The 115,343-nt window shown below is 44.0% G+C and carries 94 protein-coding genes, 1 tRNA gene and 4 pseudogenes (2 of these 99 running past the window's edge); 40 read left to right on the plus strand and 59 right to left on the minus strand.

What is annotated here, in order from left to right:
• Both ABH09_RS10210 and ABH09_RS10215 read left to right on the plus strand, forming a co-directional pair.
• Positions 1–94, plus strand: partial view of a carbohydrate ABC transporter permease gene (locus ABH09_RS10210; protein ID WP_162664215.1) — the 3' end only. The gene continues 824 nt to the left of window position 1, outside the view; 94 of the gene's 918 nt are visible here — the last part of the coding sequence; its start codon lies off the left edge, out of view; it ends in the stop codon at positions 92–94.
• Between the two features lie 17 nt (positions 95–111).
• A complete protein-coding gene (locus ABH09_RS10215; protein WP_253714302.1) occupies positions 112–948 on the plus strand; it encodes a carbohydrate ABC transporter permease in 837 nt (278 codons plus the stop codon).
• A gap of 101 nt (positions 949–1,049) precedes the next feature.
• Here ABH09_RS10215 and aspA read toward each other — a convergent pair whose 3' ends face one another.
• Positions 1,050–2,450: an aspartate ammonia-lyase gene (gene aspA / locus ABH09_RS10220; protein ID WP_253714303.1), complete on the minus strand. Its 1,401-nt coding sequence runs from the start codon at positions 2,448–2,450 to the stop codon at positions 1,050–1,052.
• 52 nt (positions 2,451–2,502) lie between these two features.
• Positions 2,503–2,916 carry a cytidine deaminase gene (locus tag ABH09_RS10225; RefSeq protein ID WP_253714304.1) on the minus strand — a complete coding sequence of 138 codons (414 nt, stop codon included), beginning with the start codon at positions 2,914–2,916 and terminating at the stop codon, positions 2,503–2,505.
• 23 nt (positions 2,917–2,939) lie between these two features.
• On the opposite strand from ABH09_RS10225, the gene ABH09_RS10230 reads away from it, so the two are divergent.
• From ABH09_RS10230 to ABH09_RS10260, 7 genes are all read left to right on the plus strand, one after another.
• Entirely contained in the window at positions 2,940–4,058 is a 1,119-nt protein-coding gene (locus ABH09_RS10230; RefSeq protein ID WP_253714305.1) for a PQQ-binding-like beta-propeller repeat protein, read from the plus strand.
• Between the two features lie 21 nt (positions 4,059–4,079).
• On the plus strand, positions 4,080–4,943 hold the full coding sequence (locus ABH09_RS10235; RefSeq protein ID WP_253714306.1) for a peptidoglycan DD-metalloendopeptidase family protein: 864 nt from the start codon (positions 4,080–4,082) through the stop codon (positions 4,941–4,943).
• Positions 4,944–5,308: 365 nt separating this feature from the next.
• Complete coding sequence (locus ABH09_RS10240) at positions 5,309–5,956, plus strand: bifunctional 2-keto-4-hydroxyglutarate aldolase/2-keto-3-deoxy-6-phosphogluconate aldolase (protein WP_016519133.1); 648 nt, start codon at positions 5,309–5,311, stop codon at positions 5,954–5,956.
• Positions 5,957–6,007: 51 nt separating this feature from the next.
• Entirely contained in the window at positions 6,008–7,585 is a 1,578-nt protein-coding gene (locus ABH09_RS10245; protein WP_253714307.1) for a ClC family H(+)/Cl(-) exchange transporter, read from the plus strand.
• Between the two features lie 194 nt (positions 7,586–7,779).
• Positions 7,780–9,129 (plus strand): uracil-xanthine permease family protein, encoded by a 1,350-nt coding sequence (locus ABH09_RS10250; protein ID WP_253714308.1) that lies wholly within the window; start codon positions 7,780–7,782, stop codon positions 9,127–9,129.
• Positions 9,130–9,134: 5 nt separating this feature from the next.
• Entirely contained in the window at positions 9,135–9,848 is a 714-nt protein-coding gene (locus ABH09_RS10255) for a nucleoside-triphosphatase (protein WP_253714309.1), read from the plus strand.
• Between the two features lie 11 nt (positions 9,849–9,859).
• Entirely contained in the window at positions 9,860–10,666 is an 807-nt protein-coding gene (locus ABH09_RS10260) for a nucleotidyltransferase family protein (protein ID WP_253714310.1), read from the plus strand.
• A gap of 11 nt (positions 10,667–10,677) precedes the next feature.
• Here the strand turns inward: ABH09_RS10260 and ABH09_RS10265 are convergent, their stop codons facing one another.
• The 3 genes from ABH09_RS10265 to ABH09_RS10275 form a co-directional block, all read right to left on the minus strand.
• Complete coding sequence (locus ABH09_RS10265; protein ID WP_253714311.1) at positions 10,678–11,919, minus strand: hypothetical protein; 1,242 nt, start codon at positions 11,917–11,919, stop codon at positions 10,678–10,680.
• A gap of 85 nt (positions 11,920–12,004) precedes the next feature.
• Entirely contained in the window at positions 12,005–13,489 is a 1,485-nt protein-coding gene (locus ABH09_RS10270) for a hypothetical protein (protein WP_253714312.1), read from the minus strand.
• A gap of 213 nt (positions 13,490–13,702) precedes the next feature.
• Entirely contained in the window at positions 13,703–14,929 is a 1,227-nt protein-coding gene (locus ABH09_RS10275; RefSeq protein ID WP_253714313.1) for an exo-beta-N-acetylmuramidase NamZ family protein, read from the minus strand.
• A 112-nt stretch (positions 14,930–15,041) separates the two neighbouring features.
• Here ABH09_RS10275 and mgtE point away from each other — a divergent pair, with 112 nt between their 5' ends.
• Positions 15,042–16,391, plus strand: a complete 1,350-nt coding sequence (mgtE, locus tag ABH09_RS10280) for a magnesium transporter (RefSeq protein WP_162664227.1) — start codon at positions 15,042–15,044, stop codon at positions 16,389–16,391.
• Positions 16,392–16,415: 24 nt separating this feature from the next.
• The gene (locus tag ABH09_RS10285; protein ID WP_253714314.1) at positions 16,416–17,042 is read left to right on the plus strand and encodes a diacylglycerol/polyprenol kinase family protein; all 627 of its coding nucleotides are present in this window, start codon (positions 16,416–16,418) and stop codon (positions 17,040–17,042) included.
• A 1-nt stretch (position 17,043) separates the two neighbouring features.
• On the opposite strand, the gene ABH09_RS10290 is transcribed toward ABH09_RS10285, so the two are convergent.
• On the minus strand, positions 17,044–17,910 hold the full coding sequence (locus ABH09_RS10290) for a hypothetical protein (protein ID WP_253714315.1): 867 nt from the start codon (positions 17,908–17,910) through the stop codon (positions 17,044–17,046).
• A gap of 479 nt (positions 17,911–18,389) precedes the next feature.
• Between ABH09_RS10290 and ABH09_RS10295 the strand changes: the two genes are divergently transcribed.
• Positions 18,390–19,688 carry an NCS2 family permease gene (locus ABH09_RS10295; RefSeq protein WP_253714316.1) on the plus strand — a complete coding sequence of 433 codons (1,299 nt, stop codon included), beginning with the start codon at positions 18,390–18,392 and terminating at the stop codon, positions 19,686–19,688.
• A 122-nt stretch (positions 19,689–19,810) separates the two neighbouring features.
• The gene (locus ABH09_RS10300) at positions 19,811–20,746 is read left to right on the plus strand and encodes an NYN domain-containing protein (RefSeq protein ID WP_253714317.1); all 936 of its coding nucleotides are present in this window, start codon (positions 19,811–19,813) and stop codon (positions 20,744–20,746) included.
• A gap of 296 nt (positions 20,747–21,042) precedes the next feature.
• Here ABH09_RS10300 and ABH09_RS10305 read toward each other — a convergent pair whose 3' ends face one another.
• The 9 genes from ABH09_RS10305 to ABH09_RS10345 form a co-directional block, all read right to left on the minus strand.
• A complete protein-coding gene (locus ABH09_RS10305) occupies positions 21,043–22,809 on the minus strand; it encodes an ABC transporter ATP-binding protein (RefSeq protein WP_253714318.1) in 1,767 nt (588 codons plus the stop codon).
• Positions 22,806–24,584: an ABC transporter ATP-binding protein gene (locus tag ABH09_RS10310; RefSeq protein ID WP_253714319.1), complete on the minus strand. Its 1,779-nt coding sequence runs from the start codon at positions 24,582–24,584 to the stop codon at positions 22,806–22,808. Before ABH09_RS10310 ends, ABH09_RS10305 begins: the two co-directional genes overlap by 4 nt.
• 107 nt (positions 24,585–24,691) lie before the next feature.
• Positions 24,692–25,138, minus strand: coding sequence for a hypothetical protein (locus tag ABH09_RS10315; RefSeq protein ID WP_253714320.1), 447 nt, complete (start codon positions 25,136–25,138; stop codon positions 24,692–24,694).
• A 72-nt stretch (positions 25,139–25,210) separates the two neighbouring features.
• Positions 25,211–25,612: a type II toxin-antitoxin system tRNA(fMet)-specific endonuclease VapC gene (locus ABH09_RS10320; RefSeq protein WP_253714321.1), complete on the minus strand. Its 402-nt coding sequence runs from the start codon at positions 25,610–25,612 to the stop codon at positions 25,211–25,213.
• Entirely contained in the window at positions 25,612–25,842 is a 231-nt protein-coding gene (locus tag ABH09_RS10325) for a type II toxin-antitoxin system antitoxin VapB (protein ID WP_253714322.1), read from the minus strand. The genes ABH09_RS10320 and ABH09_RS10325 overlap by 1 nt, the downstream gene beginning before the upstream one ends.
• Positions 25,843–25,984: 142 nt before the next feature.
• A complete protein-coding gene (locus ABH09_RS10330; RefSeq protein WP_162664234.1) occupies positions 25,985–26,599 on the minus strand; it encodes a TetR/AcrR family transcriptional regulator in 615 nt (204 codons plus the stop codon).
• Between the two features lie 175 nt (positions 26,600–26,774).
• Positions 26,775–28,142: a CCA tRNA nucleotidyltransferase gene (locus ABH09_RS10335; protein ID WP_162664235.1), complete on the minus strand. Its 1,368-nt coding sequence runs from the start codon at positions 28,140–28,142 to the stop codon at positions 26,775–26,777.
• A gap of 27 nt (positions 28,143–28,169) precedes the next feature.
• A complete protein-coding gene (locus tag ABH09_RS10340) occupies positions 28,170–29,405 on the minus strand; it encodes a dicarboxylate/amino acid:cation symporter (protein ID WP_253672900.1) in 1,236 nt (411 codons plus the stop codon).
• 257 nt (positions 29,406–29,662) lie between these two features.
• Positions 29,663–30,247, minus strand: a complete 585-nt coding sequence (locus tag ABH09_RS10345) for a flavin reductase family protein (protein WP_162664237.1) — start codon at positions 30,245–30,247, stop codon at positions 29,663–29,665.
• 61 nt (positions 30,248–30,308) lie between these two features.
• On the opposite strand from ABH09_RS10345, the pseudogene ABH09_RS13045 reads away from it, so the two are divergent.
• Positions 30,309–30,386: pseudogene (locus ABH09_RS13045) on the plus strand (flavodoxin family protein); the annotation flags it as partial.
• 37 nt (positions 30,387–30,423) lie between these two features.
• Here ABH09_RS13045 and ABH09_RS10350 read toward each other — a convergent pair.
• From ABH09_RS10350 to grpE, 9 genes are all read right to left on the minus strand, one after another.
• Positions 30,424–33,513 carry an AAA domain-containing protein gene (locus ABH09_RS10350; RefSeq protein WP_253714323.1) on the minus strand — a complete coding sequence of 1,030 codons (3,090 nt, stop codon included), beginning with the start codon at positions 33,511–33,513 and terminating at the stop codon, positions 30,424–30,426.
• A gap of 67 nt (positions 33,514–33,580) precedes the next feature.
• Positions 33,581–35,824 carry a DEAD/DEAH box helicase gene (locus tag ABH09_RS10355; protein WP_253714324.1) on the minus strand — a complete coding sequence of 748 codons (2,244 nt, stop codon included), beginning with the start codon at positions 35,822–35,824 and terminating at the stop codon, positions 33,581–33,583.
• Between the two features lie 20 nt (positions 35,825–35,844).
• On the minus strand, positions 35,845–37,176 hold the full coding sequence (locus tag ABH09_RS10360; RefSeq protein WP_253714325.1) for an ATP-binding protein: 1,332 nt from the start codon (positions 37,174–37,176) through the stop codon (positions 35,845–35,847).
• Positions 37,173–39,008 carry a TerB N-terminal domain-containing protein gene (locus tag ABH09_RS10365; protein ID WP_253714326.1) on the minus strand — a complete coding sequence of 612 codons (1,836 nt, stop codon included), beginning with the start codon at positions 39,006–39,008 and terminating at the stop codon, positions 37,173–37,175. The genes ABH09_RS10360 and ABH09_RS10365 overlap by 4 nt, the downstream gene beginning before the upstream one ends.
• Positions 39,009–39,032: 24 nt before the next feature.
• Positions 39,033–39,527 (minus strand): methylated-DNA--[protein]-cysteine S-methyltransferase, encoded by a 495-nt coding sequence (locus tag ABH09_RS10370; protein ID WP_253714327.1) that lies wholly within the window; start codon positions 39,525–39,527, stop codon positions 39,033–39,035.
• A 160-nt stretch (positions 39,528–39,687) separates the two neighbouring features.
• Positions 39,688–41,022 carry a hypothetical protein gene (locus ABH09_RS10375; protein ID WP_253714328.1) on the minus strand — a complete coding sequence of 445 codons (1,335 nt, stop codon included), beginning with the start codon at positions 41,020–41,022 and terminating at the stop codon, positions 39,688–39,690.
• A 510-nt stretch (positions 41,023–41,532) separates the two neighbouring features.
• Positions 41,533–42,684: a molecular chaperone DnaJ gene (gene dnaJ / locus ABH09_RS10380; RefSeq protein ID WP_253714329.1), complete on the minus strand. Its 1,152-nt coding sequence runs from the start codon at positions 42,682–42,684 to the stop codon at positions 41,533–41,535.
• 474 nt (positions 42,685–43,158) lie between these two features.
• The gene (gene dnaK, locus ABH09_RS10385; protein WP_253714330.1) at positions 43,159–45,081 is read right to left on the minus strand and encodes a molecular chaperone DnaK; all 1,923 of its coding nucleotides are present in this window, start codon (positions 45,079–45,081) and stop codon (positions 43,159–43,161) included.
• A 44-nt stretch (positions 45,082–45,125) separates the two neighbouring features.
• The gene (grpE, locus tag ABH09_RS10390; protein WP_253714331.1) at positions 45,126–45,860 is read right to left on the minus strand and encodes a nucleotide exchange factor GrpE; all 735 of its coding nucleotides are present in this window, start codon (positions 45,858–45,860) and stop codon (positions 45,126–45,128) included.
• 588 nt (positions 45,861–46,448) lie between these two features.
• On the opposite strand from grpE, the gene ABH09_RS10395 reads away from it, so the two are divergent.
• The 3 genes from ABH09_RS10395 (at position 46,449) to ABH09_RS10405 (ending at position 52,390) form a co-directional block, all read left to right on the plus strand.
• Positions 46,449–49,373 (plus strand): right-handed parallel beta-helix repeat-containing protein, encoded by a 2,925-nt coding sequence (locus ABH09_RS10395; protein ID WP_253714332.1) that lies wholly within the window; start codon positions 46,449–46,451, stop codon positions 49,371–49,373.
• A gap of 174 nt (positions 49,374–49,547) precedes the next feature.
• Positions 49,548–50,951 (plus strand): Trk system potassium transporter TrkA, encoded by a 1,404-nt coding sequence (gene trkA / locus ABH09_RS10400; protein ID WP_253714333.1) that lies wholly within the window; start codon positions 49,548–49,550, stop codon positions 50,949–50,951.
• Positions 50,948–52,390, plus strand: a complete 1,443-nt coding sequence (locus ABH09_RS10405) for a TrkH family potassium uptake protein (protein WP_253714334.1) — start codon at positions 50,948–50,950, stop codon at positions 52,388–52,390. Before trkA ends, ABH09_RS10405 begins: the two co-directional genes overlap by 4 nt.
• Before the next feature lie 51 nt (positions 52,391–52,441).
• Here ABH09_RS10405 and ABH09_RS10410 read toward each other — a convergent pair.
• The 16 genes from ABH09_RS10410 to ABH09_RS10485 form a co-directional block, all read right to left on the minus strand.
• A tRNA-Asn gene (locus ABH09_RS10410) sits at positions 52,442–52,514 on the minus strand.
• Positions 52,515–52,607: 93 nt separating this feature from the next.
• Entirely contained in the window at positions 52,608–54,335 is a 1,728-nt protein-coding gene (locus ABH09_RS10415; protein ID WP_253714335.1) for an AMP-binding protein, read from the minus strand.
• A gap of 63 nt (positions 54,336–54,398) precedes the next feature.
• Complete coding sequence (locus ABH09_RS10420) at positions 54,399–56,327, minus strand: DNA topoisomerase IV subunit A (protein ID WP_253714336.1); 1,929 nt, start codon at positions 56,325–56,327, stop codon at positions 54,399–54,401.
• Between the two features lie 253 nt (positions 56,328–56,580).
• Positions 56,581–57,582 carry a LacI family DNA-binding transcriptional regulator gene (locus ABH09_RS10425; protein WP_162664251.1) on the minus strand — a complete coding sequence of 334 codons (1,002 nt, stop codon included), beginning with the start codon at positions 57,580–57,582 and terminating at the stop codon, positions 56,581–56,583.
• The gene (locus tag ABH09_RS10430) at positions 57,582–58,463 is read right to left on the minus strand and encodes a DMT family transporter (protein ID WP_253714337.1); all 882 of its coding nucleotides are present in this window, start codon (positions 58,461–58,463) and stop codon (positions 57,582–57,584) included. Before ABH09_RS10430 ends, ABH09_RS10425 begins: the two co-directional genes overlap by 1 nt.
• Before the next feature lie 70 nt (positions 58,464–58,533).
• A complete protein-coding gene (locus ABH09_RS10435) occupies positions 58,534–59,823 on the minus strand; it encodes an ABC transporter substrate-binding protein (RefSeq protein WP_253714338.1) in 1,290 nt (429 codons plus the stop codon).
• Between the two features lie 41 nt (positions 59,824–59,864).
• Positions 59,865–60,692 (minus strand): carbohydrate ABC transporter permease, encoded by an 828-nt coding sequence (locus tag ABH09_RS10440; protein WP_253714339.1) that lies wholly within the window; start codon positions 60,690–60,692, stop codon positions 59,865–59,867.
• Entirely contained in the window at positions 60,689–61,564 is an 876-nt protein-coding gene (locus ABH09_RS10445) for a carbohydrate ABC transporter permease (protein ID WP_162664253.1), read from the minus strand. The genes ABH09_RS10440 and ABH09_RS10445 overlap by 4 nt, the downstream gene beginning before the upstream one ends.
• The gene (locus ABH09_RS10450) at positions 61,561–64,650 is read right to left on the minus strand and encodes a glycoside hydrolase family 2 TIM barrel-domain containing protein (RefSeq protein ID WP_253714340.1); all 3,090 of its coding nucleotides are present in this window, start codon (positions 64,648–64,650) and stop codon (positions 61,561–61,563) included. The genes ABH09_RS10445 and ABH09_RS10450 overlap by 4 nt, the downstream gene beginning before the upstream one ends.
• A gap of 370 nt (positions 64,651–65,020) precedes the next feature.
• Entirely contained in the window at positions 65,021–66,718 is a 1,698-nt protein-coding gene (locus ABH09_RS10455) for an amylo-alpha-1,6-glucosidase (protein WP_253714341.1), read from the minus strand.
• Positions 66,715–67,536: a carbohydrate ABC transporter permease gene (locus tag ABH09_RS10460; RefSeq protein WP_253714342.1), complete on the minus strand. Its 822-nt coding sequence runs from the start codon at positions 67,534–67,536 to the stop codon at positions 66,715–66,717. Before ABH09_RS10460 ends, ABH09_RS10455 begins: the two co-directional genes overlap by 4 nt.
• Positions 67,514–68,425: a carbohydrate ABC transporter permease gene (locus ABH09_RS10465; protein ID WP_253714343.1), complete on the minus strand. Its 912-nt coding sequence runs from the start codon at positions 68,423–68,425 to the stop codon at positions 67,514–67,516. Before ABH09_RS10465 ends, ABH09_RS10460 begins: the two co-directional genes overlap by 23 nt.
• 281 nt (positions 68,426–68,706) lie before the next feature.
• The gene (locus tag ABH09_RS10470; RefSeq protein ID WP_253714344.1) at positions 68,707–69,927 is read right to left on the minus strand and encodes an ABC transporter substrate-binding protein; all 1,221 of its coding nucleotides are present in this window, start codon (positions 69,925–69,927) and stop codon (positions 68,707–68,709) included.
• A gap of 175 nt (positions 69,928–70,102) precedes the next feature.
• Positions 70,103–72,193: a methyl-accepting chemotaxis protein gene (locus tag ABH09_RS10475; RefSeq protein WP_253714345.1), complete on the minus strand. Its 2,091-nt coding sequence runs from the start codon at positions 72,191–72,193 to the stop codon at positions 70,103–70,105.
• A 148-nt stretch (positions 72,194–72,341) separates the two neighbouring features.
• Complete coding sequence (gene pepT, locus ABH09_RS10480; RefSeq protein WP_253714346.1) at positions 72,342–73,550, minus strand: peptidase T; 1,209 nt, start codon at positions 73,548–73,550, stop codon at positions 72,342–72,344.
• A 15-nt stretch (positions 73,551–73,565) separates the two neighbouring features.
• Entirely contained in the window at positions 73,566–75,353 is a 1,788-nt protein-coding gene (locus tag ABH09_RS10485) for a DEAD/DEAH box helicase (protein ID WP_253714347.1), read from the minus strand.
• A gap of 223 nt (positions 75,354–75,576) precedes the next feature.
• Between ABH09_RS10485 and nifJ the strand changes: the two genes are divergently transcribed.
• The 5 genes from nifJ to ABH09_RS10510 all read left to right on the plus strand — a co-directional run bounded on the left by nifJ (position 75,577) and on the right by ABH09_RS10510 (position 83,455).
• Positions 75,577–79,131 carry a pyruvate:ferredoxin (flavodoxin) oxidoreductase gene (gene nifJ, locus ABH09_RS10490; protein ID WP_253714348.1) on the plus strand — a complete coding sequence of 1,185 codons (3,555 nt, stop codon included), beginning with the start codon at positions 75,577–75,579 and terminating at the stop codon, positions 79,129–79,131.
• A 309-nt stretch (positions 79,132–79,440) separates the two neighbouring features.
• Positions 79,441–79,665, plus strand: coding sequence for a hypothetical protein (locus ABH09_RS10495; RefSeq protein ID WP_253714349.1), 225 nt, complete (start codon positions 79,441–79,443; stop codon positions 79,663–79,665).
• Positions 79,666–79,683: 18 nt separating this feature from the next.
• On the plus strand, positions 79,684–81,513 hold the full coding sequence (locus ABH09_RS10500) for an ABC transporter permease (RefSeq protein ID WP_253714350.1): 1,830 nt from the start codon (positions 79,684–79,686) through the stop codon (positions 81,511–81,513).
• 1 nt (position 81,514) lies between these two features.
• Positions 81,515–82,624 carry an ABC transporter ATP-binding protein gene (locus tag ABH09_RS10505; RefSeq protein WP_253714351.1) on the plus strand — a complete coding sequence of 370 codons (1,110 nt, stop codon included), beginning with the start codon at positions 81,515–81,517 and terminating at the stop codon, positions 82,622–82,624.
• 39 nt (positions 82,625–82,663) lie between these two features.
• Positions 82,664–83,455 (plus strand): inositol monophosphatase family protein, encoded by a 792-nt coding sequence (locus ABH09_RS10510; protein ID WP_253714353.1) that lies wholly within the window; start codon positions 82,664–82,666, stop codon positions 83,453–83,455.
• Positions 83,456–83,532: 77 nt separating this feature from the next.
• On the opposite strand, the gene ABH09_RS10515 is transcribed toward ABH09_RS10510, so the two are convergent.
• From ABH09_RS10515 to ABH09_RS10525, 3 genes are read right to left on the minus strand one after another with little or no spacing between them, the layout of a single operon-like run.
• A complete protein-coding gene (locus ABH09_RS10515; RefSeq protein ID WP_253714354.1) occupies positions 83,533–84,135 on the minus strand; it encodes a hypothetical protein in 603 nt (200 codons plus the stop codon).
• Positions 84,136–84,149: 14 nt separating this feature from the next.
• Entirely contained in the window at positions 84,150–84,827 is a 678-nt protein-coding gene (locus ABH09_RS10520; RefSeq protein WP_253714356.1) for a response regulator transcription factor, read from the minus strand.
• A complete protein-coding gene (locus ABH09_RS10525; RefSeq protein WP_253714357.1) occupies positions 84,796–85,920 on the minus strand; it encodes a sensor histidine kinase in 1,125 nt (374 codons plus the stop codon). The genes ABH09_RS10520 and ABH09_RS10525 overlap by 32 nt, the downstream gene beginning before the upstream one ends.
• A 175-nt stretch (positions 85,921–86,095) precedes the next feature.
• Here ABH09_RS10525 and ABH09_RS10530 point away from each other — a divergent pair, with 175 nt between their 5' ends.
• From ABH09_RS10530 to ABH09_RS10560, 7 genes are all read left to right on the plus strand, one after another.
• Positions 86,096–86,407 (plus strand): hypothetical protein, encoded by a 312-nt coding sequence (locus ABH09_RS10530; RefSeq protein ID WP_253714358.1) that lies wholly within the window; start codon positions 86,096–86,098, stop codon positions 86,405–86,407.
• Between the two features lie 111 nt (positions 86,408–86,518).
• Complete coding sequence (locus ABH09_RS10535; protein WP_253714359.1) at positions 86,519–87,079, plus strand: hypothetical protein; 561 nt, start codon at positions 86,519–86,521, stop codon at positions 87,077–87,079.
• A 28-nt stretch (positions 87,080–87,107) separates the two neighbouring features.
• A complete protein-coding gene (locus tag ABH09_RS10540) occupies positions 87,108–88,223 on the plus strand; it encodes a zinc ribbon domain-containing protein (protein ID WP_253714366.1) in 1,116 nt (371 codons plus the stop codon).
• 24 nt (positions 88,224–88,247) lie between these two features.
• Positions 88,248–89,579, plus strand: coding sequence for an SPFH domain-containing protein (locus ABH09_RS10545; protein ID WP_253714368.1), 1,332 nt, complete (start codon positions 88,248–88,250; stop codon positions 89,577–89,579).
• Positions 89,580–89,605: 26 nt separating this feature from the next.
• Positions 89,606–89,941: a hypothetical protein gene (locus ABH09_RS10550; protein ID WP_253714371.1), complete on the plus strand. Its 336-nt coding sequence runs from the start codon at positions 89,606–89,608 to the stop codon at positions 89,939–89,941.
• Positions 89,942–90,029: 88 nt separating this feature from the next.
• Entirely contained in the window at positions 90,030–90,905 is an 876-nt protein-coding gene (locus tag ABH09_RS10555) for a hypothetical protein (RefSeq protein WP_253714373.1), read from the plus strand.
• A gap of 14 nt (positions 90,906–90,919) precedes the next feature.
• The gene (locus ABH09_RS10560) at positions 90,920–92,674 is read left to right on the plus strand and encodes a hypothetical protein (protein WP_253714375.1); all 1,755 of its coding nucleotides are present in this window, start codon (positions 90,920–90,922) and stop codon (positions 92,672–92,674) included.
• 193 nt (positions 92,675–92,867) lie between these two features.
• Here the strand turns inward: ABH09_RS10560 and ABH09_RS10565 are convergent, their stop codons facing one another.
• Together ABH09_RS10565 and ABH09_RS10570 are read right to left on the minus strand one after the other, a co-directional pair.
• Complete coding sequence (locus tag ABH09_RS10565; RefSeq protein WP_253714376.1) at positions 92,868–94,034, minus strand: leucine-rich repeat domain-containing protein; 1,167 nt, start codon at positions 94,032–94,034, stop codon at positions 92,868–92,870.
• A 136-nt stretch (positions 94,035–94,170) separates the two neighbouring features.
• Positions 94,171–95,046 (minus strand): ketopantoate reductase family protein, encoded by an 876-nt coding sequence (locus tag ABH09_RS10570; RefSeq protein WP_253714378.1) that lies wholly within the window; start codon positions 95,044–95,046, stop codon positions 94,171–94,173.
• Between the two features lie 80 nt (positions 95,047–95,126).
• On the opposite strand from ABH09_RS10570, the pseudogene ABH09_RS13050 reads away from it, so the two are divergent.
• Together ABH09_RS13050 and ABH09_RS10575 are read left to right on the plus strand one after the other, a co-directional pair.
• Positions 95,127–95,225 (plus strand): annotated as a pseudogene (locus tag ABH09_RS13050) (flavodoxin family protein); the annotation flags it as partial.
• A gap of 34 nt (positions 95,226–95,259) precedes the next feature.
• Entirely contained in the window at positions 95,260–96,180 is a 921-nt protein-coding gene (locus tag ABH09_RS10575) for a restriction endonuclease (RefSeq protein WP_253714380.1), read from the plus strand.
• A gap of 204 nt (positions 96,181–96,384) precedes the next feature.
• On the opposite strand, the gene ABH09_RS10580 is transcribed toward ABH09_RS10575, so the two are convergent.
• The 4 genes from ABH09_RS10580 to ABH09_RS12875 form a co-directional block, all read right to left on the minus strand.
• Entirely contained in the window at positions 96,385–96,813 is a 429-nt protein-coding gene (locus tag ABH09_RS10580; protein WP_253714381.1) for a type II toxin-antitoxin system VapC family toxin, read from the minus strand.
• Complete coding sequence (locus ABH09_RS10585) at positions 96,810–97,007, minus strand: type II toxin-antitoxin system VapB family antitoxin (protein WP_253714382.1); 198 nt, start codon at positions 97,005–97,007, stop codon at positions 96,810–96,812. Before ABH09_RS10585 ends, ABH09_RS10580 begins: the two co-directional genes overlap by 4 nt.
• 320 nt (positions 97,008–97,327) lie before the next feature.
• The gene (locus tag ABH09_RS10590) at positions 97,328–97,921 is read right to left on the minus strand and encodes a hypothetical protein (RefSeq protein WP_253714383.1); all 594 of its coding nucleotides are present in this window, start codon (positions 97,919–97,921) and stop codon (positions 97,328–97,330) included.
• Between the two features lie 158 nt (positions 97,922–98,079).
• Positions 98,080–98,211: a hypothetical protein gene (locus tag ABH09_RS12875; protein WP_256481804.1), complete on the minus strand. Its 132-nt coding sequence runs from the start codon at positions 98,209–98,211 to the stop codon at positions 98,080–98,082.
• A 166-nt stretch (positions 98,212–98,377) separates the two neighbouring features.
• Between ABH09_RS12875 and ABH09_RS10595 the strand changes: the two genes are divergently transcribed.
• The gene (locus tag ABH09_RS10595) at positions 98,378–99,583 is read left to right on the plus strand and encodes a hemin-binding protein B (protein WP_253714384.1); all 1,206 of its coding nucleotides are present in this window, start codon (positions 98,378–98,380) and stop codon (positions 99,581–99,583) included.
• Positions 99,584–99,877: 294 nt separating this feature from the next.
• On the opposite strand, the pseudogene ABH09_RS13055 reads toward ABH09_RS10595, so the two are convergent.
• Positions 99,878–99,970: pseudogene (locus ABH09_RS13055) on the minus strand (VapC toxin family PIN domain ribonuclease); the annotation flags it as partial.
• 237 nt (positions 99,971–100,207) lie between these two features.
• Here ABH09_RS13055 and ABH09_RS10600 point away from each other — a divergent pair.
• The 4 genes from ABH09_RS10600 to ABH09_RS10615 are packed head-to-tail and all read left to right on the plus strand — an operon-like array spanning position 100,208 to position 103,677.
• Positions 100,208–100,810, plus strand: a complete 603-nt coding sequence (locus tag ABH09_RS10600) for a TetR/AcrR family transcriptional regulator (RefSeq protein ID WP_253714385.1) — start codon at positions 100,208–100,210, stop codon at positions 100,808–100,810.
• Positions 100,811–100,853: 43 nt separating this feature from the next.
• Positions 100,854–101,450, plus strand: a complete 597-nt coding sequence (locus ABH09_RS10605) for an MptD family putative ECF transporter S component (protein ID WP_253714386.1) — start codon at positions 100,854–100,856, stop codon at positions 101,448–101,450.
• Positions 101,447–102,199 (plus strand): energy-coupling factor transporter transmembrane component T, encoded by a 753-nt coding sequence (locus ABH09_RS10610; RefSeq protein ID WP_253714387.1) that lies wholly within the window; start codon positions 101,447–101,449, stop codon positions 102,197–102,199. Before ABH09_RS10605 ends, ABH09_RS10610 begins: the two co-directional genes overlap by 4 nt.
• Positions 102,196–103,677, plus strand: coding sequence for an ABC transporter ATP-binding protein (locus ABH09_RS10615; protein WP_253714390.1), 1,482 nt, complete (start codon positions 102,196–102,198; stop codon positions 103,675–103,677). The genes ABH09_RS10610 and ABH09_RS10615 overlap by 4 nt, the downstream gene beginning before the upstream one ends.
• Positions 103,678–103,733: 56 nt before the next feature.
• Here the strand turns inward: ABH09_RS10615 and ABH09_RS13060 are convergent.
• From ABH09_RS13060 to ABH09_RS10650, 8 genes and pseudogenes are all read right to left on the minus strand, one after another.
• Positions 103,734–103,913: pseudogene (locus ABH09_RS13060) on the minus strand (DUF4261 domain-containing protein); the annotation flags it as partial.
• Positions 103,914–103,959: 46 nt separating this feature from the next.
• Entirely contained in the window at positions 103,960–104,874 is a 915-nt protein-coding gene (locus ABH09_RS10620) for a hypothetical protein (RefSeq protein WP_253714391.1), read from the minus strand.
• Between the two features lie 373 nt (positions 104,875–105,247).
• Positions 105,248–106,162: a ketopantoate reductase family protein gene (locus ABH09_RS10625; RefSeq protein WP_253714392.1), complete on the minus strand. Its 915-nt coding sequence runs from the start codon at positions 106,160–106,162 to the stop codon at positions 105,248–105,250.
• Between the two features lie 129 nt (positions 106,163–106,291).
• Entirely contained in the window at positions 106,292–107,170 is an 879-nt protein-coding gene (locus tag ABH09_RS10630; protein WP_253714393.1) for a DUF4261 domain-containing protein, read from the minus strand.
• Positions 107,171–107,216: 46 nt separating this feature from the next.
• Complete coding sequence (locus tag ABH09_RS10635) at positions 107,217–107,675, minus strand: flavodoxin family protein (protein WP_253714394.1); 459 nt, start codon at positions 107,673–107,675, stop codon at positions 107,217–107,219.
• A complete protein-coding gene (locus ABH09_RS10640; protein WP_253714395.1) occupies positions 107,668–108,585 on the minus strand; it encodes a 4Fe-4S dicluster domain-containing protein in 918 nt (305 codons plus the stop codon). Before ABH09_RS10640 ends, ABH09_RS10635 begins: the two co-directional genes overlap by 8 nt.
• A 156-nt stretch (positions 108,586–108,741) precedes the next feature.
• Positions 108,742–109,206, minus strand: a complete 465-nt coding sequence (locus ABH09_RS10645) for a MarR family transcriptional regulator (RefSeq protein WP_253714396.1) — start codon at positions 109,204–109,206, stop codon at positions 108,742–108,744.
• 84 nt (positions 109,207–109,290) lie between these two features.
• Positions 109,291–109,437, minus strand: coding sequence for a hypothetical protein (locus ABH09_RS10650; protein ID WP_162661909.1), 147 nt, complete (start codon positions 109,435–109,437; stop codon positions 109,291–109,293).
• A gap of 240 nt (positions 109,438–109,677) precedes the next feature.
• On the opposite strand from ABH09_RS10650, the gene ABH09_RS10655 reads away from it, so the two are divergent.
• Both ABH09_RS10655 and ABH09_RS13065 read left to right on the plus strand, forming a co-directional pair.
• The gene (locus ABH09_RS10655) at positions 109,678–111,318 is read left to right on the plus strand and encodes a hypothetical protein (RefSeq protein WP_253714397.1); all 1,641 of its coding nucleotides are present in this window, start codon (positions 109,678–109,680) and stop codon (positions 111,316–111,318) included.
• A 323-nt stretch (positions 111,319–111,641) separates the two neighbouring features.
• Positions 111,642–112,109, plus strand: coding sequence for a hypothetical protein (locus ABH09_RS13065; RefSeq protein ID WP_371922110.1), 468 nt, complete (start codon positions 111,642–111,644; stop codon positions 112,107–112,109).
• A gap of 239 nt (positions 112,110–112,348) precedes the next feature.
• Here ABH09_RS13065 and ABH09_RS10665 read toward each other — a convergent pair whose 3' ends face one another.
• Positions 112,349–112,627 carry a hypothetical protein gene (locus tag ABH09_RS10665; protein ID WP_253714398.1) on the minus strand — a complete coding sequence of 93 codons (279 nt, stop codon included), beginning with the start codon at positions 112,625–112,627 and terminating at the stop codon, positions 112,349–112,351.
• A gap of 401 nt (positions 112,628–113,028) precedes the next feature.
• Between ABH09_RS10665 and dxs the strand changes: the two genes are divergently transcribed.
• Both dxs and ABH09_RS10675 read left to right on the plus strand, forming a co-directional pair.
• Positions 113,029–114,900, plus strand: coding sequence for a 1-deoxy-D-xylulose-5-phosphate synthase (dxs, locus tag ABH09_RS10670; RefSeq protein ID WP_253714399.1), 1,872 nt, complete (start codon positions 113,029–113,031; stop codon positions 114,898–114,900).
• Between the two features lie 210 nt (positions 114,901–115,110).
• On the plus strand, positions 115,111–115,343 hold the beginning of the coding sequence (locus tag ABH09_RS10675) for a hypothetical protein (RefSeq protein ID WP_253714401.1). 313 nt of this gene lie beyond the right edge of the window; the window shows 233 of its 546 coding nt (coding positions 1–233); its start codon is at positions 115,111–115,113; the stop codon falls past the right edge of the window.

Genomic DNA, 115,343 nt, shown 5'->3' on the forward strand with positions numbered 1-115,343 from the left:
CGGTATGGGAGCCGCAATTGCAACGGTAACGTTTATTATGCTGATGATCGGCGTCGGTATCATGCTACGCTTGACGCAAGGCGACAAGAATTAAAGTAAAGGGGAAATAGGATGAAAGCTTCTCTTTCACGTGACAGAATGCATCTCGGTTCTCATGTTGTACTTATTTTTTGGACGTTTTTAGTGCTTTTCCCTTTGTGGACGATGATTGTCAATTCGTTTAAGTTTAAATTCGACATTTATACCGACCCTTTCGGATTGCCTAAAAAATGGAATTTCGAAAGTTATGTGTCGGTTATAACGGACGGCGACTTCTTTTTATATTTCCGCAACAGCCTTTTTGTAACGCTCGGTTCGATTTTTCTTGTGTTATTATTCGGCGCTATGGCGTCTTATGCGTTAGTAAACTGGAAACGTAAAGCTTCCCGTTTTTTATATCTGTTTTTTATCGCGGGGATGATGCTTCCGATCAAAATCGGGAGTATCCGCCTTTTGCAGCTGATTAAAGGACTGGGGCTTTTAAATACGCTCTGGGGCTTATTCCCCGTATATACGGCGATGGGGCTGCCGATAGCCGTATTCGTCTTAACTGAATTTATCCGTCAAATTCCTGCTGAACTGACCGAGGCTGCCGTTATTGATGGCGCGACACGTAACAAAGTCTTTACCATTATTATCCTGCCGCTTTTGCGTCCCGCGCTTGCAACCGTTGCCATCTATAATCTTATTCCGTTCTGGAATGACTTATGGTTCCCGCTTATCTTTATCAACCAAGATGCACACAAGACATTGCTGCTCGGCGTAACACGCTTGTTTGGACAGTATATGACCGATTGGTCTCGGATTTTAGCTGTGCTTACCTTGTCGGCCATTCCCGTTTTGGTATTATACCTCACGATGTCTAAAAACTTTATTAGGGGATTAACTGCCGGCGCCGTAAAAGGATAAATAGAAAGCAAACGCAAGCAGCGATGCCTGCACCGCTGCTCTTTTTCGCGTTAGGATAGGCTATACATTTAAAACCTGAGGTTTTTGGACAGCCCCGTTTCTTACAGCTTGTTCATTTTCTTAGGCTGAGTCATGTTCTCCGGCTTTAAGATTTCGTCGAGCGCTTCTTTCGATAACAAGCCGCGTTCCAACACGAGGTCGTAGACGCTGCGGTTGTCTTTAAGCGCAGTCTTGGCAATATCGCTTGAAATTTCGTAGCCGAGTACCGGGTTCAGCGCCGTCACCAAGCCGATACTTCGATAGGTCAGTTCCTTGCACCGCTCTACATTCGCTTCGATGCCGTCGATACAGCGCTGCCTGAGCGTGGACATACCGTTCTTTAAAATCGAAATCGATTCCAAAATACTGTAAATAATAACCGGCTCAAAAACGTTCAGCTCCAACTGCCCCGCTTCGGCAGCCATCATCACAGCCGTGTCGTTCCCGATAACGCGGAAACATACCTGATTCATCACTTCGGGGATAACGGGATTGACTTTACCCGGCATAATCGACGAACCGGGCTGCATTGCAGGAAGATGTATTTCGTTCAAGCCGGCGCGCGGTCCTGAGCCAAGCAGACGCAGGTCATTACATATCTTAGAAATTTTTACTGCAAGACGTTTCAGCTGCCCCGAATAGGAAACAAAGCAGGTAGTATCATTCGTTGCGGCGATCAAATTCTTCGCCTTCGTAACAGGATAGCCCGAAATTTCTGCAAGCCGTTTTGTTACCAAATCCGCATAGGCAGGATCACTGTTGATACCGGTACCGATAGCGGTTGCTCCCATATTGATTTCGAGTAAGCCGGAAACAGCATGCCGGATATGCGGCACCTCTCCCTCTAAACTTGCCGCATACGATTCAAATTCCTGACCAAGCGTCATCGGAACCGCGTCCTGCAGCTGAGTCCGCCCCATCTTGATATGCCCGCCGAATTCTTTTCCCTTTTGACGGAAAGAAGCTATCAAGTTTTCAAGTTCGGTAATCAGCCCCTCCGTATGTAAACAGATACCGAGCTTCGCTGCCGTCGGATACGCATCGTTGGTAGACTGTGCAAGGTTGATGTGGTTATTCGGATGGCAGAATTGGTATTCGCCTTTTTTATGCCCCAGCAATTCAAGTGCACGGTTCGCAATCACCTCATTTGCGTTCATATTGGTAGACGTTCCCGCACCACCTTGAATCATATCCGCAGGGAATTGATCATGCAGTTTACCGGCAATAATTTCTTTACAGGCAGCGATAATCGCTTCTGCCGTCGGTTTTTCCAACAAGCCCAATTCATAGTTTGCCTGTGCCGCCGCCTGCTTAACCATCGCAAGGGCTTTGATAAACCCCGGATAGGCGGAAAGATGCACGCCGGTAATATTGAAGTTTTCCATACAACGGAGCGTTTGTACGCCGTAATATGCCTCATCGGGAACATCCCGATATCCTAAAAGATCATGTTCTTGCCGCATTGTTTCCTCCTTTTTCCGGCATCTAAATTTTCTTATCAGCAGATAAGTTTTCTTATTTCTGTTGCAACTCGTGGAGTGAATCGAAAGGATAGACACCACTTACGGTTGTTTCAATCCGATTATCGGCGGAAGAACCGAATATAACCGGTGCTTCCGGCTTCATAAACTCGGAGATCACCTGCCGGCACGCACCGCACGGCCCGACCGGATAATCCGCATCGGGGGTTGCGATTGCAATAGCAGTAAAGTTTCTTTTGCCCATTGCAACGGCACGAAAAACAGCGGTGCGTTCGGCACAGTTAGTCAATCCGTAAGAACGGTTTTCAACATTCACACCGGTAACGACGCTTCCATCATCAAGCAGTAATGCAGCGCCTACTCTAAAATGAGAATAAGGGGCGTACGCATTTTTTGCTGCCTCCAGAGCTTGTTCAAAGAGATGATCATACTTACTTGAATCTTTCATTCTACTATTATACCATATCAGCTATGAAAATGACAGCATTCGATAATCGTTTTATTATTTTTCCCATTCTTTTTTTATTCATATACATATTTGCAGCGGCAGTCCCCCTCGGTTCGGATATTTATTTTCAGCCGGTGTGGGTGCGCACTATCACGCCGGATACCGCACAGGCGGAACTTGAAGGAATAACCGATACGGCCGAAACCGTAGAGAGGCAAGTATCGGCGGAACAATTTATCGGGAAAGAACCTAAAGTATTTCTTACGGAGAACAGATTCGGTTATTTTACTGCCGGCGGCGAATTGCTCCGCTCATTCCCCGTTACACAGCGGATTTCGGCTTCGTCCGCAGCGTGGACTGAATACGGAAGCGATGCCGCCCAAACGCCGATTTACCGCCCCGACGGTTCTTTGATAACCGTTATCGAAGAGCAGGGGTTTGTATATGTTGATGGAGACCGCTTTTATCTTTTTGAGCCTGGCGGCAGCGCCGTCAAACAATACGGTGCAGACGGTAAACCGCTGTGGCGTTATCTGCATACCGCACCGATTACCGCCTTTCACAGCACCGGAGCCGGCGTTATTATCGGATTTTCCGACGGGAAGCTGGTAAGCCTCGATTCTGCGGGTAATGTAGTGTTTGACTTTTATCCGGGCGGCAGCGACTATCAGGTTATACTGGGCGCAGCGCTTTCTGCAGACGGACAGCTTGCCGCCTGTGTATGCGGGATTGACCGCCAGCGGGTATTGCTCATACGGATAGACGGCAACAAGTATAAAATTGTACACCATCGATACTTGGAAGGGAATCTCCGCAGGCAGGTCTTTGTAGATTTCGATATAAACGGGAAAAATGCTGTCTTTGAGTGTGCCGAAGGTATCGGTTTTATCGACTGCGATCGGTTAATCTCAGGTATTATACCTCAACGCGGTACGATTATCTCCGCTGGTCAAAATCCATATAAGAATATTATGGCGATTATAAGCAAGCAGGAGCAAAGCTCAACATTATCGTTTATAGAAGCGCCTTTCTATGTCGTCGGCCGAACCTCTTTTCCTTCAAAAAATATCTTTCTTATGCAGGAGCAAGGAACGATATTCCTCGCAACCGACACAAAATTAGCGCGTATCGATATAAAATAAATTGATAAATAGGATACTGATATGAAAAGATTTTTCTTTTGCATTTTAGCTGCAGCGGTATGTGTTGCTGGATTGTCCGCATTGGAATGGCCTGCTGACACACAAAAATTCTTAAGGCTTTTCGGACAGCGCATCGGTGAAAATACTTTTGAACAAGGTTTAACCTTTGAGGATGTAACAGCGGTACGCGCCGCCGATGACGGAATACTCTTGATCGCTCTGGATAAAAAATACGGAACCGGTTCATTTCCTTCCACACTCGGAAATGCACTAATATTTTTACACGATGACGGACTCCAAACGGTTTACGGGAATCTTGACGCTAACGCAGTGTTCCTAAGCAGAGTAACAACCGAATCAAATGCGGTTATCGGAAGGACGGGAAACAGCGGATGGGGGAAACCGAACGACCTTATCTTTCAAGTAAGCGACAGTCAGAAAAAAGTATATATCAATCCGCTGCTGCTGCTTCCGTCTGTCAACGATAAAATCGCACCGCAAATACAAAATGTCGTTTTGATAAATGAACAAAACACAGCCTTTCAAATGAACGGGCAAAAAACCGTGCGGCAGGGAAGTTATGAACTGTATGCGGATATTTCCGATACGGCTTCGCAGGGAGGCCTTAGTTTTAGTCCTTTCCGGATTACTATTTTTGTAAACGGTACAAATATCCGAACCATTCCGTTTGAAACTATTGCGGAAAAAGACGGCGATTCTTATTTAGGCAACACCGCCTTTACCGACACGCTGCTGTACCGGCGGAAAAATGAGCTGTATTTAGGCAAAATTATTTTAAACCGCGGAAAATCCGATATATTAATTACGGCACGGGATATAACCGGCAACGAAAAATCCGAACGGTTTACCATCCAAGTCGACTAGCGGATCAGGGAAAACGTATCAGACTGTATTTTTAACAGCCCCGCAAAATAATTGGGTCTGTTCAACCAGAGTTGAACCGCTTCGCGGTTCAAATGGTCTCACAGTCCCAATTATTTTGCGGTATTGAATATATCCGTCCGATACGTTTTCCTTTTCCTTGGAAAGGCTGCGCGAAATTTAAAAAATTTCGCACAGTTTATTTTAGAAAAAGGGCAATTGCATCAGATAAATAAATAAGAATCGCAGAAGAATGGAGGTTGGGCAAGCATTTGAACCGCGAAGAGGTTCAATTCTGATTGCACTGCCTCTATTCTTCTGCGGGGATGTTCCACAAACGTCTGATGCAATTGCCCTGCGGAGGAATTGTGAAAAAATACGAATTGATACAGGCGTTGATTGAGGCGGGGGCGGTTTCCGTTATTCGGGCGGAAAATAAGGCACAGGGGCTTAAAATCGTGGAAGCCGTGCGTGCAGGGGGGATTACCGCTATCGAAATTACGATGACGGTACCGCATGCCGACGAAATTATCCGCGAGTTAAGCGAGGCATTCGGTTCGGATATACTGTTGGGCGCGGGTACGGTACTCGATGCGGAGACGGCACGTGCCTGTATTATTGCAGGCGCTCAATATATCGTCGGGCCGTCTTTTAACGAAGACTGCGCACGCCTTTGCAACCGCTACGCAGTGCCGTACATTCCCGGTGTTATGACGCCGCAGGAGGCGGTGCGCGCACTTGAGTTCGGTGCTGACATTCTCAAGCTGTTTCCGGCAGAGCTTTTCGGGCCTAAAATCATCAGCGCTTTTAAGGGGCCGCTTCCGCAGGGGACCTACATGCCGACCGGTGGCATCACTGCCGAAAATGCAGCCGAGTGGATTAAAGCGGGAGCCGCAGTGCTCGGCATCGGAGGAGCACTAACAAAGGGCGCAAAAACCGGCGATTTTGAATCGGTTACCCGCACCGCCCGTCAATTAAAAGAGGCGGTTGCCGCAGCACGCAGTAAATCCATCTAAGGGGGAACTTCTGAAAAACCGGAGTTTTTAGGACTTTCGGCTATAATTGTAATGATCGTTATGAATGAATATTCGGAAACAGGCACATTGCTTAAAAGAAGACAAGAAAACAAGTGGCTTTTGGTATTTGAAAGCCTTGTAACCGGTTTAATTACCGGCTTGGTTATTACGGGCTTTCGGCTCTCAATCTCGTATCTTAGAAATACCCGTGTTGCGTTATACGGTGTTATACGGACTACGAGCGTGCAAGGCGTTCTCCTTGCGCTGGCAGTTTTGGCACTAGCGGGATTATTTATCGGCTTTATCATTACAAAATGGCCGATGATTAAAGGCGGCGGAGTGGCGCAGATTGAAGGTGTCTTTATGAAAAAGCTGCAGTTTTCCCCGCTTTACGAGCTCCCGCTCAAGTTTATCGGCGGTGTTCTCGGCATCGGACTGGGACTTTCGATGGGGCGAGAAGGGCCTTCTGTCCAACTGGGTGCATATATCGGCGATGCTGTTGAACGGCTGGGAAAGCGCTCGTTTACCGAACGGGTGTGCTTGATTACCGCAGGGGCAGCCGCCGGTCTTTCTGCAACATTCAACGCTCCTTTTGCTGCAATTGTCTTTGCGCTTGAAGATATCCATCATCATTTAACTCCCCTGCTTTTAGCCTGTGTCATGGCAGGGTCTTTTGCAGGCGATTTTGCGGGAAGCATTTTTTTAGGCAGGGGGCCGATTTTCCGATTTTTTACGGCTGTGGAATTTCCGCTTTCTCAATTTGCATGGCTGATAGGGCTGGGCATATTCGTCGCGCTTATAGGACACGGGTTTAAGCAGTCGATTTATTTGTTCCAACGATGCTATAAAACACTGCATATCCCGCCGATCTTACGACCTGTTATTCCGTTCCTGCTGTCGCTGCCGGTCGGCTTGTGGCACAGTTATTCTTCGGGCGGCGGCGACGGGTTGATACGGATACTGACCGAACAATCTTTTCCGATTACGATGCTGTTGATGTTCTTAACTGTTAAGCTGCTTTTTACCGGAATCTCCGCAGGGTCGGGCGCAATCGGCGGTATTTTTGTACCGCTCCTTGCCTGCGGCGCGGTAGGAGGCGCACTGTATGCAACCGTATTAGTGCATTTCGGTTTATTGGCACAGGAGCACATCAATACAATGATTCTCTTCGGCATGGCTGCCTGTTTTACCACCGTTATTAAAGCGCCGCTTACTGCCTGCGCTATCGTGTTTGAAACAAGCGGTGCTCTCCCCCAGCTAAGCGGGTTGGTGCTGACCTGCCTTACGGCCTATCTAACGGCGAGTTTTATCGGTTCGCAAGCGCACGATCATATTCTCCTGACGCAAATTCTTGAGTCGGATAGCCGTGCAGTGAATAAAAAATCCGGTACGGAATCCGGCAGCCCTCAGCTTTATGAACTGCCGATCGGCTTGCATTCAATCGCGGCCTTAAAGAAAATCAACGAAATGGAATGGCCGCAAAAATGCCGCATTGTCAGCGTTATGCACGGTGAACACGAATCTATTCCCGACGGTAATACCGTACTGTACCCCGGCGATAAATTGATTGTCCTTGCAGAAGATGATACAGGCGATATTTTGGAAATACTCACCGTCTTAACCGAATAGCAAGCGTTCCGTAAAAACGGGTGTGAGCGCCGTTAAAAATCTTACTTTTTTTTAGACAAGCTAATAAATTTTTCTTGCTATTTACCATATTCACAGTTATACTGATAGAATGAGTAAACATTCGCATCTCTATCAGTATATACTCATAGAGTAAAAATACGCGGGTGATATGTATTATAGTTAAGGAGGAGATTATGAGTATTTCAAAAGAAAATATTTATAAGCTCGAAGGTCGTGTTCCGCTAAAAACGGCAATCCCTCTCGGTATGCAGCATGTTTTGGCTATGTATGCCGGAAACCTCGCCCCGATTTTAGTTATATCGGGTGTTCTTAATATCCCGGCGGATATTAAAGTTTCGCTGCTGCAAAGCGCTATGTTTGTTGCCGGCGCTGTTACGTTCGTCCAGTTGCGGCCTATCTGGAAAATCGGTTCGGGACTCCCCACCGTTATGGGAACCAGTTCAGGATTTATTCCCGTTGCTATCGGCGTAGGACTGCAATATGCCGCAATGGGAGACTGGTCAAACGGATATGCTGCCATTCTCGGTGCATCCCTTATCGGCGGTTTAATGGAGTTTATGCTCGGGTTTATCGTAAAACCGCTCCGCAAGTTCTTACCGCACGTTGTTACCGGAACCGTCGTTACCACCTTAGGAATTTCGCTTATTCCCATCGGCATCAAATTTGTCGGCGGAGGTGTCGGGCTTGAACAAACCCCCGAATTCGGTTCAATAAAGAATCTGTTAGTTGCCCTTTTCGTCTTTTTAACGATTATCTTTATCCGACAAATGTTCACCGGTTTTTTAAGTATCTCTTCCATTCTGATCGGACTTATCGCGGGGTATATCGTTGCCATATTTGTGGGTATGGTAGATTTTACGCCGGTAAGAAACGCCGCATGGATTTCCGCTCCGCTGCCCTTCTTTGCCGTAGGGCACCTGAACCTCGCTTTCCATTGGGATGCCATCGTTCCATTCATACTTGTTTACCTTGCAACAACTATAGAAACGATCGGAGATAACACCGGCATTGCAGTCGGCGGCCTCGGACGCGATATAACCGACAAGGAATTGCAGGGCGCAGTTCATGCAGACGGCTTCGGCAGTATGTTTGCAGCCATCTTCGGCGTTATGCCGAACACCTCGTTCAGCCAGAACGTCGGGCTTATCGGTATGACAAAGGTTGTCAACCGCTTTACCATCGGTATCGGCGCAGGCTTCTTGGTATTGTGCGGTTTCTTCCCCAAACTCGGAGCAATCGTTTCGACTATCCCAAACCCGGTATTGGGCGGCGGTGTATTGCTGATGTTCAGTATGATCACGATGAGCGGCTTAAACCTAATTTACCAGAGCGGAAAGATTGCAGAACGTGATGTTGTCATTATTGCGGCTTCACTTGGCGTTGCATTCGGTCTGAGTAATGTACAAGAAGTTATGCAGCACTTACCGATGTGGTTCCAGAATATCTTTAAACAGGCTATCGTCGGTGCCTTTGTTACCGCGCTTATTCTGAACCTCCTGCTGCCGAAATCAAAAGAGGATTAACCGATTTGAGCATATTGCCGCACAAGAATAAACCTTCCAATGATCCTGACAATTTCGATGCCGGTAGGCCGATCGTTTCGGAACTTGGAAAACGGATATTCTTTGTTACTGGCGAACGGGGCTGCGGAAAATCTACGTTTCTTGCAGCCCTTATACAAAAGTTCAACCTGCAGCCATCAGGCTTTATTACAAAAAGAGAAGCGCCGCCGGAGTGTGCAGTGTATATGCATCAGGTTGTCACCGGTACCGCAAGATACCGGTATACAACCGGCAACAAAGTCGGAATATGTCCCCAGCAAAAACCGGTCGGTTTTGCCCCGGTATTTGATACATTCGGGGTTATGTGTTTGAAGCAAGCGGAGGAGGTAACACTTTCTTCGATTGGCGGCGAACATTCCGACACCGATTGCGATGCAGCGTCACTGTCCCCTACCCTGCCGGTAATCTTAATGGATGAACTCGGCTTTATGGAAGCGGAGGCGGAGCTTTTTTTCCGAGCCGTATGCGATCTGCTTTCCGACTCCCGCTATTATATCATCGGAGCCGTAAAACCGCATAGGACGCGCTTTTTGCCGGTCTTGGAACGTATGCAGGAAGCCGTAGTATTCCATCTGACTATGCAAAATAGAGCAGAACTGTATGAACGGCTTGGGCGAGCGCAAAGTTTTGCATCATTTTTAGATACTGCGGAAATCGGAGTTCCAAACGATAACAAATGATGCCGAGTAATATGCAAACAATCTCGACAGTGTCCGAAAACAACAATACCGGCAGCCCCATCAAACTCCCCACTGCAATTCTCCTTGCAGGAGGACTGTCAACCCGCATGGGCTGCTGTAAACAGCTGCTTCCGCTTTGCGGAAAACCCTTAATCGGATACGTCATTGAAACACTGCTTGAAGCAGGTATTACCCATCTGGTGATCACGGTAAATGCCGAAACACAGCAGCCCATAACAAAAATGATAGCGCAGCTGACACAAATCAAATCTACGCAAAAACCACCTGTGCACAACGGATGCCAAAAGAGTCTTGACGCCGGCAACGCAACCCGCCAATCATTCCACTGTGATATTGTCTTTAATCCGGATCCGGCGCGGGGACAGGGACATTCGGCGGCTCTTGCAGTACAAGCTGCGTGCCGCGGCTATGCGGAAGCTCTTGCAGTAAACACAGCCGCTCCCCTTCATCACCCAAGCGGCTTTTTATTCTGCACCGCCGATCAGCCTTTTTTGCAAGCCGACAGTATCCGCGACCTCTGCGCCGTCTTTCAGAATAATCCCAACCGCATTGTTTCTGCTGCCTTTAACGGCAAGCACTGTTCTCCGGTTATCTTTCCGGCGGCACTAGCCGGTGAGCTCAGCCGCTTGGACGGAAGTATCGGTGGCAGAACCGTGATGAACGCTCACCCTGATCTGATTCTACACTCCCCGCTCCGCTCCGAAATGGAAGCCTTCGACATCGATACGCCTGAAGACTTTAAACGGGCGAAAGAGTATGTGCATCAGCACACACAGGGCAACTGCACCGAAATATAGAAGATATCCCTTTACCGTCCTAACCGGAACATGAGTGTTTTACCCCGGATCATAACCAGTGAAATACTTTCCATGCCGGGAACACTTTCTGCTGCCGAGTAGACGATATTTTCCATATCTTCCACTCTGCCGAAATATTGTACTGCGTACTTTGTTTGAGCGGTAGATTGATACACAACCCGTATTGTTTCGACTTTAGTGTTCAATACATTTCGGAACTTGTTCATCAGTTTACTGTCGGAACTATTGTTAATAGTAATTTCATACCGAATACCTTGTGCATAATCCCGCACCAATGCTTTTTTCGCTTGATCAACGGCAACACTCATTGCTTTAAAGACCGTTGACTTTATCGCGTTCTGTGCCGCAGCTTCGGTACTTCCGCGGTCGAACGTCTTAGGACTGCTATAGGGTACAGCGCCGAGTAATTCTCCCGTAGACGGATTGTACATTTTCAAGTTAACTTCAGCTTGAGCATAGTAACCGCCTGTTTCTCGGCCGCCCTGCACAAAACCGTCCACTTCAATATAAACATCAGCCCCAAGTTTTTGTGCAATCCACTGTACAACCGAAAGATCAGCCGTATCAGGTTCTTGAGTAAACAGCGTAGCACTATCTGATTTTAATGCTTCTACCGCGGCATAATCAACGGCACGGTACCCGTTGTCAAGCAGGTATTTATTCGCCATGTTAACGGCAGACTTGGAAAATGTACTCCCATCTTTTGCCTTTTGATTTGGAACAACCATATACAGCATACTATCGACATACTGTGTGATAAATCCGACATTATTTCCTTGCAATTCGCTCTTGATTCTTGCCTCATGTACTTCAGGACTCGATAGAATATTGCCGCCCTTTGCAGAATAGGTACCGATCATATCGAGTGTACGGCGTAATTCATCCATTTTTACCGGTACGGTGATCTCACAATAGTATCCTCGGTACGTTTGATCGCGCCGCAAAATACGCATATAGTCGGTTTCAAGGTAAGCATTCGGTCTTGTCCCGGCGTAAAAAGCGGAATATAACTTACTACGATTCTGCATTTCTTCCGTCTCCCCGATAAGGTCGATAACGGCAAGCCGCAGGGTATTCGCTTTTGCCTGAGTCAGTGCCTCCAAAAACGTATATCCCTCTCCGGAACCGGCATAATAAGGGTTGTAGCCTGTGTACTGCGGAATCCGCGGCATAACGGTACATGATGTCAAAAGCACTGACAGCAGTGCATATAATACAATGTTTCTTTTCATAGTTTTCTCCCTATCGTGTGAGTTATATCAGACCACTGTCTAAAAACTTCGTTTTTGGACAGTTTCCTTAGATTGAGATACATGCCTAGAACCTGCGGGTTATTCCTATAAAAACATGAAAGTTCATGTGTGATGATAGGACATCCCATACATAATTATTAACCTTATCGAGTTCCGGCTGGGGAAATAGGCTTTCTTTTTTCAATTTTTCAGCTGCCTGCGCGGGACTCAGTAAATTATGCATATAGCCGAATCCGGCACTCCCGCCTATCGTCCAATTCCGCGAAATAAAGTAATCTGCCGATACAAGAACCCTCCCGCCGAGTTGAGTTGCAGTAACGGTATAAGTCTTTGCCGAATTTGATTGCGCGGCAACGGATGTACCCGAAAAGCAAAATTGTAATTCCGGTGTAATCTTAAAACGGGATGTATAGAAATTATAAACCCCGATACCTAAATATCCTGTTCCGAAAGGAGTAAGCCGCATCGGTTTTGCACTCAATACAGCGGAGGATCCAATCGGTTGTTGTATGGCATACTCATATCCGACCGATATACTGAGATGAAAATTGGCCTTGTATACAGCCCGTATACCGAAAGTCGGCTGAACACGCAAAAACTCCTTTGAGTCTTTTGTCATTACGCCGGTAATGGGAACCGTTATACCTGCATATCCTTGCAGTAGAATACGGGATCCTAAAAGCTCTTTAACAGAATCCCCTTCGACAATCGGCTGGTCTGCGTAAATCACTTTTGCAACTGAAAAAGTATCGTGTACTTCCGAAATAATTAACAAACCGGTTTCTTTTACCGACTGCTTTCCGGCAACTGAGATGGATTTTTGAAGGATATATTCATCTCCTGCATTTATACCGATATCCTTTCCCAGCTCGATTGTAACGGTATTGTTTTCATGGTCAACGGCAAGTACTCCGCTTGCCAATGCAAACTCCGGTTCAAATTTAATTGCCGTATAAACCGAACTTATTAAAGAACTGATTGCTTCGTCAACCGCATCGGAACGCCGTTTTGCGACTTTTTTAACGGATAGCGGTATAACCCGCTCACTCGCGGAACCGGAAACGTCAAGGATAGATATAGCCCCTTCTATTCTGACTATCCAATACTTTTTTATAACTTTTTTGCCCTCAACTACAGTTTCTTCAAACATAAGACGTTCATCATAGTCGGTAATCCGGGGAGCAAATACCAAAAAGGCTCCGGTAAGCCGTTCCCAATCGGCACGTGTAAAAGCCTCTTCTCCTGATAACACGGTTTCGGAAATTTCCGACTGCTGTTCTTTCATCCTTTTGATTTGATCGATAAAGGACACAATATTGTTTGAGTTGAGCCGGTACTCCATACCGATTACGTTAAACCGTTTAAAAGAAGTAACAACATCGATAATCCGTTGATCTATTCTTGCGGCAACTTCGGAGGGGACATATCCCGAATGAGAAAGTCTAAAGACTGCAATATCTTTTTTACCGCTTACCGTTTGAGCGGAGAGCAGCGTTGCTAAGATCACATACACTATAACGAATATGTATCTTTTAGAATATTTAAACATGGCCGTATACTAGCATAATCGATAATTTCGGCGCAAGAGGAAGACCATGCTACTGAACCGCATAAAACATTACCGGATATATTCCTGCATAAAAATTGAGGCTGCTCAACCAGAGTTGAACCTCTTCGCGGTTCAAATGGTCTCACAGCCTTAATTTTTATGCGGCGTTTAAGCTATCTGTCTTATGCGTTTATCCTTCTGCTAAAATACTAACTAATACAGAAGATATTTCTTGCGGATGTTGCTAAACAGCTTTGTCTCTTTTTCAATGCGGGTAAAATAATCCTGCGTAGTTTGCAAAGGATTGGTGAGCTGTGTACAACCTGTTAATAAATGGAGGCCGCAATATTTTTTGCCCACATTGTTTATCGTAAACTTGTCGGGGTAGAGGTGCTTGAGTTCGTAGAACATGGCAATTGCCGTCTTAACGGGCGAAAAACTGCGGCGGTCGGTAACGGCAATTTGTACTCCCCCGCAGAGCTGCCCCGTATAGAGCGAAATCGATGGGGTAAAAAATGCGGGCAAAAAACGCACGCCGTCCAAGCCCAACCGATTCAGCTGATCAGCTAGACGGTAAGCATCGATATAAGGCGCTCCAAGGTACTGAAACGGCATCGTTGTTCCCCGTCCTACCGAAAGGTTGGTTCCTTCAAATAAACAGACACCGGCATATACGAGCGCGGTGAGGGGCGACGGAATATTGGGAGACGGCGGCACCCATATCAGAGGCAGCTCGTCAAAGTAGGTCTCTCTATCCCAGCCTGTCATCGGGATTACCGTCAAATCACAATGAATACCGTATTCGGTGTTGAAGAGCAAGGCAAGTTCCCCGACCGTCATACCGTGCCGTTGCACAATGGGAAAATATCCCGTAAAGGAACGGTATTCAAGCTCCAGCATATTCCCCTCGACGGTGCCACCAATCGGATTTGGGCGGTCAAACACGACAAATTGTTTTTTATACCGCGCACATTCTTCCATCGCGTATGCCATGGTGGAAATATAGGTATAGAAACGAGCTCCGACATCTTGAATATCAAAGCAGAGGATGTCGATATCTTTTAACATTTCCGGCGTCGGCCGTTTGGTATTTCCGTAAAGGCTGTATACCGGCAGCCCCGTTCGCGGATCGGCGCTGTGTCCGATGGATGCCCCCTCCCGTTCGTTGCCCTGTATACCGTGCTCGGGCGAAAAAAGCGCCGTAAGCTGCACCGACCGGCTCAACAGCACCGCAGAGGGCGTTCCCGCGGAATCGATACCGGTTTGATTGGTAATCAGTCCTACTCGCTTTCCGGCAAAAATGGCACGATATTGCGGCAACTGTTCAATTCCCAATTTTAACCGATTTTCTGCAACGGCTTCTTGGCATACAATACAAAACAAGAAGAACAATACCGCCGCTGTCTTTAGTTGGCGTAAATGGCATACAGACATTTTCATAAGGAGATTCGACCCAAATATATTTCTCATTGGGAGCATTATAGAGTACCTATACATTTTTTTAAACCGGTATAGCAGAAACCGGCCATTTTAAGTATACTAGGGCTTAACTATGGAAGATAAGACGCAGGAAATGGAGCGGATTCAAGAGCTGCTCGACAATAGGCACTACGTGGCATTAATTGCGGAACTCGCCGAGATGAACGCGGTTGATGTCGCTGAAATATTGGATAAAGAAAATGCGGCAAATGCAGTATTCCTCTTTAGAATGCTTCCCAAGGATCTTGCAGCCGAAGTATTCGCACTCCTTTCGAGTGAACAGCAAAGCGCATTTATCTCATCGATTACCGATAAAGAGCTCGGTCCTATTTTGGACGAACTTGCGTTTGATGACGTCGTAGACCTTGTAGAGGAGATGCCGGCAAACGCCGTGCGGAAAATATTAGCGAACTCCGGCGAAGAAGAACGCAAGCTCATCAATCAATTCCTCAAATATCCTCCCGATTCCGCAGGAAGCCTGATGACGATTGAGTACGTCAGCCTTAAAAAGACGATGACGGTAAAACAGGCGTTGGACTACATCAGAGAGACGGGACTTAAAAAAGAAACGATCTATACCTGTTATGTAACCGATGCTAACAGGGTACTTGAGGGCATCGTTTCATTAAAAGAACTCGTGTTGGCGCCCGAACAGGAGCTTATTGAAAATATCTTTGAAAGCGAATGTATCTATGTGAACACGCACGATGATCAAGAAAGCGTTATCGCGGTTTTTAAGAAGTACGCCTTTCTTGCCCTGCCCGTTGTCGATGCGGAAAAACGGCTGATCGGTATTATCACCGTTGACGACGTCATGGATGTTATGGAGCAGGAAGCTACCGAAGACTTCCAGATTATGGCCGCTATGCAACCGTCCGAAGACGCATACCTGAACACCGGCGTTTTTACACTCGCCAAGCACCGTATCGGCTGGCTGATGCTCCTGATGGTTTCGGAAACCTTTACCGGCAAGATTATCGAACACTACACCGAACTGCTGGCAACACTTACCATACTCACCTCATTTATTCCTATGTTGATGGATACCGGCGGAAATTCGGGCAGCCAGTCATCGACATTGATTATCCGCGGTCTTGCTACCGGCGAAATTCAGCTGCGCGACTGGGGTAAAGTATTATGGAAGGAACTCCGTATCGCAATTATGGTAGGTGCGCTGCTCGGGCTAACTATTTTTGTAAAGGCTTATTTCTTGGACGGAAAACCGATTCTGATTTCTGCAAGTGTCGGGCTAACGCTTGTTGTAACCGTTACTATTGCAAAACTCACCGGCGGACTTTTACCGATTCTTGCAAAAAAACTCCACATGGATCCCGCTATTATGGCAGGCCCGCTCATCACCACGATTGTAGATGCTGTCAGCCTTATCGTTTATTTTAGAATCGCAAAGTTCCTGTTGTTTTAAAGGCTAATAGTATATTGGGATTATATGAAATGGTTTGAACGCTTCCGATACCGTACATTCTCTCAAACTGTCTCCGTAGAGGAACTGTTGGTTGAAGTGTTTAGGAAAACTATTCATCTGTCTTCTGCTTTAACCGTTGTATTTGCCGAACATTGGTATACGCCTACGATTGTCGCTATTGTTGCTATCACGCTGCTCTACTGTATCTCAGAATCTTTTCGTATGCGCGGCTATGAGCTCGGTATCATTGCGCATATTACTCGTTACGCATCACGGGCACGCGATAAAGGGCGGTTCGTATTGGGACCGCTAACACTTGCCACCGGAGTGCTTGCCGCACTTTTGTTTTTCCCCATGCATACGGCAAAAATTGCAATATTTGCACTTGCTTTCGGGGACGGTCTTGCGAGCCTTATCGGGAAGCGTTTCGGAAAAATTCACTTAGCTTTTTTTAAAGATAAGACCGTTGCGGGAAGTTTAACCTGCTTTGTCGCTGTGTTCCTTTCGTCCTTCGCCGTCAGCGGAAAGTTTTGGAAAAGCCTTGTATTGGGTATTGCCGGGGCATGTATCGAAATGCTGCCCCTAAAAGATTATGACAACCTTTTGATACCGGTTGCTATCGGTTTTCTTGCCTTACTGCTCCATGCGTAAGCTATTGCCACAGATAAAACTGATGAATTGCTTTGAGGAAAAAGCCCCCACCTACTAGCAAAGCTACAATGCCAAAGACAGTAAAAAACCAGGAACCGGTATACAGTAAAAGCGTATATGCAATTAACATTATCAACAGCTGAATTGCAGCCTTCCGATACTCGGTAATACTGCGATAAATGCCGACCAACAAAAACGATACAACTGCCAATACGCAGACAATCCCACTAAAGGAATAAAGGAGATAGCGATAGGAGCGAGAAAATGAGAAAAACGAGACCACTTGAATGGTATCGATCGGAATAACATGAGACAATGCAAACGCGATAAAACTCAGCAAGAAAATAATAGATCCCGTTTCCCGCGTAAAAGTTTTATGGGCAAAGAGGCTTGAAGTTAAAAGCGCCAAGCAGGCTCCAAACCGAAAGAAGAAAATAATCCGTGCAACGGAAGCCATAAAAACGGTCAATAGCGGATACCGTTCTTGCAACGGAAAAAGGAGCTGTAACGCTTCAACAGACAGTGCGAAAATAAACAAGCCAAAAAAAGAAATCTCAAGAGCATGAGTTTTTTCGAAAAGAAAGAAAATACAAACAAGCAGTGCCAATGCTATTAGCGGAAATGCTGCGATACCGATCATGGCTGCATAATTATTATAGGCAAAAAACGGAAGTCTAAATAACTGAAAAGTACTTTCCGAGACTGTCGGCAACTTCGCAAGCAAATTATGCGCAACAATAACAATACAGCAGCTTATGCTTCCGATTACCATGAGCGCAGTAATACAAATACCGAAAATTAAGATTCTATTACGTCCGGCTATTGTCATATCGTGATTAGTATAGTTGGAAACGCCTAGTTCTGTCAAATATACCTTTTGAAAATATACGACGCATCTACTTCGTTGCCTTGCCAAAAGTGTACATCCTTGTACACTTTTGGCAGCGAGTTTCAGCATCGCTGAAACATCGCTTCTGATATAACCAGCGGCATCCGTGCCGCTACTGAAAAATCTTCAACGTATCTCAGAACCGCCACGGATGGCGGTGGTTTCAAGAAGTAACAAGTTTGCTTGCAAACTTGCAGCCTACGAATGTACACGGATGTACATTCGTGGGCGGGGATGTCCGTGGTTCCGCGCAGCAGCGACGTTTTTGCGCAGCAAAAACTCGACGTTGAAAAGTGTACACGGAGGTACAAAAAACGGCTTGATGCATTTATTCTGACAATATAGCCTAAAAAAAAATAAGGAAGCAAAAAAAAAATTTTCTTGCGGAAACAATTATTCCGTGATACACTAATAGAAATGCTGACTGGTACTCATTTATTCTAAAAGGAGGCTACTTTATGGAAAAACTCTTTCAGCTTCAAGCGCACAAAACGAATGTGCGTACCGAAATCATTGCAGGATTAACAACTTTCCTTGCAATGGCGTATATTCTTGCCGTCAACCCGCTCATTTTAAGCGACGCAGGCTTGAATCCCGGCAGTGTATTTACGGCTACCGCATTATCTGCGGCAATAGCAACCTTGATAATGGCCGTACTTGCCAATCTTCCTGTCGCGCTTGCTCCCGGCATGGGCTTAAATGCTTTTTTCACGTATACTGTTGTTATCGGAATGAAGTATTCACCCGCAACAGCATTAACGGCAGTATTCCTCGAAGGCTTACTGTTTATTTTGCTGTCCTTTTTCAATGTACGGGAAGCGATTGTTGAATCAATCCCGATCAATCTGAAGAAAGCGGTTGCAGCAGGTATCGGCCTTTTCATCACATTAATCGGTATGAAAAATGCGGAAATCATCGTTGATAATCCTGCGACATTAGTCGGTCTCGGCAACGTTACTTCAGGAGCTGCTTTATTGGGCCTCATCGGTCTGGTTATTACTGCAATTCTGTACGTTCTACATGTTCCGGGTTCAATTCTCCTTGGAATTTTAATTACTACCGTAATCGGTATTCCAATGGGTGTTACGGCACCGTTCGGCGGATGGGAAAATTGGTCTATCGTAAGCGCTCCGGCAGCTCCGGTTTTCTGGAATTTCGATTTCAGCAATATCTTCAGTTTCCAGTTCTTTACGGTATTCTTTTCATTCCTGTTTGTTGACATTTTTGATACGGTCGGGACCTTAGTCGGCGTTACCAACCGCGCAGGACTTATCGACAAAGACGGAAATATCCCACGGGTAAAGCAGGCATTGCTCTCCGATGCTATCGGTACGGTTTTCGGTGCTATGCTGGGAACTTCTACCGTTACCAGCTTTGTCGAAAGCACTTCCGGCGTAGCGGCCGGAGGAAGAACCGGTTTAACCGCGTTGACAACCGGTGTATTTTTCTTAATTGCCTTGATTTTCTCGCCACTTTTCTTATTGATTCCGTCAGCAGCTACTGCACCGGCGCTTATCATTGTCGGATTCCTGATGCTGAGTGCTGCAGCCGAAATCGATTTCAAAGATCCTACGGAAGGTATTCCTGCGTTCTTGACAATCGTTATGATGCCGTTTACCTACAGCATTGCCGAAGGTATTGTGTATGGCATTCTTTCCTACGTTATTTTGAAGGCCATAACAGGTAAATTCAAGCAAATCCCGATTATCAGCTGGATACTGTTTGTTATCTTCTTATTGAGGATTATTCTCCATTAAGCTGTTTTACAGTTAAAACTATACACATCTCGGACACTCATATAGAGTATGGGTGTCCGTTTTTTTTCTTACAGCAAAAAGCGCCTCCTTGAAAAATATACAAATAAGGATACAATATCCGTATGGACAGAAAATATGTACTACTGATCGACGGCGACAATATTCCGCCGAGTTTTTTGGAAGCCATTATCACCGAAGTTTCTAAAGAAGGCGAATTATTGATAAAACGTTTATATGGAGACTGGACAACACCGAATATGAACGGGTGGAAAAATTGGCTTGAAAAGATCCCCATTCGTCCGGTACAACAATTTCGTAACGGGCCAAATGCAACCGATAATACTATCATTATGGATGCTATTGAGCTTGCCAACACCAATAAAAGTATTAATGCTGTTTGCATCGTTTCGACTGATTCCGACTATTATAGCCTTGCGCTTAAATTGCGGGAGTACGGGCTTTATGTTCTCGGTATTGGGAAACAAAATGCTAAGGCTCTTTGGGTAAACGCTTGTAATGAATTTAAATATCTGGAAAACCTCGATAGTGCAACAACCCCTGAAGAGGAGAGTCAAGATTCCCCCTTCGATTCTCTGGAAAAATTATTAAACCATGCCTATAAAAACTCACGAATGACGGAAGACGGATGGGTCAGTCTTTCCGATTTAGGCAAATCCATCCGACGGAGTATGCCGGAATTTGATCCCCGATCTTATAACCATAATACCTTACGAGAAATTCTTGAAGCTTTTCCCGATCAATATGAAATGACAACCGATAAACTGGTTCCGCCCAACCATTGGATTAAAGCGAAAGAACAACAAAAAAGCGATACGTTAAGCGGCACCATTAAACGCTTTAAAGGAAACTGGGGAATTATCGAAACTGTCGATCACGGCGATTTCTACTTCGGCCTTACAAACCTTACCAAATCGTCTCGCCGCAAAAAGATTACGGAAGGAATGCAGGTACGCTTCAAGGTGTTTAAGGAACCGAATGCTGACGGAGAGAACTTTGCCGAAAGAAACGGCAAGGCAACAGACGTGGAACTACGATAAACGAGTTTGTTGTATACTGCTATTAGGTAGCTCTCAAATATTTACCTGTTTTCGCAAGTTCTTATTATCTTCATTTTTAAATAAGACGTTACAAACCGCTGACTGTGGGATTAATATGCAGTACGGTGTATATGTACTGTTACTGTAGGTACATAAATTCAGTATGACTCTGATATTCGACATGTTTTTTATGGCTACGACCTGTTATCAAAGCTTATACTAGGAGGAACGCTTCTTACAAAGAACCTCCTAAAAAAATATCTCGAAAAAAGTGAAGCCGTCTATGCCGCCCATTCCTAACGTTCTCTCCGATCAATCTTCCACCCGATTGCTTCTTCACGGATGCCGACAAATCTCCGGTACAAACCTTCCTGCTGCATAAGTTCGGCATGAATACCCCGCTGCACAATACGTCCTTCGTCAAGCACAATAATTTGATCCGCTTTGCGTACCGTATTTAAACGGTGCGCAATCATCAAGAGCGTTTTATTTTTTGTCAGCTCCTCGATAGCTGTTTGCAACTCGTGTTCATTTTCAGGATCGACACTGGCAGTCGCTTCGTCTAAAATAATAACAGGCGCATCCTTGAGAATTGCCCGCGCGATGGAGATACGCTGCTTTTCTCCCCCCGACAGAGTTGCTCCGTTTTCTCCGATTTTAGTTTGATAGCCGTCCGGCATTGCAGTGATAAAATCATGACAGCAGGCTTTTTTTGCTGCGGCAATCACTTCGTCCATCGTTGCATCCGGCTTACCGAAACGGATATTGTTTTCTATCGTATCTTCAAACAGGTATACGTGCTGAAATACAATAGAAAAATTTTTCAAAAGACTGTCGCATGTGTAATCCTTAACATTGATACTGCCAAGTAAAATTTCACCCTGACTGACGTCCCAAAATCGCGCAATTAAATTACACAGTGTTGTTTTTCCCGAACCGGACGGACCGACAATCGCGCAGCTTGTTTTCTGCGGCACCGTAAAATCGACATTCCGTATCACTTCTTTTGTATCATTTTTATCATACGAAAAAGAAATATTCCGAACCGTAATGTCATAATTATTCGGAATATGCTCCGTACCGTTTTCATCCAGCAGCGGCATATCCGATATTTCTTCCAACCGGTCAAGGGATGCATCAACTACCCGCGCAACAGCTGCCGTACTTCCGGCAAGCTCCACCGTTGCATAAATCATAAAACTTGCGACAGTCAGCAACAAACACTTTTCCGGTGTTATATTTCCATGCATTAAAAGATAGGACGCTGTAATGAGTATTGCCGCTCTAACCACTTTGAATATTGTTTGAAAAGCAGCTGCGAGTTCGGAGAAAATCTTTTCCAAAATGATATTTGCCGCTGCGCTTTCACTGATTGCTGCATCAACCGTTTTACCGGATTGCTCGCCGAGTCCGAATGCTTTTACCACCGTCATCCCTTGAATGTATTCCAAAATACCGGTTACCAGTTGTGCCTGCGCCGCCTGCCTGCGCGGTGAATATTTTTCTCCCGCAGCTTGTGTTTTTGCATAAATCAAGAACGAGATTAAAAGACCGGCAAGCATCAGCAATCCGATTCTCCATTCATAAACAAACAACCATACATTGATAACAAAGGCATGAATAAATCCGCCTGCGACCGCCTCCAGCACCGTTACCGCACTTGTTTCAAGATCACCAAGCGTGGTGGTAACCGCAGCGGTAATGTCTCCTAATCGATGCTCACTAAAATACCCCATCGGTGCACGCTTTAATTTTTCACCGAGGTTCATCCGCCACTCGCTGCACATGGCAAAACTTCCCAATGTTCTATTTATGGAAGCGATATTGATAAAAATGATTTTTCCCACAACACTGAGCAGCATAATTGCGAGTGAGACCCAAATCGTTTTGTACGGCATCCCATTTCCTGAAATGGCGGAAAGGATTCCGGAGAGAACCGTCAGAATTGCCATAATGGGAAGCATCTCAAAAAACGAATTACCGATATGAAAAATAAAAGAGAGTATCAATCTTCTTTTTTCCGCACCTGAAAAATGCAACAATCGTTTAAACATAGTAATCATACAGCCTCCCCAGATTTTTTGTCGCTTACGCTGATGTGCGCATTCCAAAGTGTGCGATACAGTTCACACGATTCCAACAGCGCTTGATGACGCCCCTCCGCTTCAATATGTCCATGATTCATAACGATGATTTTATCCGCCATCGTGATAGTCGAAAGCCGATGTGCAATGACGATTAATGTTTTTCCTGCGACCAGTTCTCCGATGGAACGTTGAATAACCGCTTCATTTTCGGGATCGGTAAAAGCGGTCGCTTCATCCAGCACAATGGTGGGGCTGTCCTTTAGTATTGCGCGTGCGATTGCAATGCGCTGCTTCTCTCCGCCGGAAAGATTATTCCCCCCGTCTCCTGCGACCGTATCATACCCTTGAGGAAGTGCCTTGATAAAATCGTGGCAGCTTGCTTTCTTTGCCGCTTGTTCTATCTCAGCATCCGTAGCGTCCGGTTTACCAATCCGTATATTTTCCCGAATAGATAAATGGAATAAATAATTATCCTGTGAAACATAGCCAACCCGCTCCATCACTTGCGAAAGCGGAATGTTCCGTACATCGCAGCCGCCTATCATAACCGAACCATTGCTTGCTTCCCAAAACGAGGCGATTAAGCGGGCAATGGTAGATTTTCCCGAACCGGACGGACCGACAAATGCAGTCATCCCATTCGGAACCGCTTGAAATGAAATATCATGCAAAACTTCCGTATTGCTATATGCGAACGATACATGAGAAAACGCAATAGTATTTTCTTTAATTGGCACAGCATTTTTCGGACGGTTCATTTCTTCCGCTTCCAACAGTTTCGCAATTTCTTTTACGGTAGAATCTACCATTGCAAGACTGTCCGTGTAACGCAGCGCCTGGATGAGCGGTGCAATAAGACCGAGCGACAAGATGATACACGATATAAAACTTCCGGCGGATATACTCCCGTGTATGAAAAACCAACAGCCGAGCGGCAGCACACCTAATAAACTGGAAGGAGCAATTGCAATTCCCGCAGCATAGTAGGGATTGGTCTTTTTAAACCATTCCGCTTTTGCATTCTCATTTTCCGCTATTGCCTCAGTATATTTCCGATATGATACGGTGCTTTGATTAAAGGCTTTTATCACTTCAATGCCGCCGATGTATTCAACCGTTGCGGCATCCATATTTTTACTTGCTGTAAGAACTTTTGCATACCGTTTTTCATAATCCTTCATCATTCCCATATAACAAATAAGACCGAGCGGAAAAGTTGCAAAAGCGGTAAGCGCTAAGCGCCAATCAAGATAAAAGAAATAGACTAACATTAAAAAAGGAATCAGCAGATTAGCCGTCAGTTCCGGTATGATATGAGCAAGCGGCAATTCCAGTTTTTCAACCGTATCAACCAGCATTGTTTTGAATTTACCGGATGGGGTATCCAATATAAAACCCATCGGAACGCGGGAGAGCTTTGCCGTCAGCTGCATACGGATGTTTCTCAGCACGGTAAACGCCGCACGGTGAGAACGTATCGTAGAAAGCGTAGACAGACAGAGTTGCCCAAGATACCCGGCAAGTGCAATAAGTGCCGTTACAAAAATTGCCTGTAGGGTATAATCCCGTGCGCATATCCGAATGATAAGGCGGGACACGGCAAGGTATGGTATAATTCCCGCAGCTGCGCCCAATACGGCAAAAATCACGGAAGTGACGAGCAGCCTCTTACAGGGTTTTGCAAGCTCCAATAGATACTGTAAAGCGGTTTTTTTCGCAGTATGTTCACCGGTTTTTGACAATTTTTCCATCCTTTCATTATCAATTTATATCAATGATATATATCACTGATATAAAATAGAAAAGGAGAGGTTTTGTCAAGAGAGTGGAGGGTGGTAGGAAAAACTCTCGTTTAAGCTTATATTAAAAGCTTTTCTAACTTTTCTCTTGCCTTTTTAGCTTCAATTCTATTTGGGATTATGACAAGCAAAATCCCAAAAACAAGCATGATATAAGGGACTAAAGCAGCCGGCATAGGAAATCCGGTGAATGGAACTATTAAACATCCTGCAAGTACGCCGGTAAACCATATAACTAAAAAAACGATAACAGGGATAGCCATTCTCATTCTGATGTTGATTGTTGAACCATACTCATGTGCTTCAATAGTCCCAATTATCAAAGGTAAAAATGAATTTCGATAATGTATACATCTACAAATTTTAAATGAATTTTCAGATACGCTCCCTTCAAAATATTTGTCTCCTTTGGGAAAATCAAATACAGAAGTTTTTATGTAAGTATTGCCACGTATGATTTGCAGAATCTCATCCTTTGATTTCTTTGTTTCAATTATAAAACGCATAGTACTCCTCATAACACTAGCCGTTAGATATTGCACCACAATGTTAAGTTGAATCGGCTGTTTTGGTTTGTCCTATTTCTTTGTCCAGTCTTCTACTTTTATCCAGGGAATTCTAGCAAACTCATCGTAATTATTTGTTATAACGATTAAATTTCTTGTCATAGCTTGGGCTGCGATTTGCATATCATACGGACCGATAACGCTCCCCTCCTTTTCAAGATACGCTCTGATCATACCATATGTTTCCGTATCTTCTGCCGTAAAATCAAGAATATTAAAATCAACACAAAAGTCTAATAAAGCCTTTCGATTTTTTTCTCTGTTCTGACTTTTTGAGGCGCCATATTCCATTTCAGCGATTGAAATAGACGATAAAAACAGATCATTACCGCTTGTCGAAAAAATCCTTTTAGTGAGAACGGGAAATGTATTCTTAATGAGAAAAATACAAATATTCGTATCTAGCAAATACATTAAAATGTTTCTCTTTCTGTCAATGAAGGTTGCTTTCTCCCTTCCGCCATAAAGTCATCAGAGAATTCCGATAAACTTTTTTTAAGATTTTCCCAGGGACGATTTTGAGGATACAAAATTATTGTTGTTCCAATCTTCTTGATAAAGAGTTCTGTATCGTCAATATGAAATTCTTTTGGAATCCTCACCGCTTGACTGTTCCCACTCATAAAGACTTTTGCACAAACCATAATAATCCTCCGTATATATGATAATATATACACAGATGTTTACGCATGTCAATCTTTAGTTGATCCTATATACGAGATTTGCATATGCATCATCGGTCATATCTCAAAATAGTATTGCTTACAGCGACACCACTTCACAATCTTACGTTAGCTTTAAAATACCGTCCCAACCGCAGTTAAAAAAGACGGCTAATTCTTTTACATACTCAAGCGCTTTTTTGCGAGACATATCATGAGCAACTGTTTCAAACACGGCGGTAAAATAGGCGCTTGTAATCATGTGATGCAGTTCACGGCTCACAACACCTTCAAGCTTTCCTCGCTTTCGTAAAAGGCGGTAGTATTTTTCGGTGACGGATACCTCAAGCTCAACTAAATCGTGAATATAGTGCTCGTACTTTGTTCCGGCAGACCGGCAAATTACGAGTTTAAATGCATCGAAATTATCATAAATATAGTTTACGAAAATCTGCAGATATTCCGTAGACAGTTTCCTGCTGAATTGCGTTTCACTTTTTTCGATTAAATCGAAATGAGCTTCTTGCGCATGTTTGAATTGTTCAACCAAACCGTCTGCCGCTTCGGATACCAGCGCGGTAAATAATGCTTCCTTATCGGGGTAATAACCGTAGAATGCCCCCTGCGTAAAACCGGCATCCGCTACAATTTTCCTTAATGATGCATCCTTAAAACCTTTCTGCAAAAATTCCTGTTTGCCGATTTCCAATATTTTTTTCTGTGTGTCGGATATGTTCATATTGTACTCCAATGCTAATCGGTATCTTCCGAAACTATCGTTTTACGATAGACCGATTGAAAGATGTCATGTCTTTAATATCTTTCAATTTTGATACCGTTTTTTGCACCTTGTCACCTCTCAAATCTAACGGAGGGTATAAAACAGACTGTAGGGAAAAAATGCTAACCCATACCTATTGAAACCGTTGTATCCGCTCATAGAGCGCTGCGGCAATGGGTAAGAGCGCCTCTTTAGTGTTTTGCGCAGGATCATCCAATACCGTTTCCAAAAGATCATGCAAAACAAGACCGAGACATTTCCCCGCCGGGATACCGATAGCCATTAGATCCTTTCCATTAACCGCTAAATCTTTAAGGCTGTACGCCCCGTCCTCTTTGAGGAGCGTATCAATCCGTGCCGTAAATTCTACAAGAAAGTTCGGCTCTGCATACGTACCGGTGAGCCCGAAAACATCCGCTTTTCGCAACGCAAATAAATCATCGATATTTTCTTTCCCAACGCGGACGATAAAACGACGGACAGCGGCGTCAGTCCATGAAGGATCATAATGGAACATGTGTTCGGCAACTAAATGAGCAGTCTTTTCTATTTCGGCATTGGAGTATTTCAGGCGTCGCATAATGCTGCGAGTCATTTTCTCGGAAATAGCTTCATGACGGTAAAAGGTACAGCTGCCGTCCACCGCTTCCTTGCGGGCAGCGGGCTTCCCGATATCGTGGAAAAGTCCCGCAAGCCGGATATGGATGTGTTCCATTCCTGCTGGGCAGGCATTGCACACCAGAAAGCTATGATCGAGTACATCAAAGTGATGATAGCTTCCCTGCCCGATGCCACGGCATTCCATCAGTTCCGGAATAAAGAGATTCAGCAGCCCCGTGCTTTCCATTAGCCGCAAGCCGGTAAGCGGGGTTTGACAGCTGAGCATTTTTGTAAACTCTTCGCGGAATCGTTCAATCGAAATTTTTTTGGTGATATGCAGCGCCTGCGGGATTGCTTGCAATGTTCCTGCATCGACGGTAAAGTCGAGCTGCGCTGCAAAGCGGACAGCACGGACGGGACGCAAGCCATCCTCTAAAAATCGGTCGAGCGGATTCCCGACTGTTTGAATCCGCCCTGCACGGATATCCGCTCTGCCGTTAAAGGGATCGACGATTTCTCCGTCAGGAAGAGAAACTGCAATGGCATTCATCGTAAAATCGCGGCGGGCAAGGTCTGCTTCTATACTTGCCGTATATGCAACCGCTGCAGGGTGCCGTCCGTCGATATAATCCGTTTCGGTACGGAAAGTTGTACATTCGATATGCTTATTTTTATAGATGATAGTAACGGTACCGTGTTCTATTCCGGTAGGAATTGTCCGCCGGAATAAGCGCATTACTTCCTGCGGTTGCGCATTGGTTGCAATATCCCAATCGCTTGCTTTTTTCTTTAAGAAAAAATCGCGGACAGCCCCTCCTACGAGATATGCGGAAAAGCCCGCTTCATGGAAATATCCGCTGATTTCTTTGAGCAGAGAAGAAACAGGAAATTTTTGTTCCATAATTTTACACTTCAATACCGGCTTCGGTTAAATAAAGAATCGTAAATCTTTTCTGCCGGTCATGTTGAATCGATACGCTGTGATATAGGTTCCCGTTATTGCAGTTAATGCGTTAATTGCTGCCGCGATGGAGCTGATAAAAAACGCAGCCGGACGTAAAATCAAATACCCCGACTCAAAGCCTCGTCCGTAAAGCATACACAAGGAGGTCAGCGCAATATATGTTCCCCCGATAGAAAACCGTCCGAGCAAACATGAAAAGAGAGAGGCATATCCCACAAGCCAAAATATATCGCTAAAAGCTATCCTAAATACATTAATCGAATAAGATTTTAAAATCACAACAAAACTAACGGTAATGACTAAAGCCGAACCCGCTCTTCCAAAAATAGAGAAAACAGGAAGGGCAACGGAGGAAATGCGCCGGCGTACACCGAGGCTTTCGTTGGAGTGACGCAGCAATACACTGAGCGCAACATGGGTATCCTGTGAAAAAAAAGCTGCCATCATGGGTGCGAGGCTTGCATAGAGAACTCGATACGGATTGATATCGCGGCAAAAGATTTTCAATAATGCGGGATAAATAACAAGCGCGATAATCAATAGATCGACAATAAGCAGAATTGCAAAATCGGCAAAAACCGCAGTCAAGAGCATTTCGTGAAATTTAATTACCCAGTAGGACGAAACGGCTACCATACCGAATACCAGCATATCCACAAAAAAGACCAGTACCGCATAAGAAATCCGCGCCAAGGAATCGATAAGCGTGATGGTCGGCTTCGCAATATTTCTATCAACGGCACAGCCGGCTCCTGCAAACCCGCCGAAAATGCAAAGCGGTAGGATATAGGTTCCATTTATCAGTGCTTCGAACGAACTGGAAGGAAGTAATTGTAATAGCGATTCTTTCACACCAAGAACTTGTACATCGGATATGCCTTCTACAAAAATAGGTATACGAGCGGGTGTATGAATAAGTACGGATATTAATCCGATACAGGACAATAATAATGCGGCACCGCAGATAATGAGGCTTGTAATAATCGCAACTTTGAGCAGACTTCTATTTTCACGTAATTCAAAGATACTGAGCGTAAATCCGAAAAAAACTGCCGGATAGAGGGCATACCTTCCGAACTGTATCGCTGCTTTTGATAAAAAGTCTACAGCTTGTACAAATAGCGTATTTTCAGCACCGGCGACAAGAGCAAAGGTTACCCCCAACACAATACCGATAAAATATTTCAACCAAATTTTCATAACGACTGAGTGTAACCCAAAGATTGTACTGCGTCAACGCCAGCACGCTGCGGGTACACGCATCAGGTAGTTGTGACAGCCCTGCAAAATATATAGGCTGTTCAACCAGAGTTTCGCTGCTACGCAGCTCAAATGGTCTCCCAGCCTATATATTTTGCAGAATTGGAGCTATTTCCCTGATGCGTTTACCCGTCTACTGGAAAAATGTGCGAAATTTTGGATAAAATTTCGCACAAAAGGAAGGTAAACGCATCAAGCTATTTTTTCATCAAATCTACGCCTGACTTCCATGCTTGGCCGACTTTTTCTCCGATGGCATAATAGCCGTTTTGGAATTGATCAAAAATGAATGCATTGAGCTTTGACGGTTCAACTTTGCCCTTTTCGTTTAAAACAGCCTCATCTGCAAGAACTCCGACGATTTCCCCGACAACGTAAAAGCCGAACACTGCATTTTTTATCTCTACTACTTTGCACTCAAGCGTAAGGGGAAACTCTTGGATAATCGGTGCGTCCACCTTGGCGCTCTTAACCGCCGTTAAGCCGCTGCGTTCAAATTTATCCGGCATCGTATTTCCGCTTGCAATACCAAAGAAATCCGCTTCCTCGATATGAGGGATATCCGCAACACTGAGGGTGAACGCTTTTTTGTACTTGAGATTCGCCGCAGTCTTATGTTTTTCATCAAGATTCATCAAAACCATATTTTCTGCACAGATACCGCCCCATGCCATATTCATTACATCAACTTTTCCATCCTCACCGTAAGTCGCTATCATGAGTACGGGCATCGGGAATAAAAACGGATGAACTCCCAGCTCTTTTTTTGTATGGCTCTGCATTGTGTCCTCCTATACGCTGTCTTGTTTTTTTAACAGCATGTTCGCATAGAGATTATAAATAAATGGCTGGGCATACGGATCAAAAGGCAAAGCTCTGACAGAAAGAAAAATCGCACTTGCCGTCTCACTCGGTGCACCAACCGATGGACTAATTATATACACCATTAACAATCTGTCTACTTATATGAATCGGGCGCCTGACCAAAATATCCGACTAATATATCTTTGATATAGTTGTACCGCCGAGCATAAGAATTTTCTACAGGAATAAGGGTAAATCCTTGTTCTTTGCAAATATCTTTTTTCTTCGTGTCATTATCTTTTATGGTCGCATTATTATAATGCTCTCGTCCGTTTAATTCAATCGCAAGGATTGGTTCTTTCTTATTTCTATAGCCGATTTTATAAATCACAAAATCAAAACTGCATCGAAAAAAATAGTCCCGATGAACCGTCCCCGGTTTAAAAATATGCGAAGCTTGTACTTCTGTTTCGACGCAGTATTTTTTATTTTTTAAAGAAATAATTGAAAGTGCATGGTTCAATGTTTCCAAAAAAGCGTCTTCTGTTTCCGTTTTATACGGTTTTGTACCAAGTGCTCGCGAATCATTTGTACAGTTTGTTATCTTGTATGAGCCCTTTGCTTTTACATATTCCGCAAGTTCATAGATATCGTCTGATTTTGTCTTCTCTGCATTCCGGTGCAGCTGATTAAGAACAGTATTATTTGAAAATATCACAAGGCGATCTTTTGCACGGGATGTTGCAACATTGATAAGCTCAGCATTATTTTTTAACCACTCGTAAGTTTTATTATTAGTGGTAGCGGTCAATGCGAGTGAGAATAGAATAACATCCTTTTCGTCGCCTTGGAATGCATGAACCGTTCCGCAACTGTATTTTTTGGGATTGATACCAGCTTCCCTTATTGAAAATTCTATCTGTTCCTTTTGACTTCTAAACGGAGTAATAATCCCGATACTTTTATCAGGATTATTTTTTATATAATGTACAATCGCTTCCGCTTCTTGTTCGGAAGTATTTTTAAAATTAGTTCTTGTACTATCAACATTATAAAATACCAATGGTTCCGAAACCGTAGACTCTGATACTATATTTAACCGGTTGTTATAATATTTTTCATTATTGAATTGAATGATTTTTTTATTACAACGATAATGATTATGAAGTAAGATTTCTTCGCTAATTGAATCGTTTGCTAAAAAAGTTTTATAGATTGAATTTGTAATATAATCGTAATCGTCAGAAATACCGTATTTTGTTCTTAATGCTTTGTTGATATTCTCATCCAAGGTAATTACCGGATTAAGCTGTTGCGGATCACCTACCAGCATAAGCGTTTTACCGCGTATAATCGGGATAAGTGATAGAGCTGTATTACACTGACTGGCTTCATCAATTATAGTGCAATCAAAACAAAGTTTGCCACTGCCGAGTTTATGCGCCGAAATACAAGTAGTTGCAATAATCGGAAAAATCTTTTGCAGTTTGCAAATATTATCATCGACGGATGTATATTTATTAAAAGCCGTAATGCGTTCTTCCTCTTTTTCAAGTTTTAAAATAAGACGAAGATCATCATACTCCGGTTCTGATAGCTGTTGGATATATCTTGCTGATATATAATAAAGATATTTTAGAAACTCATTTTCATCATTTTCCAAAAGATTAAGAGCATCCTGATCGGAAACCTTGGGGATTTCATTAAGTTTCTTTCTGATTGCATTAAGCTGCTGTCCTTCCAAAACAAGCCGCATTTCCATACTTGTGTTTTTTTCAAGCATTGCTTCAAGTGTATCTTTTCGTTCGGCAAGTTCTACCGTTTCTTGATGATTTTTTAACAATGTCGATAGTTTTTTTGTTCGCTCTATCGTATCGTATTTATTTCGTTCAAGTGTTGTACTATATATTGTAATGTTTGAACATTTTTGATACAGCGTTTCTATATAGCCTAATGCTTCTTTTACTTTCTCATTACTGCCAAGGCGGAGAATTGGAAATGGTATAATATCGATAGTTCCGGAGTGCCTTTTATATTGCAGTGAACTTAGAGTCTGAAACACAGTATCGATTGGATGGTTGTTATACGAAGAAAATAGAACCGTTTTATTGTTAAAGAATGCGGTGATAATAGTGTTTATTATTGTATTGGTTTTGCCTGTTCCGGGCGGCCCTTGTGTATACGATACAGGGCTATGCATTGCATTGTGTATGGAAAGCAGCTGATCAAGATTTATTTTTTTATTCAGTAATGTTATCGGTATATCATTTTCATTTTTTTCAATACTATGCAGTTCGCCGAAGAATGCACGTATTGGAATGGAGACCTTACCGGTTTCATACATAGTCAGAATCGATTCGTATTCTTTTTCAAGATTGACTTTGACATTTCGTTGTAAATATAAAAAATACGGACGATCATCTATTTTTTCTTTTGAAATTTTTTCTTGAATGATGTTTTCAATTTTTTGTAAGTTTTTATCAAAATCTTTGAGTAGATATAATTCACATGGTTCAAGAAAGCGACGAATACTTTCAATCTTACCGTCGTCCGAATCGGCATTCATATAGAATTCTTTATTAAAAGAAATTTCGTTTGATATTTCTAATGTATGTTTTTCGACATTTAAAAATATTTCACGATACGCAAGTACATATAGCCCTTTCCGGGTATAAAGGCTTAGTTTATTTAGACACAGCTGCCCCTCCATTTGATGTTTTTTCTGCTTTATATTCAGTTTTTTATTAAACGCATCAACAATTTCTCGATACTGCGTATCAGATAAGCGATATTCTTGTGGATTACTGAGGAGGACATTGTCATCTAAATTTTCTATGAGGCAAAAATCATTGTTTAATGACGGAATACTTTCAAATTTATTGCAATCCGCAAGGTAATTGAGAATTTTGAAGTTTGCAGAGCCATCAAATAGTAATTCATACTTTGCAGGATTACAATCAATATCGTCAACAAGATGTTGATTTATCGGCATATATGTACCATTTACAATACTTGCCGATAGTATACGTTCTACAGAAAGCAACATATTATCTGCAAGTGTATACGTATGAAGATGGAGTCCACTGCATTGTAAAGTATACAATGTTCCGTCCTTATTTTTGAGAATGTCTTTTATTCCTATCCAGAATCGAGAAACTTGCTCACTTTTTTTATTGCAGTATTCAACATAGAGCCACTTTCCTTCATATACTGCACGAAAAATTTGTCTTGTAATGTTATTCATAAGAGTATCCGCTATTGTTGTTACTTAGAAGTATAGACATATTGTATAACTTAGTCTGTATTTCGTATTATGCTTTCTCCACATTCCTCTTCCATCCCAGCACCCGCTGCTTCATACCGGCGATATCCAGCACTCCTAAGGCAAATCCTTTGCGCACCAGCTCAGAGGGAACATACTCGTCGTATTTGTCAAAGACGGGAACTTCGTTCTCGTACACAAGCTCCAGCGGGTCAAAGTTTTGTGCGGCTTCTTCGGCAATAATGCGATAGAATTCCTGTGCGCTTACCTGCATGGTAAACTGTAGGTAGTACGGTCTGGACGAACTCAAGCCTTTGAGCCCAAGCCGTGTACCGCAGCGGAGCTTGAGAAAACGTTCCAACGCAAGAAAGGCATAGCTGCCCAGCTGGGGAAAGAGCGCCCACATAGTGCCGCCAAGGGAAATGAGCGGGTGAGTGTCCATCCCTGCCTTGCTGAACGTATTCCGCGCTTCCTGCAACCGGCACACGGCATGGCGCATCAGGTACGGATAGCTTTTCCGTTCGGCAAGGACAGTATGCATCCGTTCCAAGATACGGGTATGTATATCGCCTGCCACATCACCGAAATACGCAGGGATATTTCCCTTTACCAGCGTACAGTATACCTCGCGGCGCTGGTGATCCACCTCGTCCACTGCCCACACCCTACCTGCAATGGCTATCTTCTCGCCCGCAGGCGGCGGCTTAACGATTGTTCCCAGCTCTTCGGAACCGGAACGCACCGTGTATTCGATATTTTCTTGGAACACTGCGTAAAACTTATAATTGTTGACAACCCGCTCCCCGGTAATCCCGACAATCAGCCCGCCGTTTTCCGTGCGGTTGATATGATCAATTGTGATAAGGTGCCGGAGCAAGGTGCGGAAGTCCTCCTGACTGATGCGGCGGAATACCGACAGGGTCAGTACTCTGGAGGCAAGCTCCGCCGGTGTCATCTCTCCTGAGGAGGCAAGCGTGCTCATGGTCTGGTGATAGAGCAGGGAGAAGGGCAGCTTTTCCGTGCGCGGCGGTTCCACAAAGCGCTCTTCGATATAAAGCTGAACAAGTGCAATCCCTTGAATGAGATACCACGGAATCATCTCCGGCAGCATTGCCCGCGCTTCGGGATGATCTTCCCGCATGACAAACCACATTTCCGAAGGAGTGCCGCGCCGTCCGGTACGTCCCATACGCTGCAAAAAACCGGAAACGGTAAAGGGTGCATCAATCTGGAATGCCCGCTCCAGCCTCCCGATATCAATCCCCAGCTCCAGTGTAGCGGTAGCACACACACTAATGAGCGAGTCGTCATCCTTCATTTCTTCTTCCGCACTTTCGCGGTACGAAGCGGAAAGGTTGCCGTGGTGAATTAAAAAGCGGTCGGGTTCGTGGTTGACTTCACAGTATTGCCGGAGGTGCTGGCATACGGATTCACACTCCTCGCGGGAGTTGGTAAACACGAGGCATTTTTTACCGCGGGTATGCTCAAAGATATAGCCCATCCCCGGATCGGCAGCATTGGGTGCAGTATCCGCGGCGGGTTCTACCGTAAGTGCTTCGATGGTAATAGGCTTATCTTCGTCAGCTTGCGGCTCCGTATTGAAGAAGTGTTCCATCGAAAGCCGCCACACCTCTTTGCCGCCGTCGCATTTGGGGATAGCCGTTTCTCTCCCGCTGCCTGCAGCAAGAAAGGCTCCCGCTTCTTCAGGGTTACCGAGTGTGGCGGAAAGCCCAACCCGCCGGGGATTGCAGCCCGCAGTCCGGCAGAGCCGCTCGATCAGGCAAAAGGTTTGCCCGCCGCGGTCGGCACGCAGCAGGGAGTGGACTTCATCGATGACGATAAAGCGTAGGTCATGGAACAAAGAGGGTATTTTGCTCTGCCTGGTGATCATCAGCGCTTCAAGGGATTCCGGGGTGATCTGCAAAATCCCCGCCGGTTTACGGAGCAGCTTCCGTTTTTGGCTCTGCGGCGCATCACCATGCCATCGCGTTACGGCGATTCCTGCTTCCTCGCAAAGCTCGTTCAGCCGCCCGAACTGATCATTGATGAGCGCCTTGAGCGGCGCGATGTACAGCACCCCCACCGAGGCAGCAGGCTCTTCGTATAAGAGGCTCAAGATTGGAAAAAACGCCGCTTCGGTTTTGCCGGAGGCGGTGGATGCCGTCAGCAGCACATTGTTATCGGTATTGAAAAGAGCATCGCCCGCCGCATTCTGCACCGCGCGAAGCGCCTGCCAGCCGGAGCGGTAAATATAATCCTGTACAAAAGGGGCGTATTGATTAAAAATGTCCATCGCTCTGCTGCGCACTCACCTTAAATCGTAAACTCGGCATAGTTTTCATCGGCGGTGTCCGATACCGCATCAGACTTTGCGTACGAAAATGTTTCGGAGTTTAGTAACTCGATAACGCTCATTCCCGGATTTTGGTACAAAATATCCAGCAACTCGATAAAATCCCTGATTACTTCGCGCGGGGTGATATGCACATCGGCACCGATCCGCTCATATTCAATTCTGATAAATGCTGCCAAGTCATTTGTGGCGATTTTCTGCTCATAGCCGTAGAGTCCGGCGTGCATCACAGCGAGCTTTTCACAGAGGATCAGCATTTCTTCCGCAGTAATCGGGTCAAGCCGGATTACCGGCGCAAGTAAGTCCCGTGCACCGGGCTTGGAAAACTTCCCTTCCGCAAGACGGGAGCGGAGCGCCTCGTAGCTGTACACACCGCGCCGCTTATCCTCTATCGCCTGCGGTGTTGCCCCCATGATAATACCGAGGTATTTTGCCTTTCCTTGTAAGGTGTCGTTGTACATGGTGAGGAGTTTTTCGTAATTGTACTGGCGCGTGATGGAGTTGGGAACTTTATAAATATTGACGAGTTCGTCGATCATAATCATCATGCCGGAATAACCCGCCAGCCGGAAAAATGTTGCAAAGAGTTTGAGATACTCGTACCAGTCATCATCCGTAATAATGATATTGACACCGAGTTCTTCCTTTGCTTCACGCTTGAGGGCATATTCGCCCCGGAACCACCGCACTACTTTTGCTTTCGTTTCATCATCGCTCTTGAGGTAGGCATGATAATAGGCTGAAAGTAATTGAGCAAACTCAAAACCGTGTACCAGCTCGCTCACCGAAGCGGTTACCGCGTAAATCTTTTGATCGACAAGCGCAGTCAGCGCCGGGTCTCCGGGTTGAAGCCCGCTTTCTTGCAAGGCTTCACTTTGCACGGTGCTGATCCACCGCTCCAATATCAGCGTAAGTGCACCGCCCTCCGGTTTTGTCTTTGTGGAAAGATTCCCGATCAGCTCGCGATAAGTTGCAAGCCCCTGTCCCCGCGTTCCTTGCAGCCTCCGTTCCGGAGACAGGTCTGCATCCGCAACAATGAACCCGCGATCCATCACATAATTTCGGATAGCTTGCAGTAAAAAACTCTTCCCCGCGCCATACCGCCCGACAATAAAGCGGAACGAAGCGCCGCCTTCGGCGATAATATCAACATCATGCAGCAAGGCTTGGATCTCGTTTTTTCTTCCGATGGTGATATAGGGTAGCCCGATACGGGGCACAACACCGCCTTTTAAAGAATGCAATACCGTTTGCGCAATCCGTTTTGGAACTTTTCTTTCCGCTTCGTTCATTCTATATCTTCTCCCAATATCCCGATGATATTATCACGATAATCTTCCACAAGGGTAATTGTTTTGCCGTCGCATTCTACCACCGTATCGCCGATAAGATCAAACAAGGCTTCGTTGATAGCATCAGCGATAACGCTCGGCATTCCATGCTGTGTGGTAATCAATTCCTGCACCGGCTCTCCGCGGAGCAGCATCCGCAACAGCTGTATCTGCATACCGTCTAACGAATCATCTAACGGAACGGACACTCCGGATGAACCGGATGCTCCGAATGCTGAACCTGACAGCGTTGCTGCGGACGGCATAGATGCGGTCGATGGAACGGCCGCGGGAATCGGTATAGATGCAGTGTCCGGTATAGCATCTCCGGCATATTCGGGAGTACCGGTGTGCTTTGAGTTTTCCGTCTCTTTTGATGCAGCCTCCGGCGAGCCCATCGTCTCTTCCTCGGTTAACAGGCTGTCTTGAGTTTCAAGCGCATCCTTTCTGATTTTATCCAGGCCTGAAAAGTCAATCGAGATCTTAGGACGCGCAGCTTCGATTTTTGCCTGTGCATCCGCTGCGATAACCGCTTCTATATAAGATACCGCCCACGCCGCTTCTTTTCGCTCTTTTAACGGATGGCCTGTTTTCAGGTATAAGCGCAGTCTCCGGTCTGTTTCATGTAAAAAGTCAGCAATTATCTTTCTATTAAAATAGTAGCTTTGATACGTTACCACATACCATGCTCCCTCTTTAAAGAGATATGATCGAGAAGGATTCAGCTCATATGCGACGGATTTTCTTTTCTTACTATTATCATAGTAAAGTGTGTATTCAAGAGGGTGCCAGTCCTGTGCTCTTCGGCGCCCAAAACAAAGTTGAAAAAGTTTTTTTCCATCTTCTTGATATTGAACGGAAGCAAGCCGCCATACCGCTGCAAAGAGGGTGATAGCTTCCGTCCCGCGCTCTTGTATCAGCTTCGATTCGGCAGTCTTCTTCCCACCGAACACACAGAGCGCATTAAACACTTCCTGAGCATTGAATTTTTCCGGATAGTGAAGAATTTCAACTGCGGCGTCTTTTTCCAGCATGTCGCTGTCCGCATATTTACGGGTAATATCCGGGGCAAGTCCCTTCAATACAGCGAATTCCAGCATCCAGCGATGAAGCATATCTCGCAGATATTTGTCGCCAAATCCTGAATCGATATAACCTGTTTCAAATTCTTCCATTTTCCTAAGACTGTCTTCCACCGATTTCGTTCCTATCCCATTGAGCAGCTCATACAGATACATCGATACAAACGTTTCGCAGTGCTTCTGATAGTTTCCCTTCCGCAATTCAGTCCGCCATGTAAAATACCCGCGCAGCTGAGCTAAAGATAAATTATGATAGGTCGACCAATAATAAGTGCTGATTTCTCCTTTCCAAGGAACATTATCTTCATAGTTCTCCATGAATTTTCCCTGCACATAGAAATTTTTGCATATCTGTCTGAACGATCCGCTTCCGTATTGATAGAGGTTCTTCATCCTGCGGATTTGCTCCGGAACATACCTTTTCGCTTTTGGTGTTGCGCTGTTTGAAGCTCTATCCGGTGCTGTTTTTTGCGTTGGCTTGGGATTATTATCCGACAGTGCGGTTTGTTGTGCTGTTGTATTATCATTCGGTATTTTTATTGTCAGTGTCTTACCATAGAAAAGCGGCGCATCCTGATACTGAGCCTGCTCCGTATTGCTGTTATCGAGAATCACCGTGAAACCGTTTTCATTATTGTAGCCGCCCGCTTTGTCTATCATCTGCTGCGGTGTCGATTCCAAGTCTTCTGCAAATTTTAATATATCTATCATACCCACACTGTATTTGCCTGCATCTTAAATAACTTTTTCCAACGTCAGCAATGCTCTTTTTCTATCAAGGCCGCCTGCATAGCCGGTTAAGTTGCCGTTCGCTCCGATAACGCGATGACAGGGCACGATAATAGAAATTCCATTATGACCGACTGCGCCGCCCACCGCCTGTGCGGACATACGGGATAGACCCCGCCAGCGGGCAATCTGCTTAGCTATTTCACCGTAGGTAGTTGTATGCCCGTATGGAATAGTACAGAGGATATTCCATACTGCATTTTGGAAATCCGTTCCGTTAAAATGGAACGGCACGGTAAAATCAGGTTCTTTTCCGGAAAAATAGACATCAAGCCATCGCTTTGTTTGGTGTAAAAATGGGGTTTCTTTTTCTTTATGCTGTTCTTCAAGATACTGAGCAAAAAACTTTTCGCCGTTGAACCACACGCCGGTCAAACCTGCGCTGTCTGCTGCCAGCAAAATGTTCCCCAGCGGAGAATCATACCATTGGGTATATGTCATATTTATCCTCCCGATAGAACAAGATGATAGATTTTCACTTTTTAGAAAAGGTACATTGCTCCTATTTGCGTCATACCACTAATCTGTGTTAAATATACCGCATCTATATACAATCGGGAACCTCTAAAAGCTAACCGAGTTTTTAGAGATGCCCAATCTTTTAAAACTCATACGCGAGAGTGAGCCTGATAAAGCTATTGCGGGAAAATTGTCCGAAGTTTCCGGTCTTTTTACCGCCGAAAATACCGACATTACAGTCGATAAGCAAGGTTGCGAGCTGCCAATGGATACCGGGCATAATGCAAAAGTCTGCGTCCTCAAGCCCGACAATGGCGCCGAGCTTCCATTCCAAGGAATTGCGCAGAAGTGTTTGCGATACGGAAAATGCGAGCTTAGTATCCGTTGCTTTTTTGCCGTATTCTACATCGTTGATTTGAGCAGCGCTTCGGTTATGATGAAGCCGAATATTTTCCGTTGCGGTCAAACTCACGGTAAAGCCGAGGGGTGCGGAATAGACCGCGCCGATATTCCACGCAAGCGACGGGTTATATACGGAAGGATTATTGCCTGATAAATCCGAGGTGATATTTGCGGCGAATTCCGCACTGAGCGATACGGGGCCGAGTCCGACACCGTAGTCGATACCGATGTGGTGATAGGGATTATAGAGACCGGTAAAAGTTGTAGGGAAAAGGGTTTCAAACGCAAGCTCCGGCAGCCGACCGTAAAAATACTGAATGCCGAAGTCGTGCTTACCTCCTACGGCAGCCGTAAGCCGCCCGCCTCCCTGCGAATATGCGAGGGTATTGGTAGCAGGCTTATGAAAGACCGAAGCACTGTTACCCCATATCCGATCAAACTGCTGTGAATACCAGCGGTCGGTTTTTCCGGTAACAATGCGGTTCCCTTCAAATACCGGCAAATATACACCTTCCAGTTTGAGATCGTGCGGAAGGTACACAGTAGCGGATATGAGCGGGCGGGCAATTTTCATCTCCTGCGGGGCATACATCAGCGTAAGGTCGGTTTTGTCGCGAGGATTGACGATATCAAGCACGCTTAAATTTTCCGCCCGCCCCCAGTTCATCTTTTGGATGCCACCGGTAATGACTACCGAACTAAAGAGTATTTTAAGATATGCTTCGTCAATCCACGGAGCAATCTGGGGGCTTTTGGGAAAAACGTCCTGCTCCTTGCCGAGCAAGGGAGCGAGGGTTTTACCGTTAAGCTTAACACCGAAATATGCTTCCGTCATCGGCGCTGTTGCGTGAACGTGCAGCTTTCCCTCAACCAGCGAGCCGGGCTGTACATCCTTAAAAGTCTTAAAATCGTTAAAATAAAACGAACCGCCGAGGGAAAGCTTTCCGCCGATATCAATCGAAAAAGCACTGCCCGATTCCGCCTCGCTATCAAAGCCGAAGTCATCGGCTGCCTCTTCCGCATTCAACGCCGCCGCACAGCACAGACAAAATAAAAATATAAAACCCCTTTTCATCCTTCCCTCCAACGCTCTTGAAAATAGAGTCTCCGTAAGCTTTTGAAAATAGCCTGTTGAACAGTGTACTTCCGTGTACACTGTTCAACGTCGAGTTTGCGGGGCAAACTCGCTGCTGCTCAATTTCACGGACATCCCTGTCCGTTCTGAAGATGCTAGGAGCGTACAAAAAACACCCGCAGGCACGCCCAAGAATGTACGTCCTATACATTCTTGGGCTACGAGTTTTCTGACGAAAAACTCGCTGTTGAGTAGAACCACCGCCATCCATGGCGGTTCTTAAATGCCTTTTGCCGTAAGCCTTTTGCAAATAGACAATGCAGATGCTAGGAGCCTAGCCGAAATAAAGCGGAGGCGTATCTGTGATACGTTGAGCATTTTCAGTAGCGGCATGGATGCCGCTCGTGTTTCACAGAAGCGATGTTTCGGCTTTTGCCGAAACTCGCAGCCAAAAGTGTACACGGATGTACACTTTTGGCGTAGATGTGCCGTATATTTGCAAAAGTCATGCTATAGCTTAGACAGCGGCACTATATCCGGCGTCGTATTTTCACCTTCCATTGCCGAAAATTCGCTGAGCAGTTTCCTTCCGTTTGAAGATATTCGCGTCGGTATTTTTATGATGACCTTGAGGTAGAGGTCGCCGGTTCTGCCGCTTGCTGCGGGAACACCTTCTCCGCGCACCTTGAGCGCATCGCCATGCTGCGTACCGGCGGGAATTTTTACCGTCAGGCGCTTATCGTTCAGCGATTTTACGGTTATCTCTCCTCCGAGCGCGGCTTGCGTCATCGAGATGGGAATTACACAGTACAGGTCATTTCCGTGCCGTTCAAATAAGTGATGCGGCTTAATAAAGATGAATACGTAGAGGTCGCCGTAATCGCCGCCGCCTGAACCTGCATTCCCCTGTTTGGGAATGGTGATACGCTTTCCTTCTTCTACGCCGGCGGGAATTGTGATAATGATTTTTTGCTTTTTCCGCTCTAAGCCGGAACCGCCGCATTTTTTGCACGGATTTTCGATAATAGTTCCCGATCCGCCGCAGCGCCGACACGTACTCGCAATGGAGAAAAAGCCGGTATTCTGCCGTACCTGTCCGGTACCCTTACAGTCGGGGCACATCTTTCTGCCGCTCCCGCCGACGCTTCCCGAGCCTTTGCACTCCGAACAATGCTCGTCGCGTGAATACTGTATTTCAATCTTCTTGCCGTATACAGCGTCGGTAAAATCGATCTGCAGGTCATACCGGAGGTTTGCGCCCCGCGCGGGGCCGCTGCTGCCTCGTGACGAACCGCGGCTCGATGAACCGAATCCGCCGAATCCTCCAAAGCTGCCTCCGCCGAATAAGCTTTCGAACAGGTCGGAAAGACCTCCTCCGCCGCCGAAGATATCTTCAAAGCCTTGGAATGCGGACGGGTCAAAACCGCCGCCCATATTTTTAACACCGTCAAAACCGTATTGATCATAGACGCTGCGTTTTTTATCGTCAATGAGCACTTCGTAGGCTTCAGTCGCCTCTTTAAATTTTTCTTCCGCTTCTTTATTTCCGGGGTTTTTATCGGGGTGGTATTGAATGGCCAATTTACGATAGGCCTTTTTTATTTCATCAGCAGTAGCGGTCTTTGCTACACCCAATACCTCATAATAATCTCGTTGTGCCAAAATAAGCTCCGTCTAGGGTAAACGCAGCAAACGATTTTTTAGTATATCCCGCAGAATCCTGTAGGCTACTCAACCTTTCCTTTTAGAAATATGCGGGCATCTACTTCGTTATTCCACAAAAATTAGTCCTCGACGTGCAGAAGCACGACTGCGGGTAATTTTTGTTCATGCCTCGTATCTGCCTCGCCTATTTCTAAAAGGCTAACGGAAAGTCTATTTTTAACAACAATAGTCTTTCCGTCTGCGATTTGTTTTTATCTGTTTGCTGCATTTACCCTTATCTTAAAAAAATATGCTGGCATCTGCCTAGCCTATTTCTAAAAGGCTAACGGAAAGTCTATTCTTAACAACAATAGTCTCTCCGTCTGCGCTTTGTTTCTATTTATTTGTTACGCTTACCCTTATTGTAAAAAAAATATGCGAAATTTTCAAGAAAAATTCAAGAAAATTTCGCATAGAAGAAAAACTTCTTAGTTATTTATCTTCGTCTTTTACGACTTCGTAGTCCACGTCGTCGGCGGTTCCCTTGGTGGGACCGCTGTCGTCAGCGCTACCTGCTGTACCTGCTCCGGCAGCTCCCGCCGCACCGGCTCCGGCACCCTGCTGCTTGTACATTTCTTCTGCAATCTTGTATGCAGCCTGCTGTAACGCTTCGGTCTTGGACTTAATGTCGGCAGTATCTCCGCCTTCAATCGCTTTCTTTAAGGTTGCAACGGCATCTTCAATACGCTGCTTATCAGCTGCGTTTACCTTATCTCCCATTTCCTTCAAGGTCTTTTCGGTCTGATAGATCATCGAATCCGCTTCATTGCGTACCTCAACCTTTTCGCGCTCTTTCTTGTCGTTTTCGGCGTTGGCTTCCGCTTCCTTCACCATGCGGTTGATTTCATCTTCGCTCAAGCCACTGGAACTTTCGATGCGGATGTGCTGTTCTTTACCCGTTCCAAGGTCTTTTGCGGAAACGTGCACGATACCGTTTGCGTCGATGTCGAAGGTAACTTCAATCTGCGGAACACCGCGGGGAGCCGGAGGAATACCGACCAAGTCGAAGTTACCGAGTGTCCGGTTCTGGCTCGCCATACCGCGTTCACCCTGCAAGACGTGAATTGAAACCGCAGTTTGTCCGTCAGCCGCAGTAGAGAATACCTGGCTCTTGCGGGTAGGAATAGTGGTGTTACGGTTAATCAACGGAGTGAACACGCCGCCCATCGTTTCGATACCGAGCGAAAGCGGGGTAACATCGAGCAACAGTACGTCTTTGACATCGCCGCCCAAAATACCGCCCTGAATAGCAGCGCCGACTGCAACCGCTTCGTCGGGGTTTACGCCCTTTGAACCTTCTTTACCGAAAATCTCTTTAATAATCTGCGCAACTTTCGGCATACGGGTAGAACCGCCTACCAGCAGAATTTCGTCGATCTGATTCGGTTCGAGCCCTGCGTCCTTTAAGGCTTTGCGGCACGGTTCTTTCGTGCGTTCAAAGAGATCGTCGGTCATCTGCTCGAACTTCGCGCGGGTCAATGTTTTCTGCAAGTGCTTGGGGCCGTTCGCATCGGCAGTGATGAACGGAAGGTTGATCTCCGTTTCCGCACGGCTGGAAAGCTCAATCTTTGCTTTTTCCGCCGCTTCACGGAGTCGCTGCAATGCCATACGATCCTTTGAAAGGTCGATACCCTGATCAGCCTTAAACTCTTTTTCGAGCCACTCAACAATGCGGTTATCAAAGTCGTCACCGCCCAAGTGGGTGTCGCCGTTTGTCGATTTAACCTCAAATACGCCGTCGCCCAATTCCAAAATCGAAATATCGAAGGTACCACCGCCAAGGTCGTAGACCGCGATAACCTTCTCTCTCTTTGAATCCTTGTTAAAGCCGAATGCAAGCGAAGCCGCCGTCGGTTCGTTGATAATACGCTTTACATCCAAGCCGGCGATTTTACCGGCATCCTTTGTTGCTTGGCGCTGTGCGTCGTTAAAGTATGCAGGAACGGTGATAACCGCTTCCGTTACCGGTTCACCTAAATAGTCTTCTGCGGTTTTCTTCATTTTCTGCAGAATAAACGCTGAAATTTCCTGAGTTGAGTATTTTTTACCGTCCACTTCGATGCGGACATCATCACCCTGCGGTACGATTTTATACGGAACACGTTTTAACTCGTCGGTTAATTCGCTGTACCGATGGCCGATAAACCGTTTTACCGAATAGATGGTACCTTCGGGATTGGTAATCATCTGGTTTTTAGCAGGCTGACCGACAATCCGTTCATCTTTTTTGAACGCAACGATAGAAGGCGTGGTGCGTCCTCCTTCGGCATTTGGGATAACGACGGGCTCTCCGCCTTCCATAATCGCAACACAAGAGTTGGTTGTTCCTAAGTCAATTCCGATAATCTTTCCCATAATAAAAACTCCTTATTTGTTTGATCCTTAAATAAAGGATTATCTTATTTTTTCTCTGCCGGTGTAGGCATCAATACCATAACCTTTGCCGGACGGAGAATCCGTTCCTTCAATTTATACCCTTTTTGCAGTTCCGCTCCGACAGTCGGTTCCGTAACCTCGGCCGAAGGGTTTGTTGCAACGGCTTCGTGAATGTCGGGGTTAAAGGGTTTTCCCTGCACTTCGTAATACTGCAGACCGTACTTCGACTCAAGTAGCGAAGATAAGCCGTTCCGGATCATCACAACGCCCTGCATAAAAGCGGCGGCGCTATCTTCTCCGGCTTTTTTACCGGCCTCGATTGCGCGGTCAAAGTCATCCAATATCTGCAAGAGGTCGGAAATCAAATTCGTGTTTGCGTAATCGATTGCCTCCTGCTTTTCCCTTATCATGCGCTTACGGTAGTTATCGAAATCCGCAGCCTTGCGCAGATATTGATCCTGCAATTCCTTGCACTTTGCTTCCAAAGATGCGAGCTTTTCGGCAGCAGACGGCTCCGGCTTTGCCTCTTTCGATGCTTCCGTATTCGGAGCAGTTTGTCCGGTCGCCGTATTTCCATGCTCTTGATTGCCGGTTTGCTGTTCCGGTGCCGCATGTTGTTCGGCATTTCCTGTGCTGTTACCATGCGGGTTTGCATCTGCGGCTTTTTTACCGGCTGCGGAGTCCGTGTTCATACCGTTCTGCTCTACCGGTTGGGCTTCGCACTCCGGCTCATGCCTTTTTCCGTGTTTTTTTGTCATTCCTTTCCTCAAATTATCCGGCACTTTATCTGCCTGTCGGCCGAATTGCCGTTTTATTCTTTATTTGACAAATAGAAAATACTAACGGAATCGCAAATGGTCAAGAAAAAATAATTGACAGGGTAGACGTATCAGATGTTTTTTGAATATTCCCGCAGAATAATGGAGACGGTTCGACCAGAGTTGAACCACTTCGCGGTTCAAATGGTCGCCCCACCCCCATTATTCTGCGATTTATCTATTCAACTGATGCGTTTACCCTGCTGCTAGAAAAAAGAACGTTTATTTTAAGCGGTACAAATGGTACCGCTTAAAAACACGTCGAGTTTGCTTACGCAAACATCGCAGATTGTATGTGCGCTGCCGCGCACGAATTAAACAACTTCCAAAGTTGAAACTTTGTTCAGTTGTTCAATTTTAAGGAACGGCTTTTTGCAATTTACCTTTAATCGGTATTATGATAGTATCCGGCTAAGATGGATGGAGCAGTGTAAGTGTCGCGTTAGTAAATCTCATCGCGACCTGTAAAACAGAGATTGTGGCAGCCGTTTCCACGTAACTTAATACGAGAAGAAGGAGACCTCTTCTATGCGTAAACTTCTTAGTTTTTTGGTAATTTTTGTTTTATGTGCCGGATGTAAAAACTATCAAGCAGATATTGACGACTATTTAAGTTATTGGTCAACACAGGCTGCAATTGTCCGGTCTGGCTTTGACCCTGCAATCACCGTACAAACCGATACAGACACAATACAGAGTATTCCTTCATCAAGCGATGTAACGGTAACATTTACCGTCCGTAATCCCAAAAACTTCACCTTTCAGCTGCCCGGAGATGCAGGCGCCCCTACCGATATTGTCGTTTTTCCCACAGACGTTGCCGGCACAACGACACCCACCCCAAAACACCCCGATGATTATGAACTGACACAGGATTCAAACAGTCAATTAACGCTCACATATAAACAGGATTTTTTGCAAAAACATGAATACGGCAAAAAGAATATCGGGCCGACGATTACGCTGTATGCCAAAGACGGCAGAAAATTTTCAGAAACATTTAAGCTCAATGTAAAAGCAAATACCCCTCCGCCCAATCTTATCTATCGGGCAATCGGCAAGACCACTGCAGCCGATGGAAGGCATTACTATGTGTTGTGTCTTGAAGTACCGGATATGTATAGGGAGATAAATAGTTCCGAACTTCTGCATAAGGATATTAAATATCTTTCTATTGCTGAAGGCTCCGGCTCATACACCTCGATACCGTTAACGGTAAAGGCAGACAAAAGCGGATTCGATATCAGCGGCGCAGGCGGGCGCTTGTTGGGATACAGTGATGCAACAGCTTTATTGCCTACAGATGTTGAATCAGGAGTAACACCCGATATACTACCGGCTTCAACTGAAACATGGATTCTCCGCGTAAAAACGAATGTTGAAGTACAAGGTGCGGTAAAGCAGTACCGGTTTCGGCTGCAAGATGAAGCAGGGCTATTTTCCACGGGGGAATTGCATGCCTCTACCAGTACCAATAAGGTTAGTCCGGTTACTATAACCGTCAAAAGCGGTTCGTGGACAGTAACACCAAAGCACGGAACAAATGATGCCCCTCATGAGATAACCTATGGACCGGGAGTACAAAACATACTCTTGAAAGCTGAAACCGCTACGAGCGGAGCTACGGTGCACTATAAATTGGAACGTAACGGACTCACCGTAAGCGAAAGTTCCGATACAACGCCGCTAACCATAGAGCTGCCTGCCGCCCCGGATGTCGTGTATAAACTCACGGCATGGGCAGAACACGCAGGATTTGATAATAGCCAAAATATAGTTGTATTCTATAACAGTAAGGGACTGGAAGTAAGCGCGACGGAACCGGGGGCTTGGCAACGGCTTAAAGATGCTGTAGAAAGCGCCGCAGATGGTGACGTCATCATTGTGAATGGCGTGATCCAAGCCACCTCTGCTGCCAATAACCACGGTGAAATTGCTGTAACCAAAAGTATCACAATACGCGGCAAGAACGGTAGCGGAAGCGATATTCTCGATGCAAATAAAACAACTGGTGGTAAGGATGCACACCGTATCTTTAAGGTAACAAACTGCAACCTCACATTAGAGGGCTTGACCCTTAAAGGAGGCATGGCAACCGACACTAGTGAGTACGACAAAAAACTGGGCGGCGGCATCTACGGTAAGAATATTCAAAATCTAACAATAAAGAACTGTATTATTCAAAACTGTGAAGCAACAACATCCGGCGGCGGTATATATATAACGACAGCGGCTGATAAGCCCCCCATACAAGTCACTATAGCGGATACGCAGATCTTACAGAATACAGCAGTTCAGTCAGGCGGCGGTCTTGAATTCAGATCCGATCAGGCAACACATATAACAGGAATTCTCGATAGCGTTACCATACGAGGTAATAGTCTCACAAGTACGGCTGAAAACCCTCTCTACGGCGGTGCGGGTGTATGCTTTAGCGGCGGTTATACCAAGCGGTCAACGCTCACTGTAAAGGGCGGAAGCATTGACGGTAATAATGCGGGGGAGCTTTACGGCGGCGGTATTTATATAAAAACAGGTGCAAGCGGTTCTGTAAACGGTACGCTGACGTTAAAAGACGGCGTACGTATTTCCGGAAATACGGCCAAAAACGGCGGCGGCATCGCGGTACACAGTGCAACGCTTATTATAGAGCCAGGCTGTACAATTGGCGGAGATAACGCTTCTCAAGGCAATACGGCAAAAACTTCAGGCGGCGGTATCTCCGTGGGTAAAAAGGCTGAGTGTACGATTAAAGAAGGTGTTACTATCCGGCATAATAGAGTGAGTAACGGAACAAATATTATGGACGGCGGCGGTGGCTTGTATATCAAAGATACCGGTACCCAAGCTGATAACGGTATTGTTACTATAACAGGTACGCTGGGGAACCCTGTTCGTATTGAAGACAATGAGGCTCGCGGATCAATCGGTGTCGGCGGAGGTATCGCAAACAACGGAACGATAACACTTACCCATGTGCATATCAGCGGTTGTAAAGCGCCCGACTCTGCAGGTCTCGGCGGAGGTATTTTTGTTCGGCATGGACAGTGTACGATGATTGATAGCAAGGTTCGTGCCTGTGTTGCACAGGGCGCCGGCGGCGGTGTGTATGTATATAAAGACCCGACTGTTAGCGGTTTATTTACAATGCAAGGAAATAGCCGCATTGTTCCTTCCGGTGATGATGTAAAGGGGAAAAATGATATATTTTTAAAGGATAATAATACCCCTGGTACTACCTCTTATATTAACCTTTCCGGCAAATTGACCGGCACAAGACCTATCGGGCGCATTACGGTACCGGACGGAAGCTATAGTGAGGGCACTAAAGTCCTTGACGGCAATATTACCGTTGGCGAAAACTATAAAAAGTTCACGGTAACGTCGAAGAGTGGTCAAAATTGGTATATCAACACTGCCGGTAAACTGACCACGACAACACCTTCCCCCTAACCGTGCCTATGCACTAGAGGGAAAGAGACGATCAGGATAAAAGCTATACCTAAGTTTTTAGAAATGCCCAATAGGAATTCCCATTGGTAATCTTCATTAAGAATTATCAATGGGAGCGTTCCCCATCAATGTACCCCTGTCCATCCCGATGCTTTTGTGTTAGTATCATTGCAAATGACTGTCATTATTATTGGCGCAGGCGTAACAGGGGTTGAGCTTGCCCGAAGATTAATCGCAAAAAAGCATAATGTGGTTCTTATTGAACAAAATCAAGAAACCGCCCGCCATGCAGCCAACCGCTTGGACTGTATCGTAACGGAGGCGAGCGGTAACGATCCGAAAGTTTTAACCGAGGCCGGTATCCAACGGGCAGACGCGCTGGTTACCCTTACCGACAGTGACGAACTGAATATGATTATCTGCGGTGTTGCCGAATCTCTTGCTCCCAAGGTACTGAAGATTGCCCGCGTAAGAAATGAAAATTACGTTGCATCGCTGAACACCGGAAAAGACCGTACGTTGGGTATCGATTTTTTGGTGCATCCCGACCAAGAAGCGGCACTCGCCATCATTAATGCGGTTGAACACGGGGCTGTCAGTGATATTATCGCCTTTGAAAATTCTCCATATCAGCTCACCTGTTTTACCATCGGTGCAGGAAGCAAGCTTGACGGAGTTACACTGCAAAATATTCGCACTGTTGCTATTGATAGTCCTTTCGTCGTCGTTGCCGTAGAGGATGAAAATAAAACCGCCATTCCATCGGGAGGTACGGTACTTCATGCCGGTATGCGAATTTCAATTTTGACGCTGCCGAATTATATCGAGCGGTTTTATGCGCTTGCGGGATTCACGGTGAAACCTATCAAAAAGATTGCACTGGTCGGTATCGGGAAGGTTGGCAAGCGAGTTGCAGCGAGCCTTATCGAAAAGCATTCGTTTGGTATGTTTAAACGTTTATTCGGCCTTCGTACCAAATCCCGCTGGGAAGTTGCCATTATCGATAAAGACAGCGCCCTTGCAAAACAAGCCGCGGCGGAGTATCCCGAAGCGCGCATCTACAGCGGAGATGTTACCGATGAGGCATTTATAGAAGAGATTGCGCTTAATTCCTTCGATCTCGTTATCAATGCAACGCAAAATTATGAATTGAACATGATTACTTCCGCGTATCTTAAAACACTCGGCATCCCCAAAACCATTGCGCTTGTGCAAAGCTCCGTGATGTCGAACGTGGCATATAAAATCGGTGTGGATGTTGCAATTCCGTTAAAGGACGTTACGGTTGACGTTATTATGAGCCATCTGGGCGGTAAACACCTTACCCGTATCCATACGATGGGCGCGGGCGAGCTCGAGATAGTCGAAGTCATTATTTCCGATCAGTCGGAAGCGGTAGAGAAAAGCCTGAAAGATATTGCAATGCCCGGTGTGTTTCTGATACTGCTCATTACAAACGAAACAGGCTGCCGTATCCCTGACGGAAATACCATCCTTGAAGCGGATGATAAACTCGCCATTATCGTACAAGTTGCACAAAGCGACGAAGTTATTAAGTATTTTGCCGGTAAAAAATGAAATTTTTCCAATGTTTAACCATCATCTTTATGATTCTTTCGATTGTTGCCGGAAGTTTTTTGATTCCGGTTTCCGTTGCTGTTTATATGCATGAATGGAACATACTGTCGGCATTTTTTATACCGATGGCAGTTTTGTGGCCGCTTACGCTCCTTCTCTTTATCAAAACGAAGCGGCAACCGATTCGGCTTACCGTGCGCGAAGGAATCCTTTTGGTGAGTTCCGCGTGGCTCGGCGCGGGCTTATTGGGTGCGGTTCCGTTCATGCTGTCGGGATTTGTGCCGCACTTTAGCGATGCGTTTTTTGAATCGGTTTCCGGATTTACGACAACCGGCGCAAGCGCCTTACAGAACATCGAAAGCTACCCGATGGCGCTGCGGGTATGGCGTACTCAAATGCACTGGCTCGGAGGTATGGGGATTGTTGCCTTAACCGTTGCCTTGTTCCCGCTGCTCGGCGTTGGCGGTTTTCAGCTGATAAAAAGTGAGACAAGCGGCCCGGACAAGGGAAAAGTAACGGCAAAGATTACGCATACGGCAAAAGCGCTCTGGTTTATTTACTTGGGGATGACGGTTTTGCAAATTATCCTCTTGTGTATTGCAGGAATGCCGTTTTTAGAAGCAATGTGCCACAGTTTTTCTACGCTTGGGACCGGCGGGTTTTCAACGCAAAATACCAGTATCGGGTATTATAACTCGGCAGCTATTGAAATTATCTGTACAGTGTTCATGTTTTTGGCGGGCGTGAATTTCAGCCTCTACTTTCATCTTTTTACCGGAAAGCCCGAAGAATTTTTTAGAAATTCCGAATTGCGGGCGTATATCCGTATCGCTTTTTGTGCAGGAGTCGGTGTGGCGTTAGTGCTTGTGCCGATTTACGGCATAGCAGCCGCTTTTCGTCACAGCTTTTTTCATGTTGCGTCGATTATGACAACCACCGGATTTTCTACGGTGAATTACTGCGCATGGCCTGCGTTTGCCCAAGCGCTCCTCTTTTTACTGATGTTTGTCGGCGGGTGTTCCGGTTCAACGGCAGGCGGTATCAAAGTTATTCGCTGGGTTATTTTACGTAAGCAAGCCTTCAACGAAATGCAGCGACTTTTGCATCCGCACGGCGTGTTCAGTATCCAACTGAACCGCCGCCCGGGACGGAAAGACGTTGTATACAGCGTTGCAGGTTTTATATTCGTCTATTTTGTGTGTCTATTGGTAACGTTTTTAGCGGCGGCCTTAACCGGAACAGACATCCTTACCGATATAGCTGCATCACTTACGTTGGTCGGAAATATCGGCGCCGCATTCGGCAAGGTCGGAAGTGGTGGAGATTTTTCATTCTTTCCGCATTGGGCAAAGGTTGTGTTTTCTTTTTCTATGCTGGCAGGTCGTTTGGAGCTTTATACCATCGTTATCTTATGTGTACCCGCCTTTTGGCGCCGGTAACCGGATAAAAACAAAAAAGCTCAAACAGTCATACTGTTTGAGCTTTGGAAGCTCCCCCGCGCGGGTTCGAACCACGGACCCAGTGGTTAACAGCCACTTGCTCTGCCTACTGAGCTACAGGGGAAAGTGATAAATAACTATGGACAAACTTATACTGAAAATAGGAAAAAATGTCAAGCATTTCAGAGAAAATTACACGATCAGACTTGCAGGTATCTTATTTCCCTGCCGGAACCTCGCCTTCTTTTTTTCCTCGATTTGCAAAATTATAGAGATATCGCTTAATTTTTTGACTGGCAGTCTTCTCAAACCCTTCGACCGGTTCGATCTTATCGATCCGAGACATCTTATTCACACTGGAATTAACGAAAAATTTAATCTCGTTTAAAATTTCCGCTCGTTTATAAGCCATCGCATCCGTCAAGCCGGAAACAGCGCCTGCTACGGCGGATTGCAGATTTTGAATGGCAGAGCCTTCTTTGTTTTGATTCTGTTCTTTTTGCACCTCGGCTGCGATTTTTTCTTCATCAAGCTGTACGTAGGCGACAAGAGAAGATTTTTCTCCTTCAACCACGAGTGATTCCGTTACGAGCGGGTGCTGATTCAGTACGAACTCAATATCTTCAGGGTAAATGTTCTCACCGCTGGCGCCGAGGATCATGTTCTTTGACCGGCCTTTAATCGCTAAATGCCCTCTTTTATCCATCATAAAAAGATCGCCGGTTTTGAACCAGCCGTCTTCGGTAAACGAATTTTTTGTGAGTTCAGGGGCGCGATAGTAGCCTTTCATCACATTTGGTCCTTTGACCAACAGTTCCCCGATACCGGTTTTGGGGTCAGGGTTATCGATTTTCACTTCGACATCGGGGATAGCGTAACCGATCCAGCCCGGAACGCTTTGGCGGACGGTAGAACCGGCAATAAGCGGCGCCGTTTCCGTTAAACCATACCCGATAACATACGGAAATTTAGCATCTCTCAAGAATTCCTCAACGGTCGTATCGGTTTTCGAGCCGCCCAATCCGAAAAATTTCAGGTGTCCGCCGAACGTTTTTTTCAGCTGCTTTCCGGCAAGGCGGTTAAGGAGTTTCTTGCCGAGCTTAGTATGATACAGCCATGCACGGAACGGCGAGGAAGTAAGCGCAGGAAGTATCTTATTTTTGTATATTTTTTCCATAACAATCGGAACGCTTAGCATCATCGTCGGGCGTACCTTCGTCAAAGCAGGAAGGAGTATCCGCGGCGATGGGATTCCTTCAAGATAGTACACGCAGGCGCCGTTCAAAAAGAACATCAAAAAGCCGATCGTAAATTCATATACATGAGAAAGCGGCAGAATGGAAAGCGCCCGGTCATACTCGTTAATACGCTGGCAGGACTGTCCTGCGATTGCATTGCAAACGAGGTTTTTATGCGAAAGTTCCACACCCTTGGAACGCCCCGTCGTACCGGACGTATAAATAACGGAAGCGGTATCGTCTTCTTTGCAGGTATGAGGCGGAGGATTGCCGTTTCTTATTTCCGTACCCTTTTTAACTGAAAAATCCTGAATATCGATGAGAACGGAAACGGTGTCGGGTACTCGGCTCATCAGTTTTTCCGAAACGATGATCATCGTCGTCTCGGAATGCTCCAAACAGGCCTTGACCTCTTTGTCGGTAAAATCGGGCAGCAGCGGCACGGCAATGGCACCCATCGTAACAATCGCAAAATAGGCGATCCCCCAATGGGGAACGCTATGGCTGTAGATTGCAATCTTATCGCCGGGGTTAACACCGAGACAGTACAGGCGTTGCTGCAGCTGCTTTATCTGCTCACCGGCTTCATTGTACGAAATCGATTCTCCCGACACAAATGAAAGTGCTGGGCGTTCCCCAAATCGCTTGATGCTATTTTCCAGCATCGCTTGAAAGGTATAATGTTTTAGTTCATTGATTGTTTGCATAGGCAGTTTTCTCCCTACAAGGCAGGGCATCTCTAAAAAGATTCGACTTCCAGAGGTTTCCCGTTACTTTTTACTATTTTTTTTCGTTACCGGAGCCGCTGCTGTCGCTTCTCGTTCTGCAAGACGTACTCCTTGCGCTTTTAATCCCTTTTCGGGATAATCCGCGGTTTTGAAACGCTCCTCGGTCTTCTTTGTTCGAGGTTTAGGCGCGTATTGCACTGTAAACTCGAAATTTTCTGCCGTGCCCGCATACAGCACAGTCGCCGTATCCGGTACAAACAGGTAATCGCGGTTCAAGATATAGGATTCAACCCGTGCCCGTTTGATATACGGATACTGTGTTTTCTCATCTTTATAAATAACCGTAAAGAGGATTTGTGACAATAATTCTTTTTCAGCAAAGCCGCAGTACCACATGTTGGTATCGACAAAGAGCCGGTCGGGCACATCCATAACGGTGTACACCCCGCTTTTACGCAGAATAAAAACGCGGTCATACGGCGAAACTTTGAGTATTTCTTTTCCAGTAGTTACGGCGGTGCCGAGGTAGCCGGTCGCTTCGTCATAGCGGAGCGATAAATCGCGGTTAACCGCTTCTTTTACATCTACTTTGGTAAAGCCGGTAATCTCCGTTTTACGCGCCGTCACTTCAGGCGGCAGCTTTGCGAGGATTCCGTCAAGGACGCTGAGCGCATACTTTTTAAGGTTCTTTAAAAGACGGGCTATCTCTTTGAGCCGAGCGGAAATTTCCTGCACTTCGGCACGGTTTTTTTGAATGTCGTAGAGCGAAATACGCCGAATGGGAATTTTAAGGAGCCGGTCTACATCGTTTTCCGTTACTTCCCGTATCAGCTCTGCCTTAAACGGTTCAAAACCTTTGATAACCGCCTTAATGACCGACTCGGCTGTTTTCATCGTTTCAATCTTTTTATAAATCCGCTCTTCGATAAATATCCGCTCAAGTGTTCTCAAGTGCAGCCGGTCGGTAAGCATCTCCTGCTCATACAAAAGTTCATCTTTCAGTAAAGCGGTCAGCTGTTTCGCGTGAGTTTTAATCACCTCGGTAACAGTCGTCTGTACCGGCAGATTGTCTTGAATGACCAGCAAATTACAGGAGATCGATTGCTCGCAATCGGTAAAGGCATAGAGCGCATCGACAACATCCGCTGCGTACACGCCGCGCGGCAGCTTGAGTTCTATTTCTACTTGTTCCGCCGTATAGTCGTTAATTTCCGAAATTTTTACCTTTCCCGACTTCGACGCCGATTCTATCGAAGCGATGAGGCTTTCGGTAGTGCTGCCGAAGGGGAGTTCACGGATAACAATCCGTTTATCGTCGGAGGTGTCCAACTTTGCCCGCACCAGCACCTTGCCCTTGCCGTCCTGATAGTCGGACACGTCGATAAGCCCGCCGGTCTGAAAGTCGGGATAGAGCGTAAAGGATTTACCGGAAAGACAGGCTTTTTCCGCCTCGATGATTTCGCGGATATTATGCGGAAGTATCTTGGTAGACATACCGACAGCGATCCCTTCCGCCCCGATAAGCAATACGACAGGCAGTTTGGCGCGGAATACGACCGGCTCTTTGTTTCTACCGTCATAAGAAGGAACATACCGCGTAATATGGGGATTAAACAGGATATCTTTTGCAAATTCGGTGATGCGGCATTCGATATACCGCGGGGCGGAGGCTTCGTCCCCCGTAAAGAGGTTGCCGAAGTTTCCCTGCTTGTCGATAAAGAGGCTTTTATTGGCGAGTACCGTCAATGCGTTGCCGATGGAAGCGTCCCCGTGAGGGTGATACTTCATGCAGTAGCCGACGACATTGGCAACCTTATGGAATTTTCCGTCATCCATCTCAAAAAGAGAATGTAGGATACGCCGCTGTACCGGCTTTAAACCATCCTCTACGTCGGGAATTGCGCGGTCACGGATAACATAACTGGCATACTCTAAAAAATTCGTGTTAAATAAACTTTCTACATAGTCCATACAAGATTATTGAGCATAGCGGAAAAACCCGAACGTGTCCAGATTCGCCAGCAGGGTAAACGCATCAGACTCTCTTTTTAACACCCCGCAAAATCAGGAGGTCGTTCAAGCAGAGTTGAACCTCTTCGCGGTTCAAATGCTTGCCCAGCCTCCTGATTTTGCGATTTATATTTATTCGTCTGATGCGTTTACCTTTCCTCTAAAAAATAAATTGTACGAAATTTTATTTAAAATTTCGTACAGAAGGAATAGCTTACCGTGAAATATTCCGTACACTTTCACGCACAATCAGTTCACACGGGATGACGACTTTTACCGGAACTTCTCTGTCCGAGCGGATACGGTCGGCTAAGATACCGACGGCCTGTCTTCCCATTGTCCGCATGTGCAGACTGACGGTGGTGAGCGGCGGAACCATATATTTTGCAGAAGATATATCATTAAAACCGACAATACTGATTTGATCAGGTACCTTCCATCCCAATTCATACGCAGCTTTATAGGCACCGACTGCAATAGAATCGTTTACGACAAATACGGCAGTCGGAGGCTCCTGTTGTAATAAAAGTTGTTTCATAAGGGTGTACCCGCACTTAGGGGAATAATCTCCCTTACACAAATACTCCTGCCGCCAAATGTTATATTTTTTCATATAATTTATGTACACTTCTGAGCGGATATCAGGTACTTCGTTTCCGTCATAATCGAGTTCCGTACCGCCGCCACCGACAAAGGCTATTTTTGAATGGCCGTTTTTGCGCAAATAATCGAGTACACCGATGACGGCTTTTTCCATACCGATAACCACAGAATCAAAACGGGTTTCGTCGGGATTACAGTCTACAAATACCACCGGTTTTTTTAGCGCAGCAATTTTTTTTACAATAGAGGGGCTAAAGGTTCCAATACAAATTATTCCGTGTACCGGCGGTATAGATCCGGTGAGCGCCGATACCGGTATACTCATTCGTACAAACCCTTCATCTTCCATTTTTTTTTCAGCAGCTACACGTACCGCCAAATAAAAGGGATCGGCAAGTTCCTCTTCGTGAGAATATGAACTCATCAAACCTATTTTTAATTTAATCTTTTTTCTTTTTTTATTATTCCGCTCATATTCAAGACTTGCCGCCGTTTCAAAAATGCGACGGCGGGTCTCATCAAGGACACTGAGTGTTTCATCGTAATTTAGAACGCGCGATACGGTAGCAGCCGAAACGCCCGCTTTTTCGGCAATATCTTTTATTGTAGCCATTACGTTACCGTATCATAACTCTTACATTTTTTCAATTTCAACTCCGAGATGAGTACAGCGCTTAAAATCAATAGGGCGCCGCACAGTACTCGAAATGAAAGTTTTTCGTGTATCAGCAACACGGAAAAAAGAGTGGCAAATACCGCTTCCAGCGACAAGATGATAACAGCCTGTACTTGCTTTACATATCGTTGTGATGAGGTCTGTAAAAAATAGGTAATTGCCGTACTGACAATACCGAGATATAAAATCGATAATAAAGCATTTTTCCCCCACACTATTCCCGCCATTCCGCCGGTAAACGGCAATGAAATACAGGATAAGACAAAGGCTGTTGTTATCTGGACAAAGCTGAGGATATCAGTTCGATAATGGGGAGCATATTTACCGGTAAAAAAAACTTGACAGGCAAAAAAGAATGCGCCGGCAAGCGAGAGCGTATCTCCGATGCCGATAGTAAAATCTTTTGTCAATGTTAAAAATCCCGCCCCAGCCATCGCTAAAATCATACCGGTGAATTCACGCAGTGCAGGACGCTTTTTATATGCACCCCACACGAGGAAGGGAACAAAGACAACATTCGTCGCCGTTAGAAATGCGTTGTTAGACAGTGTGGAAAACTTTAAACCGATCGTTTGTAACGTGAACGCAAGAAATAAGCACAGCCCCATGATAACACCGGCTATCACCTCTTGTTTTAAAACGCTCTGCAAACTTTTACGTGCAGCAAAAAACATAATGATTGATGCAAGGAAAAAACGCACCGCCATAATTTGCATCGGCGTAAATGCGGTCAACGCAAGATCTACGGCAAGAAACCCTGCACCCCACAATATGGTAGCCGATAATAATCCGACAACGCCTAAAAGCTCTTTATTCATAATCATAATCCTACGGGAAACCTATAACCTATCCGAAGTTATCGGATAGGTTATAGTCGATAACTATAAGCTATCTTGCAAACTTTGTCGATAAATCCCGCTGCAATTCAATCAACGTAGTATCTATATCTTCATTTTTTAACAAGATACGAGAAACAGCAGCGCCGATCATATCATTTGCTTCGGCTATGTTAGGATTTTGCGGAAAGGCAGGGATTTTTTTCCCATTTTCAATAAATACGTTATAGATAGCATCGCCGCCGAAAAAATCATCCCCTTGTTCAAATACAGGCTCGCTATAACTCGGAATAAACGATGGATATAATCCGTATTTTTCAAAACCTTCTGCTTGCAAAGCGGTATCGGTCATTGCAAATTTTACAAATTCTTTTACCAGATCAGGTACAGCTGTTTTTGCATGAATGGCAACCACGGAACCGCCGTTTGCACAGCTTGAAGAGCCACCCGCACTTATTTTCGGCAAATCGATAACGCCCCACTTTCCGGCAGTATCGGGAGCTTTATCTTTTATTGTTCCGATCATCCATACCGCTTCGGGAATTGTTGCAACCGTTTGGTTAGCAACCGTACCTTCATATTCATCCCAGCCGTTGTAATTTTGCCCGATACCGGCATCATAGATTTCTTTAAAAAGGTGCATCGCCTGCAACGACTGCGGAGTATCAACGAGAGGTTTCCCGTCTGCATTAAACACCGACTGGCCAAGTTCTGCACAGAAAACTGCATAAAGCGACGGTTTAGTCGGCCGTATAGGCAGCATCTTAACCGCTTTCCCCGACGGTGTTTTACATACGGCGCTTATTTTTTTTCCGGCAACGATAAAATCACTCCATGTAACAATATCGGAAGCCTTTACACCGGCTTGCTCAAAATAATCTTTGCGATAAAACAATCCCATGGGTCCCGCATCCCACGGGAACGCATGAATTTTTCCGTTAAATTTTACCTCACCGATTTTTACCGGTAGAAAGTTCCGTTCGTCGACAACATCCGTTAAGTCAAGAAAGCCCTGAGGAAACTTATCGACATATCCGGCAAACACATCTCCTTCTATCGAAACGACATCAGCGATTCCATTTCCTGTTGCCAGAGATGTTGATAGCTTATTATAAATCTGATCCGTTCCCATCTCTTCAAATTCAAATTCGACATTAGGATGTGTCTGCTTAAATTTTTCCGCTGCACTCTGCAACTGCATTAACGCAACATCCCATGACCAAACTGAAATGGTAACAGTTTGAGTCTCCGCTTTACCTGCGGCGCTTTTTCCGCTACACCCGGTGAACAGCATAAAAACTGCCGCGGCAATATACAAGCCGCTTACAATACGCTTTGTCATTTTTTCCTCCTTATATTCGAGAATCATTTCCCGAACACCGCTTATTCTTTTACGGCGCCTCCCATGACGCCGGCGATAAACTGTTTTTGAAAAATAAAAAATATCAATAACACCGGCAGCGTTGCGATAGCAGCTGCTAAAAGTATAACTGCATAATTTTTGTTTGTAGGATTCCCATCAAGCATCGCGAGACTGACCGGCAGAGTATACAAACGTTTGCTGCCAAGGATGATAAGCGGCCACATAAAATTATTCCACATACTGGTAAACATATAAATAATAAGCGCCCCCAAGGCAGGCTTTACATTCGGCAATACAATTTTAGCAAAAATCCCCAATTCACCTACACCGTCTATCCGTGCGGCCTCAAGTAAAACCGGAGGAAAATGAAGCATATTTTGACGCATAAGGAAGATACCGAATGCATTTGCAAGGAGCGGTAAAACAACACCGGCATAGGTATCTGTTAAATTGATTTTAATCATCATTTCAAAAAGCGGTACATACATAACCAATGCAGGGATCATCATGGATGCTAAAATAAAACCAAAAATAACATTGCGTCCTTTAAATGAAAATAGTGCAAGTGCATAACCGGCTGCAGAAAATAAGACAGTGCATACGACAGTATAGATAACCGAAATGGTCAGCGTATTCCATGTACTGCGTAATAACCCTATTTTTTTACTCAGCAGTTGAAAATTACGTATCAATTCAAATCCGGGTACAAGGCGCGGCGGCACAGCAAGAATATCCGCGTTAGTATTTGTCCCCGAAACAAACATAAAATAAAAGGGGAACAAAGCTAAAAAGGTCGCAATAATCAAAATAATTAAACAAAGGATTTCTCCCGTTCTTTTATTTTTCATGTGTCGCTCCTTTCCGTTATCCTAAATTGCAAAACGGATAATACTGCAATCAGCACGACAAGCACATAACCGATAGCGGAAGCATAGCCGAATTTTAGATAAGTAAAACCGTTGTTAAATAAATATTGCCCTGCTGTTAATGTCGCATTGTTCGGTCCACCTTCCGTCAAAATAAAAGGTTCATCAAAAAGCTGGAGAGTCCCGATAGTAGAAGTTATCGTGCAAAATAAAATAACCGGTTTAATAATCGGAATAGTTATATAAAACAATATTTGGAAAAATGATGCGCCACTGATTTGCGCTGCTTCCGTTAATTCTTCGGGTATTGCTTGAATACCTGCTAGAAGAATGATCATATTATAACCAAGCCATCGCCACGTTATTGCAATGATAATTGCAAACCGTGCACTCCATTCGCCGTAAAACCAATTAACCGGCGGCAAACCTACAACCTTTAGTACATAGTTAATCAAGCCGTAATCGGAATTCATTAATACTTTAAATACAAGAGCATAGGCTACCAAGGCGGTTACCGACGGCAAGAATATTGCTGCACGGAAAAAGGCTTTTGCGCGGATGAATTTTTGCTCAATGAGCACTGCAATCAATAAAGCTCCCACAACCATAACAGGCACTTGAATTAATAGATATACAAAAGTATTAAAAAGCGATTTAAAAAAGATTCCGTCTTGAAATAGTTTTATATAATTCTCCCAATGAATGAATTCATAGGTACCTCCGCGATATTCGTAAAAACTTAAATATAAAGAACGAAACACGGGATAAACCATAAATACGGCAAAGATAATAATTGTCGGTGCAAGGAGAATATACGGAACATTATGCTTGGTAATAATATTTTTTTTCGTCATAATCTCTCCACGAAATCTGCCGCCCCCGCAGGGCGGAAACGCATTGTAATTGCAAAATCGTTAATACGGGTTTTGTTTTTATACATCTGTTCTTCGCCGCAGCTGTTGGAACCGAGGCCGCTGTGTTTTGCATCGATATGCACCACTACTCTTCCGGCTTTTTCTATGTTGCCGATATGGCCAGCTTTCTCCAGCGCATCGATTGTATAATCATGCACATTTATTCCTACCGGATTTTCAAATCTGAATAACAGACCTTTACCGGAACCGCTTAATAGGAGCCGTTCGACTTCTTCGCGGTGCCCGTTTTCCTGCGGTTTAACATATTCGGTGTGCATGTCCTGCACGGATGCAGAATACACGCCCTTTTGAACATGGGCTTTCATATCACAGTAATTTTCTTCGAAACCTAATCCGTACCATGTAACACGGTTGAATTGCAACGGCATACTGAATGCTATCCCCGTACGAGGAATCATCTGAGGAACAAAATCGGTATACGCAAATGAACGTGCGTGCAAATCAAATTCAATCTCCCCGTCCGGAAATATTCGGTAACGGTATTCGCATTTAAATCCGAATGCTTGATTTAAAAAGGAGAAATGTGTGGAAATATGTACCGCTACATAATTTTTCTCGGAACTGTAGGTAAAGGCTTCCAACTGTTCTTGTTGTTTATGTATAAAATATTTCTCCTTCCAATCTTTAACTTTATACATATCGTTGTCTATCAAGGCGCGCCGGACATTCGGGGTAAAACCTTCACATAGATAGCTTATTCCGTCTACCGTATATTCAAGCAGTCTACCGGTTACCTTGCAAAACGCTACTTGCACCCCATTGCCGGACACAGTAAGTTTTGTCTGTCCATCTGATATTTGCAAACCGTGTTCCGTGTCGTGTAAGCGCTGCCGGGGTCTCTGCGTGACCGGCAATAAGAGCTGCCGCTTTGCAACAATAAAACCCGAATCCGCATATAAGGTCTTGTGTTTATGCGTAAATTGTATATTCAGATAATATGCTTCAAATGATTCTTTGGGTAAGGAATAGGGAATACGGATTGTCTCTTCCTTCCCCACAGCGGCGGTCAACGTATCGATTATGCCGCTTTCATATACCATACCGTTAGACACAACCTGCCAACATAAAGCAATATCATGCAAATCCGTAAAATCGTAGCGGTTTCGGATTGTAATCAGGCCTTTAGCAAGATCTGCCGGATAGCAATCTACCGGAGCAATAACTTCTTTATAACACAAAAGGCCTGTGGACGGCGTTCTGTCCGGCATTAATAAACCGTCGATACAAAAATTGGAGTTAGTAGGTTCGTCACCGAAATCACCCCCGTAATAATACGTTATACTCCCATCTTCTTTTGTGATTTGAATCCCGTGATCGTACCATTCCCAAATAAAACCGCCCTGCAATCTTTTATACCGGCGGAACAGGTTCTGGTATTCTTCAAGATTACCCGGCCCCGTTCCCATCGCATGAGCATACTCACAAAGCAGATGAGGTTTACCGTGTGCGTCATTGCCTTCGGCAATTTCCTGAAGCCGATTTAAACGGGTGTACATTGTTGAATACACATCTGCGGTTTCCGCATTACTATCACCCTCATAATGAAGGAGCCGTGTTTTATCGAGCAAACGGATACGGTCTGCGGCTTTTTTAAAATTGGTACCCATGCCCGATTCATTTCCCATCGACCACATCAGGATACACGGATGATTATAATGAGCCTTTACCATCCGTTCACATCTATCGATATAGGCGTGCTCCCATGATGCCGTCTCATTAAGCCAATTCGTCGCTTGTATCCATTCAAACCCGTGCGATTCCAAGTCGGCCTCATCGATAACATATAAGCCGTAGGTATCACACAAATCGTAAAAATAATCTGCCTTGGGATAATGAGAGCAGCGGACGGCATTGATGTTATGCTGCTTCATCAATATGATGTCCTGCTCGACAACAGCCTTATCTACCGTACTACCTCCGGCCGGACTAAAATCGTGCATATTGACGCCGTTCAACAATATCGCTGTTCCGTTTACCGTAAAATTCCCGTCAATAATTTCAATTTTTCTAAAACCGAGCGTCAGCGCTACAGTATCAAGTATTCGGCTGTCTTTTTTTAGTTCAAGCTGTAAGCAATATAAAAAGGGAGTCTCGGCAGTCCAGGTATGCACCGAGGAAATTTCTTTACGTATCACTCTGAGTCCGGAATTGCAGTTATTCGAGCAGAATACCGTACCGCTGTTTTGATCACCATCCTGCATTTTGTTACAGGTACTATCTTGAACAGCAGCGTAGCCGTGTGTTATCTCCCGTCCACTGTCCTTTTCCGACAAGTGGTATTCTACCGTACAGCCTGCACCTTTGGCTTCTGCACTCAGCAGAACATCGGCATATAACACACCGCCCTTGTATCCGTTTTTTAAATCGCCGCAAACAAAGCAAGTAGAAATTGAACATGCATTCTCGTGATACACCGTTACATCGCGAAGTATCCCGCTGAATACCCACATATCCTGTCGTTCCAAATACGAACCGTCAGACCATTGGTAAACTCGTACTGTGATTTGATTTTCACCTATAACCACGCAATGTGAAATATCGAATTCGGAAGCAAGCCTACTTACTTTGCTATATCCGCAATGAATGCCGTTTATCCATACATCGAATGCGCTGCCGACACCGTCAAACCGCAGTATTGTTTTACCGTCTTGCCACGTATCAGGTACAGTGAAAGAACGGCGATATATTCCGGCTGGGTTTTCGCTCGGCACAAACGGAGGATTGACAGGAAACAGATACCACACATCCGTGTAATGCATCTGCCCGTATCCCTGCATCTGCCAGCATGAAGGCACCGGTATCGTATTCCATTTCTTTGTCGTAAAGTTTTTTTCAAAAAAACCTTCAGGTGAAAATTCCGGTGCACGCAGGTATAAAAAATCCCATGTACCATTCAGCGATATATCGGTAGGCTGCATACCGCTGCGCATAAGACGCGGCTGCGCTTCCCTCCGTCCAATGTGTAAAAGCGTTTCATCTTCCCATCGTTTTTTTTGCCGTTCCATCTACTTCCCTTCTTCAGAGCAATCGCATCATGCACTTTTGGGGATATTCCCGCAAAATATAAAGGCCGTCCAACCTTCCTTTTAAAAATATGCGGGCATCTACTTCGTTATTTCACAAAAATTAGTCCTCAACGTGCAAAAGCACGCCTGCGGGTAATTTTTGTTCATGCCTCGTATCTGCCTCGCCTCTTTTTAAAAGGCTAACGGAAAGCCTGTTTTTAACAGTCATAACCTATTATTCTGCGAGTTTTATCTATTTGTCTGATACGTTTACCCTTCTTGTAAAATAAACTGCACGAAATTTTGGGAAAATTTCGTGCAGAAGGAATACAACCACTTGAAATATTTCGATTGCGGTTGTCCTGTTTTTTTATACAAATTCTTTTTCAAGTTGCAAGAATACGCAGGCGGGCCATGTGAAGGCCTGATCGTCGTACCCGCAGCCCGTAAACGCATCGTAATTTTCTGCCATTAAACCGATTTTTGTTACCTCAAAAAAACGGTACGCCAAACGTTTTGCGAAATCGGGATATCCGTTCGCTCTTAGTGCATCGATAAACAAATAGGTTACAGGTGCCCACAGGGGGCCGAGCCAATAGCCGCCTTTCTTATATAGCGGACTGTCTTTTTGCTCAGTAGTGAGTCCGAACGGAGCTTCAAAGTTTTGTTCCAAATCACGCACTAATGCATCGGCAATCCGTTTATCCATGCGGTAGGCAATAACCAACGGCAGATACATCAGCAGCGAATGCCCCGTTCTAATTCTACTGCCCGTACCGGTATTCCATGCATGAAAAGCGCCATCCTCATAAAACCTGTCCATAAAGCTGTCAAAGAGTTCATCAGCCCGCCGCTTCCACTGTGCAGCCTCCGTATCATTGCCAAGCCTTTGCGCAAAGGAGGACAAGATATCCATTTTTTGAATGAGGAAGGCGCTTAAATCGGGAGATTCCACCGGAACGCCTTCATGGAAAACGGAGGCATTATCCCAGCCTGAATCGTTACCGTGGTAGTACAACGGAAAAGCGCTTCCGTTCGGGCGGCGGCGGTCAAGCCAGTAAAGAGCGGCGCGGCAAAAACTTTTATACGCCGGTAAAAAGTATTCCTGCCGGGAAAAAAGCGGATCAGCTTCCAGCAATTTATTATATGCCCACGCATGAATGGGCGGTTTTAAGCAGTTAAATGATGCAAAGGTATTATTGACATAGTCGGGATAGGCACCGAAAACATCCTGCGTGTCAAAAAATATTTTCAGCTGTCCGTAGGCTTCCTTCGGATACGCGCCGCCCAATGCAAGCGCCGTAAAGCAATTGTCCCAGCTCCAAATATTAAACATGGTGTTTTTAGACATATACACGGCATCGCAGGTTAATGCTCCTTGCGCATGGACGGTATTGTTCCATACAATATAGCGGGCAAGCGAATGGCTTTCTTGATACGCCTCGATGAAGCAAGGAAAGCGGCGTTTCCATTCATCATACTCAGATGCAAGCTGTTGTTCCGCTTTATCAAAGTCGTCCCTTGTGCATACATCAGAACGAAAAGAAACGGTTGTGCTTTTAAGCACGGCGCAGGCAGCTTTCCCATCGGCATTAACCGTAAGTACAGGACAGGCACTTCCTCGTACCGTCCACTTTGATGTTGCCGTGCAGCGCCCTTCCAAAACCGACATGCATATTTTTAATTGTTTATCATACAGCTGATGTTCATATTCCCCTTCGGAAACCTGCACAAGCGTATCGTATGCACCGTCCGTAATTCCTTTTAAACGGATGGTAAAACCGGCAGCTTTGATAAACAGCCGGTCATCAGCAGTACATAACAGCGTAACAAAACAGGCGGCATCATCTTGAGCATGAAATGAAAGAACGGTTTCCGTTCTTTCGCATATCAAGTCTTTCCATACATAACCGTCTATCGAAAGTTCATAGATATTCGAAACGGCGCCGTCCCCTCCGTGAAGATCCCGTATATATACTTTTCCTTCATTTTCCGAAACGGCAAAATACGAACCGCATGCACTGAAAGGTACCGTATCAATTCCATACGCAAAACCGTATGTGTTCATTTTATTGCTCCTGAAGTGCCTTCGATAATGTATTTTTGTGCAATCATAAATAACACAATAGGAGGGATAATCATAATGACGGTAATACACAAAATGGGAATAATCTGCGTATCATGCACACCTTTAAACGACGCAAGTCCCAACGCGAGCGTATACTTTGCTCTGCTTTGTAAGAAAATAAGCGGGCCGAGATAGTCGTTCCATACCGTCAGCATATTTAAGACTGCAACTAAAATAAGTTGCGGTTTTAATATCGGCATAAAGATCAGTGCATAAATCTGAAACGCATGAGCACCGTCGATACGGGCGGCTTCCTCAAAGTCGCGCGGAACGCCCGCTAAAAATTGGTGCATCAAAAAAATATAATAGGCCGAACCGAAGAAGGCGGGCACAATCAACGGCTTTAACGTATTGATCCAACCAAAAAGATTAAACTCCATATACAGCGGAATCATTGTTACATCCCACGGAATCATCATCGTAGAAAGCATGATGATAAACAGAATGGTTTTACCTTTAAACCGATACCGTGCAAAGCCGTATGCAGTTAAAGAACAGGCAATGAGCTGCCCGATCGTCGTCATAACCGTAATAAGAACCGAATTAAAAAAATACAACCCAAAGGGCTGGGACTTCCATGCAGCAGCAAAATTACCCCAACGCCATTCTTTAGGGAAAAAGCGGGGCGGATATGCATTTGCCTCCGCTTCCGTTTTAAACACGGTTAGCAACATATATATAAACGGAAATAAAAAATAGAGAGCGATTGCTATCAGCAGAATGTATATCAGTATTTTACTTTTTTTCGACAGCCTCATGTTTTCCTCTTTTTATTTCTGTTTCATAAAACACCCATGCGGAAGAAGACTTAAACACCAACATCGTCAATATCAAAATAATGATGAACATAACCCATGCATTCGCGGAGGCATAACCCAGCCGGTGATGTTTAAATGCATTGCGGTACACGTACAATCCGTAAAAGTACGTTGCATTTAACGGCCCGCCGCCGGTCAGCAGCATAACCAATGTCAACTGCTGAAATGCCGTTATCAACGAAGTTATCAAATTGAATAATATGGTCGGCGTAATAATCGGAAGGGTAATACTGAAAAACTGACGCGCAACGCCCGCTCCGTCCAAATCGGCAGCTTCATATAAATCCGCCGGAATGGTTTTGATATTTGCGTAAAAAATAAGCATCATCGTACCGACTCCGAAGGCACTTGCTAGCACAACGGCAACCAATGCCCACGACGGATCTAACAGCCACTTAGGGCCGGAGATACCTATTAAAGACAAAAGATAATTGAAGATGCCGTAATCGGCATTCAACAGCCATCCCCACACAATCGAAACGGCAACACCTGAAATAACGGTGGGGATATAAAAGACTGTCCTAAAAAATTTAACGCCCGCAACCGGCTGAGAAATCAACAGTGCCAAAAACAACGCAAGGCACATATTCAGGGGCACAAAAATAACGGCATATTTTAATGTGATAAACAGCGAACGGTAAAACTGCTTATCCTGCGTGAACATCGTAATATAATTTTTAAAGGCGGAAAAGACGGGTGGCTTTGTAATAGACCAATCAAAAAAGCTCATAATAAGCGACATCAGCAGAGGCCCTGCGGTAAAAACAATGAATCCTATCACCCATGGAGAAATAAAAAGATAAGGAGCTATTACGCTCTTTTTTTTCATTTTTAAAAATTCCTCCTAATGTCCTTATCTTGAAAAAAAACTGTAAAATTTTAAATCACTATGGGGATGTCTCAAAAGTTGGTTACTTTTTCGACAGCCCCACGGTACTTGAGGTTCCGCACTACAGTAGACCTGTTCGGAAACTTCAGTTTCAGAACAGGTTTCCTTAAAATGCGATGTTCTAAATCGTGCTATTTGCGCGATTTAGAACTCGTCGACCTGTTCGATAACGGAGTTATCGAACAGGTCTAGTAAAGCAAACTGCTTTATGTGCTGCGTATTTATTTTATCTCGTTTAGAACGCTTGCACTGCTTTCCAATGTAGTCGGATTAAAGATTCTTTCAAAAGCTAAGGATAACTCATCCGACAGAGCAGACCACGTAGGACTTATAAAGGCCGAAGGAGTGTAGCCTGCGCTGTGTCCAAGCATAGCATAGAAGGGAGCAATTTTCTCGTCGGTCATGATGTTCGCTTCGGCAACAACCGACTTTAAAACCGGCAGTTCATATCCGATACGCTCTTTATTTAATTCAGTTCCCGTCCAGTATTTTATAAACTCCCACGCAGCATCCTTATGCTTTGAGCTTTTTGCAATCGATAATCCCGAACTGCTGAGAATACTTACAGAATCTTTCCCTGCTCCTGCAAAGGCGGGAATTTCGACAATACCGTAATTCAAGTTTTCTCGATTAAAACGCACAACCACCCAGCCCCCATAAACATACATAGCGGTTTTACCGCCGCTCATTTCATCCGTGCCGTCTTTTTCGGTTGCAATAGCCCATCCCTGTTTTTCCATATTTTGGAACATATCGAATACGGCTATACTTTTGGGAGCATTCAAATATCCGTCGGTATTTCCGTTGTTGTCCATATAGCTTGTTCCATTGCTCCAAAGATACATTTCAAAAACATAGGGATCATCCTTTACCGGAAATGCGAAACCTTTTACACCCGGAACTTTTTCGGTAATAAGCTGAGCGTTTTTCTGTAAATCATCCCATGTCCAATCGGAAGAGGGATAAGCTAAACCCGCTTTATCGAAAATATCTTTATTGAAATACAGACAATGCGTCGTAAACCCGACCGGCATACCGTATATTGTTCCTTTCATCTGGTTGTACGGCCACAATGCTTCATAAAAATTTTCTTTATAGGCCTTCCCCTCTTTTTCGATATAGGGTTCCAAGTTTTCCAAACCTTCGTAGTAGGCCGGATAGTTCCACATATACATAACATCGGGGGCATCCCCTGACCCCATACCGGCGCTGATTTTTATGTCGTAATCGTCTCCATAGGATTCCAATAAGACCTTAATATCGCTATGAGTTTCATTGAACCGATCGACAAATTTTTGCTGGGCTTCCAAAGTTTCGGCGCTATCCCACGAAGCAAATCTGATTTCCGTTTTGCCGGTGCCTTGCGAAGCCTGCTTTGAGCAGCCGATGAAAAATACTGCGCACAGGGTACATATCATTACAACAAATAGGCTTTTTTTCATATCTTCCTCCTATTAAAGATGGATATATTTAGTAAATATATTGTAAGTTTACTAAGTAAATTTGTCAAGTTTTTATTTATGTGGTTTTATGTCTATTGAAAGTTTAATGAAGGCAACTCAAGCGGGGGGCTTTTCTTTTTATCGAAAAAAAAGAAAAGTCCCTCCCCTATTTATTTTAATTGACTTTAAACTTGCTTACTTCGGCAGCAAGACCGGCGATGCTTTCTTTGTTACGCTGGGTAATTTGGTTAACTTCTTGGACAGACGTATTGATGTATGATGCACCCGACGTCATTTCGTCCATACTGCCGGTGATAACGCGGGTAAGATCGTCAAGTATCGCCATTTCTTTTGCAGCTTTTTCACCGCCCTTCAGCATTTCCGCAGAACCGCTATTAACTTCTACTGTAACCGTATTGATATTCTTAATTGCGGTAAGCACTTCCCTACTGGCATTTTCCTGTTCGCGCATTGCTTCGGTCAGTTGATTACTCATCATCTTAACCTGTTCCGACAGATTAAAAATGGCATTAAATTTTTCTTCAACGCTTTGTGCCGAATTTGAGAGGCTTTCGATTTCCGTACCGAACTGTTTAAGCGTCGTTGTAATGGTTTTTCCCTGTGTTGCCGAATCTTCGGCCAGCTTGCGTATCTCATCGGCAACAACTGCAAAGCCCTTCCCCGCCTCGCCGGCATGGGCAGCTTCTATTGCCGCATTCATTGCAAGCAAGTTTGTCTGACTGGCAATATGTTGAATAACACCGCTCGCCTCTATTAAGCTGCCCGACTCTTCGGCGATTTTTTGCGTAATGGCATTGGAGCTGTGCAGCGTTTCTTTACCGTCGGAGGTCGCAGATGCAAGTGATTTTATCGATTCATCGGTCCTCTCCAAAGTCTTGGTAATCGAAGCGATATTGGCAACCATCTCTTCAATAGCCGAAGAAGATTCCGAAACGCTCGCAGCTTGAGTTGCAATACTGGTGTTCAATTGTTTAATGGTTTGAATAATCTCTTCAATAGTTGCGGATGTTTCGGTAACGCTTGAGGCCTGGGTAAATATCTTCCTCTTTACGTCCTCAATATGAGTGCTGATTTCATTTGCAGCGCCGGCGGTTTCAGACATATTTTGGGCAAGCTCATCGCCTATCTTTGTCATTGCCCCGGCATTTTTATCAACGGATTGAATAGCTGTTCTGATTTTTCCGATCGTTTGGTTAAAATATTCTGAAAGATTACGGATTTCATCCAAGCCGGTTACCGGCAAACTGACGGTTAAATCACCTTCGCCCTGTGCAATATCTTTTAATGCGGCTGCGACACGTACAATCGGGCTGATAATTCGACGTGACAACCAATACACTACGAGAGCAGCGATAAGCAGCATTGCAATACCGATCAGATACATCCAACGGTTCAATATACGGACATCGCTTAAAAATTCTTTAGCCGGTGCACGCAGCATTACAACCCATCCGGTTTCCATCTTCTTGCCTACGACAAATTGAGCTTCTCCGTTATACGAACCCGAACCGTTCACGACATCATCCGAGCTAAAAACCGATTCGACAAGCACAGATAACGAAGCCATGTCCTTATCGGTCTTCGCAGCCTCGCTAATGGACGTTTTTGCTGTAACGCGACTAAAATCGGTATCACCGATAACTCTCCTACTCGTCCCGACGATAAAAACCGAACCGCCTGCACCAACGGTAACCGTTTTACAGATATCGGAAAGATATTGCCCGTCTATATCAATAGAAAAAAAGCCGCTAATCCGCTTATCTTTATCATACATAGGAATTGCATACGAGATAAGAAAAACATCTTTTCCTGCTTGAAAGGGTTCGGACAAGAACGGTGTTCCGCTCACAACCGTGTTGTACCACGGTTGATCGCCGCAAAAAAAACTACTCCCGTCGGCACGGATGAGGTTGCCGTCCATACCTGCCATACCGTAGTTTTTTACGGAGGGTTGACGTTTAATCAGGAAATCGATTTCTTGCAATCGTTGTTGAATAGTTAAACTTTCATCAAACAGAACCGGCGTATCGGCAACTCCTTCCAACCAGAAGGAAAGATCCTCGATTTCATGATCGATCTTTTCGGCAGTTGTAATTGCTTTGTTTTGCAGTAATTCCATAACTTTTGCGGTAATGGCCCGTCTGACAATACTGCCTGCCAAAACAGTCTGCAAAATCGATACGGTAACAATAAATATTGCAAAAATAATAATCAGTCTTTTTTGCAAGCCGAGTTGTTTCTTCATTGCTTATCCTCACTCTAGAACACGAATATGGCCGCAAGGCGGTAGAACGATTATTAATTACATAATATCTATTATCATTATCTATTATATCATGTCAATTATTCCAAGGTAGCTTACAACAAACCTATTTTTAACAATCACAGCCTATTTACCCTACGGCATTCTCGATAATACGGATGAGTAAATCGATCCCCTTATAGATGGAGCTGACGGGGATGCACTCAAAACGCCCGTGGAAGTTAAAGCCGCCGGCAAAGATGTTCGGGCAAGGCAGTCCCATAAACGAAAGCCGTGCGCCGTCCGTCCCGCCGCGGATGGGATGGATAATCGGCGTGATGCCGATCTCTTCCATAGACTTCTTCGCAAGGTCGATAATTTCGATATGCGGTTCAATTTGTCCGCGCATATTATAGTAGCTGTCTGTAATGGAAAGCGTGATGATGGCGCCGTATTTTGTGTTCAAAAAAGCAACGGCATTCCGCAGCAGCGTCTTCTTTTGCTCAAATTTGTCGGTAGAATGGTCGCGGATAATGTACGACATGGAGGTGTGATCCACTGCGCCGTTAAGGTGAGTAAGGAGGAAGAAGCCTTCATACCCTTCCGTATATTCGGGCTTTTGTTCTACCGGCAGCATAGCGTCCAGCTCGCCGGCAACTCGCAGCGAATTGATCATGATATTTTTTGCCGTACCCGGATGGACGTTCTTCCCTTGAATTTCGATTTTAGCGCTTGCAGCGTTAAAGTTTTCGTACTCCAACTCGCCGATTTCTCCGCCGTCGATGGTATACGCAAAATCCGCACCGAATTTTTTTACATCGAAGAGGTCTGCACCTCTGCCGATTTCCTCATCGGGGGTAAAGCCGATTTTAATCGTACCATGCTGCACCTGCGGGTTGTCACGGAGGTATTCAACCATCCCCATGATGATGGTGATGCCCGATTTATCATCCGCACCCAAAAGCGTGGTGCCGTCAGTGGTGATAATGTCTTCGCCGATAAGTTTGTTGAGGAACGGAAATTCCTTTACCGTCAGCGAATAGGTCTCGTTCAGTTTAATATCGCCGCCTGTGTAGTGCACAATTTTCGGATTGACACATTTTCCGTCCAAGTCGGGCGCGGTATCCATGTGTGCAATAAATCCGATAACCGGCACTTTTTTATCGGTGTTGGCAGGGATTGTTCCGTAGACATATCCGTGCGCATCCTGTTCGGCATCGGCTACGCCCAGCTCGTGCAATTCCTGCACTAACATCTTTCCAAGCTCAAGCTGTCCCTTGGTGCTGGGGCATTCGGGGTTATCCTCATTCGATTTGGTATCGACTGCAATGTATTTAAAAAAGCGTTTTACTGCATCCATATCTCTCATCACTCCTTACTTTCCGGTAAACAGTTTTTTCAGCATACCGAATATACCTGTTTTTTGTTTTACCGGCTGGGCTTGTGCCGAAGACTGTACCGGCGCCTTTCCGGTTCGGCTCCGCTGTTCAGGCATTCGGTCTTGGTTCGGCCGTCTCTTTTGCTTTGAACCCTGCCGTGTATCGCCCGTTTGAGACGGAACATATTTATCACCTTTGCGCCGCTTTTTCTCAGGCTGTCCCTGCCGGTTTTTAGCGCGGTTTACTGGGGCTCCCGCCTTTCCTTTCTTGTCGGCAGCGGGCTGAGCATTGCGGCTTTCTTTGACGCTTTCCGTACCCTCGTTGGTATCTGCAAGGGCGGCGCTATCCTGTGAGGCAAGTTTTTTTCCGTACCGGTTTTTGTAATATGCCATCCGCTCTTCAAAGCTCAAACCGCCGAGTGAGTCGGCAGATTTTTTATCGGTTTTGTCTTCTCCCTGCGTGCCTTTCTTTTTACGCTTTGAATCGGTAAGCCGGGAAGCAGGTTTCGCTGTTTTAACGCTGCGCCGGGAGTCTCTCTCTTCCCGCCTCGATTTTTCGCCGAGGCGCGGCTTGCGTCCGAACCGTCCGCCGGATCGTTCTTCGTCAAAGGAGTCGCGGTCAAGCCGTATATACTGATCGGCGCTGCGGTCTTTTTCAAAATCTTCTTCGCCGGGGATAACAACCGGTATCTTTGCTTCTATATACTTTTCGATATCGGGAAGGTTGTACACATCCTGTTCCGAGCAGAGACTGTACGCAGCGCCGGTCTTTCCCGCTCGCGCCGTTCTACCGATTCGGTGTACGTAGTTCTCCGCCTCATTCGGAAGGTCGTAGTTGATAACCATTGCGAGGTCGTTGATGTCGATTCCCCGCGCCGCGACATCGGTTGCAACCAAACAGCTGAGTTTACCCGCCTTAAACGAATCGATAATATGCAGCCGCTTCGGTTGGGGTAAATCGCCGATGAGGAATTCCGTCGCATAGCCGTTAATGCGCAGCCGCTTTGCAACAATCTCCGTTGTCTTTTTGGTGTTGCAGAAGATGATGGCATTCTCCGGTTTTTCGTTACGCAAGATACCGAGCAGCAGGGACATCTTTTGTTCCGCAGCCACGTGGAACAGCTTCTGATTGATTTCATCAACCGTCACATTATCCGCATCGATGGTGATCTCTTTTGCATCGATAGTGTATTCCCATGCAAGGTTTTTTACCCACGTATTTAAGGTCGCGCTGAACAGCATCGTTTGCCGTTCTTCCGCCTTGGACAATACCGAAAGGAGGCTGCGCAGATCAGGATAAAAGCCCATATCGAACATACGGTCTGCTTCATCAACGACTAAAAAGCCGACATTTTTCAGCTTCATGGTTTTTGATTTTTCAAGATCGATAACGCGACCGGGGGTACCGATGATAAGGTCTACTCCGTTTTTAAGCGCTTCTTCCTGCTGCTGATACCCGACGCCGCCGTAAAAGCTCGCGGCACGGATCCCCGTATGTTTACCTAATTTAAGCGCTTCTTCTTCGACCTGTACGGCAAGTTCCCGCGTGGGAACAAGAATCAAAGCGGGGCGGCGGTCTTCGGTTCCTGCAGCAAGCATCCGTTGCATCAGTGTTACCAGATACGCAGCTGTTTTTCCCGTACCTGTTTGAGATTGTACATAAAGATCGGAACCGTCCATTCCTGCGGAAAACACCTGCTCTTGAACCGGAGTACATTCAATATAACCGGCTTCTTCAAGCCCCTGTAAAAGAGTGGAATCAAGATTACAATTAGAAAAATTCATTTGCCGATGAGTATAGCACACGGGGGCAATCATGAATAGCGGATTAAAAGATTTTTACCTCGATAAAGCTCCGTTTAAAATGCACTTAAACGGCAAAAAGAAACTATTGTCCAACTCTTGCACTTTTTGCATTAAAAGACTATGCTGTATGCAAATCGGATATATTATATTGAATAATATAGTATACGCACCCATTCACACCATACTTTAGAAGGACGATACTATGCCTGAAAAAAACCTCGTAATGATTGACGGTAATACTGCCGCCGGTCATGTCGCGCATGCACTCAGCGAAGTTATCGCAATTTATCCTATCACGCCGTCAAGCCCGATGGGGGAAGTTGCCGATGAGTATTCCGCCCACGGAAAAACCAATATCTGGGGAACCGTGCCGCAAGTCGTCGAACTGCAATCCGAAGGAGGAGCCTCCGGAGCCGTTCACGGTGCATTAACCACGGGAGCGCTCTCTTCAACCTTTACCGCATCACAGGGTCTCTTACTGATGATCCCCAATATGTACAAAATTGCCGGTGAGCTTACCAGCACGGTATTCCACGTTGCAGCCCGTGCTTTGGCAACCAGTGCACTCTCCATCTTCGGCGACCATCAGGACGTTATGGCATGCCGCCAAACCGGTTGGGCAATGCTGGCTTCAAACTCCGTACAGGAAGTTATGGATCTCGCGATTATCGCTCATACTGCGACGCTTGAAGCGCGCGTTCCGTTCCTCCACTTCTTCGACGGTTTTAGAACCTCTCACGAAATTCAGAAGATTGAAGAAGTTTCGCAGGATGTGATGCGCCAGATGGTCAATGACGATCTGGTACGCGCACACCGTCTCCGCGGCTTAACGCCGGAAAAACCGATGATTCGCGGAACCGCTCAGAACCCCGACGTATACTTCCAAGCGCGCGAAGCGGTTAATAAATACTATCTGGCAACCCCCGAAATCGTTCAGCGGGTTATGGATAAATACGCGACCTTAACCGGACGCGCTTATCACCTGTTCGACTATTATGGCGATCCCAATGCGGAATCGATCATCATTCTGATGGGTTCAGGTGCTGACACGGTAGAAGAGACCGTAGACTATCTGAATAGCCAAGGTAAAAAGTACGGCTTACTCAAAGTACGCTTATACCGCCCCTTCAGCGCGGAAGCCTTTGTAAAAGCATTGCCCGCTTCCGTACAGAATATCACCGTACTCGACCGCTCGAAAGAACCCGGCTCGCTCGGCGAAGCCCTCTACGAAGATGTGCGCACTGCAATCGGTGAAATGCAGGCTGCAAAGAAATGCCCCTTTACTCACTATCCCGTTATCCTCGGCGGTCGCTACGGTATGGGTTCAAAAGAATTCACTCCGGCAATGGTTAAAGCCGTATTTGATAATATGGAAGGAGAAAAGAAGAGCAACTTTGCCGTTGGTATCGAAGACGACGTAACGCATGTAAGCCTTGCCTACGATCATCACTTCCATGTTGACGATTCCGGTATGCATCAGGCGATGTTCTACGGGCTCGGCTCGGACGGTACGGTCGGCGCTAACAAGAACTCCATCAAAATTATCGGTGAAGCGACCGACAACAACGCGCAAGCCTATTTTGTGTACGACTCCAAGAAGTCCGGATCAATTACCACATCGCACCTGCGCTTCGGCAAGAAAAAGATCCGCAAGCCCTACCTCGTCGGACAAGCAGACTTTATTGCGTGTCATAAATTCACCTTCCTCGAAACCTACGATATGCTCAAGAGTCTTAAAAAAGGCGGTACTTTCCTTTTAAACAGCCACTGGAATAAGGATGAAGTATGGGAGCATCTGCCGATAGAAGTGCAGAAAGACCTTATCGCGAAAGAAGCGAAGTTCTACGTTATCGACGGTGTCAAGATTGCGGAAAAAGCGGGTATGGGCAACCGTATCAACGTCGTTATGCAGACCGCATTCTTTAAGATTTTCGGTATTTTGCCCGAGGACGAAGCGGTAGCGCTGATTAAGAAATTTATCGAAAAATCCTACGGCAAGAAAGGACCGGAAATCGTTCAGAAGAACATCAAGACCATCGATATGGCGCTTGAAGGGGTTGAACAGGTTACCTATCCCAAAGAGGCGACGAGTAAACTTTCTCGCCATGCCGCAATGAGCGCCGATGCGCCGGAGTTTGTCCGCAAAATATTAGGCAAAATCGCTATCAATGAAGGTGATGCGGTAAAGGTGAGCGAAATTCCGGCAGACGGTACCTTCCCGACTGCAACGACTCAGTATGAAAAACGTGCAATTGCAGAGCATATACCGATTTGGAAGAGCGAACTCTGTATTCAGTGCGGTCAGTGCACCATTGTGTGTCCTCATGCTGCTATCAGAATGAAGGTCTACGATAAATCCAATATCGGCCATGCGCCTTCCGCATTCCGCTCTATACCGTATAAGGGCAAGGAATTCGATAATTCCCTCTTTACCATTCAGGTTTCTCCCGAAGATTGTACGGGATGTGGTATCTGCGTGGAGCAGTGTCCTGCAAAGTCTAAGGAAAATCCGGCGATTAGAGCGATTAATATGGAAGGCTTTGTCGAGCACCGTGCTGTTGAATCGGAAAATTGGAAGTTCTTTATGAGCCTTCCCGACCCCGATACGCGCAAGGTCAACTTGAGCCAGCCGAAAGGTATCGGTATGCGCCGCCCACTCTTCGAGTTCTCCGGCGCTTGCGCAGGTTGCGGTGAAACTCCCTATATCGGTGTTCTGTCGCGACTCTTCGGCGATCGTGCCGTTATTGCAAACGCGACCGGTTGTTCTTCCATTTACGGCGGTAACCTCCCCACGACTCCGTATGCAAAACGCGCGGACGGACGAGGGCCGGTATGGTCGAACTCCCTCTTTGAAGATGCTGCCGAATTCGGTTACGGTATGCGCTTAACCAGCGATAAGCTTGCGGAATACGCGCGCGAAGTTGCCGGAAAGCTCAAAGAGAAAGGTATCGCTGCGGCCACTATCGATAAAGTACTGAGTAATACACAGGCCGATGATGCGGCAATCGATGAGCAGCGCGGCTTTGTTGCCGATCTGAAAAAGGAATTGGAAAAATCTTCCGACCCGCTCGCAAAAGAGCTGCTGTCCTTGACCGATCACTTTGTTAAGCGTTCCGTATGGATACTCGGCGGTGACGGCTGGGCATACGATATCGGCTACGGCGGCTTGGATCACGTGCTTGCTTCCGGTAGAAACATCAACGTACTGGTACTCGATACGGAGGTGTATTCCAACACCGGCGGTCAGATGTCAAAGGCAACGCAGATCGGCGCTATCGCAAAATTCGCCGCCTCCGGTAAGGAGACCAGCAAAAAAGACCTCGGTATGATGGCGATGAGCTACGGCTATGTGTATGTTGCGCAGGTTTCCATGGGTGCAAATATGTCGCAGGTTATCAAGGCGTTCCGTGAAGCTGAAAGCTATGACGGGCCTTCGATCATCATCGCATATAGCCATTGTATCAACCACGGTATCAACATGACGAAGGGTATGTCGAACCAGAAAGAGGCTGTTACCTGCGGTCTGTGGCCGTTGTACCGCTACGACCCGCGCTTAACAGATCAAGGCAAGAACCCCTTCCAGCTTGACAGCAAAGAGCCGGACTTTAACCTTGCAGACTTTATGTATAAAGAAGTACGCTTCAAGTCGTTAAAGAATGCAAACCCCGAACGCGCTCAAATGCTGCTTGATAAAGCGGTTGCGAAGGCGAAGCGGCGCTGGCAGGAGTATAAATATCTTGCCGATCGCCCGTTCTAAGCGGATACTGAATAGAGAAAACCTCTAACGATCAAACGAGATTGTTAGAGGTATTCAGTGATGTAACGATAAAAACAAGCCGCTTGCTTCCGGTTGGAGACAAGCGGCTTTGTTATGAAAGGCGCTGTAAAAGTTTTGCGGCGCCTTTTTTTATTCGTGAAGAAGCATCTCCGATGTATCGCGCCGTAAAACACGAGGCTTTCTACCAGCCTCCCGAAGCCCCGCCGCAAATAGTTTAAGGCAGCAAGATAAGCCACAAGAGTATTGAAAAACCATCTCCTTTCATATTTTATAAATTTTATACACAGATTGCAAAAATCAACCGACCGTCCGTATACGGCGATGCTCTTTATTAACTATCTGTCAACGGCAGAAGGCATTGCAACCTATCAGGAAGGGAATGGAGTGTATTCTACAAATAGCATGGTACAACAGGACATAGATTCGTTACTCGACGGATTTGTACTGGAAAATTATACCGATGTAAAATCAGATTGGGCATCGATTGTCAAACTTCTTGAAGGGTATAATTGATCCGTATCTTGTATATATATGAAACCTATGACACTTACCGTGAAGAGGGCCGGCAACAAGTTAAAAGCATTTTTCTCTCAGCCCTCAAATATCATTCTTACCGTTGCGCTCATTTTACTCGGTGCAACGACTATCTTCCCGCTCATTTCGATGATTATCGAAAGTTTTACCGTACATTTACGGGAGGCTTTGTTTCATGGAGAGCCGGCGGGAAGCATATCGCTCAGCGGATGGAAATCGCTTTTACTCACGTCGGAGTATAACTACAGTAAAAATTACTTTTACGTTCCGCTGTTTAACTCAATCTCCATGGCGTTGATTGCTTCCGCAGTTGCGATTGTTATCGGCGGAGTATTTGCATGGTTTATCAACCGGACGAACATCCCGCTGAAAAAACCGATATCGGCGCTACTTTTATTCCCGTACATTATGCCGTCGTGGACGATTGCACTTTTTTGGCACAATATGTTTGCTAACGTAACGGTGCACGGATGCAGTGCAAACGGGATTATCGCTTCGTTGTTCCATGTCTATGCGCCGGAGTGGTTTGTTTACGGACGGTTCCCTATCGGGATGACGCTCGGTATTCACTATGCGCCGTTTGCCTATATTCTGATCGGCGGTATTCTGAAAAACATGGATGCAAACCTTGAAGAAGCGGCGACCATTCTAAAAACGCCGCGCTGGAGAATCCTTACAAAGATTACTTTGCCGATTGTAGCTCCCGCGATGATGAATACGTTTTTGCTGGTGTTCGCCAGTTCCGTAAGCGCGTATGCCGTACCCGTTTTTCTCGGTACTCCTATCGGCTTTATGACGTTAACCACCTCGATGACCTACTTTAATCAGGCGTATCCGGCGCAAGGCTATGCAGTCGGTATCGTGCTGGTAGTATTAGGGCTATTCGTACTGGGCATCAACAACCTGTTTACCGGAAAACGGAAGTCATACACAACGGTAACCGGCAAGAGTTCGCAAGTATCATTCATCAATCTAAAAGCAGCGCGGCGGCCGCTTGCAGCAGCAGGTCTTCTTATCGTCTTTGCTATCTCCATTCTGCCGATGATTACCTTTGCACTGGAATCGGTACTGAAAAGCGCCGGTAATTATACACTCGGCAATATGTCGTTTAATTTCTGGATCGGTGATCCCAATTCGCAAGCTCTGCAAGCGCAATACTATAACTGGGAAGGCGGTATTTTGGTCAATGCGCATGTATGGAGTGCGCTGTGGCATAGCTTACTGCTCTCACTTGCCTGCGCACTGATTGCCGGTACGTGCGGACTGTTGGTCGGCTACGCGGTTGTAAACAAACGGCATTCCAAGCTATCAAAAATCGTGAGCACACTTGCGTTTATTCCATATCTTATTCCTTCAATGGCGTTCGGTATGGCGTATCTTGCGCTATCGGTTAACTGGTCGTTTTTATACGGGTCGTTTTTTCTGCTCGTGTTGGTTGGTGCGATTAAATATATGCCTTTTGCAACGAAGTCCGCTACAGGCGCGATGCTGCAGCTGTCAGGTGAAATAGAAGAAGCCGCAATTTTAACCAATACGCCGTGGTGGAAACGGATGCTGAAAATTATCTTTCCGATTCAAAAACCGAGTTTCTTGTCGGGATATCTTTTGCCGTTTATCTCGTGTATGCGCGAACTATCGTTGTTCGTGCTTTTGATTGTGGATAGTAATTTCATTACAACAACCCTACTGATGTATTACAACGAAAAAGGATATTCTCAGTACGGCAATGCGTTAAACTTATTGATTGTCATTATCGTGCTGCTTATCAACTGGGTGGTGAATAAATTGACAGGCGCAAGCGTTACGAAAGGCGTAGGAGGAAAATAAGATGTCTGAGATTATATTGGAACAGGTGACAAAGCAATGGGGAAAATTTGTCGGCGTTGATAACCTCAATATGACAATAGACGACCGTGCATTTGTAACGCTGCTTGGTCCTTCCGGCTGCGGAAAAACGACAACGCTCCGGATGATTGCGGGACTGGAAACGCCTACATCGGGAAAGATTATTATCGACGGCACACCCGTCTTCGATTCGGAGAAAGGAATCAATGTGCCGCCGTCAAAACGGAATGTCGGCTTTTTGTTTCAAAACTATGCGTTGTGGCCGCACATGACGGTGTATCAAAATATTGCATTCGGCTTGCAAAACTTAAAGTGGGATAGCCGGCGCATTAGAAAACGGGAGGCGGAGCTGCTTGCCTTGCTGAAAATCGAGCAATTTGAAAAAAGATATCCGAGTGAGCTTTCAGGCGGTCAACAGCAGCGGGTTGCCATTGCGCGAACGCTTGCTCCCAATCCAAAAATTTTATTTATGGATGAGCCGCTGTCAAACCTTGATGCAAAGCTGAGGACGGAAATACGGGTTGAACTGAAACGGCTGCACAGCACTACCGATTCCACATTTGTGTATGTTACGCATGATCAGTTGGAAGCGATGACGCTTTCTACGAAGGTCTGCATTATGGAAAAGGGACTGTTAAAGCAATACGCCGCTCCGCTTGAGATGTACAATAAGCCGTCGTGTGTATTTGTCGGCGACTTTATCGGCAATCCTACTATGAATTTTATCGAGGCGGAATACCGTAAGGGTAGCATTCAATTTTGCGGATTGCAGGCGGAATTTGTCAGCGATACGCCGCTCCCGTTTGAAGAAAAAAGCGTTATTCTCGGCATCCGTCCTGAATATGTGCAGATAAGTGAACACGGAAGTGTAGAGGGAACCGTCTTTTCAACCTTACCTGCGGGCATGGAAACAACCGTTAAAATCAATTCGCACGGTACCATTCTTACTTCCGTTGTGTTCGGCAGTGTCGATTATGACATTGATAAAAAAGTCTCATTCGATTTTTCCGGCAACTCCATCATCCTCTTCGATAAAGAAACCGAAGCAAATATTGCGATGGGTCACTTGGGCATCTCTAAAACTCAAGGTTAGTTTTTAGAGGTTCGCACTTGCAGTTTAATGGATAGCAGCATGACGTCAGAAACATTACATCAACTCTGCGATTATTTGGTTCCGCTGATAACGGGAGCCTATCGGGAAGCATCACGATATAATGTTCAGGGGATTGAAAAAAAAGAATTGAACGATATTGCCACGTTTACCGACCGGTTTATGGAACAAGCAATTGTAGAAGGCATCCGGCAGCGCTTTCCCGATCATACGTTTATCGGCGAAGAATACGGCGAAAACCGTGGGGAAAGCCCCTACGAATGGCTTATCGATCCGATTGACGGTACGGTGAATTTTGCTGCCGGTATTCCAATGTTCGGCACAACGCTCGCCTTACGGAAAAATAAAGAAACGATTTTCGGCATCATATTCGATTGGCCGAATAACGCTATTTACTACGCAATCAAAGGAGAGGGAGCGTACTGCGGCACTATGAAACTGCGGGTGTCGCAGCGTTCGCGCCTTGACGAATCGATTGTCAGTATTTGTTTAACATCGAGTTATAATACCGAATACAGCGAAAAAGTCCTCGACCTTATACAAAAATTGCAGCCGCATGTACGCGGCATACGGATAATTGTTTGTACGGTCTATGAGCTTATCTGGCTTGCAACCGGCAAAAGCGAAGCGATGATCAACGTCAAACCCTCGATGGGCTTAAGTTCCTGCGCCGGTAAGTTGATTGTCAGCGAAGCGGGCGGTAAGGTAACCAATCTATCGAATAAGCCGCGACAAGAAATCGATGATTTATTAATCACCAACTCGGTTATCCATGATGCAGTGTATAACATTATCGCGCGGGCATCCAAATAATACTATCCCGTGATATGACATACTCACATCACGGTTATTCCCGATCTACTATGAATTATAAACACAACGGAAGTACTCTACGCCGACGCTATTGATTTTTTATAAAATCTATATACGAACAAGCTTACTGTTGCACTGAAAACTTTATCTATCAAATTTGTAACGGTGCCGCCGAAGTATGCCGCAAATGTTAAGCTCTGTGTTACAACATATATTCCTTGAACGGCGTTGTCTACTTGAGGAATGGAGGTATTTGCTGAGTAAAAAAGATAGGAAATGGTGTCACCCAGAATTGAATTGGTAATGGCTGAGATAAAACCTATCCACATAAAATTTTCGGTTGTGTAAGAAATATCTGTATAAGGGGTATTCGGGTTTAAAGGTGTCTTGGCTTTTTTCCGTTCGGAATAAAATACCAGATGTGCAACTACTGCGGTAGAAATATGACATAGCATAAAAAGAATCCCTGTATTTGCAAAAATGCACAAAAGAGCGTTACTTGCGATTGCACATACAATCCCCGGAATAAGTCCGCACAAGGCTGTTACAGCAATAGTAAGCAGAGAATCCAAATACAAAGGAAAAGCAACAAGCCCTGCAAGATATGAACACATACAATTAATCACAATGCTTGCAATGGTGAAAATGACTGTAAACATCCTTCGGCTGATTCGTTTCATTACATTTTTTCTCATTAAAATAGCAGCCCTAAAAGTTTTGCTTTTTCAATCAAATCATGCCGATCGCGAATAAACATTTTTCCGTAAACGGCAGTCCGCTGATTTAAGATTGTTTTTTCCGATTTTCCAAGCAGTTTTGCAATTTCAACTACATCAAGACCCTCAGCAAGATGAATGAAAACTTCTTGCTCTTTTTTTGAAAGACTTTTGTAATTATCAAAAAGATAACTTTTTTCGTCGCGGACGATGTGCTTGCCTTTGTTCTGCGGTAAAAGAGTGCGCAAAACTTTGCTTGCAACGCTATTGTAATACGTGTTCCCTGAACCTACCGCAAGGATTGCTTTTTCAACTTCATCAATCGAGGCTTCTTTTGTAATAAAACCTTGAACGCCGATCAAAAGTGCATGTTCTACGTGAATATCATCATTGTACATAGTGTAAACCAAAATGAAGATATCAGATTTCACACCTCTGATTTTTGAAACCGATTCAAGCGAGTTTTCACCGTCGAGGTTTAAATCGAGAACCACAATTTTGATATCTTTATCTTCATTAAGCTTTTTTAGTGCTTCCGGGATTGTCCCCACGCCTGTTATAGAAAGTGACGGATTTCTGTTTTGAAGCATAAAAATCATTCCGTCCCGTAAACCCGTGTGATCATCAATGAACAGAATCTTTAACGGTGATTGCAATGGTAAAACCTCCTTCATTTATAAAATCCGCACTGCCGTCTATCATTTGGGCACGCTTTTTGATATTGGTAAGTCCGTAATGCTTTACGGCAGCTTTTTGCTTCTTGCTTGCAACTTCGGTTTCTTCAAAACCTTTTCCGTTATCGCAGATGATAAAACGGAAATCATCAATCCCGTCCACAATTTTTATTTCAACTTGTGTCGCATCGGAATGCCGTGAAATATTGCTCAACGCCTCCTGCAAAATTCTGATAAGATGTGTCTTTTGCGTATTTTTGAGCGCAATTATTTTCTGACTTGCAACATATAGATTTGTTTTTATTCCGAAATTCACTTCAAATGCAGTGCAAATCTCGCGTATAATTTTTTCAAAATCTTCCGTAAACTCAATACTTCCGGAGCCTATCATATAACGAATTTCGTTTAGGGCTTGTTTTGCGTAAAATTTCGATTTTGAAAAATCTTCTTTTTCAAGATAGATATTGAGCGCGGCAAGATTCTGTGCAACTCCGTCGTGAAGGTCGCGGCTGAAATTACTCTGTTCGGTTTGCATTGTTTTAAGTTGTTCGAGTTGCATTGAATTTTTAAAGAATTTTTCAAGGATTATAAAAGCTGCAATCGCAATCAGAAAAAGGGCGCTATATAAAAGAGAGTCGTAGCCGAGGTTCAGCCTTGTCTGCACCTCATGAATGTGATTTTGAAAACTGATAATAGCATCCGTGTTACGATTACCACTTTGAATGTTTTGAATGATTGCTTCAAGTTCTTTTTTTAGAGGTGCATCAAAATAAGTAAAGGCTTGGTAGTCTGATCTTAGTTTAAAGGCAATTAATTCAAAATCTACAGGATTTTCCGAAAAAACGTCAACGTCGTCACAGTCGGCAACTATGCTTTTCGGATCCATTTGAAGCACTAACATTTCCGTGTCGAGTTTCTGAATCAGATTGTTACTTGCCCGCTTAAAAAAAATTGTGCAAAAAAAGATTGCGAGCGCGGTGTAGATAAATATCGACTCGATTTTAAAAATTTTCTTAATAAGACTTAGCAGCATGATTTTCCAGTAAAATTGTTCGGTAATGAAACTATCGACCATATCTAGTATAACACGAACCGATATTCATGTCTTGGGAAAAATTCCCAAAGTTTTTAGGAAAAATGACCAAAAGAATATGTAAGGGATGGAGTATAATAAAAAAAATCGGCTTATGGTGCCGATTGTAAGGAAAATAGGAACGTTAAAATAATTTACAAGGAGAAGGGATGTAAATATGTTTATACAACTAAATTCTAAACTTTTCTTTAGAGCCGAAGAAATCACTTATGTAGGCTTGATTGGGTCTTACGGTGACGCTCGTTGTCGGATTGAATTTAACAACGGTAGAACTATTGAAGTCTATTCAGAAACAAATGCACAAGCGATATATGAAAAGCTGATTGAATGTTTAACTATACCTCAAGACGCTGATACAATTTCATTAAATTTTGATAATTGCATATTCTGCTATACAGGCGTTCGGCATCCGGTTACGCTTACGGAAGAAGAATACAAACCTAGTTTCTTAGACCTAAGCGGCTTGTAATGGTGTAAATATTCATTATGCAATGGAATTATATGCATTGTCACGGCATTCATAATAAATCGGATTAATTGATAATCAAATAAGAATAATCTGTAAGGAGATAATGAAAAGATGGACAAAAACAAAGATAGCATTCTTTCTGAAACGGAAAAAGCACTGTATAAAGCAATAAATCTATTTCAGAAAAAGATATTTAGGAAATTTTTGATTGATGCAATAACAAGCAATGATAAGGACAGTTTTAAGGATGTCGTTTATATTATTGGCTCTCAATGGGGAGTTCTACGAACTGTAAAAAAAGATAATGATGCACAAAACGAACAAGATGAATTTCCTAAGAAAGAATATTTTTCAGCCCTTATAGAACGCCTATGGGAAAATAAAGAAAAAATTCTCAAAGGTAATTATAGAGAATGGACAAAAGATAAATACCCGCATTCTTATGAAAGTAAGATTTGCTTTCTTTTAAATCCAAAAAAATACGGAATTGTTTTTGATTCACATAATAGAAAATCACTGAAAGAATTGGAATTTTTGGGCAAAGAGAATTGTTCTCCAACTGAATGGGAAAATGCCGTTAAGAACTATTTTATAAAAAATGATTTTAGCGATTTTTCTATTGAGGACTATTTTATAAACGATTGCAATCTATGGCTTAAAGGCTGGAAATAAATAAAAAACATTACTGGAGGAATATAAAATGGAAAGAGAACAGGAATATGTAGGCACAATCCGCAAATGTCCGAATTGCGGTGCAGAGTTACAGAGTTTTACAGGAATTTGTCCAAGTTGTGGACATGAACTGAATGATAATCGCGTGAATGATTCTGTGAAGGATTTTTTCTTAAGACTTGAAGCGGTTGCCTCAAATAAGAATGAAAATGAAATTCAAAGTCTGATAGAGAATTATGTTGTTCCAAATAACAAAGAATCTATTCTTGAATTTTTCGTACTTGCAGCTTCATTGTTAAAAACAAATGTAAATCCTTTTTCACCGAGCGGTAGACGTAATGCACGCTTCAATGAAATGTGGAAAACAAAATTAAACCAACTTTCAATGAAAGCAAAAATTATACTTGCTTCCGATCCTGATGGGGTATCGAAAATCGCAATGATTCAAAAAGAAGTTGATTCAGCAAATGCAAAAGCAAAAAAAGCAAAAATCGGTGTCATTGCGGCAGTCGTTGTTGCAGTTGCGATAATCATAGGTGTAGGAGCCTTTAGTATTGTAGACAGAAAAGGAGCTTTTATTGAAGTTCCAAAAGAGACATTTATTTCTACGGAGAATATAACGCTTACAGGTTCTTTATCAAAATATTTGAAACTCGACGGTGATGGTGTCATGATTTATTGTGACGAAGTACAGGCCCCGACTGTTATTGGAAAAATCGCCGTGAATGGTGATGTTATGGCAGAAATTGACAGGCAATATAAGGAATTTCTTTCTTCAAAAAAATGGAAAAAAGAAGATTGTTCTAAAAAAATATGGTGGGGGACTTGTCTTTTTGACGATAGAGCAGGGAGTTTTTCATTTGATCTTGAATCCGAAAATGGAAATTTTAAAATTATTATTAATTCCTTAAGCAAAGAGTATTTTAGAACTTGGTCAAACCCAATAGGAACAAATAAAACAGAAAAAGACTATAAACAAGCCCTTAAAGCTTTTATGGATGCTAAAATTCATGCAATAGATCTTGACTTAAGAGTAGGTATTACAAATCAACGTATTAAAAATGAAGTTGTAAAATCAGAAGACTATGATTGGCTTACAAATTCCAAAGACGAGCAATACGGAGCTGGTTTTAAGGTAAAATAGAGATAATTAACAGGAGTAAACCGAATGTCCATATTCAAGAAAAAACACGAAGGCGGTTTAATGGATGTTATCCGTTGTGATGAGCCGACATATTTGATTTGGAAATGGAGACCTAAGGGAGCGGAAGAAGCGAATTCTACAAAAAAAGAGAACGCAATCCGCTACGGTTCAAGTCTGCGTGTGAAAGACGGTGAAGTCGCTGTCTTCGTCTATCACCAAAAAGACGGCACAATGCAGGACTATATTGAAGGACCTTATGATAACACAATTAAAACAGCGAACTTTCCTATCCTTACCTCAATTGTCGGTGCGGCATTCGGCGGGGCGAGCCCTTTTCAAGCGGAAATTTATTTTATAAACCTTGCAGGAATTATTCAGGTAAAATTCGGCGTTCCGTTTTTTGATGTAGCTGATGCACGCAATACTAATTTTACCGTTCCCGTTGCGGTCCGTGGTTCTATCAATTTTAGAGTTACAAATTACAAAGAGTTCATAAAACTTCACAGGCTTATTGACTTTGACCTTGAGACTTTTAAATTGCAGATTCGGGATGCTGTTTGCCAATATATAAAATCTATTGTTACAAATATCCCGTTTGATACAGGAATTCCCGTAATTCATCTTGAACGAAAGATTTTTGAAGTCAGTAGTGTTTTGCAGCCGATTTTAAAACAGCGGCTTGAAAGTGAGTTCGGTGTTACAACAAGTTCAGTTGATATAAGCGATATTGAACTTGATAAATCAAGCGAAGGTTATCGTGAATTAAAAGCTGTTACAACAGACATCATAAGCGAGCAGGAAAAAGCAAAAAGTGCTATCAATATTCGCCAGATGGAAGGTATGGCGGAAATCAACATGGAAGAGTACCAGCGGGAAAGACGGCTCGGAACGGAAAGTTCAAATCTTGCGGCTCATCAGATTGACCAGCAGACACGAGTCGGCATTGCAGGAGCGGAAGCACTTGGAAAGATGGGAGCGGCAGGCGGTATCGGCATAAACCTTGGCAACGGCGGCGGTTTTAATCCGGCAGGCATGATGGCAGGAATGGCTATGGGAAGTGCAATCGGGCAGAATATGGCCGGAATGATGCACGGCGCTTTGGGCGGATTGAGTCAGCCGGTTCCGCCGCCTCCGCCGCAAGTAAGTCAATACAATGTTGCGGTAAACGGACAGACAACAGGCCCCTATACGGTTGCAACACTTTCTCAAATGGCGGCAAGCGGACAGTTTACGCGCGAAAGTCTTGTTTGGAAAGCCGGTATGGCAAACTGGATGACAGCCGGAAACGTGCCTGAACTGTCGGCAATTTTCGGTCAAAATACTCCGCCGATTCCGCCTGTACCGCCGATGAGTTAAACGGGTCATAGTATGGAGAAAACTTTATGAAAATAAATTGGATTCTAGTTTTGATTTCACTCGGGATTTCCGCATTTGCAGGCTATGGTTTTTTTTCAGGAACAGGGAATATGCTTCTTACTGTCGGAAGCGGAGTTTTTCTTTTTGCCACTCTGCTCGGAATGTTTGGGATTTCTTTTGGAAGAGGAAGTGCGAATATAAAAATTTTTTCGGGCATTTTCCTTGTGTTGGCACTCGTTGAACATTTGATTTTTGTTTTTTCAGGATTTAGACAAACTGCGTACATAGTCATAACAGGTATTTTATTTCTGCTTTATCTTTTGATTTTCTACGGAATTGTAAAAGCATTGAAAGAAGAATGAATGAAGCAAATTGTATCATAACACAAAAATCGAAAATCACAAACCTCGCATTTCTTACTGAACACATCGGTGAGAGCCGTTTTTCAGTATGGGAACTAAAAAACAAATGACACAAGACGACACCGGTTTTTTATGGCAAAACCTTGCACGATACAAGCGGGCAAAAGAACGCGGGCATAAATCGGCTGAGCGTTTTCTTGATGAAACGTATGAAAATTTCGGCTTTTTCGGAACCCTCATGCACAAAACGCAGAGCGGGCTTGCCGCACATATACTATTTGATGACGAAAACGCTTTTCTTCGTTTTTGCGGAAACTCTATCGCACTGTTGCGTAAAGATTGGCAAGACGGTATGACATGGGAAGAACAGCATACGGCAGTTACGGTAGAGGAAAATCCTCAGTTCGTGCATGTGCTTGATTTAGCCGATATTTCGGCATTTTCTCTTACGGAAAAAGAAAAAAATGATATAAAGACTTTTATCCGTTTGAATTGGCGATTGATCCGTCAGCTCGGAACGACAGATAATCCCGAATGCCCCGATTTCATCGATGCATTTGATTTTTCACTCCGCCGGTTCGTACAATCCCTTGAAAAAATGAAGATCCGCGGTATCAGCGTATTCGCAAAACCGGATGATGGTTTGCCGTTTTCACTATTCACAGGCATAAAAGATATCGGCGGCAATCTTCGCGAGTTCCACAAGGGAAACTTTGAAATCCCTCATGCTTATATCTACAGTGCAGACGGTTCTCTCGCTTCGCGTTTCCGTATTGACTCTCAGGATATCCCCGAAAAACTTTCAACGCTGTATAAAACCGATATGCCGCTCGGAAAATACGAAGCTCAAATTATTGCATGGGCAAAAAAATCACCGGCACGGATGATTGAAGAAAACTGCCATACAAATTGGGATTCAATGCGAGCTGCATGGCAGAATTCTTTTGAAGAAATGTATTCATAAAAGGAAACTTAATTATGTCAGAACATAGTAAGGAAAGAAAAATGCAGGAAAAAAATCAATGCTCCATTATTACCTACTCCATGACAATCGCAAAATTCTCTTCGATTCAACAAGCGATAGACTCCGTTCCGGAAAATGGAATGCTCAAACTTGAGGCGGGCATTTTTAAAGGTTCTTTCACGGTGAAATCAAAAATCACGATTGAAGGCAGCGGATTTTCTGAAACGGATGCTTTTTTAGAAAATTTACAAACAGTCATCATAGTTCCTGATGATGAAAAGATTTCCGTTCAAAGTGCAGCGGTTGTAAAAGGAATTATTTTTGTCGGTGAAAAATTTTATGAAGAGCATAAAGAAGACTTTTGGGCAGAAACGGCGGTCTTTATTCCTGATGGATATATAAAGTACGTGGATCAAGAACGCAATAAAAAAGCAAACGAGATTCACGAAAAACTTCAAAAAGAATTTCAACAATTTTCAGACACCAACGGCAGAGATACTTTGTATGACGCACTTGATGAAAACCCGTCTGAATCTTTGCTGAACATAGCTACAGACGGATCAAAATTGAACAGTGTTTTGGTGATTGGTTCTTCGAATTGCGGAATTTCCGTATCCGGACAAGCAGAATTTTCGGGAGTTTTTGCATTCAAAAACAGATTTTCAAATCTTTTTATATTTAAAGCTGGAGAAGTTTATTTTTCATCTGCCGTAAATAAAGTAAATTTTTTTTCCTATTCTTATAGAGAATACGGGGTTTGTGGCTTCGGGAAAATCGCCGTTTCCGAAGATGTATCAATTTATGCTGTTGGCAATATGCTTGAAGGTTTTTATTTGACAAGTTCTGTGAATGTAGAAAAAAGATTCGGACATTTTTCTGCTTATAAGAATTTTGGCGGTGGGATATATCTTTGCGATGAAGCATTGATGAATGTAAAATCAATCTATTCGAAAGCAAATGGAGATGATGGTATTTGCCTTAACGGAAAAGTAAAAATACAAGTCGAAAGTATAAGTACATACAATAATAGGGGACACGGAATAATTCTTTTTCAGAATTCTGAGCTTTTCACAGGGCTAATTACTTCTCACAATAATTCGGGGGCAGGAATCGGTATCACAGAGAATGCAAGATTAGAAAGCAATGATAAAGTTTTTATTTCCGGAAACGATGGGAGAGCGGGAGGTTTTGCACTCCAAGGAAATGCAATCGTCAAGATATTTAGTTTGAATGCGACAAAGCACAAATGCTCAGTCAAAATAAAAAACAATGCGAAATTGTTTATTTACGGAAGCAAGTCCGAAATCTACGATGACGAGGATTGCCTTATGGATATTGATGATAGTGCAAAAGCAGAATTGAGCAATGTCCGTTTTTTTCATGAAGAAGAAGAGAGCGGATATATCACTCATGCTGATGAATGCAGCGGTCACATTTTTATTTCGGCAAACGCAAGTGTAAAATTATCAGGCTGCTATTTTTATAATTTTCCCTACGAAAACCCCATCATCTATATTTCCGACTCTTCAAAACTAAAATGCAAAGATTGCTATTTCGGTTTTTCACCAAACAAAGATACCTATTACGGACAGGTAAAAAAGATAAAAAGTATAATTCGTGCGACGGGAAAGTCAACAGTAAAAATTGAAGACACAAGAGAGTGTTTTTACGCAAACAAATATTTTATTACGGCGGAAAAGTCTTCAAAAATTGAAACAGATGCAGGAGAAGTAAGATTCATAAACCCTAAAAAGAAACCGACCAAATAATGATTCGTGCGGAGGGGTCAATACCTGCCGTTCCTCGGCGTTGGTTCTTCAATCACTTCTAAGCCGTTTAAATATGCAAACTTAATTAATGTTAGACTTATTGGGTTATGATAATACGGTATCAAAATTAAAAGATATTATCAAAGACAATAACCTTAACATTATTGTCACTCATTACAAATTATCAAATAAGCTACAGCTTCTGCTTAACGATAATTTGCTCATCGCGTATACCGCTGCCGCAATCTCTTAGCAAGTTTTTTACCGATTCACTTGAAACAATAAAGTGCGCATCAAGATTAATATCAGTAAATGCATCCTCACTAATCGCGGTAACGCTATCCGGTATCACAACGCTTGTTAAAGAGGTACAGCCGTAAAATGCTGCCCAGCAAATCTCTCTAACACTGTCAGGTATAGTAATATTTGTTAAAGAAATACAGCAGGAAAAAGCCTCCTCGCCAATTTCGGTAATACTGCGAGGTAGTACAACACTTGTGAGCGAACTACAATTATGAAAAATCTCCTCCCGTATTTTTGTCACGCTATCCGGTATCACAATGCCGGTTAAGCCGGTACAGCCGGAAAACGCTCGATTACCGATTTCAGTAACACTAACCGGTATTGCAATACTTGTCAAAGAGCAGCAGTCGGCAAATGCATCCGCAATAATCTCAGTCACACTATCAGGGATGATAATACCGCCTTGTAAACCTGCAGCAGCAGCGATCAGTGTTGTCTTGTCCTTTGTATACAGGATATTATTTTCACTGCAATACACCGTATTTGCATTATCAACGGTAAGATGTATTAAACCGGCGCAGCTCCCAAAAGCTCGCCCTCCAATCTCCGTAACACGCGCTGGAATCACAACATGTGTTAAAGCAGTACATAAGATAAACGCCTCCCAGCCAATTTCAGTAACAGAGTCAGGTATTACAATATTTGTGAGGGAAGTGCAGCAGCTAAATGCCGACCAGTCAATCTTAGTAACACTGTCAGGAAGCTCAACACGTGTTAAAGAACTACAGCGGAAAAACATCTTCCAACTAATTTCAGTAATACTGTCGGGTATTGTTACGCTTGTTAAAGAACTGCACTCATTAAAAACTCCGCCGCCGATTTTTGTAACGCTGTTCGGTATCACAACATGTGTTAAACCGGTACAGCCGGAAAATACTTCTTCGCCAATTTCAGTAACACTATCGGGAAGAACCAGACTGCCTACTAACTTGTTTTTATCAACTACGGAGATTAGTGTCCCATCTCTTATGTTCAGCAGTTTGAGATTTGTTTTTTCTTCTGCCGTCAAGGGCAATTCATCTACGCTTACAATATCGTCTTTATTGGTAGCGGGCATATCACACTCCATCGCAAATAAGTTTAAGGGAAACTTCTTAAAAACGGATTCGCAATCCGCCTTAGCGGATATGATAAACCGTTTCCTTGCAGAACAAGCCGATAGGTTTGCTGCTTTTAGAAGTTTTTCCGTATATTTATTCCTCTTCAAGATACCGATAAAATTGTACATGCAGCCGATTCATTTCATCGGGAGCTTTCATTGAGTGCCGGTACATAAACATATATCCGAAACGGCTTTTGAAAATGAGCGTAAAAATATGCTGTAATATCCGAACGGGCAAAAGCCTTAAAAGATACATCTTCGGCGGAGAAAGGTTTATGCCGGAATGGTACAGCGTTTGAAGGTTCTTTTTGATTTGCCGTACGGTTTCATTCATAATGCTCGATTCTTTCCAAACCGTTTCCGGATTTTTTGCTTTGTAATACGCATCGGCAATCGGAACAACCAGCGCCAGATGACAGAGTTGCCAGCAGTGCATATCTTTTACAATCTCATGCGGTATGTTCGATGCGGTAAAAAGAGCGGCTAATTTTTTCAAACGTTCGGATTTATTTCCATTGATTTCGGCAAAGGTCGTAAGTTGAATAATACGCGGCGTAAAGTCCGCTTTAAGGATGCCGTTTTCATAACTGCCGCCTGCACCCGGAAATGCCGGTATAATACGTCCTGTTCCGCAAATACGTTCCCAATTATCGTACGGTTCAAGCGTATTGACCATTGTAACAATATTCGGACTGATATTGTGCTTCAACTCTTGTAACGCCGTATGTACTTGATTTTCCTTTACCGTTAGAAAAATAAAATCATACCAATCATCTTTTTCCAATGTACCGATAACGGTAACATTTGCTCTATGAATTTTGCCGTTATTCTCATACTGTAGACCGAGAGTTCTCAGTGCTTTAAGCCTTTCCCCTCGCGCGTACACCGTGGTGTTATATCCTGCTTCAGCAAACGCAGCGGCATACAAACTGCCGATTACACCTGCACCGTAGATTAAGATTTTCATTTTACTACCTGTCTAATAGCCGCACAGTTTTCAGTTTTCTATCATCAGTATAGAACATTTTTATCTTTGATGGTATGCTCATAGACAGCAACGCTGGATATAGCGAAGCTGCACGGCAAGAGGTAGAACAGAGCGCACGGGACTATTTAGCTTGGTTGGATGCACTGCAACAAGCGTAAAGTGTTTCTTAATATCAATTACATTAGGAGGGATATGATGGCAATTCCAACGTATGAAGAGTGCATGTTACCGCTTATGAAAATTGCAGAAGATGGTAAAGAGCATTTATTTAGAGAAGCTACTGACGCATTGATAAATCAATTTAATTTAACTGAGAAAGAAAAACAAGAATTGCTACCAAGCGGATCAGCATTTGTTATTAATAATAGAATTGGATGGGCAAGAACATATTTAACAAAAGCAGGTTTGTTACTCAAAACGAAGAGAGGTTATTTTCGCATATCAGAAGAAGGAAAAAAACTCTTGCAAAAGGAGCCTGCATTTATCAATACTAAAATGCTCAAAGAATATGATGCTTTTAATGAATTCCAGACGACAAAAGAGACTGATAATTCTGAAAATAATAAAACCGAACATAATATTCAACAAAGCATTACTCCGCATGAATTGCTTGAAAGCGGTTATCTCAGTATAAAAAACGAATTAGCAGATGAGTTATTGTCTACCATTAAAAATATCAGCCCTTCAAAATTTGAAAAACTAGTGATTGATTTATTGGTTAAGATGGGATACGGCGGTTCAATCAAAGAAGCAGCCACGGTAGTTGGAAAGTCCGGCGATGAAGGAATTGATGGCATCATTAAAGAAGATAAGTTAGGCCTTGATGTTATTTACATTCAAGCAAAAAAATGGGATAGCGGTACTATCGGACGCCCCGAAATACAAAAGTTTGCAGGGGCATTGTTAGGAAAAAAAGCGAAAAAGGGGATATTTATTACTACCTCAACATTTACAAACGAAGCAAAGAAATATGTTACCGATATTGATGCAAAAATAATACTGCTTGACGGAAAACAATTGACCGAATTAATGATAGAAAATAATCTTGGCGTAAGCACACAAGATGTTTATACAATAAAACGGATTGATTCGGATTATTTTGAAGAGAATTAATATTTAGGGCATCCTGAGTCTTCTTTCTCTAGCGGTATGGAATTTCTGTCATTCCAAAATATCCACATTTCAAAACCGGTAATGTCAGCAAGCTGCTGTAATGATTGTATCATATACACATCTTTATTGTATTTTAAATAATATCAAAACAGAATCATTTCTGTTACCTCCGTATCATCACGATAAACGATGCCGATTTCTTATTTATGGCAATCTACCTCCTATATCATTTACCAATTCAATATCGATGTATTTCCGATACTGCTCAAAGTCTTTATCTAATGTAAATATCAAGAAATCATTATTATGAGCAACGCTGCATATCAAATGATCGATATGTGATCCCTGTATGCCATTACTTCTACATATATTATAATATGCTGCCGCTTGTTCATAATCTTCGGTAGTAATTTCAAAATCGGGAAAGGCTTTTAAGGCTTCCTGTAATTTTCTAAATTTATGCTCATCAGATATACCGCTCAAGATTTCTTGCCGTATTGGACCGATCATAATCGCATAATGATTACGGATGAGAAATGTAAGATATTCTATCAATTGTTTGTCATGACTATCCGGACGCTTTTTTCTAAAGGCAAGCGACCATACGGACGTATCAACTAATACAAACTTCATCGTGATCGCATCTTCTTATAATTATAAGAAGGATGATATTCAATTTTTCCGAATAACTGTATAAGTTCTTCAGATTTTCGCCGTTCAATAAACTCTTCAAGCGCTGTGTTTACCGTTTCTTTTTTTGTACTGTATCCGCCGATTTTATAAGCGGTATTGAGTAATTCTTTATTTATTGCAAGATTTGTTGCCATAGCCTTTACCTCAGTGCTTATTCTACACATACTATTGTGTAGAATCAAGTAGCTAAAATTCCTGAGTATCCCGTATTTATAGTTTCTGCATAATTTCACAAACTCACAATTAACTCATAAGCCGGTAATATCCGTATTTTTTAATTTTGCTCTTTCAAAGCGGTAATCGATGCCATATCTGTGCCATACACCGTATGTTTTTGTATTGATCTTTCTGTATAGTTTTTTCTTTTTGTTATTGGACATTGTTATTCATCACCATTTAATAACTGATTGGTAGGCTTCTTTAAAGCACTGCAAAAATACTTATTGTTTTGTATTTAAAGTCCCTTTAAGTAACAATTGAAATAATCTTTTTCTCTATAGATTTTTACATTCGAAAAATTTTTTAACCCGGTCTTTCGGTAATTTTGTATTTTGCCGCTACTATCTATGTAGCTGTGATTTATCACTTCGGCAATATCTGAAAAATTATAATTTTCGGGAAGATCAAAAAAAGCGAATGAAAAGGCTGTGCCGAAATTAAAATAATTTCCGTCACGCATTTTCACAACAAACCCCGTCCAGCTCATTAACGTTTCGCCTCTTATTTGCTTTAATATTTCTATCGGAAAAGAATACCGGCTTCTTTCTATTCTTACTATTTTTTTAGAGTCTATGATATTATGTTCTATACAAAAATGACTTACGATTTTCCTGTAAGGATTCTCCTCATTATTGAGAAAAATTTTATTTTCTTTTTCGAATCTTCTTATCGCTAAATCTATATATGTATCCGCACACGAAAATTTTACGCATGGAATAATCACATTGTCTCTTAAAACCACAGACGCTCGATATATACATCCATATATATCATCCACTACCGGTTCGATATTCATTTTTAAAAATGTAATTATTTCTTTTTCATTCATATTCAATTCCCTCGTTCTTTCTATCCGATAATCAATTCTCCAATGTATTTTAAAGAATATTAAAATGCAATTGTTTCCGGCACTTGCGTATCATCACGATACACAATGCAGATTTCATATTTACGAAAACTTATATCATTTACCAATTCAATATCAACCTACCCTGACGCCCCCCAATGCATAAATCCGATCCGTGCATTTCGAAGTCCTACATCTTCAAAATAATATTTTATCGGAGTACCGATATATTTTCTTCCCTTTGCATCAAAGCGATGAGCCGCATGTATCATAAACGCATCTTCTAATTCCTGCAATCACCTTAATCATTCCGTTATGCATACGGAAGATTTTATCGATTCGGCATATTCTACCATTCCGATTATTCGGTTGCGATACCATTGACATTTTTGATTGTTTGCGCCACTATCCCTACCCTTGTATTTTACGGAGGTTTTTATGACATCTAAAAAGTGTTTACAGGCAGCGATAGGTGCTGCTCTGTTGTCGGTGTGTCTGCTTGCAGGCTGTGTCAGTGTTCCTGCTACCGCGGTATCGGATACTGCAGCAGCTTCAGAACTTGCTGTTATGAAAGGTTCATGGCAACCCCTCAGCCGTTTTGAAGATGATGCTGTTTTGCAGGATGTATACGCTAAAAATGCTGCTGCAATGCCGTACTATAGTGAAGGCGGATTAAAAGCAGCGGTACATTATGCGGTGGCGGCGCCCGTGATAAAAGCTGTTTTTGACGGTTCAAATACGGTAGCGTTTACTGTACGTACTGCCGACGGTTCTGAGAAAGAGGTTTTGTGTGAATATACCTTTAAAGGTACACGCCCTATGGTTGAAGATTCGACTCGCAATTGGCTCACATTTGAAGCGGTAAAACCAATTCAAGAATTAAAGAATCTGCGCTATTTTGTTGTTACGGCTCCTCAAGTTGATAAAAAAACCGGAATAAAATCATTTGATGCCCGCTTCGGCAAATGGGGCATTCGATCGCTGGTACATGGGGATCCTTTGAAGCGAGCTCCTTTTGTAGAAGCAAATCTTCCAAAAGAAGAGGTACTTAAACAGTTTACGGCTGTTATCAATACAGTGGCAGCAGAAAAATTACCCAAAGAGCCGCTTGCGTTATATAATGGCAAATGGGTAAATTCAGTTACCGTTTGCGAAGATCCGCGCCCCGCTATTCAAAATGTTTACACGCAATTGATTAAAGAATTTGCCGGACAAAATCCGAAGGGCGGTGATTATACAAAAGAAGATATTATGGCACTGGTGTACAAGACATTCGGTACCGCCGATGATTTTACTCATATTGAATTTGTTGCAGGAAATGGTAAAAATGAGATTATCGTATGGAAAGGCAATAAAGAAGTCAGCCGCAGTTCATATATACAAGATAGTGCACATGCCGCACATCCGGCATATCGTGCATTTTCCGCTACTGATCCTTCATTTAAAGGCAAGTTGGCTCATTTTGCAATTACCATTCCCCACGCTGTCCCACCTCACATGCATTTCTGGTACGGGACTTCCGTCGAAGAAGCCGCAAAAATGAAGAGCGCTCCTACCTGTATACGTGCTGATGTATCTGAAGACGAGATGGTGCAGCATGTCCTTGATAGCTGCCGGAGCTTTTTAAAAGGTTCTATGCATTAATTAAAACGGAGCTGTATTACCGATGGCAAAAACAACTAATTTTTGCCATCGGCAGGAGTATTGAAAACGCTCCGCACGGATAAACAACGAAAATACAGTCACATAAGGATTCTATACTTTAAACTGATTAATAGTCGCATTCTTGACTCCAAAGAAGCTTCATAGAGTTTCATTTATAATTCCTGTCTAATAGCCGTACAGTTTTCCGATCTGGTTATACATTGTAAGTTTTGCTTTCATAATTTATCCTAAAAATCTCGTGTCGTATCAGAAATTTCCAATTCCATTGCCTAATTATGTTTTCCAGTTTTCTAATTCTAATAATGGAATATTTTTAAAATGCTTTGTATTATTCGTTACTAAAGTCAAATCATTGTAAATTGCCGTCGGACTTGTAACATTGCCATACTATGCCTCCATATCTACTATACGGCAAGTAGTATGAAAAAACAAGCAAAGCTCATGATTTCTTTTTCACGCTATTATCTGATAAAAACAAATGTGACTTCTTGACTTTTTCTCTCGTTCGGTGCATTATAGACAGACACTCGTTCTGCGAGTGTTTTTTTTCTTTGTATGGTTAGCCTCATCTAACATGTAAAACAAAACCGAAGGAGCTGATTTTTGAAGCGTAACAGCAAAAAACCTGAAGTCCGTAAACAGGAATTGATTGAAATTGCGGCAAAGCTCTTTGCAGAAAAAGGATATGAGGCGGTATCTGTACGAGATATTCTTGATGTTGTTGACGGTGCTCCCGGTATGTTTTATTACTATTTTAAGTCAAAGCAAGATATTTACGTTGCAGCTATGGAGCAATACATTTCCGAACGCTTGGAACGAAAGTGCCGGATACTGGAAGACGATACCGTTCCGTTTTCTAAAAAACTCGCTGCGTTTCGTAGTATGATTCGGGAAGATATTAGCGGGTATACGAAGCGGTTTATACCAAACGGCGATGTGTCCATTTCAGATGCTTCGTATAAAATTTGGGATTTTCTCCAAATGTTAAACCGCATGATTAAACCGTATGCCAAGTTTCTTTTGCAGGCATATAATGACGGCCATTTATCCGATAGGCTAAAACTGACGAAAGAAAATGCGGAACTGTTTGCGACATTTATACTCTACGGTTCGTGGGGAACTATCTATAACGGAAAGTTTACCAAGAGCGCTCAAAACTTCACGATGGAGGATGTAATAGCAGTTACCGACAAACTATTGCAATAAATAATAAGGGTGAATATCTATAATTATATATAAGGAGTTTTTTATGGACAATCAAAAAAACACAAAGTCTTCCAGAGGAGCGATTGCCGCAGGTCTTTTTATCGCGCTCTATTTGGTAATCTTCGTCATCATCGGCGTGATTTGTATGCCTATTGCAGTACTTTTCTTGCTGATGCCGGAACTGCTGGCTTTCTTTGCAGCGCCGGTCTACCATACGATGCTGACAAAGGCGCCCGGGTGGATTTCGATCTTTCTTGCGGCGGTCATTCCCAGTCTGGTTTTAATTGCCACCGGGCATATCCCCATTGCGCCGTTGGTTTCCGTTCCGGCCGGTCTTATTGCCGTACTGTTATCAAAGAAAGGCCAATACAAAAGCTTTAAGTGGAACACAATCAGCCACATGGTTTTTTCTTTAAATGTATTCGGAGGCTTTCTCCCTATTTGGTTTATGCGGGAGTATTTTTTTCAGCGTACGCTTAAAGGCGGCATGAGCCAAGCGTTTGTCGATACTGTCCGCTTGCTTACCCCATGGTGGGGGCTTCTCGTTATGATGATTGCAACAGCGCTCTGTTCACTGCTCGGTTCTTTGTTCACAAAAAAAGTATTGCATAAACGTTTGGAAAAAGCAGGTATTGTATGAAGCATTCTGCGGGCGGACTCTATACAACAAAACGGCAGAATAACGGATTAGTGTTTGATCCCAGAACTAAATTGATATTACTGATTGAATTTGATATTCTAATGTTTTTAGGCCGCTCGCTATTCTATGAAATGGGCGTGTTCTTACTGTGTTCCCTCATTCTTGCGGTCGGAGGACACCGGAGAAACTCAATCAAGTGCATCGGCATCTTTGCAGTCTGCGCCGCTATCGAACAACTGATACACCCCTATATGTCTCATTCTTTGATTTCGCTGGTTTACTTTGCCGTTGCACTTGTACGCAAGGTTTTACCGATTTTTATTTTAACAAAGTGGTCTGTTGAAACAACAAAGGTGAGCGCTTTTGTAGCGGCACTGTGGAAGATGCGCCTTCCAAAAAATATGATTATAACCGGCTCCGTAATTTTTCGCTGCTTCCCTACCATTCGGGAAGAATGGACTGCAATTCAATCCGCGATGCGTATGCGGGGCATTGAATGTAATGCGCGGAGTCTTTTATTCAAACCGTCGGAAACGATTACGTATATATTGATTCCCCTTTTTATTTCAATCTTGAACATCAGCGATGAACTGGCAGCCGCGGCATTATGCAGGGGGCTTGATAATCCGGGCACACATACTTGTATGACGGAGATAGGTTTCAAGCGGCAGGACGTAGCGCTTTTGATTCTTGTTACAGGTATTTTTGCCGGTATGTGCATTGTTAGAATACTGGGAGTGAGGCTATGATCCATATTCAAAATGTTTCTTTTACGTATGAACAAGCGGATACGCCAAGCCTCAAAAATATCAACCTCTCTGTTAAAACAGGCGAATGCGTCTTGCTCTGCGGAAAAAGCGGGTGCGGAAAAACCACGCTGATACGGCTCCTCTGCGGTATGCTGCCTGACTTTTATAACGGAGCTTTTACAGGCAGTGTGTCGGTGAAAGGAATTGATCCCGTTACCGCACCGATGTATGAGATTGCAAAAACGGTCGGTACCGTTTTTCAAAATCCGCGTACACAGTTTTACACCGTTAATACGACAAGTGAAATTGCATTCGGATGTGAAAATTTCGGAATGGAGCCGAAACTCATTCAAGATAGAGTATATGAAACCGCCGATGCGCTGCATATAAACTCGCTCCTTGACCGAAACATTTTTCAACTTTCAGGCGGAGAAAAACAAAAAATCGCATTCGCGAGTATTTATGCCGTTAATCCCGATATTTATGTCTTGGATGAACCTTCTTCCAATTTGGACAATCACGCCATCAATGAATTGCAATCGATGCTGCAATTTTTAAAATCGCACGGAAAAACCATCGTCATCGCGGAACACCGAATCCGGTATCTCAAAGAATTGGCGGATCGTGCGGTATATATGAAAGAAGGACAAATTGAAAAAGAATACACCATGCAGGAATTGGATTCTATGTCGATTGCAGAACGGATGGAAACCGGTATACGGCCCGTTTCGTTAGGCGGTTTTTCTTCTATTATGAAAGAGCAGAGCGAAAGCAGCGGAGATATCGGAGCCGATGCCTCAATACAAATGAAAGACGTTTCTTTTTCTTATACGAAATATACGGAAACACCTTCACTCTTTATACCGGAGGCATATTTTCCGGCAGGAACCGTCATTGCGGTTACCGGAAACAATGGAGCGGGAAAATCGACGTTGGTTTCAATGATAGGCGGATTATTAAAAAACAAGAAAGGCACTATTCGAATAAACGGCAACATTCAATCGGCAAAAGAACGCTTATTCGTGAGCTATATGGTGATGCAGGAAGTAAATCATCAGTTGTTTACGGACAGTGTAAAGGAAGAAATTGTGCTTGGCGTTAAAAATCCGGACGAGGAGGCATTGCATACCGTTTTGACCAAGATGGATATAGAGCGTTTAAAAGATCGCCATCCTATGACGTTATCCGGCGGACAAAAACAACGTGTCGCGATTGCGGCAGCGGTCTTTTGCAAAAAGAAAATTTTGATCTTTGATGAACCGACAAGTGGTCTTGACTTCTTTCACATGATGCAAACGGCAGAACTCATTAAAACACTGAAAGCCGATGACACCTATATATTTGTCATTACGCACGATTATGAATTGATTGCGGCGGCCTGTGATATCGCCGTTGAAGTGAAAAACGGCCGCATTGAATCGCAGTACGTATTGAATACGTCGGGATTTGAGCGATTACAGAACACTATGTTTTCGTGAGGTGATGAGAAACCATTGTTGATTTTGAATACGAGGGCGGGACTGTATACGCTACTTTGCTTGGTGTTATCATTTATTAAAAGATACGACGCGGTGTTGTATGCATGATTTACAATCAAGTTCGGATCGAGTCCATGAAAATGATATTGTATGTCGGGCAAGAACAACAAGCTCATACCGAGCGTATCGACAAGCATATCTTCGCCACCTTAAATAGTAAAGAAACGGACGTTCATTTTACCAATTTTCTTTGAGATTATTATAGTTTGTATGTTCTCAAATTTAGTACATAACAGATTTAACCAAAATAAAAAGTATTAAATTCCTCTCAGGCGCAGCTTTGTCATCGGCAATTTTCATACATTCGGTTCTTACCGGAGAATGACGATTTAAATTAGCGGCGAGCGACCAAAAGGCTGCATTTTTTATAGATGCACGGTACAATTCTTCACCTGTTATATTCAGTGTTTTAATGAGTTTTTTAAAACTTTCAAGATGTTCCGTATAGCTATCTAACACGGAAATATCGCAGTCTTCCATGGGCGCATCCGGCTCCTCATTGTTATATTTAATATTAAAATCGGAAAGAAGTTTTATAAGCTCTTTTTTTTGTTCTTTAGTGCCCGTAAACGTCGTAATCTTATGCTTAAAAATATCTTCCCATGCTAACACCGAGGCAATTTTTCGAATAGGTGCGGAATCGCCTGTTGCAAAAAAAATACTCCAGAGTATATCGAGCTCCGTTGAATTAGTGATATCGGCTGTCAGCGGATCATACTTGGTCTTATCATCGATAATACCTTTGATAAAGCCTTTTAAATAAGCATCGTTTTCTTTTTCATAAAGCTTATTCAAAAGCTGTTTATCTTTGAGGCTGACAACCAGAATAAGGAATCGCCGCTCTTCGCTATCGCTTTTGCCATATATGGTCATAAGCTGATTGAAAGATTGTTCCGTAGGAAAGATTTTCGAAAAAAAGAATACCGTCGGATAATACCACGAGGCTTCTCTGTCAGGGTGATGGTCGTTAAAAAAAGATTCCAATAATTCCGGCGCTTTTTGGTAGTCTTTCGTTTTATAAAAATCCATTATTCGGTCATCGACGCTTCCGTATTCTTGTGCGACAGCATGCGTCCCACAGATTACGGCAAATACAAACATACAAAAAATACTGATAATAGTTTTCGGTTTTCGCATATACCGCCTCACTTCTCAATGATTATGCACGATATTTTAACCGATCTTACATAAACCGTCTATTCACAAAGAGAAATCAAAAGTGGAGTTGAAAAGCATTGCAAAATGGTCATACAATATGTTCAGATGATAACCGTGTTCCTTCCATGTATCGCCGCAAAATGACCATAAAATAATCACTAAAAATAAGGGACTGATAAGCCATATTCCCATGCGTTTATCGTTCGGTAAGATACCCATAAACAAAAGCTTCCCGAGTTCGGAAAACGCAAGGGCGTATCAAGCACTGTTTAAGGCGAAAAGAACTATAAAGGTGTAACCAAATGCCTCCATATATACTATACGGCAAGTAGTATGAAACAACAAGTAAAGCTCATGTCAAATCAATATATTTTTCATACGATCCCCACACACTCATAGGGAGCCCCAATGACCTGCCGGCATTCAAGACTTCTCTGTATCCAACCACCCATTCGCTGTATCCTTTTTTCATGTGGTTGATTATCATATCCAATGTGTTTTGTTCGGAAAACATTTGTTGCAATATACGGGCAATTAAAAAAACCGGAATATTAAATAAATATGCCGGAAATATTCGATACGTTCTTACTCCCAGTAATCTGCATACCTGTATTCCTTCTCTAAAAGCAAGCACCATTTTCTTAATTGCATTGGGATTTGTAATAACATTTTCAAAACTACCGTATTCTGCAATCACACCAGCTGTAATTGCTTGCTGCAAATAATGAACTTTCAACCACTCAAAGATATTTTTATCAACCGTTATGTTTATACTGGAATTTTGTAATAATGATGAGAAATGCGGCAAGTAAATCGATGAACCGCCTAAACGGGTTGCTTCATCAAATATGATAATGTGTAAGCCTTTTTCGTCTCTTCCGCCGCCTATTGATGAAGGGAATGCAATAAGGTAATCGTCTTGAGAAAGATAGGGATCAATTTCGTTCTTTATATTCCAGTTATTCTGCATAAACACAAAATACTTTGTTTTATTTTTCAATTCTTTTAAATGCGGTAAGACGCTACATAATTGAAAACGATTTACGGCAACTATAATAGCGTCGTAATGATCTTCAATATGGGTAATAATTCTGCGCTCGAATTTCATTGTTTGGTAAATAGTCGATCGTTTTCTTAAATCTTTATAGCTGATTGTAATTTCTTTTTCCGTGTCGGATTTTCCGTAAAAGTCCACTTCGTTATTACAAGACACCAGCCAGCCATATGCCGTGCCTATTGTTCCTGCACCGTAGATTAAGAGTTTCATTGTATAGCCTCAGTTATTTTATTTCAAAAATCACAATAGTTGCTTAAATCAGCTCTTTTCACAATATATTATATTATCGCATTAACCGCATAACAGCAAAAAGTGTACCGGATACTATCATTGTTGTGTTTATTCATACTGTCTGTTACCCGCAGCATAGGCGCCGGTATCTATATCGAGGACTTCGCGCACAGGCTGGATAAGCGATTCTTCGTAGCGGCATATCCATCGTTCGGGCTGCGCTGAACCGTCCGTTATGCCGTCGATGGTGTCGCCGGTTTCTATGGGGTTATTATTTATTAAAAGATACAACGCGATGTTGTATGCATGATTTACAATCAGGTTCGGATCGAGTCCGTGAAAATGATATTGTAAGTCGGGCAAGAACAACAAGCTCATGCCGAGCGTATCGACAAGCATATCTTCGCCGCCTTGAATAGTAAAAAAGCGGACGTTCACGGCAAATTGAATAAAACGGTTTTCACGGGGAAGCGTATGGTTGCGGATAGTTTCTGCAGTAAAAAATTTTCCCGAATTTTCAAAATAAACGGCAGTACAGTCAGGAAAAAGCTCGACCAGCGCCTCTGTAAAATCCATATCGAGTGCTGCACGCTCCAATGCGGGAAGTGCCGCCGCCAGCATATCGGTACCGATGAGTGCATATCGACATTCGGACAAAATAGCATCTTTATCGTCTCTGCAGTCCCACATCTGGCTTTTGGTAAAATCGTCAATGGTATTTCCGTCAAAGGCGGCGGGAGCAATCATTAGCATAGGCGGATACGCCCCATCCTTAAATTCCGCCCGATATCGAGTGGCGGCAAACTGCGCTACGGCAGTGTCCGAATCGTATGAAAAACATTCGGCATCTCCCAAGCGCTTTTGCATCACCGCTTCCATCTGTTCCCGAGCCGGCATTGTTACCGGCGCTTTAAACAAGAGCTTGACAATAAAAATGCCGCCGACTTTTTCTTCTTTGGTTAAGTCCTGTTGAAAAATTTTATCCATATTTTGCCTACCCTTCCCTTCTATTTTTGAAGGTATGAAAAAAATGTTACGCGTTTATAATATTTTTCTCGAAAAAATCGATTGCATTTTTAAAATCGTTTTCGTTCGGTCGGCCTTTGTTTAAACCGCCGATGAGTTTTAAGGGGCCGAAGGTATCAAAACCTTTACAGCCGAATATACCTAGACAGATCTTTCCGTTTTGTTCGGTTCTTTTACGCAGCGTTTTTTCAAACCCTGCATTAACCGCTCCGGCGGTGTAAATAAAAAACAACTTTTGTACGTCGCTCGCAAGTGCTTGTTCAAATAGTGTATCGACCGGTTTTGCAAATTTAAAGTAAAAAATTCCGGAGGCAAAACCGACCGTATCATATCGCTTAAAATCATCGGGATTAAAATCGACAGCTTTGATCAGAACCGTTTCGGGGTACTTCTCTTTTATTTTATACAGCACTTTTTCAGTGTTCCCGTGGTGTGTTGAACTGTATACAATGCATACATTACTCATAGCATAATTCTCCTTCATTATTTATATAGCCGTATCGTTTGGGGTATACGGCCGAGAGGTCTTTTTCCAAAATAATATTTCCATCATTTAATCTTTTTTGTGCAACCGTTCGATATGCAAAATCGATTGCGTTGCTTTTACAATGATAAAAACATTCTCCGCATAAGATACAATTTTTTTGATCTTTTATCGATACCTTACCATCTGCAAAAATAAAATTGTTAACAGGGCACACTGAAATACATTTTTTACATGCACGGCAGTTTTCTTGTATAATCGATACGGTTTTAAACTTTGCATGTATTTTTTCTTGCGAAAGTATGTTCAGCATAAGACGCATAGGGACTTTGGTATACGCAAAAGAACTGCTATTGTCTTGTATATGTTCCGTATGCAAACATAAATCAAAAATAGTACTTATGACCTTCTCTATTAAGCGTTCTTCCGCATCGCCGGGCTTGTGCTCCAGTATTTTGGTACGAAAAAATCTGCTCAGTGTATGAAAGGAGGCAAGTTTTATTCCCAAAACCGGCACATATTTTTTCTTTTTTAATGCACGCCCCATCTCTTCCAATGCAATAAATGAATGAGCACCTCCGTACGTGATAAACGGAACGGCAATTTTTGAACGCTTTTGATCCGGTTCAGGCAGCGCTTCAAGGATGCGCAATACATGAGTTTCCGCATGTCCTGCGTATACCGGCGCGCCTGCAAAAAGAGCATCGAATTCTTGTAAGCGTTCTTCCAAGATTTTTTGCCTTTCGGATTTTGAGGCAAACAACAGGTTATCATCTTTTGTAATATTTATGATATCCGCTGTGCCGCCTTTCTCTTCGATACTCCTCTGAATCATGCGTGCAGCAGCCAATGTGTGTCCCGAAGGACTAAATACAATGATAGCAGCTTTCATAGTAAACCCTCCCATAAACCTTCCTTAAAATGCAACAGTCGAACAAAATATCAATTTTGGAAACTGTTGCATTCGTGCGCGGAACGCGCACATATAATCCGCGAGTTTGCGCTTACGCAAACTCGCAGCGTTTTTAGACAATGCCAACTGCATTGTCTAAAATAAGCCTTCATTTGAGCTTAAATCGGGAATATTGTTATCTACCAATTCCGCTAAACGAGCAATTGCGTCAAATTCTTTTTTTGAGAGTGAATTTAAATACGCTGCAAGTTTCTCGTTAAAACCGGCATGAAATTTTTCGTGATTGTTATACGCAACGATTCCTTCTTTCGTCAGCTTAAAATAAACGGTTTTTTTGTTATCCGCTTTTTTATATTTTTCTATCAATTTTTTCTTGATCAGCTTATCGGCGACTTGTGTTACAGCGCCATTTGTAATACCGAGTTTTTCCGAAAGCTCGGAAGCGCTGTGTCCGCCATCCAAACCTATCGCTTCTATAAAATGAATTTCACTTTGGTACAAAGTATGCTGTGTACCGAAAGTCCTTGGTCTTTTATCATTAGCGTTTATTTTGTACTGAATTTTTACCGTCCGTTTTATGAGATTTTCTACATCATTCATTGCATTGCCCTTTTTATTTTAGCTACTAAAATAAAAATACATTAAAATGCAGTCGATGTCAATATGTTTTAGCAACTAAATATTTTAATACACTAAATCAGTTTCATCAACTTCCAATTTAAGACCAAGCAAGAAGAACTTAACTCCTGCACGGATTGCAAAAAGTTTATTGTATTCCACCGGTTCTTCTTCCCAAAACCACGATGGCATTTTTAATTGAAATGGCAGCATTCCTATGATATAATCCAATCAATTTATAAAAGAAATCTAATATGTCCGTTCAACGGATAGCTTACTGAACCGCTTGGAGATAAAATGAAAAAATCACTTTTAATCATAGCACTTCTGTTCGCCTCATTCGCGGCATTTACTGACGACGGCGGCTCATACAAGCCGGAGGACTGGACTTACGGGAACATCTATGTCAAGGAGCCGAACGACAAAATCGCGCTGGAGCGAGAGCTTCTGGTTGTGGAGCATACGTATATCGGTGAATATGACAGGAAGAGCGACACGTTTCATAAAACCAGCGGGCGCGAAGTAACCGCACGCTTTGATTTTCTGAATACCACGAGGGAACGCGTCACCGTGCCGTGTGCATTCCCTGTGGTGGTAAAGACACAAGTCAGCGTAAAAAAAGATGGTACTGTTTCCGCCGAAGTGCCCGTAGGAAATGGCTACATGGCGAACGAGACTGTGATAGCTATTGCGTTCGGAAAAAGCGGCATCGAGGGCACAGCAAAGGAGGCACTTCTCTCGCTCGACAAAAAACTCCGTACACTTTCGGCAAAAGACTACCTCGCAGAGCTTTCACGCACGGAGCGTTCCGATTCAGTCATGAGACCGTGCTCCATAGAACAGGATGGGAACAGTGTTCCGATCCTGACCGTGGGAATCGAAACAACGGTGGAAAAGGACGAGGAAGGTACGAACTACATTTCGGAAGATAACTGGCATGATGTGAGAGAACTCTACACACTCACGCTCGTGCTTCACTTCTATCATGAGCTGCACTTTCCGCCGGCGGCACGGTCAAAACTTTCGGTCAAATATGACCTCGATTCGGTAAAGAAAAGTTACCGTGGGGACACCTATGCGCTAACCTACGACATCTCCACAGGAGGCACATGGAAAGGGGCGATGAAAAGCTTTGTGGTGCTTTCCGACGGCACAATGACTGCGCACGGCTCTCAGGCAGATTTCGAAAAAACGGAATTCGGAGAGCTTTCGATAAATGGGGTGGGTTTTAATCTATATACAGTAGAGAACTACAAACCTCAAAAAGACGAACGCCTCGTGTTCAAGACCAAAACGCCGTACCGCGACGGTCTTTCCATAGTGTGGGAACGGCAAGATGGCAGGCAGACATTCGTCAAGGAAGTCCGCTCGTCTTCCGCTTACAAAGGTTCCTACAAAATCGCGGGAGATGGCGGACACACCAACTTCTCCTATCAAAACGAAGACGCTTACCTTCGCACATCAGGTTATGGTGTGGAAACTTCGTTCGATGGAATCCTTTTCAACGGCTGGGTCGAGGGGCGTGCAGGTGACGGGATCGGCGAGTGGATTGAGTTTACACTAATAAAAGCCGCGCTTGGTCCTTTCGCCTCAAACGGACTCGCCCGATTCGCGGGGAGACTATACAGCGATTATGGCTCCGGCGACCCGGATTTTACCGTCTTCACGAAATCAGGCTATGCGGGGGCTACATGGCAAGAGAACAACCGCGTAAAGTCGATGATGCTCACTTCCTCCGCGCTTCAAAAGCCGATTGCGCTCGAACTTGCAGACATCTTCCCCGCCACTATGAACGATTTTTCACACCAATGGATAGCGCTGAACGCAGTGAAAAACCCGCTCATCCTTCCGAAAGGTAACTACCGCATGACTATTCGAGGCGTGTATAAGGGCGAAAAGTACGACGACACCGCTATCGGCGAAGTGTGGTTTCTTCCGCTCTCCGCCGCCGCAGAAAGAATCCTTACTGCTGACTGTAATAACGATGGCTTTTACACCGCCCCAATCACAGACATTGTGCAAACTCATGTTGCACACTATGTTTCGCGGCTGGCAGCAATACAGCAGGACGAAGAGGGACAGTGGGGAAAATAAGATGAGTATCAAGCGCTGTTTAAGGCGATACCTTACCGGTAGATTAAATCGGATAAATCAACTATCATTGTACATACTGTCCGGACGGATCAAGGGCTGCCGAACAATTTCTTACGGGTTCCTACGGAACATACACATGGGCAAGAAATGATCTGACTATTACCAGCAATGAAAGCAATTTTGAAAGACACTTTGCAGGGGCTGGGGTACACAGCGTTACACTTAAAAAAGAAAGCGTAAGCAGTAGCGAATACCTTACAAGCGGAGAATACAGTCTTGATGCAAAAAATATAGACGGCGGTGTCTGGAAGGGTATTTTTTATTTGAACGGGAAAGGCTTCCGATACATTACGATTACGCTTAAAAGCGACGGCCGCTGTACGGTTCAGCCCGGGTTATCGGTCGAAGAAGGGATTAAATTCCCGGAAAATTTGAAGATAAAAGGAACGTGTACACAGGCAACCGGTTCGGCAGAAATGACATCTTTTACCGGTATGCCGACATACACTAGGATATTTTTTAGCAGTATTAAACACGGTTCTTTGAAGACTACGTGGGGAACAAAGGAAGTCGAAACCTTTACGGATTATCAGACTCAAGACAGCCCCAATAGCGGAGGTAAAATAACTACGGAAACGTGGAAGGGATCGTCGCGGCTATTCGCAAACGAAACTGCTACCAACGTGTATTACAAGAAAATTTATAAATACGATAACTCAAACGCTTTCATTTCCGGCGAATTTGAAATTTTTATTCCGAAAGATACGGTTCTGCCTGCCGTACTTGAGTAACAGATATCCCATCCGGATCCCCATCTATGCGTTCCTGCTGTACAGTCAAGTTTTACTGCACAGCAGGATTCCTGTACAACCGGTTGTTCCCTTCCTTTATTCATAATGTCAGTTGCCCACACCGTAGGCGTCGAACCAATTTTCATTTTCGACTTCCGTAATTGTCATTGGGGCAATCACGTATACTTATTCTGTTGATACTGTACATCTACTTGCACAAAATACAAGATAGCTACCGTTTACTGAACAAGAAACGGTGTCAAATATACCGGCTTCTTTTGCAAGGCTCCTTCCGTACTCACATCTTTTTGAGACAATACATACAGAGCGCCGATATTTGTCGAGAATTTTTTTGCAAATGCACCGATTGATTCGTGCCTACCCGTTCCGGACGACTTTACTTCAAACACTGCTATTTTATTGCCATTTGAAATTAAAAAATCAACTTCGTAGTAATGGGTACTTCCGGATTTCTCCCATGCGTGATAGTACAGTTCACGTCCTGTTGCCGTAATCATTTGTGCAACCGCATTTTCAAGAAAAAACGGTAGCCTTGACTTTTTACTGCTGTTCGGCTATTATCTCCTATCTTTATAAATAAGGAGTGTGTTCACGTGCCCTGCGGAAAAAAACGGAAGCGACAGAAAATAGCAACGCATAAACGGAAGAAGAAGCTTCGAAAGAATAGACATAAGAACAAGTAACCTCTAAAAATATCATTACGCTTTTTAGAGGTTTCAATAATCTTGTATCCTTCTCGATTATACCGGTGTATAAAGTATATAAGAGGGATGTTTTGTGATTTTGCAAGATTATTATAGGCGTATTGTTCTATCGCTTTTACTACGGTAAGAAAGGGCTTTGTTGAATATCTTCACAGCCCTTTTTTTATGTACCCGGCAGTTCACTGAACATATACATGGATAAAAACGTACTCTTATCAATACGAGAACCGAAAGACCTGCAATCTCTTTCAAGAGAGGAACTTCGTATATTAGCGCATGAGATGCGCAGCGTTATTTTGGAGACTGTAGGCGCAAACGGTGGACATCTTGCCAGCAATCTCGGTGTTATTGAATTGACTATTGCGCTGCATCGAGTATTTTCGAGTCCGAAAGACGCAATCATCTGGGATGTGGGGCATCAATCCTATCCTCATAAGCTCCTAACCGGAAGGTATGATAATTTTTCAACACTCCGCTTAAAGGACGGCCTCGCAGGATTCCCCAAACGGGAAGAAAGCCCCCATGATACATTCAATACAGGGCATGCCTCCACCTCAATTTCGGCCGCCGAGGGGATTCTTATCGGGCGAAAGCTGCAGCACCAAAACGGAAAGGTTATCGCTGTTATCGGTGATGGGGCTTTAAGCGGAGGCATGGCCTTTGAAGCACTCCTAAATGTTACCCCATATACAAAGAATTTGGTTGTTATCCTCAACGATAATAAGATGTCTATCTCTCCGAACATACGGACAGTTTCCGAATACCTCAGCCGTTTAACCGTGCGGAAAGGATACCAGCAGTTTAAATACATCTTTGATACCGCTGTCGGCAAAATTCCGTTTTTAGGCAGGCGTATTAACTTTTTGATTCACCGGTTAAAGCGGGGCGCCAAGGGGATTTTTTACAGGAACAATCTTTTTGCCGATCTCGGATTTGAATATGTCGGGCCGCTGAACGGGCATAACGAAAAAGAACTTGAAAAAGTATTCCGTAATGTCAAAAATATTGATGCACCGGTGCTTATTCATGTTGAAACAAAGAAAGGGAAAGGTTACCCGCTCGCGGAAGATAATCCCTCCGCTTTCCACGGTATCGGACCGTTTAATATTGCCGATGGGAAAATTGAAAAGGCGAGTACCAACTCTTTTACCGAAGCATTTTCTCATATTATCACTGACGAGGCGGCAAAACGGGACGATATCGCCGCAATTACCGCTGCAATGGCGCAGGGGACAGGACTTCAGCGCTTCCAGCAGCAGTTTCCCGATCGTTTTTTTGATGTCGGTATTGCCGAACAGCATGCGGTAACTTTTGCCGCCGGACTTGCGGCAGCCGGTTTACGGCCTATCGCAGCCATTTACAGTACGTTTTTGCAGCGGGCAATCGACCAAATCATTCATGACGTTGCACTGCAAAAACTGCCGGTTATCTTTGCGATAGACCGTGCGGGAGCGGTTCCCTATGACGGCGAAACCCATCAAGGTCTCTATGACATCTGCTTTTTACGTAGTATTCCCAATATGACGGTGCTCGCTCCCGCCTCGGCAGCGGAAATGCGGGCGATGTTTGAATGGGCATTGCAGTTGGATGCACCGGTTGCAATACGGTATCCTAAAAATACATGCGCAGCGGAATGCCCCGCATTTTCGCTGCCGATGGAAACCGGTCGCGGCGTGTTCACCGTAACGGCAGAACACAGCGATGTACTGCTGGTATGTACCGGCGGTATATACCCGGAAACAGCCGAAGCGGCAGCGCTGCTTAGACAAAAAGGGATATCCGCTGATATATACAATCTCCGCTTCTTAAAACCCATCGACGAAGCTTTTTTCTTGGAAAAAGCAAAAAAATACCCTGCGGTACTCTTTATCGAAGACGGCGCATATATCGGCGGTGTCGGGCATTATCTGGAAAGTCTGGTTCAAAAACAACTTTCAGGCATAAAAACCGCAGTACGCGCCTTTCCCGACACGGTCTTTATGCAGGGCTCGCGGCAGGACATCCTTGAATGCGCCGGATTAACCGGTGAGCAGCTTGCCAAAGCCGCATCGGCTCTCTGCCGTTAAGATACAAAACAGCAATCGCAGCGCTCAATGAGAAATGTGCCATTAAAAGTATACGCAGATGTACACTTTTAACGATGTAGTACAGTAATGAACTGCATATTTTAAAGGCACTTGTATTCTCTCCTTTTTGCTTCTATAATAATAGCGTTATGCAAAGCCGAATTGGAGAATTATCTCGCTATCAATTTTCTCAAAAATGCCGTAAAGCACTTGACACGTGCAAAATTTCCGGCACAATTCAGCACTCAGCACTCAGCACTCAGCACTCAGCACTCAGCACTCAGCACTCAGCACTCAGCACTCAGCACTCAGCACTCAGCACTCAGCACTCAGCACTCAGCACTCAGCACTCAGCACTCAGCACTCAGCACTCAGCACTCAGCACTCAGCACTCAGCACTCAGCACTCAGCACTCAGCATAATGTAGCATTCGATGACTTTCT

Origin of the sequence: Treponema sp. OMZ 803 (assembly GCF_024181165.1) — a bacterium.
GTDB lineage: Bacteria > Spirochaetota > Spirochaetia > Treponematales > Treponemataceae > Treponema.

What these genes read in the sequence shown, in the direction of transcription:
- ABH09_RS10215 (WP_253714302.1), top strand. Translation starts at nt 112, where the DNA reads ATGAAAGCTTCTCTTTCACGTGACAGAATGCATCTCGGTTCTCATGTT.
- aspA (WP_253714303.1), bottom strand. Translation starts at nt 2,450, where the DNA reads ATGCGGCAAGAACATGATCTTTTAGGATATCGGGATGTTCCCGATGAG.
- ABH09_RS10225 (WP_253714304.1), bottom strand. Translation starts at nt 2,916, where the DNA reads ATGAAAGATTCAAGTAAGTATGATCATCTCTTTGAACAAGCTCTGGAG.
- ABH09_RS10230 (WP_253714305.1), top strand. Translation starts at nt 2,940, where the DNA reads ATGAAAATGACAGCATTCGATAATCGTTTTATTATTTTTCCCATTCTT.
- ABH09_RS10235 (WP_253714306.1), top strand. Translation starts at nt 4,080, where the DNA reads ATGAAAAGATTTTTCTTTTGCATTTTAGCTGCAGCGGTATGTGTTGCT.
- ABH09_RS10245 (WP_253714307.1), top strand. Translation starts at nt 6,008, where the DNA reads ATGATCGTTATGAATGAATATTCGGAAACAGGCACATTGCTTAAAAGA.
- ABH09_RS10250 (WP_253714308.1), top strand. Translation starts at nt 7,780, where the DNA reads ATGAGTATTTCAAAAGAAAATATTTATAAGCTCGAAGGTCGTGTTCCG.
- ABH09_RS10260 (WP_253714310.1), top strand. Translation starts at nt 9,860, where the DNA reads ATGCAAACAATCTCGACAGTGTCCGAAAACAACAATACCGGCAGCCCC.
- ABH09_RS10265 (WP_253714311.1), bottom strand. Translation starts at nt 11,919, where the DNA reads ATGAAAAGAAACATTGTATTATATGCACTGCTGTCAGTGCTTTTGACA.
- ABH09_RS10270 (WP_253714312.1), bottom strand. Translation starts at nt 13,489, where the DNA reads ATGTTTAAATATTCTAAAAGATACATATTCGTTATAGTGTATGTGATC.
- ABH09_RS10275 (WP_253714313.1), bottom strand. Translation starts at nt 14,929, where the DNA reads ATGAAAATGTCTGTATGCCATTTACGCCAACTAAAGACAGCGGCGGTA.
- mgtE (WP_162664227.1), top strand. Translation starts at nt 15,042, where the DNA reads ATGGAAGATAAGACGCAGGAAATGGAGCGGATTCAAGAGCTGCTCGAC.
- ABH09_RS10285 (WP_253714314.1), top strand. Translation starts at nt 16,416, where the DNA reads ATGAAATGGTTTGAACGCTTCCGATACCGTACATTCTCTCAAACTGTC.
- ABH09_RS10295 (WP_253714316.1), top strand. Translation starts at nt 18,390, where the DNA reads ATGGAAAAACTCTTTCAGCTTCAAGCGCACAAAACGAATGTGCGTACC.
- ABH09_RS10300 (WP_253714317.1), top strand. Translation starts at nt 19,811, where the DNA reads ATGGACAGAAAATATGTACTACTGATCGACGGCGACAATATTCCGCCG.
- ABH09_RS10305 (WP_253714318.1), bottom strand. Translation starts at nt 22,809, where the DNA reads ATGATTACTATGTTTAAACGATTGTTGCATTTTTCAGGTGCGGAAAAA.
- ABH09_RS10310 (WP_253714319.1), bottom strand. Translation starts at nt 24,584, where the DNA reads ATGGAAAAATTGTCAAAAACCGGTGAACATACTGCGAAAAAAACCGCT.
- ABH09_RS10315 (WP_253714320.1), bottom strand. Translation starts at nt 25,138, where the DNA reads ATGCGTTTTATAATTGAAACAAAGAAATCAAAGGATGAGATTCTGCAA.
- ABH09_RS10320 (WP_253714321.1), bottom strand. Translation starts at nt 25,612, where the DNA reads ATGTATTTGCTAGATACGAATATTTGTATTTTTCTCATTAAGAATACA.
- ABH09_RS10325 (WP_253714322.1), bottom strand. Translation starts at nt 25,842, where the DNA reads ATGGTTTGTGCAAAAGTCTTTATGAGTGGGAACAGTCAAGCGGTGAGG.
- ABH09_RS10330 (WP_162664234.1), bottom strand. Translation starts at nt 26,599, where the DNA reads ATGAACATATCCGACACACAGAAAAAAATATTGGAAATCGGCAAACAG.
- ABH09_RS10335 (WP_162664235.1), bottom strand. Translation starts at nt 28,142, where the DNA reads ATGGAACAAAAATTTCCTGTTTCTTCTCTGCTCAAAGAAATCAGCGGA.
- ABH09_RS10340 (WP_253672900.1), bottom strand. Translation starts at nt 29,405, where the DNA reads ATGAAAATTTGGTTGAAATATTTTATCGGTATTGTGTTGGGGGTAACC.
- ABH09_RS10345 (WP_162664237.1), bottom strand. Translation starts at nt 30,247, where the DNA reads ATGCAGAGCCATACAAAAAAAGAGCTGGGAGTTCATCCGTTTTTATTC.
- ABH09_RS10350 (WP_253714323.1), bottom strand. Translation starts at nt 33,513, where the DNA reads ATGAATAACATTACAAGACAAATTTTTCGTGCAGTATATGAAGGAAAG.
- ABH09_RS10355 (WP_253714324.1), bottom strand. Translation starts at nt 35,824, where the DNA reads ATGGACATTTTTAATCAATACGCCCCTTTTGTACAGGATTATATTTAC.
- ABH09_RS10360 (WP_253714325.1), bottom strand. Translation starts at nt 37,176, where the DNA reads ATGAACGAAGCGGAAAGAAAAGTTCCAAAACGGATTGCGCAAACGGTA.
- ABH09_RS10365 (WP_253714326.1), bottom strand. Translation starts at nt 39,008, where the DNA reads ATGATAGATATATTAAAATTTGCAGAAGACTTGGAATCGACACCGCAG.
- ABH09_RS10370 (WP_253714327.1), bottom strand. Translation starts at nt 39,527, where the DNA reads ATGACATATACCCAATGGTATGATTCTCCGCTGGGGAACATTTTGCTG.
- ABH09_RS10375 (WP_253714328.1), bottom strand. Translation starts at nt 41,022, where the DNA reads ATGAAAAGGGGTTTTATATTTTTATTTTGTCTGTGCTGTGCGGCGGCG.
- dnaK (WP_253714330.1), bottom strand. Translation starts at nt 45,081, where the DNA reads ATGGGAAAGATTATCGGAATTGACTTAGGAACAACCAACTCTTGTGTT.
- grpE (WP_253714331.1), bottom strand. Translation starts at nt 45,860, where the DNA reads ATGACAAAAAAACACGGAAAAAGGCATGAGCCGGAGTGCGAAGCCCAA.
- ABH09_RS10395 (WP_253714332.1), top strand. Translation starts at nt 46,449, where the DNA reads ATGCGTAAACTTCTTAGTTTTTTGGTAATTTTTGTTTTATGTGCCGGA.
- trkA (WP_253714333.1), top strand. Translation starts at nt 49,548, where the DNA reads ATGACTGTCATTATTATTGGCGCAGGCGTAACAGGGGTTGAGCTTGCC.
- ABH09_RS10405 (WP_253714334.1), top strand. Translation starts at nt 50,948, where the DNA reads ATGAAATTTTTCCAATGTTTAACCATCATCTTTATGATTCTTTCGATT.
- ABH09_RS10415 (WP_253714335.1), bottom strand. Translation starts at nt 54,335, where the DNA reads ATGCAAACAATCAATGAACTAAAACATTATACCTTTCAAGCGATGCTG.
- ABH09_RS10420 (WP_253714336.1), bottom strand. Translation starts at nt 56,327, where the DNA reads ATGGACTATGTAGAAAGTTTATTTAACACGAATTTTTTAGAGTATGCC.
- ABH09_RS10425 (WP_162664251.1), bottom strand. Translation starts at nt 57,582, where the DNA reads ATGGCTACAATAAAAGATATTGCCGAAAAAGCGGGCGTTTCGGCTGCT.
- ABH09_RS10430 (WP_253714337.1), bottom strand. Translation starts at nt 58,463, where the DNA reads ATGAATAAAGAGCTTTTAGGCGTTGTCGGATTATTATCGGCTACCATA.
- ABH09_RS10435 (WP_253714338.1), bottom strand. Translation starts at nt 59,823, where the DNA reads ATGACAAAGCGTATTGTAAGCGGCTTGTATATTGCCGCGGCAGTTTTT.
- ABH09_RS10440 (WP_253714339.1), bottom strand. Translation starts at nt 60,692, where the DNA reads ATGAAAAATAAAAGAACGGGAGAAATCCTTTGTTTAATTATTTTGATT.
- ABH09_RS10445 (WP_162664253.1), bottom strand. Translation starts at nt 61,564, where the DNA reads ATGACGAAAAAAAATATTATTACCAAGCATAATGTTCCGTATATTCTC.
- ABH09_RS10450 (WP_253714340.1), bottom strand. Translation starts at nt 64,650, where the DNA reads ATGGAACGGCAAAAAAAACGATGGGAAGATGAAACGCTTTTACACATT.
- ABH09_RS10455 (WP_253714341.1), bottom strand. Translation starts at nt 66,718, where the DNA reads ATGAACACATACGGTTTTGCGTATGGAATTGATACGGTACCTTTCAGT.
- ABH09_RS10460 (WP_253714342.1), bottom strand. Translation starts at nt 67,536, where the DNA reads ATGAGGCTGTCGAAAAAAAGTAAAATACTGATATACATTCTGCTGATA.
- ABH09_RS10465 (WP_253714343.1), bottom strand. Translation starts at nt 68,425, where the DNA reads ATGAAAAAAAAGAGCGTAATAGCTCCTTATCTTTTTATTTCTCCATGG.
- ABH09_RS10470 (WP_253714344.1), bottom strand. Translation starts at nt 69,927, where the DNA reads ATGAAAAAAAGCCTATTTGTTGTAATGATATGTACCCTGTGCGCAGTA.
- ABH09_RS10475 (WP_253714345.1), bottom strand. Translation starts at nt 72,193, where the DNA reads ATGAAGAAACAACTCGGCTTGCAAAAAAGACTGATTATTATTTTTGCA.
- pepT (WP_253714346.1), bottom strand. Translation starts at nt 73,550, where the DNA reads ATGGATGCAGTAAAACGCTTTTTTAAATACATTGCAGTCGATACCAAA.
- ABH09_RS10485 (WP_253714347.1), bottom strand. Translation starts at nt 75,353, where the DNA reads ATGAATTTTTCTAATTGTAATCTTGATTCCACTCTTTTACAGGGGCTT.
- nifJ (WP_253714348.1), top strand. Translation starts at nt 75,577, where the DNA reads ATGCCTGAAAAAAACCTCGTAATGATTGACGGTAATACTGCCGCCGGT.
- ABH09_RS10500 (WP_253714350.1), top strand. Translation starts at nt 79,684, where the DNA reads ATGAAACCTATGACACTTACCGTGAAGAGGGCCGGCAACAAGTTAAAA.
- ABH09_RS10505 (WP_253714351.1), top strand. Translation starts at nt 81,515, where the DNA reads ATGTCTGAGATTATATTGGAACAGGTGACAAAGCAATGGGGAAAATTT.
- ABH09_RS10510 (WP_253714353.1), top strand. Translation starts at nt 82,664, where the DNA reads ATGACGTCAGAAACATTACATCAACTCTGCGATTATTTGGTTCCGCTG.
- ABH09_RS10515 (WP_253714354.1), bottom strand. Translation starts at nt 84,135, where the DNA reads ATGAAACGAATCAGCCGAAGGATGTTTACAGTCATTTTCACCATTGCA.
- ABH09_RS10525 (WP_253714357.1), bottom strand. Translation starts at nt 85,920, where the DNA reads ATGGTCGATAGTTTCATTACCGAACAATTTTACTGGAAAATCATGCTG.
- ABH09_RS10530 (WP_253714358.1), top strand. Translation starts at nt 86,096, where the DNA reads ATGTTTATACAACTAAATTCTAAACTTTTCTTTAGAGCCGAAGAAATC.
- ABH09_RS10535 (WP_253714359.1), top strand. Translation starts at nt 86,519, where the DNA reads ATGGACAAAAACAAAGATAGCATTCTTTCTGAAACGGAAAAAGCACTG.
- ABH09_RS10540 (WP_253714366.1), top strand. Translation starts at nt 87,108, where the DNA reads ATGGAAAGAGAACAGGAATATGTAGGCACAATCCGCAAATGTCCGAAT.
- ABH09_RS10545 (WP_253714368.1), top strand. Translation starts at nt 88,248, where the DNA reads ATGTCCATATTCAAGAAAAAACACGAAGGCGGTTTAATGGATGTTATC.
- ABH09_RS10550 (WP_253714371.1), top strand. Translation starts at nt 89,606, where the DNA reads ATGAAAATAAATTGGATTCTAGTTTTGATTTCACTCGGGATTTCCGCA.
- ABH09_RS10555 (WP_253714373.1), top strand. Translation starts at nt 90,030, where the DNA reads ATGGGAACTAAAAAACAAATGACACAAGACGACACCGGTTTTTTATGG.
- ABH09_RS10560 (WP_253714375.1), top strand. Translation starts at nt 90,920, where the DNA reads ATGTCAGAACATAGTAAGGAAAGAAAAATGCAGGAAAAAAATCAATGC.
- ABH09_RS10565 (WP_253714376.1), bottom strand. Translation starts at nt 94,034, where the DNA reads ATGCCCGCTACCAATAAAGACGATATTGTAAGCGTAGATGAATTGCCC.
- ABH09_RS10570 (WP_253714378.1), bottom strand. Translation starts at nt 95,046, where the DNA reads ATGAAAATCTTAATCTACGGTGCAGGTGTAATCGGCAGTTTGTATGCC.
- ABH09_RS10575 (WP_253714380.1), top strand. Translation starts at nt 95,260, where the DNA reads ATGATGGCAATTCCAACGTATGAAGAGTGCATGTTACCGCTTATGAAA.
- ABH09_RS10580 (WP_253714381.1), bottom strand. Translation starts at nt 96,813, where the DNA reads ATGAAGTTTGTATTAGTTGATACGTCCGTATGGTCGCTTGCCTTTAGA.
- ABH09_RS10585 (WP_253714382.1), bottom strand. Translation starts at nt 97,007, where the DNA reads ATGGCAACAAATCTTGCAATAAATAAAGAATTACTCAATACCGCTTAT.
- ABH09_RS10590 (WP_253714383.1), bottom strand. Translation starts at nt 97,921, where the DNA reads ATGAATGAAAAAGAAATAATTACATTTTTAAAAATGAATATCGAACCG.
- ABH09_RS12875 (WP_256481804.1), bottom strand. Translation starts at nt 98,211, where the DNA reads ATGATACATGCGGCTCATCGCTTTGATGCAAAGGGAAGAAAATATATC.
- ABH09_RS10595 (WP_253714384.1), top strand. Translation starts at nt 98,378, where the DNA reads ATGACATCTAAAAAGTGTTTACAGGCAGCGATAGGTGCTGCTCTGTTG.
- ABH09_RS10605 (WP_253714386.1), top strand. Translation starts at nt 100,854, where the DNA reads ATGGACAATCAAAAAAACACAAAGTCTTCCAGAGGAGCGATTGCCGCA.
- ABH09_RS10610 (WP_253714387.1), top strand. Translation starts at nt 101,447, where the DNA reads ATGAAGCATTCTGCGGGCGGACTCTATACAACAAAACGGCAGAATAAC.
- ABH09_RS10615 (WP_253714390.1), top strand. Translation starts at nt 102,196, where the DNA reads ATGATCCATATTCAAAATGTTTCTTTTACGTATGAACAAGCGGATACG.
- ABH09_RS10620 (WP_253714391.1), bottom strand. Translation starts at nt 104,874, where the DNA reads ATGCGAAAACCGAAAACTATTATCAGTATTTTTTGTATGTTTGTATTT.
- ABH09_RS10625 (WP_253714392.1), bottom strand. Translation starts at nt 106,162, where the DNA reads ATGAAACTCTTAATCTACGGTGCAGGAACAATAGGCACGGCATATGGC.
- ABH09_RS10630 (WP_253714393.1), bottom strand. Translation starts at nt 107,170, where the DNA reads ATGGATAAAATTTTTCAACAGGACTTAACCAAAGAAGAAAAAGTCGGC.
- ABH09_RS10635 (WP_253714394.1), bottom strand. Translation starts at nt 107,675, where the DNA reads ATGAGTAATGTATGCATTGTATACAGTTCAACACACCACGGGAACACT.
- ABH09_RS10640 (WP_253714395.1), bottom strand. Translation starts at nt 108,585, where the DNA reads ATGAAAGCTGCTATCATTGTATTTAGTCCTTCGGGACACACATTGGCT.
- ABH09_RS10645 (WP_253714396.1), bottom strand. Translation starts at nt 109,206, where the DNA reads ATGAATGATGTAGAAAATCTCATAAAACGGACGGTAAAAATTCAGTAC.
- ABH09_RS10650 (WP_162661909.1), bottom strand. Translation starts at nt 109,437, where the DNA reads ATGCTGCCATTTCAATTAAAAATGCCATCGTGGTTTTGGGAAGAAGAA.
- ABH09_RS10665 (WP_253714398.1), bottom strand. Translation starts at nt 112,627, where the DNA reads ATGATTACGGCAACAGGACGTGAACTGTACTATCACGCATGGGAGAAA.
- dxs (WP_253714399.1), top strand. Translation starts at nt 113,029, where the DNA reads ATGGATAAAAACGTACTCTTATCAATACGAGAACCGAAAGACCTGCAA.